The organism is Streptomyces sp. NPDC043861, assembly GCF_056435905.1.
The window spans coordinates 673664-785972 of the sequence record NZ_JBWKDP010000001.1; the positions used below are offsets into that span (position 1 = coordinate 673664).

General features: G+C 70.4%; 98 protein-coding genes and 1 pseudogene (1 of these 99 only partly in view). 40 read left to right on the forward strand and 59 right to left on the reverse strand.

Translation table 11 applies throughout. The annotated features are described in order from the left end of the window. Nucleotides 1-208 carry the 3' portion of an HD domain-containing protein gene (locus tag AC068D_RS02760; RefSeq protein WP_478821097.1) on the forward strand. It extends 389 nt beyond the left edge of the window, so 208 of the gene's 597 nt are visible here — the last part of the coding sequence; its start codon lies off the left edge, out of view; it ends in the stop codon at nucleotides 206-208. 175 nt (nucleotides 209-383) lie between these two features. On the opposite strand, the gene AC068D_RS02765 is transcribed toward AC068D_RS02760, so the two are convergent. Continuing rightward, nucleotides 384-1430 carry a DUF2804 domain-containing protein gene (locus AC068D_RS02765; protein WP_478821098.1) on the reverse strand — a complete coding sequence of 349 codons (1047 nt, stop codon included), beginning with the start codon at nucleotides 1428-1430 and terminating at the stop codon, nucleotides 384-386. A gap of 137 nt (nucleotides 1431-1567) precedes the next feature. Here AC068D_RS02765 and AC068D_RS02770 point away from each other — a divergent pair, with 137 nt between their 5' ends. Further along, nucleotides 1568-3439: a cellulase family glycosylhydrolase gene (locus AC068D_RS02770; protein ID WP_478821099.1), complete on the forward strand. Its 1872-nt coding sequence runs from the start codon at nucleotides 1568-1570 to the stop codon at nucleotides 3437-3439. Nucleotides 3440-3445: 6 nt separating this feature from the next. On the opposite strand, the gene AC068D_RS02775 is transcribed toward AC068D_RS02770, so the two are convergent. Further along, nucleotides 3446-4255 (reverse strand): N-formylglutamate amidohydrolase, encoded by an 810-nt coding sequence (locus AC068D_RS02775; protein ID WP_478821100.1) that lies wholly within the window; start codon nucleotides 4253-4255, stop codon nucleotides 3446-3448. A 101-nt stretch (nucleotides 4256-4356) separates the two neighbouring features. Then, nucleotides 4357-5448, reverse strand: a complete 1092-nt coding sequence (locus AC068D_RS02780; RefSeq protein WP_478821101.1) for an ADP-ribosylglycohydrolase family protein — start codon at nucleotides 5446-5448, stop codon at nucleotides 4357-4359. Nucleotides 5449-5632: 184 nt separating this feature from the next. On the opposite strand from AC068D_RS02780, the gene AC068D_RS02785 reads away from it, so the two are divergent. Beyond that, nucleotides 5633-6346 carry a lysostaphin resistance A-like protein gene (locus tag AC068D_RS02785; protein ID WP_478821102.1) on the forward strand — a complete coding sequence of 238 codons (714 nt, stop codon included), beginning with the start codon at nucleotides 5633-5635 and terminating at the stop codon, nucleotides 6344-6346. Between the two features lie 64 nt (nucleotides 6347-6410). On the opposite strand, the gene AC068D_RS02790 is transcribed toward AC068D_RS02785, so the two are convergent. The 3 genes from AC068D_RS02790 to AC068D_RS02800 form a co-directional block, all read right to left on the reverse strand. Continuing rightward, nucleotides 6411-7190, reverse strand: coding sequence for a hypothetical protein (locus AC068D_RS02790; RefSeq protein ID WP_478821103.1), 780 nt, complete (start codon nucleotides 7188-7190; stop codon nucleotides 6411-6413). Further along, a complete protein-coding gene (locus AC068D_RS02795) occupies nucleotides 7190-8473 on the reverse strand; it encodes a VWA domain-containing protein (protein ID WP_478821104.1) in 1284 nt (427 codons plus the stop codon). Before AC068D_RS02795 ends, AC068D_RS02790 begins: the two co-directional genes overlap by 1 nt. Before the next feature lie 423 nt (nucleotides 8474-8896). Beyond that, on the reverse strand, nucleotides 8897-9928 hold the full coding sequence (locus AC068D_RS02800) for a saccharopine dehydrogenase family protein (RefSeq protein ID WP_478821105.1): 1032 nt from the start codon (nucleotides 9926-9928) through the stop codon (nucleotides 8897-8899). 109 nt (nucleotides 9929-10037) lie between these two features. Between AC068D_RS02800 and AC068D_RS02805 the strand changes: the two genes are divergently transcribed. Continuing rightward, nucleotides 10038-11021: a helix-turn-helix domain-containing protein gene (locus AC068D_RS02805; protein WP_478821106.1), complete on the forward strand. Its 984-nt coding sequence runs from the start codon at nucleotides 10038-10040 to the stop codon at nucleotides 11019-11021. A gap of 148 nt (nucleotides 11022-11169) precedes the next feature. Next, complete coding sequence (locus AC068D_RS02810; protein WP_478821107.1) at nucleotides 11170-11607, forward strand: ATP-binding protein; 438 nt, start codon at nucleotides 11170-11172, stop codon at nucleotides 11605-11607. Nucleotides 11608-11775: 168 nt separating this feature from the next. Here the strand turns inward: AC068D_RS02810 and AC068D_RS02815 are convergent, their stop codons facing one another. The 5 genes from AC068D_RS02815 to AC068D_RS02835 form a co-directional block, all read right to left on the reverse strand. Beyond that, nucleotides 11776-13248 carry a glycosyltransferase family 39 protein gene (locus AC068D_RS02815; protein ID WP_478821108.1) on the reverse strand — a complete coding sequence of 491 codons (1473 nt, stop codon included), beginning with the start codon at nucleotides 13246-13248 and terminating at the stop codon, nucleotides 11776-11778. A 459-nt stretch (nucleotides 13249-13707) separates the two neighbouring features. After that, entirely contained in the window at nucleotides 13708-16557 is a 2850-nt protein-coding gene (locus tag AC068D_RS02820) for an NHLP bacteriocin export ABC transporter permease/ATPase subunit (protein ID WP_478821392.1), read from the reverse strand. A gap of 52 nt (nucleotides 16558-16609) precedes the next feature. Continuing rightward, complete coding sequence (locus tag AC068D_RS02825) at nucleotides 16610-18727, reverse strand: NHLP family bacteriocin export ABC transporter peptidase/permease/ATPase subunit (RefSeq protein WP_478821393.1); 2118 nt, start codon at nucleotides 18725-18727, stop codon at nucleotides 16610-16612. A gap of 107 nt (nucleotides 18728-18834) precedes the next feature. Further along, nucleotides 18835-19689: a hypothetical protein gene (locus AC068D_RS02830; protein ID WP_478821109.1), complete on the reverse strand. Its 855-nt coding sequence runs from the start codon at nucleotides 19687-19689 to the stop codon at nucleotides 18835-18837. A gap of 103 nt (nucleotides 19690-19792) precedes the next feature. Then, entirely contained in the window at nucleotides 19793-20020 is a 228-nt protein-coding gene (locus AC068D_RS02835) for a type A2 lantipeptide (protein WP_478821110.1), read from the reverse strand. Between the two features lie 618 nt (nucleotides 20021-20638). Here AC068D_RS02835 and AC068D_RS02840 point away from each other — a divergent pair. Together AC068D_RS02840 and AC068D_RS02845 are read left to right on the forward strand one after the other, a co-directional pair. After that, on the forward strand, nucleotides 20639-21841 hold the full coding sequence (locus AC068D_RS02840; RefSeq protein WP_478821111.1) for an alpha/beta hydrolase family protein: 1203 nt from the start codon (nucleotides 20639-20641) through the stop codon (nucleotides 21839-21841). An 86-nt stretch (nucleotides 21842-21927) separates the two neighbouring features. Then, nucleotides 21928-22155, forward strand: a pseudogene (locus AC068D_RS02845) (nuclear transport factor 2 family protein); the annotation flags it as partial. Between the two features lie 276 nt (nucleotides 22156-22431). Here AC068D_RS02845 and AC068D_RS02850 read toward each other — a convergent pair. Continuing rightward, nucleotides 22432-24021 carry a sigma-70 family RNA polymerase sigma factor gene (locus tag AC068D_RS02850; protein WP_478821112.1) on the reverse strand — a complete coding sequence of 530 codons (1590 nt, stop codon included), beginning with the start codon at nucleotides 24019-24021 and terminating at the stop codon, nucleotides 22432-22434. Continuing rightward, complete coding sequence (locus AC068D_RS02855; RefSeq protein ID WP_478821113.1) at nucleotides 24018-24599, reverse strand: nucleotide triphosphate diphosphatase NUDT15; 582 nt, start codon at nucleotides 24597-24599, stop codon at nucleotides 24018-24020. Before AC068D_RS02855 ends, AC068D_RS02850 begins: the two co-directional genes overlap by 4 nt. A gap of 136 nt (nucleotides 24600-24735) precedes the next feature. Here AC068D_RS02855 and AC068D_RS02860 point away from each other — a divergent pair, with 136 nt between their 5' ends. Beyond that, nucleotides 24736-25506 (forward strand): VOC family protein, encoded by a 771-nt coding sequence (locus AC068D_RS02860; protein ID WP_478821114.1) that lies wholly within the window; start codon nucleotides 24736-24738, stop codon nucleotides 25504-25506. A 19-nt stretch (nucleotides 25507-25525) separates the two neighbouring features. Here AC068D_RS02860 and AC068D_RS02865 read toward each other — a convergent pair whose 3' ends face one another. The 3 genes from AC068D_RS02865 to AC068D_RS02875 all read right to left on the reverse strand — a co-directional run bounded on the left by AC068D_RS02865 (nucleotide 25526) and on the right by AC068D_RS02875 (nucleotide 27414). Further along, on the reverse strand, nucleotides 25526-26347 hold the full coding sequence (locus AC068D_RS02865; RefSeq protein WP_478821115.1) for a metallophosphoesterase family protein: 822 nt from the start codon (nucleotides 26345-26347) through the stop codon (nucleotides 25526-25528). Between the two features lie 186 nt (nucleotides 26348-26533). After that, complete coding sequence (locus AC068D_RS02870) at nucleotides 26534-26950, reverse strand: hypothetical protein (protein ID WP_478821116.1); 417 nt, start codon at nucleotides 26948-26950, stop codon at nucleotides 26534-26536. A 5-nt stretch (nucleotides 26951-26955) separates the two neighbouring features. Beyond that, complete coding sequence (locus AC068D_RS02875) at nucleotides 26956-27414, reverse strand: ATP-binding protein (protein ID WP_478821117.1); 459 nt, start codon at nucleotides 27412-27414, stop codon at nucleotides 26956-26958. A gap of 212 nt (nucleotides 27415-27626) precedes the next feature. Here AC068D_RS02875 and AC068D_RS02880 point away from each other — a divergent pair, with 212 nt between their 5' ends. The 3 genes from AC068D_RS02880 to AC068D_RS02890 all read left to right on the forward strand — a co-directional run bounded on the left by AC068D_RS02880 (nucleotide 27627) and on the right by AC068D_RS02890 (nucleotide 29655). Next, nucleotides 27627-28487 carry a helix-turn-helix domain-containing protein gene (locus tag AC068D_RS02880; RefSeq protein ID WP_478821118.1) on the forward strand — a complete coding sequence of 287 codons (861 nt, stop codon included), beginning with the start codon at nucleotides 27627-27629 and terminating at the stop codon, nucleotides 28485-28487. Then, nucleotides 28488-28724 carry a DUF397 domain-containing protein gene (locus AC068D_RS02885; RefSeq protein WP_478821119.1) on the forward strand — a complete coding sequence of 79 codons (237 nt, stop codon included), beginning with the start codon at nucleotides 28488-28490 and terminating at the stop codon, nucleotides 28722-28724. A 118-nt stretch (nucleotides 28725-28842) separates the two neighbouring features. Then, nucleotides 28843-29655 (forward strand): SAM-dependent methyltransferase, encoded by an 813-nt coding sequence (locus AC068D_RS02890; RefSeq protein WP_478821120.1) that lies wholly within the window; start codon nucleotides 28843-28845, stop codon nucleotides 29653-29655. A 10-nt stretch (nucleotides 29656-29665) separates the two neighbouring features. On the opposite strand, the gene AC068D_RS02895 is transcribed toward AC068D_RS02890, so the two are convergent. The 3 genes from AC068D_RS02895 to AC068D_RS02905 all read right to left on the reverse strand — a co-directional run bounded on the left by AC068D_RS02895 (nucleotide 29666) and on the right by AC068D_RS02905 (nucleotide 34195). Next, nucleotides 29666-31567 (reverse strand): M64 family metallopeptidase, encoded by a 1902-nt coding sequence (locus AC068D_RS02895; RefSeq protein ID WP_478821121.1) that lies wholly within the window; start codon nucleotides 31565-31567, stop codon nucleotides 29666-29668. A gap of 189 nt (nucleotides 31568-31756) precedes the next feature. Then, nucleotides 31757-32722 (reverse strand): MerR family transcriptional regulator, encoded by a 966-nt coding sequence (locus AC068D_RS02900; RefSeq protein ID WP_478821122.1) that lies wholly within the window; start codon nucleotides 32720-32722, stop codon nucleotides 31757-31759. Nucleotides 32723-32743: 21 nt separating this feature from the next. Continuing rightward, a complete protein-coding gene (locus AC068D_RS02905) occupies nucleotides 32744-34195 on the reverse strand; it encodes a glycosyltransferase 87 family protein (protein WP_478821123.1) in 1452 nt (483 codons plus the stop codon). A 113-nt stretch (nucleotides 34196-34308) separates the two neighbouring features. Between AC068D_RS02905 and AC068D_RS02910 the strand changes: the two genes are divergently transcribed. The 3 genes from AC068D_RS02910 to AC068D_RS02920 all read left to right on the forward strand — a co-directional run bounded on the left by AC068D_RS02910 (nucleotide 34309) and on the right by AC068D_RS02920 (nucleotide 37025). Continuing rightward, a complete protein-coding gene (locus AC068D_RS02910) occupies nucleotides 34309-35460 on the forward strand; it encodes a molybdopterin-dependent oxidoreductase (protein ID WP_478821124.1) in 1152 nt (383 codons plus the stop codon). Beyond that, nucleotides 35460-35921: a hypothetical protein gene (locus tag AC068D_RS02915; RefSeq protein ID WP_478821125.1), complete on the forward strand. Its 462-nt coding sequence runs from the start codon at nucleotides 35460-35462 to the stop codon at nucleotides 35919-35921. Before AC068D_RS02910 ends, AC068D_RS02915 begins: the two co-directional genes overlap by 1 nt. A gap of 186 nt (nucleotides 35922-36107) precedes the next feature. Continuing rightward, the gene (locus AC068D_RS02920; RefSeq protein ID WP_478821126.1) at nucleotides 36108-37025 is read left to right on the forward strand and encodes an endonuclease/exonuclease/phosphatase family protein; all 918 of its coding nucleotides are present in this window, start codon (nucleotides 36108-36110) and stop codon (nucleotides 37023-37025) included. Nucleotides 37026-37101: 76 nt separating this feature from the next. Here the strand turns inward: AC068D_RS02920 and AC068D_RS02925 are convergent, their stop codons facing one another. The 10 genes from AC068D_RS02925 to AC068D_RS02970 form a co-directional block, all read right to left on the reverse strand. Next, nucleotides 37102-37611 (reverse strand): mycothiol transferase, encoded by a 510-nt coding sequence (locus AC068D_RS02925; RefSeq protein WP_478821127.1) that lies wholly within the window; start codon nucleotides 37609-37611, stop codon nucleotides 37102-37104. Next, entirely contained in the window at nucleotides 37608-38294 is a 687-nt protein-coding gene (locus AC068D_RS02930; protein WP_478821128.1) for a methyltransferase domain-containing protein, read from the reverse strand. Before AC068D_RS02930 ends, AC068D_RS02925 begins: the two co-directional genes overlap by 4 nt. After that, on the reverse strand, nucleotides 38291-38917 hold the full coding sequence (locus tag AC068D_RS02935) for a TIGR04282 family arsenosugar biosynthesis glycosyltransferase (RefSeq protein WP_478821129.1): 627 nt from the start codon (nucleotides 38915-38917) through the stop codon (nucleotides 38291-38293). The genes AC068D_RS02930 and AC068D_RS02935 overlap by 4 nt, the downstream gene beginning before the upstream one ends. Then, nucleotides 38914-39594, reverse strand: a complete 681-nt coding sequence (locus tag AC068D_RS02940) for a glycosyltransferase family 2 protein (RefSeq protein ID WP_478821130.1) — start codon at nucleotides 39592-39594, stop codon at nucleotides 38914-38916. The genes AC068D_RS02935 and AC068D_RS02940 overlap by 4 nt, the downstream gene beginning before the upstream one ends. Further along, nucleotides 39591-40655, reverse strand: a complete 1065-nt coding sequence (locus tag AC068D_RS02945) for an NAD-dependent epimerase/dehydratase family protein (protein WP_478821131.1) — start codon at nucleotides 40653-40655, stop codon at nucleotides 39591-39593. Before AC068D_RS02945 ends, AC068D_RS02940 begins: the two co-directional genes overlap by 4 nt. 70 nt (nucleotides 40656-40725) lie before the next feature. Continuing rightward, on the reverse strand, nucleotides 40726-43845 hold the full coding sequence (locus AC068D_RS02950) for an alpha-mannosidase (protein ID WP_478821132.1): 3120 nt from the start codon (nucleotides 43843-43845) through the stop codon (nucleotides 40726-40728). 11 nt (nucleotides 43846-43856) lie between these two features. Further along, complete coding sequence (locus AC068D_RS02955; protein ID WP_478821133.1) at nucleotides 43857-45185, reverse strand: 6-phospho-beta-glucosidase; 1329 nt, start codon at nucleotides 45183-45185, stop codon at nucleotides 43857-43859. 265 nt (nucleotides 45186-45450) lie between these two features. Next, nucleotides 45451-46686 (reverse strand): cytochrome P450, encoded by a 1236-nt coding sequence (locus tag AC068D_RS02960; RefSeq protein ID WP_478821134.1) that lies wholly within the window; start codon nucleotides 46684-46686, stop codon nucleotides 45451-45453. A 325-nt stretch (nucleotides 46687-47011) separates the two neighbouring features. Further along, nucleotides 47012-47155 (reverse strand): hypothetical protein, encoded by a 144-nt coding sequence (locus tag AC068D_RS02965; protein WP_478821135.1) that lies wholly within the window; start codon nucleotides 47153-47155, stop codon nucleotides 47012-47014. Between the two features lie 104 nt (nucleotides 47156-47259). Then, a complete protein-coding gene (locus AC068D_RS02970) occupies nucleotides 47260-49029 on the reverse strand; it encodes a hydroxysqualene dehydroxylase (protein WP_478821136.1) in 1770 nt (589 codons plus the stop codon). A 125-nt stretch (nucleotides 49030-49154) separates the two neighbouring features. On the opposite strand from AC068D_RS02970, the gene AC068D_RS02975 reads away from it, so the two are divergent. Then, nucleotides 49155-49580: a YchJ family protein gene (locus tag AC068D_RS02975; protein WP_478821137.1), complete on the forward strand. Its 426-nt coding sequence runs from the start codon at nucleotides 49155-49157 to the stop codon at nucleotides 49578-49580. A 175-nt stretch (nucleotides 49581-49755) separates the two neighbouring features. Here the strand turns inward: AC068D_RS02975 and AC068D_RS02980 are convergent, their stop codons facing one another. Next, on the reverse strand, nucleotides 49756-50205 hold the full coding sequence (locus AC068D_RS02980) for a hypothetical protein (protein ID WP_478821138.1): 450 nt from the start codon (nucleotides 50203-50205) through the stop codon (nucleotides 49756-49758). A gap of 154 nt (nucleotides 50206-50359) precedes the next feature. Here AC068D_RS02980 and AC068D_RS02985 point away from each other — a divergent pair, with 154 nt between their 5' ends. Continuing rightward, entirely contained in the window at nucleotides 50360-51328 is a 969-nt protein-coding gene (locus AC068D_RS02985) for a GlxA family transcriptional regulator (protein ID WP_478821139.1), read from the forward strand. 276 nt (nucleotides 51329-51604) lie between these two features. On the opposite strand, the gene AC068D_RS02990 is transcribed toward AC068D_RS02985, so the two are convergent. Both AC068D_RS02990 and AC068D_RS02995 read right to left on the reverse strand, forming a co-directional pair. Beyond that, nucleotides 51605-51862: a hypothetical protein gene (locus AC068D_RS02990; RefSeq protein WP_478821140.1), complete on the reverse strand. Its 258-nt coding sequence runs from the start codon at nucleotides 51860-51862 to the stop codon at nucleotides 51605-51607. Nucleotides 51863-52374: 512 nt separating this feature from the next. Next, nucleotides 52375-53442: an ATP-dependent DNA ligase gene (locus tag AC068D_RS02995; RefSeq protein WP_478821141.1), complete on the reverse strand. Its 1068-nt coding sequence runs from the start codon at nucleotides 53440-53442 to the stop codon at nucleotides 52375-52377. 52 nt (nucleotides 53443-53494) lie between these two features. Here AC068D_RS02995 and ligD point away from each other — a divergent pair, with 52 nt between their 5' ends. After that, nucleotides 53495-54505 (forward strand): non-homologous end-joining DNA ligase, encoded by a 1011-nt coding sequence (gene ligD / locus AC068D_RS03000; RefSeq protein WP_478821142.1) that lies wholly within the window; start codon nucleotides 53495-53497, stop codon nucleotides 54503-54505. Nucleotides 54506-54839: 334 nt separating this feature from the next. Here the strand turns inward: ligD and AC068D_RS03005 are convergent, their stop codons facing one another. From AC068D_RS03005 to AC068D_RS03020, 4 genes are all read right to left on the reverse strand, one after another. Then, the gene (locus AC068D_RS03005) at nucleotides 54840-55541 is read right to left on the reverse strand and encodes a bleomycin resistance protein (protein WP_478821143.1); all 702 of its coding nucleotides are present in this window, start codon (nucleotides 55539-55541) and stop codon (nucleotides 54840-54842) included. A gap of 213 nt (nucleotides 55542-55754) precedes the next feature. Next, entirely contained in the window at nucleotides 55755-56324 is a 570-nt protein-coding gene (locus AC068D_RS03010) for a MepB family protein (RefSeq protein ID WP_478821144.1), read from the reverse strand. Between the two features lie 123 nt (nucleotides 56325-56447). Further along, entirely contained in the window at nucleotides 56448-58601 is a 2154-nt protein-coding gene (locus AC068D_RS03015; RefSeq protein ID WP_478821394.1) for an OmpL47-type beta-barrel domain-containing protein, read from the reverse strand. A gap of 56 nt (nucleotides 58602-58657) precedes the next feature. Continuing rightward, the gene (locus tag AC068D_RS03020; RefSeq protein WP_478821145.1) at nucleotides 58658-61165 is read right to left on the reverse strand and encodes a ThuA domain-containing protein; all 2508 of its coding nucleotides are present in this window, start codon (nucleotides 61163-61165) and stop codon (nucleotides 58658-58660) included. A gap of 192 nt (nucleotides 61166-61357) precedes the next feature. Between AC068D_RS03020 and AC068D_RS03025 the strand changes: the two genes are divergently transcribed. Beyond that, the gene (locus AC068D_RS03025; protein WP_478821146.1) at nucleotides 61358-62401 is read left to right on the forward strand and encodes a multicopper oxidase domain-containing protein; all 1044 of its coding nucleotides are present in this window, start codon (nucleotides 61358-61360) and stop codon (nucleotides 62399-62401) included. Nucleotides 62402-62445: 44 nt separating this feature from the next. On the opposite strand, the gene AC068D_RS03030 is transcribed toward AC068D_RS03025, so the two are convergent. Then, entirely contained in the window at nucleotides 62446-62883 is a 438-nt protein-coding gene (locus AC068D_RS03030) for a GNAT family N-acetyltransferase (protein ID WP_478821147.1), read from the reverse strand. 798 nt (nucleotides 62884-63681) lie between these two features. On the opposite strand from AC068D_RS03030, the gene AC068D_RS03035 reads away from it, so the two are divergent. From AC068D_RS03035 to AC068D_RS03045, 3 genes are all read left to right on the forward strand, one after another. Next, the gene (locus AC068D_RS03035) at nucleotides 63682-65109 is read left to right on the forward strand and encodes a phytoene desaturase family protein (protein WP_478821148.1); all 1428 of its coding nucleotides are present in this window, start codon (nucleotides 63682-63684) and stop codon (nucleotides 65107-65109) included. A gap of 40 nt (nucleotides 65110-65149) precedes the next feature. After that, a complete protein-coding gene (locus tag AC068D_RS03040) occupies nucleotides 65150-65941 on the forward strand; it encodes a VOC family protein (protein WP_478821149.1) in 792 nt (263 codons plus the stop codon). Between the two features lie 64 nt (nucleotides 65942-66005). Then, complete coding sequence (locus AC068D_RS03045) at nucleotides 66006-66284, forward strand: WhiB family transcriptional regulator (RefSeq protein ID WP_478821150.1); 279 nt, start codon at nucleotides 66006-66008, stop codon at nucleotides 66282-66284. On the opposite strand, the gene AC068D_RS03050 is transcribed toward AC068D_RS03045, so the two are convergent. The 4 genes from AC068D_RS03050 to AC068D_RS03065 form a co-directional block, all read right to left on the reverse strand. Then, nucleotides 66260-66529 (reverse strand): hypothetical protein, encoded by a 270-nt coding sequence (locus AC068D_RS03050; RefSeq protein WP_478821151.1) that lies wholly within the window; start codon nucleotides 66527-66529, stop codon nucleotides 66260-66262. The genes AC068D_RS03045 and AC068D_RS03050 overlap by 25 nt on opposite strands. A 332-nt stretch (nucleotides 66530-66861) precedes the next feature. Continuing rightward, entirely contained in the window at nucleotides 66862-67542 is a 681-nt protein-coding gene (locus AC068D_RS03055) for a hypothetical protein (RefSeq protein ID WP_478821152.1), read from the reverse strand. 10 nt (nucleotides 67543-67552) lie between these two features. Beyond that, entirely contained in the window at nucleotides 67553-68773 is a 1221-nt protein-coding gene (locus AC068D_RS03060; protein ID WP_478821153.1) for a hypothetical protein, read from the reverse strand. Beyond that, nucleotides 68766-69068, reverse strand: coding sequence for a hypothetical protein (locus AC068D_RS03065; protein ID WP_478821154.1), 303 nt, complete (start codon nucleotides 69066-69068; stop codon nucleotides 68766-68768). Before AC068D_RS03065 ends, AC068D_RS03060 begins: the two co-directional genes overlap by 8 nt. A 110-nt stretch (nucleotides 69069-69178) precedes the next feature. Here AC068D_RS03065 and AC068D_RS03070 point away from each other — a divergent pair, with 110 nt between their 5' ends. After that, nucleotides 69179-70513, forward strand: coding sequence for an SDR family NAD(P)-dependent oxidoreductase (locus AC068D_RS03070; RefSeq protein ID WP_478821155.1), 1335 nt, complete (start codon nucleotides 69179-69181; stop codon nucleotides 70511-70513). A gap of 21 nt (nucleotides 70514-70534) precedes the next feature. Here AC068D_RS03070 and AC068D_RS03075 read toward each other — a convergent pair whose 3' ends face one another. From AC068D_RS03075 to ssgD, 5 genes are all read right to left on the reverse strand, one after another. Further along, nucleotides 70535-71452 carry a chitosanase gene (locus AC068D_RS03075; protein ID WP_478821395.1) on the reverse strand — a complete coding sequence of 306 codons (918 nt, stop codon included), beginning with the start codon at nucleotides 71450-71452 and terminating at the stop codon, nucleotides 70535-70537. Nucleotides 71453-71535: 83 nt separating this feature from the next. Next, a complete protein-coding gene (locus AC068D_RS03080) occupies nucleotides 71536-72510 on the reverse strand; it encodes an acyl-ACP desaturase (protein ID WP_478821156.1) in 975 nt (324 codons plus the stop codon). A gap of 183 nt (nucleotides 72511-72693) precedes the next feature. Beyond that, a complete protein-coding gene (ddaH, locus tag AC068D_RS03085; protein WP_478821157.1) occupies nucleotides 72694-73470 on the reverse strand; it encodes a dimethylargininase in 777 nt (258 codons plus the stop codon). A gap of 150 nt (nucleotides 73471-73620) precedes the next feature. Next, nucleotides 73621-75261, reverse strand: a complete 1641-nt coding sequence (locus tag AC068D_RS03090; protein ID WP_478821158.1) for an ABC-F family ATP-binding cassette domain-containing protein — start codon at nucleotides 75259-75261, stop codon at nucleotides 73621-73623. A gap of 272 nt (nucleotides 75262-75533) precedes the next feature. Then, complete coding sequence (gene ssgD, locus AC068D_RS03095) at nucleotides 75534-75950, reverse strand: spore wall synthesis regulator SsgD (RefSeq protein ID WP_478821159.1); 417 nt, start codon at nucleotides 75948-75950, stop codon at nucleotides 75534-75536. A gap of 210 nt (nucleotides 75951-76160) precedes the next feature. Between ssgD and AC068D_RS03100 the strand changes: the two genes are divergently transcribed. Continuing rightward, a complete protein-coding gene (locus AC068D_RS03100; RefSeq protein ID WP_478821160.1) occupies nucleotides 76161-77237 on the forward strand; it encodes a WD40/YVTN/BNR-like repeat-containing protein in 1077 nt (358 codons plus the stop codon). A gap of 70 nt (nucleotides 77238-77307) precedes the next feature. Here the strand turns inward: AC068D_RS03100 and AC068D_RS03105 are convergent, their stop codons facing one another. Then, on the reverse strand, nucleotides 77308-77607 hold the full coding sequence (locus AC068D_RS03105; protein WP_478821161.1) for a YciI family protein: 300 nt from the start codon (nucleotides 77605-77607) through the stop codon (nucleotides 77308-77310). A gap of 39 nt (nucleotides 77608-77646) precedes the next feature. Here AC068D_RS03105 and AC068D_RS03110 point away from each other — a divergent pair, with 39 nt between their 5' ends. Beyond that, nucleotides 77647-78327 (forward strand): endonuclease V, encoded by a 681-nt coding sequence (locus AC068D_RS03110; protein ID WP_478821162.1) that lies wholly within the window; start codon nucleotides 77647-77649, stop codon nucleotides 78325-78327. A 193-nt stretch (nucleotides 78328-78520) separates the two neighbouring features. Here AC068D_RS03110 and AC068D_RS03115 read toward each other — a convergent pair whose 3' ends face one another. Beyond that, on the reverse strand, nucleotides 78521-79402 hold the full coding sequence (locus tag AC068D_RS03115; RefSeq protein ID WP_478821163.1) for a hypothetical protein: 882 nt from the start codon (nucleotides 79400-79402) through the stop codon (nucleotides 78521-78523). A gap of 147 nt (nucleotides 79403-79549) precedes the next feature. Beyond that, nucleotides 79550-80740 carry a saccharopine dehydrogenase family protein gene (locus AC068D_RS03120; protein WP_478821164.1) on the reverse strand — a complete coding sequence of 397 codons (1191 nt, stop codon included), beginning with the start codon at nucleotides 80738-80740 and terminating at the stop codon, nucleotides 79550-79552. Between the two features lie 139 nt (nucleotides 80741-80879). Between AC068D_RS03120 and AC068D_RS03125 the strand changes: the two genes are divergently transcribed. The 5 genes from AC068D_RS03125 to AC068D_RS03145 all read left to right on the forward strand — a co-directional run bounded on the left by AC068D_RS03125 (nucleotide 80880) and on the right by AC068D_RS03145 (nucleotide 87364). Then, a complete protein-coding gene (locus AC068D_RS03125; RefSeq protein ID WP_478821165.1) occupies nucleotides 80880-81263 on the forward strand; it encodes an MmcQ/YjbR family DNA-binding protein in 384 nt (127 codons plus the stop codon). 259 nt (nucleotides 81264-81522) lie between these two features. Next, nucleotides 81523-82671: a CaiB/BaiF CoA transferase family protein gene (locus tag AC068D_RS03130; protein ID WP_478821166.1), complete on the forward strand. Its 1149-nt coding sequence runs from the start codon at nucleotides 81523-81525 to the stop codon at nucleotides 82669-82671. Between the two features lie 58 nt (nucleotides 82672-82729). Next, complete coding sequence (locus AC068D_RS03135) at nucleotides 82730-83872, forward strand: acyl-CoA dehydrogenase family protein (RefSeq protein WP_478821167.1); 1143 nt, start codon at nucleotides 82730-82732, stop codon at nucleotides 83870-83872. A gap of 58 nt (nucleotides 83873-83930) precedes the next feature. After that, on the forward strand, nucleotides 83931-85145 hold the full coding sequence (locus AC068D_RS03140) for an acetyl-CoA C-acetyltransferase (protein ID WP_478821168.1): 1215 nt from the start codon (nucleotides 83931-83933) through the stop codon (nucleotides 85143-85145). A 35-nt stretch (nucleotides 85146-85180) separates the two neighbouring features. Continuing rightward, the gene (locus AC068D_RS03145) at nucleotides 85181-87364 is read left to right on the forward strand and encodes a 3-hydroxyacyl-CoA dehydrogenase NAD-binding domain-containing protein (RefSeq protein ID WP_478821169.1); all 2184 of its coding nucleotides are present in this window, start codon (nucleotides 85181-85183) and stop codon (nucleotides 87362-87364) included. 71 nt (nucleotides 87365-87435) lie between these two features. On the opposite strand, the gene AC068D_RS03150 is transcribed toward AC068D_RS03145, so the two are convergent. Both AC068D_RS03150 and AC068D_RS03155 read right to left on the reverse strand, forming a co-directional pair. Continuing rightward, the gene (locus AC068D_RS03150) at nucleotides 87436-88035 is read right to left on the reverse strand and encodes a hypothetical protein (protein WP_478821170.1); all 600 of its coding nucleotides are present in this window, start codon (nucleotides 88033-88035) and stop codon (nucleotides 87436-87438) included. 57 nt (nucleotides 88036-88092) lie between these two features. Next, nucleotides 88093-88845: a MerR family transcriptional regulator gene (locus AC068D_RS03155; RefSeq protein ID WP_478821171.1), complete on the reverse strand. Its 753-nt coding sequence runs from the start codon at nucleotides 88843-88845 to the stop codon at nucleotides 88093-88095. 119 nt (nucleotides 88846-88964) lie between these two features. On the opposite strand from AC068D_RS03155, the gene AC068D_RS03160 reads away from it, so the two are divergent. Both AC068D_RS03160 and AC068D_RS03165 read left to right on the forward strand, forming a co-directional pair. Next, the gene (locus AC068D_RS03160; RefSeq protein ID WP_478821172.1) at nucleotides 88965-89444 is read left to right on the forward strand and encodes a macro domain-containing protein; all 480 of its coding nucleotides are present in this window, start codon (nucleotides 88965-88967) and stop codon (nucleotides 89442-89444) included. 78 nt (nucleotides 89445-89522) lie between these two features. After that, nucleotides 89523-90032 carry a hypothetical protein gene (locus tag AC068D_RS03165; protein ID WP_478821173.1) on the forward strand — a complete coding sequence of 170 codons (510 nt, stop codon included), beginning with the start codon at nucleotides 89523-89525 and terminating at the stop codon, nucleotides 90030-90032. A gap of 52 nt (nucleotides 90033-90084) precedes the next feature. Here AC068D_RS03165 and AC068D_RS03170 read toward each other — a convergent pair whose 3' ends face one another. The 3 genes from AC068D_RS03170 to AC068D_RS03180 all read right to left on the reverse strand — a co-directional run bounded on the left by AC068D_RS03170 (nucleotide 90085) and on the right by AC068D_RS03180 (nucleotide 93564). Further along, nucleotides 90085-91074 carry a cation diffusion facilitator family transporter gene (locus AC068D_RS03170; RefSeq protein WP_478821174.1) on the reverse strand — a complete coding sequence of 330 codons (990 nt, stop codon included), beginning with the start codon at nucleotides 91072-91074 and terminating at the stop codon, nucleotides 90085-90087. Nucleotides 91075-91224: 150 nt separating this feature from the next. Continuing rightward, nucleotides 91225-92211, reverse strand: a complete 987-nt coding sequence (gene sph / locus AC068D_RS03175) for a sphingomyelin phosphodiesterase (protein WP_478821175.1) — start codon at nucleotides 92209-92211, stop codon at nucleotides 91225-91227. A 306-nt stretch (nucleotides 92212-92517) separates the two neighbouring features. Then, nucleotides 92518-93564: a class I SAM-dependent methyltransferase gene (locus AC068D_RS03180; protein ID WP_478821176.1), complete on the reverse strand. Its 1047-nt coding sequence runs from the start codon at nucleotides 93562-93564 to the stop codon at nucleotides 92518-92520. A 151-nt stretch (nucleotides 93565-93715) separates the two neighbouring features. On the opposite strand from AC068D_RS03180, the gene AC068D_RS03185 reads away from it, so the two are divergent. Then, nucleotides 93716-96712 (forward strand): AfsR/SARP family transcriptional regulator, encoded by a 2997-nt coding sequence (locus tag AC068D_RS03185; protein ID WP_478821177.1) that lies wholly within the window; start codon nucleotides 93716-93718, stop codon nucleotides 96710-96712. Here the strand turns inward: AC068D_RS03185 and AC068D_RS03190 are convergent. Beyond that, on the reverse strand, nucleotides 96707-97459 hold the full coding sequence (locus AC068D_RS03190) for a PIG-L deacetylase family protein (protein ID WP_478821178.1): 753 nt from the start codon (nucleotides 97457-97459) through the stop codon (nucleotides 96707-96709). The genes AC068D_RS03185 and AC068D_RS03190 overlap by 6 nt on opposite strands. Next, nucleotides 97456-98679, reverse strand: a complete 1224-nt coding sequence (locus tag AC068D_RS03195; protein WP_478821179.1) for an MFS transporter — start codon at nucleotides 98677-98679, stop codon at nucleotides 97456-97458. Before AC068D_RS03195 ends, AC068D_RS03190 begins: the two co-directional genes overlap by 4 nt. A 183-nt stretch (nucleotides 98680-98862) precedes the next feature. Between AC068D_RS03195 and AC068D_RS03200 the strand changes: the two genes are divergently transcribed. Continuing rightward, nucleotides 98863-99720, forward strand: coding sequence for an oxygenase MpaB family protein (locus AC068D_RS03200; protein WP_478821180.1), 858 nt, complete (start codon nucleotides 98863-98865; stop codon nucleotides 99718-99720). A 141-nt stretch (nucleotides 99721-99861) separates the two neighbouring features. Here AC068D_RS03200 and AC068D_RS03205 read toward each other — a convergent pair whose 3' ends face one another. Next, nucleotides 99862-100893, reverse strand: coding sequence for a LacI family DNA-binding transcriptional regulator (locus AC068D_RS03205; RefSeq protein WP_478821181.1), 1032 nt, complete (start codon nucleotides 100891-100893; stop codon nucleotides 99862-99864). 95 nt (nucleotides 100894-100988) lie between these two features. Next, nucleotides 100989-102563 carry a M1 family metallopeptidase gene (locus AC068D_RS03210; RefSeq protein ID WP_478821182.1) on the reverse strand — a complete coding sequence of 525 codons (1575 nt, stop codon included), beginning with the start codon at nucleotides 102561-102563 and terminating at the stop codon, nucleotides 100989-100991. A 223-nt stretch (nucleotides 102564-102786) separates the two neighbouring features. Between AC068D_RS03210 and AC068D_RS03215 the strand changes: the two genes are divergently transcribed. From AC068D_RS03215 to AC068D_RS03225, 3 genes are all read left to right on the forward strand, one after another. Further along, on the forward strand, nucleotides 102787-104124 hold the full coding sequence (locus AC068D_RS03215) for a M14 family metallopeptidase (protein ID WP_478821183.1): 1338 nt from the start codon (nucleotides 102787-102789) through the stop codon (nucleotides 104122-104124). Between the two features lie 166 nt (nucleotides 104125-104290). Next, entirely contained in the window at nucleotides 104291-105976 is a 1686-nt protein-coding gene (locus AC068D_RS03220) for a BCCT family transporter (protein ID WP_478821396.1), read from the forward strand. 385 nt (nucleotides 105977-106361) lie between these two features. After that, nucleotides 106362-106952 carry a DUF6461 domain-containing protein gene (locus AC068D_RS03225; protein ID WP_478821184.1) on the forward strand — a complete coding sequence of 197 codons (591 nt, stop codon included), beginning with the start codon at nucleotides 106362-106364 and terminating at the stop codon, nucleotides 106950-106952. A gap of 78 nt (nucleotides 106953-107030) precedes the next feature. Here the strand turns inward: AC068D_RS03225 and AC068D_RS03230 are convergent, their stop codons facing one another. Beyond that, nucleotides 107031-108008, reverse strand: a complete 978-nt coding sequence (locus tag AC068D_RS03230; RefSeq protein ID WP_478821185.1) for an FAD-dependent oxidoreductase — start codon at nucleotides 108006-108008, stop codon at nucleotides 107031-107033. Nucleotides 108009-108074: 66 nt separating this feature from the next. Here AC068D_RS03230 and AC068D_RS03235 point away from each other — a divergent pair, with 66 nt between their 5' ends. The 4 genes from AC068D_RS03235 (at nucleotide 108075) to AC068D_RS03250 (ending at nucleotide 111855) form a co-directional block, all read left to right on the forward strand. After that, nucleotides 108075-109097, forward strand: a complete 1023-nt coding sequence (locus AC068D_RS03235; protein ID WP_478821186.1) for an oxidoreductase — start codon at nucleotides 108075-108077, stop codon at nucleotides 109095-109097. Between the two features lie 223 nt (nucleotides 109098-109320). Next, entirely contained in the window at nucleotides 109321-109797 is a 477-nt protein-coding gene (locus AC068D_RS03240; protein WP_478821397.1) for a TrmH family RNA methyltransferase, read from the forward strand. A 13-nt stretch (nucleotides 109798-109810) separates the two neighbouring features. Continuing rightward, on the forward strand, nucleotides 109811-111451 hold the full coding sequence (locus AC068D_RS03245; protein ID WP_478821187.1) for an ABC-F family ATP-binding cassette domain-containing protein: 1641 nt from the start codon (nucleotides 109811-109813) through the stop codon (nucleotides 111449-111451). Then, nucleotides 111448-111855 carry a hypothetical protein gene (locus AC068D_RS03250; RefSeq protein ID WP_478821188.1) on the forward strand — a complete coding sequence of 136 codons (408 nt, stop codon included), beginning with the start codon at nucleotides 111448-111450 and terminating at the stop codon, nucleotides 111853-111855. Before AC068D_RS03245 ends, AC068D_RS03250 begins: the two co-directional genes overlap by 4 nt. The last annotated feature ends 454 nt before the right edge of the window (nucleotides 111856-112309 follow it).

The following is a 112309-nucleotide window of genomic DNA, read 5'->3' on the forward strand; positions in this document are numbered from 1 at the left end:
CGAGGACCTGCTCGTGAGCACGGCCGACAAAATCTGGAAGAACAAGCGCGTTGCGGACCTCGAGGACCTCGTGCTGTCCCACCTCGCCGGTGCCACCGGTCGCGAGCGCTGGGAGGAGTACATGGCGTTCGATGAACTGCTCAACCGCATCGGCGAGGGCGCGGACGAACGGCTCGCGTATCAGAGGTCGTTCCCGGTGCACATATGACGGGTGCGGCTGAGGACGAGGCTGTAGGCATCATGGCCACCATGACCGGCCGGGCGGCGTCGGCGACTGTCCGAAGGATCTCCGAGACTCACCGGCACCGGTCGCGCGTTGTCGCCGGGGCCGCGTGCCCACGATCACGGTCGTGTCGCTGCTTGCTGATGCCCGACAGCCTCCGCTACCACCGCATACGGACGTCCTCCGCCCACCCCAGCAGCCGGTCCACGGCGATCCGTTCGCCGTCGTCGGTGCGAATCGAGCCCGTGTAGTGGCCGAAGCACTGGTCGGTGCGGTTGGCGATCAGCCCGGCGTCGGTACGCGTCGATCTGTTGTGGAACGGGGTGAACACCAGGTCCACGTGGTCGGATTCCCGAGTGCGGATGGTCCACGGAGCCATGTGGTGGTCGGGGGACCAGAGCCACTCCAGCTCCTGGCCGATCTTGCTGATGCGGCCGTCGACGCACAGCGCGTTCTCGGTGGAGCCGGTGCCGTTCGTCCAGCGCCCGCCGAACTGCAGTCCCACGGTGCGACCGTCGGTACGACCGGAGGCGGCGCCCCAGTTCCATTCCACCGAGCGCGGCCACCGCCCGCGTCCGTGGTCGAGGGTGCCCCACGCGTCGTCGCCGAACTCCAGGACGTCGTCGCCGATGCGCAGCGAGCCCGATGCGGGGCGTGCCGTGTGCTTGGAGGTGTACTGGAAGCGTCGCTCGCTCCACGGCACGACGACGGACAGCGTCTCGTGTCCGTCCGGCAGCGCGACGAGGAGATCCACCTCGACCGGCACACGGTCCGGGCTCAGGCATCGTGCCCGGAGCCGGGTGGCGGTGCCCTCGCCCCGGATCTCGATCCGCACCTGCCCTCGGACGGGCCGCTCCGGTCCGACCACGACGGGAGGAGCGCCCTGGGCGCCGGCGACGGTGTCGGGGAGCCGGACACCCAGTCCGACGGGCGTGATCGCCGTGCGCTCGAACTCACGGCCGCCTGGCCCGTACTCCAGCACATAGACCGAGCTCAGTGCCAGATAGTCGAGATCGCCGACGGTCAGCGCAACCACATGAGTCGGTGTGGTGACGCACCAGTACTCCCACCGCTTCGTGCGCCCCCAGCCCCGTATCCGTGAGCGGTGCAACGGCCGCCGCGACCAGCCGATCGCGGCCGGATCGATCCGCCCGTCACCGAGGCACAGGTCGACGGGATCGACGATCTCGCGTTCATGCGTGGCCATGGCACCGGACCCTATCTGCTGGTCGGGATCCACCACAGGCCTCGGACCCGCGTGGACCGTTGCGCCGCCTGACTGTCACGCACCGGAAGTGACTCTGCTCGTTGACAAATTGATGCATCGTCAAGAATGTGGACGTCATGCCGACGATGCGCGTGCGCCTCATGAGCGTCCTGGTTCTCGTCGTTCTCGTTGCCACCTCCCTCATCGGGTCGGGTACGACGTCGGCCGCACCGCCCCCGCCCGACGTCTTCTGGTTCGACGACGAGGCCGCCGCCTCGTTCACCGTCCAGAACGGTCGCTTCGTCGACGGACTCGACCGTGAGGTCGTCCTGCGCGGGTACAACGTCTCCGGCGAGACCAAGCTTGCGGAGAACGGAGGACTGCCCTTCGCCTCCGTCGCCGACGCCGAGAGGTCCGCGGCCGCGCTCCGCGTGCTGGGCGGCGGCAATGCCGTGCGCTTCCTGCTGTCGTGGGCGCAAGCCGAACCCGTACGAGGACAGGTCGACCGCACCTATCTGGCCGCCGCCACCGCCCAGATGCGCGCCTTCCTCAGGGTCGGCATCCGTGTCTACCCGGACTTCCACCAGGACCTGTTCTCCCGGCACCTGTTCCATGAAGGCAGCTGGTACACCGGTGACGGAGCACCCGAGTGGGTCGTCGATGCCGGCGGATATCCGCGCGAGTCGTGCGGGATCTGCCTCTTCTGGGGACAGAACATCACCCAGAACAAGGCCGTGACGAAGGCGGCGTACGACTTCTGGCACGACAGAGGCGGAATTCAGGAGGCGTTCCTCGACACAGCGCAGACCACCATGGCGTACCTCGCCGAGCATCTCAACGAGTCCGAGTTCGCCGGCGTCGTCGGGTTCGATCCGTACAACGAGCCGCATGCGGGTACGTATGACTCCGGTCAGACCAGCCGTACCTGGGAACGCGACGTTCTCTGGCCCTTCTACGAGAAGTTCCGCGCCCGGATGGACGCGGCGGGATGGCGCACGAAGCCGGCCTTCGTCGAGCCGAACCTCTTCTGGAACGCCAACCTGGACTTCCAGAAGCAGGAGGGCGGCCTTCTCGACGCCGGCCGGATCGGTCCCCGCTATGTCTTCAACACCCACTTCTACGACCAGAAGGCCATCTCCGGTGTGTTCATGTGGGGCAAGGCGAAGGACGGCCAGTACGCCGGAGACTTCGGCACCGTCCGGGACCGTGCGGCCACCGCGGAAACCGCGGCCGTCGTCAGCGAGTTCGGGCATCCGCTCGGCGGCACCGTCTCCGACAAGGCGCCGACCGTGTACAAAGCGATGTACCAGGCACTCGACTCCCGTCTTCCAGGCGCGAGTTGGTGGTCCCGGCCCGAAGACTCGGGCCCTGTCCTGTCCGGCACCCAGTGGCAGTGGGACATCTACAGCGGCCGCCACCGCGAGCTCATGAACGGCAATCCCGCCAAGGTCCTGACCGCGGCCGACGCCTGGAACGACGAGGATCTCTCGGCGGTCCGTCTCGACGACACGGGCGCACCGGTACTCCGCCAGGACGCCCGGCTGCTGGACCGTCTCTACCCGGGCGCCACCGCGGGCCGTGTGCTCGCCTTCACCTATGAGGACCGTTCCCGCGACGGCTCCACCACGCTCACATGGAACCCGGTGCCCTCGTCCCTGCCGCGCGTTCGCGAGCTCGTGGGCACCGGTCAGTACGGGCTCCTGCTGTGGCGTTCGGACGGCACGTCGGCTCCCACGGAACTCCACCTCCCGGCCACCTACCCGACGTCGCGGACGACGGTCGTCTCCGACCTGGGGACGGTGTACGCCCCTCCGTCGTACGACGGCAGCACTCCCGTCGCAGTGGCTCCTGAGCCGGGCGGGACCGGCAGCCGCCGCCTCCTGCTCACCGCTGCGAACACCGGTGGCCTGCACTATGCCCTGGTCACCAACGGGGCGACGGAACCGTCCGACGAGCTGCTGCGCGGTGCGCGCGACGAGCTGACGGCATGGGCGGCGGGACGCGGCTGAGGCCGGTCAATCCGCCGCACCCCGGGAGACCGCGGTCACCAGTTCCGCGAGCGCCGAGCCGAGCCGGTCCAGCCCAGGTCCTGCGGGGCCTCCCGGCTCCTCCATGTAGACATCGCGGCGGATCTCGATCATCAGCGCGCTCACCCGCGGATCCCTGCCGTGGAACTCCAGCGGTACGTAGGTGCCCGCGAAGGGGCTGTCGAGCCCCGTGCCGCCGAAGCCACCGAATGCCTGCTCGGCGGCGGCGAGCAGCCCGGCGGGCGTGTGGAAGCCGTCCGTCCCCAGACAGATCGGGGGACGTGGTCCGTCGCCGTGCAGCTCGTACGGAAGCGGTTTCGAGGGATACGAGTGCACATCGATGACGACGGCGCGTCCGACCGCGTCGAGTCGGTCGGACACCGCGGCCGACATGGCCTCGGCGTACGGACGGAAGTACCGGTCGATCAGCGGCTGTGGGTCCAGTCCTGCCGGGCGGAGCCGCTCACGGTGTGTGGTCCGGGTGTACACGGCGCCCATGCCGGCCGCCAGCATCTCCTCCCGTTCGTCGGGAAACCGTTCGGGGTCGATCACCAGCCGCGAGAGCCGGTTGATGAACCGCCAGGGCGCGGCCGGCGCCCCGCCGGCCGCAACGGCGGCGATCTCGGCCGTGTGTGCGTCCGTGATGTGGCCCAGCTCCACTTCGAGCGCGCGGTCGTCCAGGAGTATGCCGGAGCGCACGTCCGAGGGCACGGTTCGCGAGGAGTGCGGAACGTGAAGGATCACCGGCGAGTTGTCGGCGCCGGGAAGCAGCTCGAAGGGGGCGGTCGTGTCGGTCATGATGATTGCTGATGTCCTTGGGGTCGGAGGGAGACCGGAGAACGGCCGCGGGTGGGGTGGCATCGCTTTCGAGGGTGCGGCGGGCGGACGGGAGCCGCGACTCACCAACCGGGGTAGCGGCTCCGCCAGTGAGGATCCCAACCGCTGGTGTACTCGGTGCCGCTGGGGTCGTCCGACACTTCCGTCAGGAGATCGCGGGCCAGGGTGTCGAGGACCCAGGTCAGTTCGTGCCGGCTCACCAGGTCCAGGGGCAGGGCCTCGATTCCGTGGGCCGCGCCGAGCAGAGCGCCGGCCACGCAGGCGACGGACTCGCCGTCCGGTGCGCCGGCTGCGAAGTGCAGCGCGGTGTGCACCTGGGCCCGGTCGGGGAAGGAGGCGGCGACGTAGAGTCCGCCGAAGAGGGCCGACGGGGCGGTGGCATCCGGTGCGAGCCGTGCGAGGCGCGAGAGGTCCGCCGGTCCCTGGACGGCCTCGTCGAACGCTCCGGCCAGGCGGGTGAGTTGGTCGTCGCCGCCTGCAGGCTCGAGAGTGCGCAGGGTGGAGAGCCCGCTCCGGAGTGCGTCCCTCGCATGCTCACCGGCGAGGCAGTGCCGGGCGAGGACCGTGGCTCGGGCGGCCGCCGACTGAGCTGCCGGGTCACCGTGGGTGAGGGCGGCGACGTCACGGGCATGCCGGCTCCACTGCTGCACGGCTTCCGGACTGCCGAGCGCGGCAACGGGCAAGGTGCGGCCGAGCGCGTGCCAGCCGCGGCTGGAGGTGGTCGGCCGGTCCACGGTGCCCTGTTCGATGGTGGTCAACGCCTTGACGGTGGCCGGTGCCGAACCGCGCCGCTCCGCCATCGCAGGCACCTGGGCGAGCCAGCCGTCGGGCCACGCGGCCCCCGCGGACGTGCCCCAGCGCTGCCTCATCCGGTCGCTCTCGATGCCCTGAAGCGCTGCCCAGCGGCAGTAGGCGTGCCACAGCACCGACGGGGCGTGGCAGATGCCCTTGTGCTTCTCGCGGACCAGGGCGCGTATGGCGCCCTCGACGGTGAAGCAGGCCAGCTGGGTGCAGACACCGGCGCGCAGCGGACCGTTGTCGGGCAATGCCCTGCCCGCTGCCCCCATGGATTCTCCCAGCGCCAGCCCGAGCAGCATCCCGCGGGCACGGGACGTGGTGCGCCCATGGAGGACCTTCGGCTGAAGCTTGCTCATGTCGTTCACGTCGGTGTGCCTTCACTCATTGCGGGACAGCCCTTGGCCGCAGCGGGCGATTCGACCTTAGCGGGCCGGGGGGTGGTGAGTTCAGGCGTGCACATGCCCGAATCGGCGAGCAGGCAATTCCGGAGCGGCGCGTTGGGGGGAGACCGCGAGGGGAACAGGGCATTCTGGCGTGACCATGCGGATGCTTCTTCTGGCCGTCGTGGTGCTCGCGGCCGCCAATGTCCTCACCAACCGGGTCGAGCCGGCGATGTACGTGCCCGTCTGCGTCGCCACGGCCGCCCTGCTCGTCCTGATCGCCCGGTGGTCCGGGGTCACATGGGACGAGTTGGGCCTCGGTCGTGCTTCTGTCCGACGCGGTCTGCGCTGGGGGCTCGTCCTCGTCGCGGCCGTACTGGTGGTCTGCCTGGTGGTGCTGGCCGTGCCGCTGACGCGCCGGGCGTTCCAGGACGACCGCGCTGCGGCACTGTCGTCCGGGCAGTTGGTGTACCGCATGCTGGTGCGTGTGCCGCTCGGGACCGTTCTTCTGGAGGAGATCGCGTTCCGAGGTGTCCTGTGGGCCATGGTGAAGCGACGATGGGGCGCCGCCTGGGCCACCGCCGTCTCCTCGGTGCTCTTCGGGCTGTGGCACATTCGGCCGTCCCGGGGACTCACACGCGCGAACGAGGCGGTCGAGGCGGTCTTCGGCACCGGCCGGAGCGGTGTCGCGCTGTCGGTGGCCGCCGCGGTCGTGTTCACCGCCCTTGCAGGGGTGGTGTTCTGTGAACTCCGTCGACGGTCGGGGAGCCTCATCCCGCCGCTGGCCCTGCACTGCGCCGTCAATGACGCGGGTTACGGCTTCGCATGGGCGGTCGGCCGGTGGACCGCCGGAGCCTTCGGCGTCACGGTCTGAACGCGCCCGGGGGAGGGCCGCTCGGTGCCGCCCACGCTCGGTGAGGCGGGCGGCACCGGAAACGTCAGGCCCCGGGCGGTACGTGCGCCGGGCGGCCGCCTCCGCGTGTGAGGCGATGACCCCAGATACCGGCCAGGGCTGCGAGCACCGCGCCGCCCGCGGTCCACAGCACCCGGGACGACCACCAGCCGGAAGCCCAGCCGCCGTCCGGCTCGACCCTGGGGCCGGAGGCCGGCACCAGCGGTGCGCCGAGCGTGCCGTCCACGGCGGCGGCGCCGCCGCCGTCGGTCACGGAGACCTCCAAGGCGGTGTCGACGGCTTCTCCGAGGTCCTCGGTGGGGGCGTCGACGACGGTCAGACGCACGTAGTAGGTGCCGGGCAGCGGGTCGTTCGCCGCGGGCTCGGACCAGGCGCGCACCGTGCGCAGTGCACAGGACAGCTCGACGGATGCGGCCTCGGCCGGTGCGGCCTTGGTGTCGCTGCCGTAACGGCATGCCTGGCGGCGCCGCAGCCCGTCGTACACCTCGAGCCGCCAGGTGTGGGAGCCGTGCCGGGCGGTGGACTCGGGCAGTTTCACGGTGGCCCGCACGGTCGCCTGCGCGCCCGTGTCGGCGGGGAAGGCCCAGTAGAGGTAGTCACCCGTGGACGCCTGTGCGGTGGCCCGTTGTCCGGGGCTGACGACGGTCGCGGTACGGAAGGACGTGCCGGCCTGGGTCGGCGCGGCGGACTCCTTGTTCTCCTCGCTCGCGCTCGGCGAGGGGGTCTGTGCCGTGGCGGTCCCGGGGAGCGCGAGAAGCGCGGAGGCGGCGAGCAGCGCGGCCGCGAAGGTGCGTACGGTACGCATCAGTTGGTCCTCCAGACGGCGATGCGCCAGCGCGAGATCCAGCCCCACAACACACCGGCGGCAAAGCCGGTGAGCACCATCAGGCCGAGCAGCCACCAGCCGCGGCCGAGGCCGAGGAAGGCGACGTCGTCGGCATCGTCGGGGCCGTCCACCACATCGAGGGCCAGCTCGACGGGCAGACCGGGAGAGGTCTTGACGGAGGCCGGTGCGGAGAAGGAGTTGCTCACCCGCAGACAGACCGTCTCCGCCGTCGGCCTGTCCGTGCCGGCGCCGTCGATCTCCGGCTTCGGGTGTCGCAGGCCGGTCGATATGACGTCGGTGCGTCCGTCCCCGGCGGCTTCGCCGCGCACGATCTCCCGGCCGTTCGGCGTCGATGCCCGCAGGAACACGCCGTAGTTAGGGTTGACGGCACGGTCGACGGCGATGCTCACCGATGCACGCAGCTCCTGCCCGGGCAGCAGATCCACGCGGTACCAGCGATGCCGGCCGAAGGTCTGACGGTCGTTGTAGAGGCCTGCCTTCAGTTGTGGGGCGTCCTCGCAGCTGTCGGCGCCTTTCGTGGCGACCGGCGTGACGACCGGCTCGGCCGCTCGGTCCACCAATTGACCGACCCGGTCGGACAGTTCCTCCCTGTGCTGAACGGAGGTGTAGGTGCCGCCCGTGGCCTCGGCGATGCACATCAGCTGAGCACGCATCTTGGCATTGGGGACCAGGCCGAGTGTGTCGATGGTGATGTTGATGCCCTTGGCCGCGATCTCGCGCGCGACCTCGCACGGGTCCAGCGGGGCGCAGGTGTCCTCGCCGTCCGTGATGAGCACGATCCGGCGGGTGGTCTCACCGCCCTCCAGGTCGTCGGCGGCGCCCAGCAGGGCGGGCCCGATCGGTGTCCAGCCGGTCGGAACCAGGGTCGACACCGCCGTCTTGGCCTCGGTCCGGTCGAGCTCGCCGACGGGGTAGAGAGCGCGGGTGTCCTTGCATCCCTCCTTGCGGTCGTCACCGGGGTAGTCGGCGCCGAGCGTGCGTATCCCGAGGCGGACCTCGTCGGGCACCGCGTCCAGCACCTCGTTGAACGCCTGCTTGGCCGCGGACATGCGGGACTGGCCGTCGATGTCCCGTGCCCGCATCGAACCGCTGACATCGAGAACCAGCTCGACCTTGGGCGGTTCCTTCGCCGCCGGCTCGTCGGCCGAATCGGCGGAGGCGGTGGCCGGGAGCAGGCCACCGGTCAACATGACCAGCAGCGCGCCGCAGAGCGCGGCCGCCAGTCGCTTTCGTGTGATCATCGGCGGATCATAGTGAGGGTGGGGGGCGCTGCCCAATTCCACGCGGACGTCAGCCGTCATCCCGGCCGGGGGCAGCCTGGTGCTGGAGGGTGTGGGGGTCTCCGCCCGTGTGCCGGGGGTGCCGACACCTTCGGAACGCGGTTCCAGGCGCCGGGGTTGGCCGGCAGCCCGGCGCCACGGCGCGGGCGAATCGGGGCCAAGGGCGGTCCCGTCAGCCCCGGCGGGCGCACGACGACGGCCACGGCACTCCATCGGCTACCGCTGGGGGACCCCCACGCCGCGTCGTCCCAAGTGCCCGAACACGCCCGGTACGAGAGCTCCCCTCCGCCTTGCGATGCCTGCCCTCGGCCATGGCGGTGCCCGGGGAGACCCCGCGCGTCCGACGCCGTGCGCTGATCCACACCAGGGATTGCGGGACAGCCCTCAGTGGCGCAGTTCAAGGGAAATGTGCGGGGACAGGGCGCGGAGGAAGTCGGGCGCGTCGAAGATCTCGCCGGCGGAGGCGACACCGACCGTCCTGGTCCGTCCCGTGAGGATGCGGTCAACCGCTTCCACCACGAGCGGCGCGGTGACGGCGTAGATGTCACGGCCCCTCGCCACGGCTCGCCGTTCAGTGCCGCCGGAGCGCACGACGACATCGACGAGGAAAGTCTGCGCGGACCGCCCGTGCTCGTCGACCGCGCTCGGCGCCGGTGTGTCAGGGGCCGACAGGTCCGTGGCCGCCTCGACGGTCATGTAGTTGCGCACCTCAGGGACGGCGAGGTGGCTGGGCACGGTGACCACGTCAGCCATCGAGAACTCCCCGATGACGGCCCGCGGGCCCATCGGGTCGGGGAACGGCCACTCCAGGGTCGGCGGGGCGTCCTGGCAGTACTCCAACTGCCCCTTCGTGTAGCGGATGCGTCGGCCACCCCGCCGCTCCCGGGAGACGGCGCCTGCGGCGCGAGTCCCGGCGGTGGGGTGCCAACTGCTCAGCCCGTACGCGACGTGTGCTTCGTCGGCTGTCGTCCAGTCGCCCATCGCGGCGGTGGCCAGCAGGTCGCCGAGGCCGCCGTAGAAGGCCATCGCGGGGACGATCACCATTCCTGCGGCCCGGGCGCGGTCCGTGAAGTGCGCGAACGTATCGACATTGGCCTCGATCTCGGCCGCCACGTCCACATACGGGATCCCGGCGCGCAGTGCCGCCTCGATCACGGGGGCGGCCGTCGTGGCGAACGGCCCGGCGCAGTTGATCACAGCCGCCGCACCGGCCAGTGCACGGTCGAGCGAAGCCGGATCGTCCACCGTCGCCGGGCGGACGTCAAGTCCGGGCTGTGAGGCCGCCAGTACCGTCAGCTCGTCGGCGTCCCGGCCGGAGAGGACCGGGACGAACCCGCGCTCCCGCAGCTGTGCCACCACGAACCGTCCGGTGTGCCCGTACGCGCCGAACACCGTCACCGTCTGCCTCGACCCCATGGGTTCCCCCGTGCTCAAATGATCTGCTGTGATCCGTCATGGACATCCTGACGAGGGCCGGGCGCCCCACGCGAGTGTCTGGAACGCCATGCCCCGTACAATTCCGGACATGGACACTGTCGCGCTGGCCGTCACCGACGGGATGCTGCACTTCGAACTGGCCCTGGCCTACGAGGTCTTCGGATCCGCCCCGGCCGCCGTGACGGGCCCCTGGTACGACGTCGCCGTCTGTGGGCCGGATGCCGTGCGGGTCGGCCGGTTCCGGATGGAGCCCGACCACGGCCTCGACCGGCTCCCGCGCGCCGACACCGTGATCGTCCCGGGCTGGGCCGACGTCGACCAGAACCCACCCGAAGACCTGGTCGACGCGGTGCGCGCGGCCCACGAGGCAGGCGCACGCGTGGCCTCCCTCTGCACCGGCGCGTTCGTACTGGCCGCCGCCGGCCTGCTGGACGGGAAGCGTGCGACCACGCACTGGGCGCACACCCGGGCCCTGGCCGACCGCTATCCCGAGGTGAAGGTGGACCCGGACGTCCTCTACGTGGACAACGGCAGTGTGCTCACCTCCGCCGGCAAGGCCGCTGCCATGGACCTGTGTCTGCACCTCGTCCGCCTCGACCACGGCTCGTCGATCGCCAACACCCTGGCCCGCCGCCTGGTCGTGCCGCCGCATCGGGACGGCGGCCAGGCCCAGTTCGTCACCACTCCGGTGCCGGCGCCGGACAACCACCCGCTCGCCGAACTGTTCCCCTGGGTGATCGAACGGCTGGACCATCCGCTGACCGTGGAGGACTTGGCCCGCCGGGCCCGGATGAGCTCACGCAACCTGGGCCGCCACTTCAGGTCGGTGACCGGCACCACCCCGCTGCAATGGCTGCTGACCCAGCGGATCCGCCACGCCCAGGAGTTGCTGGAGACCACCGACCGCAGCGTCGACACCATTGCGGCGGCCACCGGTATGGGCACCGCCACGACGTTGCGCCGCCACTTCAACCGCACGGTCGGCGTGTCTCCGGACACCTACCGCCGTACTTTCCGCTCACGGACCCGCCGCGGCCCGAATGACAGCGGCGAACTCCGCCAACGTCCCTGAGCCGGGTGAGCGACAGCCGGTGTGCGCACGGACGGGGGCATCGAGGCCCGTCGACTGTCCCCTTTGCTCTCCGGGCTGTGCCCGGTCTGTTGCGGTGGGGCCGCACCCGCGGATGAGTGCCGCGGCGAGCGAAACCGTATTGACGTGTATGCCGCAACCAGGTGCACCGGTCCTGCAGTTCACACAGTTGCTGAGCTCGACGCCGCGCGGTGCCCGGCTGGCTCGTCTGCTCGCGGTCGAGCAGCTCGTGGAATGGGGCTGGGCGCGGGACGGTGAGCGTACGGAAGTCGCCGCGCTCGTCGTCGCCGAACTGGCGGCGAACGCCGTCAGCCACGGTAGGTTGTCGGGCCGCGGCTTCCGTCTCAGCCTCGCCCTCGAGCCGGAGCGACTGAGAGTGGAGGTGACCGATCCACGTGGTGAACGATTCCCGTCCATGCCCATGGTGACCGACGGGGACGAGAGCGGTCGTGGGCTGGTGCTGATCGCCGCACTCGCCGCCGACTGGGGGGTACGTTCGCACCCGCCCCCTGGAAAGACCGTCTGGGCCGACATTCCCCTGCTCGATCGGACGAACGATGTCCACTGACCCCCACGGACCACAGTCGGCGAGAGGTTCCCGTTCCGGGCTCCCGTGCCGTCTCCAGCGGTCAGTGTGCTCCTCGCCCACCGAGCGCACGATTGCGTTCCGCATCCGGACCGCAATGGGGGATGCGAGACGGATTCCTGCCGGCCCAGCAGCATGCGCCGTCGTGGTTCACGCTCCGGTGCCCGGTCGTCGAGCCGGCCCCCGCTGCACGTACACGGTCACCCTGCGACCGCGGACCTGCTCGTCCGCTGTCACCGTGAAGTACTTCTTCAGTACGGAGGTCTTCACCTTGTCCCGCTCCGCCGAGACCGGCCTCGCCACCTTCGATGCGTCCGTGACCAGGAGGATCCGCTGCTGAGTCAGCATGGCAGCCCGTATGCGAGCGGGACCGGCCTCCACACCCTTCAGCGTCCCGGACTTCTTCGGGCTCTCGGCCAGAGCTATGTCCCGCAGACCGGTGAAGGCGTCGGGGGAGACCAACTCCGTGTCGCGCCGCGCCGCCGGTACGAAGAGCACTGCATCTCCGTTCTGCTTCAACCGCCGGACGTCTGCCGCCACTGCCAGGACGTCGTCCACCCGGCTCGCCGGAGACCGCTTGGCCAACGACTGCGGCAGCAGCGCCACCATGGCCACGGCGACCAACACGGGGAGGAGCCATATCGATGCCTTCGGGAACCTCGGCGTGGCCGCCCTCACCGCAGCACCCAGCCCGACACCGATCATCAGCGCAAGACCCAGCATGCTGAAGAGAACGTAGCGGTCCAGGAACAACGGCTGCACCAGCGAGAGGCCGATCAGCGCGATCTGCGGCACCGCGAGCAGTGGCAGCCCGACCGCCGCCGCCGACAGTCGGCCGGCTTGCGGCCGGTCGACCAGGGCCCCCAACCCGCCGATCGTGAGCAGGACCGCCGGACCGATCATCATGTGCCATGTCAGCGGTGGTATCCAGGACACCTGTGCGGACTGGCCTCGGCTGAACAGGATCAACGGCGCCGCACCTGCCATGGCGGCCGCTGAGGTCACCGCCCAGCGTGCCCATACCCCGCGCCGGGTCTTCGTCCAGATCAGGGTCGCCAAGTGCGCGGGCAGAATCAGAAGCGACAGCCAGTTGAGCAGCGCGCACATCAGGACCGTACTGCCGTAGGCCGCCCAGTACATCGCCCGGCCACGTTCGTCGATGATGGTCACCAGTAGCAGAGTCGCGATCCCGGCTCCGGCCGTGACGAGCGCGTAGGGACGGCCCTCCTGGAGATAGAACTGCACGGCGGGAAGCAGACCGAGGGCCAGTCCGCCTCCCAAGCCCGCCCAGGCCCCGGCCAGTCGGCGGCCGATGACCGTCACGCACGCCGCCGCGACGGTCATGGCCAGCACGGAGGGCAGTCGCAGGGTCGTGGTGCTGGGCCCGAAACATTCGAAGAGTCCGTGCATCAGCAGGTAGTAGAGCCCGTGCACCACGTCGACCTGACCCAACATGTGCTGAATCTCGGGAATCGACCTCTGGGCCACCTGCCAGGTCGCGGCCTCGTCACGCCACACGCTGTGCTGGCGGTGCAGCCCCCAGAGGCCGAGGACCAGGGTCCACAGCATCGGGATCGACCAAAGGGGCAGGCGGCGCCGGAGAACGGCTATGTGGGAAGTCATGGAGGTGTTCGGGCCCTCGGGGTGGCGGTGCGATCAAGCTCAGCGGTCTTGGGCATGAAGGAGGACTTCGGGATGGGTTGTTGGGCAACTCGGAGCGCCAAGAAAGGCGCGACACCGATCCCGTGTCCTGCCGGGAACAATAGTTATCACGTTCGATGAGAGGGCGGCCGACCAGCACCGTCACGCCGGCGCCCGGGCCCTGTTCCTCCCTGCACCGTCCGCTTTGATACAGGCCTCCGTGGCCTCGCGGCCCTCGGCCGGGGCCCGGAGCAGAACCACTGCAGCGGCGCCCGGGACTTGGCCGGTCTTCGACGACAGGCCGTCGCCCTCGGGGGGATGCCGGGGGCCTTCGGCCGTCTCATGGTCCGGTCGGAGGCACCGGCGGGGTCCTGAACCGGCGGGCTCGGGCGCCGCCACGAGAGTGCCGGACCGCCCTCCGGCCGGCCGAACGGCGGGCTCTCACGCCATCTGCCGCCGGACCAGCTCGTGCAGTCGCCCGCCCGTGTCCGCCAGCAGCTGCGCCGGTGGTCCCTCCTGCACTATGCGTCCGTCCGACATCACGATGACCCGGTCCGCGTCCATCACCGTCGACAACCGGTGGGCGATCACCACCCGCGTCGCCCGAAGCGCGCGCGTGCTCTCGGTCACGATCCGCTGGGTCGCGTTGTCCAGGGCGCTCGTGGCCTCGTCGAAGAAGAGGACGCGCGGGCGGCGCACCAGGGCCTGGGCGATCATCAGACGCTGGCGCTGACCGCCGGAGACGGCACCCGAGCCGGCGATCATGGTCTGCATACCCATGGGCATACGACGGATGTCCTCGGCGAGGCCCGCCATCGCGGCCGCCTCCCAGGCCTCGTCCTGGGTGAACGGCTCGGTGCCGCAGATGCATTCCAGGATCGAGCCGGTGAACGGCTGTGCGTTCTGCAGGACGACCCCGCACTGGCGGCGCACGGCCGCCTGGTCCAGGGCGGCGAGATCCTGGCCGTCGTAGAGCACGCTGCCCGAGGCCGGCTGGTCGAAGCCGATCAGCAGCCGCAGCAGGGTCGACTTGCCACAGCCGCTCGGGCCGACGATCGCGACGAACTCGCCCGGCCGCACCATGAGCGACACGTCGTCGAGCACGAGCGGGCCGTCATCGGTGTAGCGGAACGACAGTTTCCGGGCCTCGATCGCGCCGGTGAGCACACCGGGCTGGGTGCTGGCCCCGCGCACCTCGGGCGCCGCCTCCAGCACCGGCTTGATCTGTTCGAACATCGGGAGCACGGCGGCGGCCGAGACGAGTGCCCCCGTCAGCTGGGTCACCGACGCCAGCATCATCGTCACGGCGGTGTGGAAAGTGAGGAATTCGCCGGCCGTCAGGCTGTCCCGCGCCGGACCCGCCAGCAGGACGAACATGATCAGCGCGCACAACGGCAGATAGACCGCATCGAGGACGGTGATCAGATTGCGGATCCGGCCGGCCCTCCGGTGCAGTTCGCGGCTGCGCGCGAACTGCTTGGCCCAGGCCGCGTAGGCGAAGCTCTCCGCCGCGGCGACCCGTAGCTTCGGCAGCCCGCGAAGGGTCTGGTACGCCTGGTTGTTGAGTTTGTTGCCGAGCTCCACGAGCCGGCGCTGCCAGCGCAGTTGCCACAGGCCCAGGGTCAGGAACACACTTCCGATGACGAGCAGCATCCCGATCGCCGCCAGTGCGAGAGGGACGCTGTAGACGAGCAGCAGGACCATGTTCATCGCGCCCACCGTGCTCGCCTGGACGACCACGGGGCCGACCCCCGACAGCAGCCGGCGGATCGCACTCACGCCCATCGCCGCGCTTGCCAGTTCCCCGGTCGAGCGTTCGGCGAAGAACGTGGTCGGCAGCCTCAGCAGGCGGTCCCACACAGCCGGTTGGAGTGTGCTCTCGATCCGGCCCTCCATCCGGAGAATGGTGAGGTTCTGCAACAGCATGAAGGCCGCGGAGACGATGCCGGTGACCATGACGGCCACGGACACCTGCACGATGAGGTCGGTCGCGCCGTTCGGTACGTAGACACCGAGCACCTGGCCCGTGGCGATCGGCACCAGTGCCCCCAGCGCCACCGCCACCAGGCCGGCGACCGCCAGGTTGCGCAGGTCCGGACGGGTGCCGTGGAGACTGAAACGGACCAGTCGCCAGGCGCTCAGCGGGCGTTCGGGCAGCGGCCGGTAGAACATCACGGCACGCGACGCGAACTCCTCGGCGTTGTGCTCGTCGACGCGCATGCGGCTGCCCGTCGCCGGGTTCACCGCCCGGTATCCGCCGCGGCGCCACAGGAGGGCCACCGGTGCCCCCGACTTGGCACGATGGCCCACCAGCGGACCGCAGTTCTCCCGCCACCAGCTCCCCTCGAGCCGCACCGTGCGCGTGCGTATGCGCGACGAGAGCGCGATGCGTTCGACCGGGCCGGTCCGCTCGTCGGCAGGGCTCCCCGTGCCGCCGACGAGCTGCTCCGTCAGCGTGATCCCGGCTGCCGAGGCGACGAGCCGGCACACGGCGTACACCGCGTCGTCAGACGCGCCCGCTGCGCCTCTCGGCACGGAGGGATCCCCGCTCACCCGGGCGGCCCTGGGGGACCGGCCGATGGATGCCAGCAGCGCCTGGTCGGCGCCGACGCGGACCGCTTCGCCCGCCTTCATGCCCGCTGCCGCCCGGTCTTCGTGTGCGCGCTCCAGCCGCTCGATCCAGCGGTCGAGCCCTGACAGGAGCCGGTACTGCTGATTGACCATCTGCTGCCACAGCGTGCCGTCGACGAGCAGATCGGATGCGGCCTCCGCACTGAATGCGGCGCCGTACTGCACACTGCCGGGAAACACGGGCAGCCACAGAACGTCCTCGTCGGTCGCCGCCGCCTCGTCCGTGGTCCGGCCGTCGAGCGGCGCCTCGAACAGCACGCGCTGGCCCCGGCCGGCACCGAGCGCGAAGGCGTGCTCGAGCAGGCTCAGGGTGCCGTCCTGACTGTCGTACCGGCTGCGGTACTGCTGCTCGTACGACCAGGGGTCGGTGTACTCCTGCGGCCGGTACAGCTCCCGCAGCGGGATCCGGCGCAGTACGCACCCCTGTGAGGGCCTGCCGACCAGCGTGTGCCGAGGGCCGTCGACGGGGCCGAGCAGCAGTGTGCCCGTCTCGAGACGGCCCAGGAAATGCCAGTGGCCCTGCTGGGCGGCGTCGACCGCGAACAGATCCAGTGCCCCGCCCACCACGAGCCACAGCACCTGGGGCCCCTCCAACGGCAGGCTGCGCAGTCCGGTGCAGTCGATGTGCCCTCCGAGGCCGCCGAGAGCGGCCAGGACCATGTCCTCCGGATGGGCCGAGGCGGCCTGGTGGCCGGGCTGAACCGGGATCACCTCAGTGCTCCTTGACCAGTTCGGCGTACGCGCCCCCGCGCGCGACGAGTTCTTCGTGCCGCCCGCGCTCCACGACGGAGCCATGGTCCAGCACCACGATCTCGTCGCTGTCGCGGACCGTGCTCAACCGGTGGGCGATGACCACGCAGGCGCAGCCGCGCCGCCGCAGATTGTCGATGATGAGCTGCTCGGTCTCCGCGTCCAGGGCACTCGTCACTTCGTCGAGCACCAGCACGCTGGGCCGGCGCACCAGAGCGCGGGCGATTTCCAGACGCTGCCGCTGCCCGCCGGAGAAGTTGCGCCCGTCCTGCTCCACCCGGCCGTGGACACCGCCGGGACGGCGCGCGACCACGTCGTACAGCGCCGCGTCCTTCAGCGCGTCGGTCACCGCCTCGTCCGTGACCGACGGATCCCAGAGTGCCACGTTGTCCCTCACGGTCCCCTCGAAGAGGAAGACGTCCTGGTCGACGAAGGAGACCGAGGCCGCGAGCGCGCCGCGCGGAATCTCGTCGAGACGCTGCCCGTCGATCCGGACGGCCCCTTCCCATGGGCTGTAGAGCCCGGCGATGAGGCGCGAGACGGTGGACTTCCCGCTGCCAGAGCCGCCGACTAGGGCGACCTGCCGGCCCGGCCCGACCGACAGGGAGAAGTCGGTGAGCAGCGGTTTGTCGAGTGGGCTGTAGCCGAAGGTGATGCCGTCCAGCGTCACATGGCCCATCAACCTGCGGGTGCTCGCGGGTGGTTCGCGGCGGGTGTAGAGGGTGTCGGCGGGGAAGTTCTCGACGTCCTTGAGCCGGGCCACATCGGCCGCGAAGTCCTGGATCCGGCCGGCCATCCCGTTGAGCCGGGTGATCGGCGCGGTGAATCGGGTCACCAGTGCCTGGAAGGCGACGAGCAGACCGATCGACATATGACCCTCCACCGCCCGCAGCCCGCCGATCCACAGGATGAGCGCGCTGTTGAACGTCGCGAGCGTGGGAGCCACGACGGCGAGCGCGGCGCTCGGGACACCGAGCCGCTGCTGCTCCTCGAGGGTCGTTGCGTGCTGCCCCGCCCAGCGGCGGAAGTAGCCGTTCTCACCGCCGGTCGCCTTCATGGTCTCGATCAGCTGGATGCCGTTGTAGGACGTGTTCGTGAGCCGGGCGTTGTCCGCGCGGAGCTTCTGGGTACGGGTCGCCCGCAGCCTCACCACCACCCGCATGGCGACCACGTTGAGCAGCGCGATCAGCACGCCGACGACGGTGAGCTGGGGGTCGTACGTCCACAGCAGCACCGCGTAGAGGATCACGACGATCCCGTCGACGCCGAAAGCGGTGAGATCCCGCGCCAGGGTCTCGGCGACCGCATCGTTGGACTGCAGCCGCTGGACGAGGTCGGCGGGGCTGCGCTGGGCGAAGAACGTCACCGGCAGCCGCAGCAGATGCCGGAAGAAGCGGGCGCTGCTCAGGGTCGACGAGATGACCCGCCCGCGCAGCAGATTCGCCTGCTGGAGGCCGGTGAGCACGGCCGTCAGCACCACCATCGCGGCCATCGAGGCGAAGAGCGCACCGAGCAGCGAGGTCTGGCGGCCCACCAGGAACATGTCGATGTAGGTACGGCTCAGCGCGGGCAGGGCCGCGCCGACCGCGACCAGCAGCAGGCTGGCGAACAGCGCGGCGAGCATGGTGCCGGTGGTGCCGCGCAGCCGGGCCGGGACGGAGCGCAGCACACCTGGCCGCCTGCCGCCCCTGCGGAACCCCTCACCGGGTTCGAGGACCAGGACCACGCCGGTGAAGCTGGTGTCGAAGTCCTCCGTCGACACGAAACGGCGGCCCTTGTCGGGGTCGTTGATGTGCACCCCGCGACGGCCGAGACGGCGCCCCATGCCGTCGTAGACGACGTAGTGGTTGAACTCCCAGAAGAGGATGGCGGGCGCTTTGACCCCGGCGAGCGCGGCCGGTTCCATCTGCATGCCCTTGGCCTGCAGACCGTAGCTCCGGGCCGCCTTGAGGATGTTGCTGGCCCGTGAGCCGTCCCGGGAGACGCCGCAGGCGATGCGCAGTTCCTCGAGCGGTACATGCCTGCCGTAGTGCCCGAGCACCATCGCGAGCGTCGCCGCGCCGCACTCCACGGCCTCCATCTGGAGGACGGTGGGCGTGCGGACGGATTTCTGCACCACCGGTCGCACACGCGGCACGGACGGGGCCCGGCGGCGGCCGTGGGCGGTGGTCCGGGGCGGTGCGCCGGTCATGGCAGGAGCCAATCGACCGGGCGCTGGTCCGCCAGATGGACCGTGCCGGTGGCCGGTGTCATGGAGGCGAGCGCGTACGGCGGCCCGTCCGGCGACGACCATCGGTAGCCGGACTTCGTCCGGGACGACCTCTCCAGCCCCACCAGCACCGGTACGGGCCGGCCCTGCGCCGAGAACTGCTCGCCCAGTTGGCCGTCGCCGAGGAACGCGGTGATCTGCTGCCGTGTCTGGGAGACCCTGCCGATCGCCTTGACCCTGCCCCGCAGCACTCCGTACCGCTGGGCGGGGACGGACTGCACCGTGAGGTCGACGCGGGCGCCGAGGGCGACGGCGGTGCCGCTGTCGGGCGGCAGGTAGAGCATCACCATCAGCGGGGCTTCGGCGTTCTCGACCCGTTCCACGACGGCCACATCGGCCCCGGTGGTGACGACCGCGCCGATGGTGGCCACGAGGGAGGTCACGCGGCCCGCGGCGATGGTACGGACGACGGTGTCGTCCTGCTCCTCCTGCGTGGCTTGCTCTTCGCCGTCGGCCGTCCGCTCGTCCCGCTCCGTACGGACCTTCAGCAACGGGGCTCCCGCGGCCAGTCGCTCACCCTCGTCGGCGAGAACTGCGGTGACCTGGCCACCGACCGGACTCTGCAGGACATAACTGCCTTGCGCATGCGTAAGAATGCCGGGTGCACTGAGAGTGGACGAAACGGAGCCGTTTACGGCCCAGAAACAGGCTGCTGCCATCGCCGCAACGGTGACGGTCAGCGCAAGCCATCCCTGCGGGCGGGCAAAACGCACCGGAAGATCTATTTCTTCGGGTGATTGCAGTTTGGAAAGGGCCTTCTGGCGGAACTGCACGTAACTCTTCCCTCGACTGCAAATGTCCGGGTCAGGGTGTCAGTGTGTGAAAAGCACGGTGAGCCCCGGAACGGGAAAGGTTCCGGGGCTCACTCGGACCGGTTCAGAGACCGGCGACCAGACCGGTGACGGCACCGGTGTTGAGGCCCGTGGCGGACTCGACGGTGCCGACGGCGGTGCCGAGGATGCCCGAAACCGGGGCGACGGAGTCGAGGGTGGAGGTGGCGTTGCCGACCACACCGCTGACAACGGCGCTCTGCAGGCCGCCGGAGATGCCGTCAAGGTCGCTGTCGGAGATCTCCGCGGTTGCAACCTGGGGGGTGAAGTCCATGATCGAGCTTCCCTTCATGTGGATATTTCTCAAAGGTCACGGCCGGCTCCGCCGGAAAACGATCCGGCCGTGTCAGCGGTCGTGCGGATACCCGATGGATCAGGAACCGTCGGCGCAACTTCCGCGGTGCGCAGGATCAAAGCACGACGACGTGCTGCACAGCCAATCCGACAACTGCCGTCCAGCGGCCTCCAGGTCATGGAATTACGTTCGCGTGCAGGTGTGTCCACGCCTCGGTGGCGACTTCTTCACAAGCTTCACGGGTCGAATTCCTCATGGGTGGGTGGCGGTCCCGGCTTCGAATCGGACACTCCCGCACCAATGGATTGCCATGCCCCCAAGTGGTGCTGGTGTGCTGAGTGGGGCTCAGCTCCGCCGCAGTGGTTGAGTGTTCAATGTGCAGGTTTCCGGAAGATACGGTTCCGGTGCTGCTGTCCGGCGCGGTCGAGGGCGCGGCGCCGGCCGGACCCGGTTGGCCCCGTGCCCGGCGCGCCTCGGCGGCGTGGACAGCGCCCCGTGAAGGATCGGTCGGGAGAGGGCCCTTCGCCGCCCCCGACCGGAGAGCGGGGGCGGGCCCACGAGGTGCTCACCGCCGTCCGTTCCGTAATGAGGATCGCCATGCAGTTGTTCGACGACCCGCTCTTCCAGATGCATGCCGAGCGGGCCCTGATGCTGATCGGCCGAGGGGGCGCCGAGTACGGAGAATGCGCGGTGACCGCGGCACACATCGCGCCCGGCGACCGCGATGTGTGGCACCGGGCCTGGTCGGCGACCGCAGCCAGGGTTGCGGCGGCGGCCGAGACCAGTGCCGGCCACGGGCACCGTAGGAGCGCGGCCGAGGGGTTCCGGCGGGCAACGACGTACAACCGCATGTCGTACCAGCCGCTGTTCGGCTTCCCCGTGGACCCGAGGCTCGGCGCCGCCTTCAAGCGGGAGCGCGAGTGCTTCGCACGGTACGCCGCCCTGGCGGACCGGCCCGTCGAACTGGTGGAGATCCCCTTCGAGGACACGACACTGCCCGGCTGTCTCTGCCTCCCGGCCGGCGAGGGAAACAGCGTCGCACGGCCGGCCGTGGTCGCCGTCAACGGCTACGACTCCAACATCCACGAGATGTACTGGTCCCACGCCCTGCCCGCGGTGCGGCGCGGCTACGCATGCCTTCTCGCCGACGGTCCGGGGCAGGGCCGTGCGCTGGTGGAGCAGGGGCTGCGGATGCGCCCGGACTGGGAGAGCGTGCTGCGGCCGGTCCTGGACTACGCCGTCGCACGGCCGGAGATCGACGCCGGACGCATCGCCGTCATGGGGTGGGGTTTCGGCGGCTGTCTCGCGCCGCGCGGCGTGTCCGGGGACGACCGGGTCGCCGCCCTGATCGCCGACCCGGGTCAGTTCGATCCCCTTGACGCCCTTCCGCTCCCTCGGGAGCTGAAGGACCGGCTGCCCGACACCGACCCCAAGGCCCTCGACGCGTTCATGGCCACGGTGGCCGAAGATCCCGTCATGCGCTGGCGGCTCGTCCAGCAGGCCCTGTGGGTGCACGGGGTGGGGTCACTGGGTGAGTGGGTCGTCGAGATGGACCGTTACCGGCTGTCCGGCATCGCCGCCGGAATCGGCTGCCCCACGCTCGTCGTCGCGAACGACTCCGATCCGCTCTCCGGGCAGGCCCAGCTGCTCTTCGACACGCTGAACGTCCCCAAGACCCTGGTGCGCTTCCGTGCCGAGGACGGTGCTTCCGGCCCGTGCCAGGCATGGAACCGCTCGCTGTTCGACCAGCGGGTCTTCGACTGGCTGGACACGACGCTCAACCACCGGGAGCCGGCATGACCACCGCCCCGGGCTCCGCCGACCTGGAACGTGTCTGGGATCTCCACACCAGCAGTGGGTTCACCACCGCGGACATCGACACGACGATGACGGGCGCGCCCGCGGTGCTCCATGTGCCCACGGCCGTGGGAGCCCGCGGCCGAGAGGCGGTGCGCGACTTCTACCGGCGCTGGTTCGTGGGACACAATCCGCGGGACTTCACGATCACCACGCTGACACGCACCACCGGCCACGACCGCATCGTCGACGAAATGCTCGTCTCCTTCACGCACGACATCGAGGTGCACTGGATCCTGCCCGGAGTGGCGCCCACCGGGCGGCCCGTCAGCGTTGCCGTGATCGCGGTGGTGTCCTTCGAGGGCGCCCTGATCTCGAGCGAGCACATCTACTGGGACCAGACGTCGGTCCTCGCCCAGGTGGGACTCAACGACCCCACCGCGCTCTCACGGCTGCCGGTCGTCACCGACCAGTGCCACGCTCGCCGACGGCCCCCTCAACGAGCTGGCGGTCGAGGGGGAGCGCCGGCGGGACTGAGGGCCGGCGGAATCGAGCGGTGGGTCCCGGCGCGGCGGACCTGTCGGTCCGCACCGTCAGAGCTGTGTGCCGAAGGCCTGCGTCCACCACGGGCCACCGGCACCGTTGTGGATGCCCACGCCCAGTTCCTTGAAGGAGCAGTTGAGAATGTTGGCCCGGTGACCGGGGCTGTTCATCCACGAGTCCATCACCGAGGCCGGGGTCTGCTGCCCGCGCGCGATGTTCTCGCCGTACGTGCTCCAGCGGTAGCCGGCCGCGGTGATGCGGTCGCCGGGGTCCTGGCCGTCCGGGTTGTTGTGGTCGAAGAAGTCGCGGGCCGCCATGTCGGACGAGTGGTTGCCGGCGGCCGAGGCGAGCTTGCTGTTGTTGCTCACCGGGCCGCACCCCGCCTTGGAACGCTCGGTGTTGACCAGGGCGATGACCTGCTCGGCGGTGCCGCTCGGCGTGGCCGGTTCCGGGTCGGGCGCCTGCGGGGTGTCGGGTTTCGGCTGGGGCTTCGGCTTGGCCTTGCTCGGGCTCGGCGACGGCTTGGCCGACGACTTGCTGGGACTCGGCTTCGGCTTCGCGGAGGGGGAGGCCGAGAGGGTCGGGGAGGGGGACGGGCTCTCGGTGGCCGGGGGGAGCACGGGGGAGGCAGGCGCGGCCGCCGTCGAAGGGGAGGTCTCGTCCTTCTTCTCGGGGCCGGTGAGAAGACTGACCGCCCCGCCTGCGGCGACCAGCGCGGCGACCGCTGCGGCCACGGTCGTGGTACGGCGCCGGCGCCTGGCACGCTCCAGCCGGGCCTGGGTCCTGGCGGAGGCGGCAGTGGAGGCGGGGGCCTGGGCCGCGTGTGCAGAGGCCGTGGTGACCAGGGCCGGCGTGGCGACCGTGTCCGCGAGCGCGGCCGCCACCGGGACGAGGCCGAGGCCGACCAGCAGGCCCTCGGCGGGCACCAGGTTGGACCAGTGGCCCGCGCAGACCGTGCAGTCGCGGGCGTGGCGGGCCAGGCGCTTGCGCCAGAGGGCCGAGGGTATGCCGTCCCAGCCGGCGACTATTTGCTCCAGCAGCACACAGCGCGGCTCGGCGGCCAGCGCACGGACGACGACGCGGGCCGTCTCCAGCTGGGCCTTCATCCGCTGCACCCGTACCGCCGTGTGCTGCGGCGTCAGCTCCAGCGCCTCGGCGACCTCGGCGCGTGAGAGCTCCCCGGCGGCCTCCAGCCACCACAGGGACAGCAGGGCCCGGTCGTCCTCGTCCAGCCAGCGGGTCGCCTCGGCGGTCTCGCGGCGCTGACCGGAGAGCCCGAGCCGCGTGATGGTCAGGTCCACGAAGTCCGCGCCGGGGTCGACGACATCGAACGCGTCGGCAAGGCCGCCACCGGTGGGTATCGCGCCCGAGGTGCGTTCCCTCCAGTGGCCGCGTATCTGATTCATCGTGATGGCGACCAGCCAGCTGCGGAAGTTCTCCGGGCTGCGGAGACCGTCCAGGCCACCGAGGACCCGGAGCATCGTCTCCTGCACCACGTCGTCCACGTCCGCATGGCCGTTCAGGGCCCGGCCGACGATGTTGTAGACCAGCGGAAGGTACTCGGCGACGAGCGCGTCCTGCGCCTGTTGGCTCCCGTCCTGCGCTGCCTTGACCAATGCGACTTCGCGTTCGCTGCTCACGCTGTGTCCACTCTCTTCCTGGGGGGCATGTCTCCTCCGTCGAAGGGGAGACGCCCTGCCTCCGCCCCGATAACAGAAATCGCATAGGAGTACGCAGGAACATTCGGAAGTGTTAGATCGGGTCGCCAGGACCGCAGTACCGCGGCGGACGGCGCGAACAGTTCGGCAGGTACCTCGTCCGGCCGGTGCCAGTGCCAGCGCACGATCTTGTCCGGCTCGGTGACCCGAGGCTCGCCCTCGACATCCAGGACCAGGCCGGCGGCCGAGATCCTGGGGATGCCCCGCTCGCCGTCCAGGACCACGGCGACGATCGTCACGTCCTCCTCGCCGACCCGCAGCGCCGTCTCCTCGGCCAGTTCCCGGGCCCCTGCCCGTTCGAAGCTCTCACCGGGGTCGACCTTGCCGCCGGGAAGCTCCCAGCTGCCGTTGTGGGCCAGTCCCAGAAGGATCCGGCCGCTCCGGTCGACGACGATCATGCCGATGCCGGTGAGGCCGTTGGGGGTCGGGAACGCCCGGGCGGGGCGTTCGGCGGCCGCACCGGGCTCACCGTCGGGGGACTGGCTCGCGAAGTGGGACACCCTCGGCCTTTCGGACGGTCTCGCCATGCCCGGCCGGGCGCAGCGGTGCCTGATCGTACGGGGGATGCACCGGTGGCCGCTGTGACGCAACCGGCATAGCGTGCTTGCGGGGGAACCGACCCGCGGAGGTGCGACCATGAGGACGTCCACGCCCGTCGTCGGCGGTCCCTGCTGGGTGGAGCTCGGCACCAGCGACATGCCGGTGGCACAGGTCTTCTACGAGAAGCTCTTCGGCTGGCGCACGGCCGCCGACCCCCGGGCCGAGGCGGGCGGATACACCGTGGCCCGCGTCGGCGGGAGTGCGGTCGCCGCGCTGACCCCGCTGTACCAGAACGAGCAGCCGACGGCCTGGACCGTCTCGTTCGCCACGAACGACACGGACACCACCGCGGCAGCGGTCACCGACGCGGGTGGCGCACTGCTCACCGGACCGATGGATGTCTTCGAGGACGGCAGGTTCGCGGTGGTGGCGGACCCCGAGGGCGCGGTCTTCTCGCTCTGGCAGGGGCGCGACTTCGCCGGCGCCGAACTGCTCAACGCCCCGGGCGCCCTGGGGTGGGTCGAGCTGCTGACACGTGATCCGGCACAGGCGGAGCGGTTCTATCCGGCCGTCTTCGGCTGGACCGTCAGCACCTCGGAGCACTACACCCAGTGGGGCACCGGCGGCGACGACTTCGGCGGCATGCTGACGATGGACGCCGAGCGCTTCCCGGCCGGTGCGCCGGCGCACTGGCTGCCCTACTTCGAGGTGACGGACGCCGACGCGGCCGCGCGCACGGCGGCAGGTGCGGGCGGGGGAGTCCTCCTGGAACCGGTGGAGATGGAGGACGGGCTGCGCTTCGCCTTGCTGCACGATCCGCAGGGGGCGGCATTCGGCGTCCACACACCACCCACGGCAGAGCACTGACCTCCCCCGGCCGGCGCCGTCAGCGCAGCACCGTCGTCGGCAGCGCCGGGCCCCCGCCCCGCGGACGCCATTCGCGCGGATATCCGACCGACACCTCGTGGAACGGCACTCCGTCGTGCCAGGTGGTCCGGGGAATGTGGAGATGTCCGTACACCATCGCCTTTGCCCGGTACCGGACGTGCCAGTCCGCCGTGTGCTCGGTTCCGCACCACAGTGCGAACTCCGGGTAGCGCAGTACCCGTGTCGGCTCGCGCACCAGTGGATAGTGGTTCACCAGCACTGTCTGCAGTCCATCGGGCACGGCGGCCAGCCGTTCCCGGGTCAGTTCCAGCCGGGCCCGGCACCAGGCCTCGCGGCTCGGATACGGATCGGGGTGCAGCAAGTGCTCGTCGGTGCAGACCACATGGGCGTCGTACGCCTGCGCCAGGGCCTCCTCCTGGGTGGCCGTGCCGTCCGGGCGGAACGTGTAGTCGTAGAGCAGGAACAGCGGCGCGATCGCGAGGGGCCGGCCGTCCTCGCCCGTCCAGACCGGGTAGGGATCCTCGGGCGTGTGCACCCCGAGCCGCCGGCAGAGCTCGACGAGCAGTGCGTAGCGCTCCGCACCGCGCGCCTGCACCGGGTCGGCGGCGACCGTCCACAGTTCGTGGTTCCCTGGTGCCCAGACCACCGTGGCGAACCGGTCCCGCAGCACACTCAGTGCCCACTCCACGTCCGGCACGAGATCGGCGACGTCACCTGCGACCAGCAGCCAGTCGTTGTCGGACTGGGGCCGCAGCGCTTCGACGTGCTTGCGGTTCTCGGGATGATTGATGTGCAGATCACTGATGGCGAGCAGAGACAATGCAACCCCCGTGTGCGGACGGCCTGCCGGGACATCGTGTCGATCTTCCCATTGCCAGGGGCCGGGAGGCGCCTTCCGCCACCCCTGGGGCCTCTCGTTCGGATCTTGCCACGAAAGACCCCAGGTCCGTGCTGACGGAAGGTCAGATATCCGGCCCGGCAGGTGTGTTCCGGCCGGCGTCGCCGCTCAGGCTTCCTGTGCGCTCCTGAGTCCGTGGTTCGCCCAGGCGGGGGCGGTTCCCGTGATCTGGCAGACCATGAGGTACAGCGGGATCGGCGGGGTGTACGGGCTGGCGTCGTCGGGCCAGTGGATCAGCCGCGGCCGCATGGCCGGAACATACCCCCCGTGGGCATAGCAGGAGGGAAGTGGCCAGGTCAGCTCCAGGTCGGAGCCGGCGGGCACGATCCACCACCACCAGTCCGTGTCCGCGTAGACACAGCCTGTGTGCGGCAGCTTGGTCAGCAGCCGGAGTCCGTGCCGCGCAGGGACGCCGACCGCGTCGTAACCCAGCGTGGTCGGCAGTCCGGGTGGTACGTCCAGGCGCTGCAGCCGGATCGCACCGGCCTCCTCCCGGGCCTGGCGGCGGGACAGCAGAGCGGCCATCGTCCTCAGCACGGACGCCCCGCGCCGAGCGCGAGCTCTGCCCAGACGATGCGGCCCGGCCCCGGCTGGGCGTCGTGCGCCCCCCAGGCGCTGCTCACGGCATCCACCAGCAGCAGTCCCCGCCCGCGCTCCTCCGCCGCCACGTGCCGCAGTCGCGGCTCGCTGGGCGGGCAGCCCTGGTCCTGCACCGCTATGCGCAACTGACCCTCCGCGTCGCGCAGTTCGCACAGGACGCGCTCGCTCGCGGTGTGCACGACGGCGTTGGTGAACAGTTCGGACGCGATCAGCGCGATGGTGTCGAGATGGTCCCCTCCTATGCCCCAGCGTTGCATCCGCTCATGTATGAGGCGCCGTGCCCGCGCGACCGAGTCGGTACGACCGGGCAGCTCGAAGCCGAAACGGCGGATCGCGGACATGGGGTACGAGGCAGCGAGCTGAGTGCTACGCGCGTTACCAGGAGCCACGACCAATCCTTCACGGTGGGGAAGCGGTGCCGTGCGCGCCTCTCCCCGGGCAGAGCGCGGCAGCCTCGTGAACTGGTTCACCGACTCACTCTCCACCCGAACAAGACACTTGGCAAGGGGCACTCTGAAAATTGCAGAGTGTCGGGTGCTGGGGGAGAGTGGCATGGCACACTCGTCGTGACATCGAGAACAGGGCGCTGGGGAGGTCTGTAGTGAGCGAGCCGCGGTCCGCCCCCACCGTGGGACAGGTCGTACTGGGCAAGCGACTGCAGGATCTGCGGGAGCGAGCCGGCCTCAAGCGTGAGGAGGCCGCGAAGGTTCTCCGAGTGGCCCCGGCCACCATCCGCCGGATGGAAACGGCCGAGGTCGCGCTGAAGATCCCCTATGTGCAGCTCCTGCTGCGGGCGTACGGTATTCCGGACGACGAGGCCGAGGGCTTCGTCCAGCTCGCCGAGGATGCGAACAAGCCTGGCTGGTGGCAGCGCTTCCACGACGTCCTGCCCGGCTGGTTCAGCATGTACGTCAGCCTGGAGGGTGCCGCGAGCCTCATCCGGGCGTACGAGCCCCACTTCGTCCCGGGACTGCTGCAGACCGAGGACTACGCACGCGCGGTCATGCGCAGCGGAGCCCTCGGCGCCACCAGTGCCGAGGACATCGAGCGGCACGTCGCTCTGCGCATGGAGCGACAGGGACTGCTCAACAGGTCCGATGCCCCCAGATTCTGGGTGATCGTCGACGAGACGGTGCTGAGACGGCCGGCCGGTGGTGCCGAGGTGATGCGGGCTCAGATCGACCGGCTTCTCGAGGCCGCCGAGCTTCCCCATGTCACCCTCCAGGTCGCGGAGTTCGCGACCGGACCGCACCCCGGAACCTACGGACCGTTCGTCCTCTTCAGGTTCGCGGTGCCCGAGCTGCCCGACATGGTCTACAGCGAGTACCTGACCGGCGCGGTCTACCTCGACGCGCGCCCTGAGGTGGCGTCACACCTGGAGGTCATGGACCGCATGGCCGCCCAGGCCGCCACCGCGCAACGCACGAAGGACATCCTCCGGGGTGTCCGCAAGGAGCTGTGAATGGATCGCATATACAACGGCATGCCTGCCCGGGAGCTCGGCTCCGAGGGGTGGCACAAGCCGTGGAGCGGCGGCAACGGCGGCAACTGCTTCGAGGCGATGAAGCTGGCCGACGGAAGGGTTGCCGTACGCCAGTCCGCAGACCCTGACGGCCCCGCCCTCATCTACACGCACGGTGAGATCGCCGCCTTCATCCAAGGGGCCAAGTCCGGTCAGGCGGACTTTCTTCTGACATGACCGGCCCTGCTCCTGCTTCCGGTTCAGCCCAGGCAGGATCAACCGCCCGCGCATTGCGTACAGTTGCGTTCGTTCGTCCATTTGTCGCACACCCGTCGCAGACCCCTGGAGACGTCAGATGACCGGGCAGGAACCCGCCTCCGCACGGATCGACACCAGCAAGCCGCACCCGGCCCGGATGTACGACTGGTTCCTCGGCGGCAAGGACAACTACCCGGTGGACGAGGAGATGGCCAAGCAGCTCCTCGCGCTCGACGCGCGCGGACGGGACATGGCCCGCGTGAACCGGGCCTTCATGCACCGGGCGACGCGCTGGCTCGGCAGGAACGGCATACGCCAGTACCTCGACATCGGCACGGGCATCCCCACCGAGCCCAATCTCCACCAGATCGCCCAGCAGGTCGCCCCCGAGTCCCGCATCGTCTACTGCGACAACGACCCGATCGTGCTCGCCCATGCCGAGGCCCTGCTCCGCAGCACCCCGGAGGGTGCCACCGAGTACATCCAGGCCGACGCCCGCGAACCGGAGTCGATCCTCGAGGCGGCGGGAAAGGTCCTCGACTTCTCGCAGCCGATCGCCCTGTCGCTGCTCGCACTGCTGCACTTCGTGGACGACGAGGACGGTGCGTACGAGCTGGTGGACCGGCTGGTCCGGCAGCTCGCACCCGGCAGTCACCTCGTGCTGTCCCACACGACGGGTGACTTCGACCCGGAGAAGGCGGCGCAGGCCCGCGCGATGTACAAGGCACGCGGGCTCACCCTGCGTCTGCGCTCACGCGAGGAGTTCACGCGTTTCTTCGAGGGACTCGAACTCGTCGATCCCGGCATCTCGTTGACCGCCGAGTGGCACCCGCAGCTCGGAGAGGCCGTCGACGTCATGGGTGACGACCCCATTCCGGGCTACGCGGGGGTCGCCCGCGTAGCCCGGTAGGCGCCGTCGATCAGGCACCGGGCAGCAGGGTGACGAGGAAACTCGTCGCCCTGCCGACGTTTCCGGCCGCGTCGATGGTGCGGTGCTCGATCGTGTGGGTGCCGTAGTCGGGCGTGGCGTCGTCCCAGGGCACGACACGAGCCGTGCCGAGCTTGCCGTAGACCAGATCGTCGATGACCGTTCCGCCCGGGGTGAACCGGAACGGTGCGTCGGCGTCCGTCGGCCAGCCGTAGTACGTGTACCAGCCGTCACCGTCCACCCGGAACTGCGAGACCACCGTGCCGGACTGGTCGTCGCGCGCGCTGAGCCGCATGGTGAACGGGCCGTCGTAGACGTACTCGGGCGGCCTGCCGGGCCTGTTCACCGTGCGCAGCGGCTCCGACAGCCGGTACGACCCGCGCGCGGGGGTCGCGTCCACCGTCCAGCGCAGTACGGCGGACGTGCCGGCGATCGCGGCCGTGAGCACGTGTGTCCCGGGGCGCAGCCGCAGGGCGCCCAGATCCAGGTCGCGGTCGTTGCCGGGGTTCGGGACGGGGCGGCCGTCGAGCGACCAGCGCACTGCGTACGCCCGGTCCGTCGGGTGGGTCGTGTCGGCGTACACGACCGACGTGCCCCCGAGGGGTCTGTCGGTGACGGTGTGTCCCGTGAAGGCGCCCGGGGCCGGTGTGTGCGTGGTACGTACGGAGGTGTCGACCGTCCAGCCGACCGTACGGGTCAGCGCGGCCGAGGCACGGACTGCGGGGTCGCGCACGAACGGAGTCGGATCGCTGACGGTGGCCGTGAGGGTGTGCGTACCCCGCTCGATTCCGAGCCGGCGCAGATCGAGGGTGCGGGCGCCATCGATGCGGCGCAACGGACGCCCGTCCAGCTGCCAGACGACATCGAGTTCACCGCCGACCGGGTGCAGCGTCTCGACCCACACCGTCCGGTCGGTGCCGATCGGAGCGGTGTTCGGAGCATGGCCCTGGACCAGATTCACCTTCGCCGAGATCGCCTGGACCATGACCTCCCGTCCGACCTGGTCGAATGCATAGCCGAGGGTCTTCATGATCGAGTGCTTGCTGGGCCGCCAGACACCCCTGGTGCTGTACATCCCGCCCTCGTGACGGCCGATGACACCGCCCGACTCGCTCTTCTCGCCCAGCCAGCGCCACCACTTCGCGCGCTGCTCACGCATCTGCTGTTCGGTGAGCAGTGTGTGATGGGCCGAGGACGGCTCGCCGTCCTGATGGGTACCGCCGGGGACGCCGCGCGCGTAGTAGTCGTACTCGTCCTGCAGCTTGCCCAGCGAGTGGCCTATCTCGTGCGGGGTGATGAGCGAGGAGAGGGCGTTGCCGCCCGAGGCGGTGGCATACGTACCGCCGGCGCCGCCGTAGGTGGCGCTGTTGCCGAGCGCCACGATCTGACGGTTGGCGCTCGTCGTGCCGCCCACCAGATCGGCGAGTGCAACGGCCGCCTCGCTGTCGACCGTGAGCAGGCGCTGCACGCTGTCGGGATCGCAGCCGTTCCAGAAGCCCATGTTCAGCGGGGTGTTGCGACGGGGCGCGTCCAGCGAGGGATCGCAGTCGACACCCGAGTCGGGGGACGGCACCTCGACCGTCCAGACATTGATGTACGAGCGGTACGAGGCGAACGGCTCGGTGCTCCAGAGCACATTGAGGTGCTTGTCGACATCGGCGCGGAACTCGTCCTTCTCGGCTGCGGTGTAACCGTCGCCGAGAAGGACGAGGTTGAAGCGTTTGTCGGCCGGGCCCGTGGTCTGGACGGGCACGACGGTGGCGTTCTCGGTCACCGGCTCATCGGCAACGGCGGCCGACGCGGATGACGCCGGGCCGATGAGACCGAAGAGCAGGGTGCCCGCGGTGGCGAGCGCCAGAGCTGCTCTGGGAAGACGAATGCCGGAGGTGTCCATGGGGCGGGAGCGTAGGACTGCGATCAACGGGCCGTAAAGAGAGCGGAGTTGGCCAACCAGCCGAGTCCGGCCCCCTGGTCGGACCGACCTGCGGGCGCGGGTGATCCGCCTGGCGGAGATGCCCGCGGACCGCCTCCGGTGAGTCCGTCGCTCCAGTTCCCAGCGGGCCGGCTGTCCGCCGACGGGTGATCAGACGTTGTCGCGGAGCCAGGCCAGTACCTGCCCGGCGTGCGCATCAGGAGGGAAGACAGGATAGAAGACGTGCTCGATCACGCCGTCGCGCAGAATCAGCGTCAGCCGTTTGAACAGGGTCTGTCCGCCGAAGTCGAACGTGGGCAGATCCAGTGCCTCGGCCAGACGCAGGGCGGGATCGGACAGCATGGAGTACGGCAGGGCCAGCCTTTCGACCACCTCCTGCTGGTAGGCGGGTTCCTGGCTCGACAGCCCGAACACCCGCTCGGCGCCCGCCGCGAGCAGCTCCTGGTGATGGTCGCGGAAGCCGCAGGCCTCGGCGGTGCAGCCGCGCGCACCGGGAATGCTCTCCCAGCCCTCGGGCAGATCGGTGTCCGGACGGCCCGTGAGCGGATAGATGTACAGCACCGTGCGGCCGCAACCGCGGACAGGACCTGGCCGGTCGAGGCGGATCTGCTCCCCCGAGGTGCCGGGCAGAGTGATGGGGGGCATGCCCAGACCGGGCAGATGGCCGGCCGCCCCGTCGTCCCCGGGTACCGGCAGGCCGGCAGGCAGCCGGGTGGGATCGTGCAGGTGACTCCCGACGTCGTCGGTCGCCGGGGCGACACTGCCCCGGTGGGCCGCCTTGCGCAGTTGCGTGAGCATGACGGCGCGGCGCGCGGTCAGCGCCTCGATGCGCGCGGTCAGGTCGTCGATCGCGTCCCGGTAGCCCGCGAGCGAGGCCGGGCAGTCGTCGGAGTGCCGCCCGCCCGCCGCCAGGCACTCCAGGAACGGCCGGGTCCGCTCGACGGGAATGCCCATCCGGCTGAGCGTCCTGATCTCCTGCACCAGCCGGACATCACCGTCGTCGTAGTCCCGGTAGCCGTTGGCCAGCCGCCGGGGCCGGATGAGGCCCAGTGCCTCGTAGTAGCGCACGGCCTTGGCCGTCGCACCGACGCGACGCGCAAGTTCACCTATCCGCATGCCCACCTCCTGGCCCCGACGCTAAACCCTGCCCTCCGGGGCAAGGTCAACCACGTCACCGTCCCGGCTCTGGCGCGACCCTGCGGCCGTGCGGTCTCGACGGGCACCGCGGCCGCGTGCCCGTCGCAGGACGCAGCCCGTGAGAACCGCACACGCCGCGATCCCGTAGGCGGTGGCGCTCACGATGTAGGCATCGGCGTCCGACTGGCCGGTGACGTACTTGGCGGCGCCCGCGGCGGCCACCGTCAGCCACTCCCAGCGGCCGTCCAGGGCCACGAGAGCGATCAGCAGCAGCGCGTACCACGAATAGGGCGGTGTCAGCAGGAGAAACGCGGTGCCGATGACGAGCAGGGCACCGCTCCACGGCCGCTCCGGGTCGCCGCGCAGCAGCACGTACCCGACGGCGCACAGCATGCCCGCCGCCATGACCCAGGGCGCCCAGTCGTCCGGGAGCACCAGACGCAGCAGCGCGTACCGGCTGCGTGCGGAGGCATCCCCGTAGCCCTCCTCGTCGACATAGCCGCTGAGATATCCGAGGACGGAACCCCGGGAGAGCAGCGCATACGGAAGATAGACGAGGGTGACCACCGCGGCCGCGGGCAGCAGTACCGCGGCCGCGTCACGCCATCTGCGCACCCCGGCCAGTGCGCCGGGCAGCAGCATCGCCGGCATCAGTTTGGTCGCCGTCGCAGCACCGAGAAGTGCACCTCCCGCGGCCCGGTGACGGACGACGGCGGCCAGGCCGGCGACCCCGAGCAGCACGCCCAGAACGTCGGCGTGGGCGTTGTTGACGGCTTCGAGCGGGACCGCCGGGCACCATGCCCAGTACGCCGCACCACGCGGGTCGGCCCCCCGTCGGCGCAGCACCACCAGCAGTCCGGCGGTCACCCCGACCGACAGCAGCGCTCCGCCGGTCTGCAGGGGCTTGTGCCGGGCACCCTGCGGTGAGAGAACGTCGACCAGCAGGAAGTAACCCTCCGCGACCGGCGGGTAGATGGTGGGCACGGCCGGCCTGTTGAGCCGGGTGCACCGCACCTCCCGCGACCCGTCCTCGGGCGCCGCGATCCGCACCCGGTCCGGTCCCGCGCAGCCCGCTCCCTTGGGGAAGAGCCATCCGTCGCGCAGCGCGGTGAGCGCGGGATCGGCGGGCACATGGTCGTACGGCGAGATTCCGGCCGCCTGCACCCGGCCGTCCCAGGCATAGCGATACATGTCGGTGCTGGTGCGCGGGGGAGCGAGGAGCCCTGTCGCCGCCACGACGACCGAGCCACCGAGCACCAGCGCCACGGTGTGGCGGGCCGGAGCCGTCCGCAGACACAGCACTGCCAGGGCGAACAGCAGCCAGCACGCCCCGTACCACCAGCTCAGGCCGATGGGGTCCGAGAAGAAGGAGTCCTGCCGGACGGTCAGGGCCAGGGTGCCGGTGAGGCCGGCCAGCAGCAGGCCGGCGCCAAGGGTTCGTGGGTTGATCACCTGTTCAGCGTGGCAGCCGGGGGGCCGGCCGACGGTGTACCGCGCACCGATGTCAGCGATCCGTAAGGTGTCCCGACCGGCCCTGGCACCGGTTACGGGGGTCTCATGGAGACATGAGGCCACGACTGCCGGTCCTGCGCCGGCCGCCATTGCCGTCCTTCAGGGGCCGGCTCCACGATCCGCGTACCGCCACCGCCATCGGCCGCTGGCTCGGTGCCGCGATCGCCGTGTGTTTCCTGACCGGGCTGATCAGCCATTTCCTGCAGAAGCCACCGGACTGGTTGCAGCCAGTGCTTCCGCCCAGGCCCGTCTGGGGATACCGGCTGACGCAGGGACTGCACGTCGCGAGCGGCATCGCGGCGATCCCGCTGCTCATGGCGAAGCTGTGGACGGTCTATCCGCGGCTCTTCGTCTGGCCCCCCGCCCGCTCCGTACGACATGCACTGGAGCGGCTTTCGGTGGCGGTCCTGGTGGCAGCGGCCGTGTTCCAGCTGTTCAGCGGGTTGCTGAACATTGTGCAGTGGTATCCGTGGCCGTTCTCGTTCGTACCGGTGCACTACGCGGTCGCCTGGGTGCTGGCGGGCGCGCTGCTGCTGCACATCGCGGTGAAGGCACCCGCGATCACCGCGCACTGGAGCCGTCGCTCGCCCGGAACCCTGGAGCTTCCGGCGGAGGACCAGCCGGACCGGCGCTCGTTCCTGGCCGGTGTCGCCGCGGCCGTGGGCGCGGTCACCCTCGTCACGGTGGGCCAGTCGCTCACCCCGCTGAAGCGCTTCGATCTGCTGGCCCCCCGTCACCCGGACCACGGTCCGCAGGGACTGCCGGTCAACCGCACCGCCGCCGCGGCCGGGGTCACCGGCGTCTCGGCCGGACGCTGGCGGCTGACGGTGGCCGGCCCGCGCCCTTACGAACTCTCGCTGGACGAGCTCCGGGCCATGCCCCAGCACACCGTGACCCTGCCGATCGCCTGTGTCGAAGGCTGGAGCAAGTCGGCCGAATGGACGGGCGTACGCATCCGGGATCTGCTGGACCGGGCGGCCGCGCCGCCCGGGGCGCTGCTGCGAGTGGTCTCGCTGGAGCGACGCGGCGCCTACCGGATCATGGAGATGGGCCGGGGCTACGCACGTGACCCTCTGACACTGCTTGCGCTGCGGCTCAACGGCGAGATCCTCTCACCCGATCACGGATTCCCCGCGCGCATCATCGCCCCCAACCGGCCCGGAGTGCTGCAGACCAAGTGGGTCAGCCGGCTGGAGGTGCTGTGATGCTCCGCTTCGTCGTGGGCGTCGTGGGCGCCGGACTGATGGGTTTCGGCGCCTGGCTGCTGTTCGGCGCGGGTGGTGTGAGGGACCCGTGGGAGGTGGTGGTGTGGCTCGCCGGAGCGGTCGTGCTGCACGACGGACTCGTCGCGCCGCTCGTCATTGCTGTCGGCTTCCTGGTGGCGGCCCTCCCCGCTCGCGGCACGATCCGGGCGGCACTGATCGTCTGCGGCTCCCTGACGCTGGTGGCCCTTCCACCCCTGCTGCGCCCGGGAGCGCCGACGAACCCTTCGGCCCTGCCGCTGGACTATCTCCGCAACTGGCTGCTGACGCTGGGTGCGGTCGTTGCTCTGACCGCCACGGCGCTGCTGCTGCCACGTGTCGGGCGGGCGCTGTCGGGGCGTGCGGGGCGCCGCCGTGCCCGCCGGGAGGAGAGGACCCGGACGGCGGGCTCGGGCAAGTCCTGACCGGCCGCGCTCTGGTAACGGAGGAACACCGCGGGTATCGTCGGCTCGCCCTGCCGACTCACGGAACGATCGCCCGGCCGACCGGACAGCGCCAGTGGACGGCAGTTGCCGGGGGCATGGTGATCGGCACGGCCTGTGTCCCGCCCAATCCCCCCTCAGAAGGGCAGAGTTGTGTCCGGACGACCGATGACCAGCAAGAGGAATGTGCTCGCCGCGGGCTTACTGGCCGCCGCTACGACCCTGGTCCTGAGCCCGGCCACGTACGCGGAGGCCACCCCGCCCGCTGCGACCACCGGGACCTTCAGCGTGCTGACGTACAACGTCGCCGGACTTCCCGAACCCCTCTCCGGCAGCAGACCCGCGGTCAACACGAAGAAGATCTCCTCGCGCATCAACGCCTACGACCTGGTCAACGTCCAGGAGGACTTCGCCTATCACGCCGATCTGATCAAGCACGACGAGCATCCCCACCGGACGACTCCGTCCGTTCCCGTGTGGGTGCCCGGTGTGCCTTTCTCGGACGGGCTCAACACCCTGTCCGACTTCCGACTGAGGAAGCTCGACCGAGTGACATGGAACCGGTGCACCGATCCCAACTGCCTGACGCCCAAAGGCTTCACGTATCTCCAGCTCGAACTTCCCGGCGGAGCCACGCTCGACCTCTACAACGCCCATATGAACGCGGGCTCCAACACCGAGAAGAAGCTGCGCGTACGGCGGGACAACATCGCCCAGCTGTCCGGTTACATCAAGAAGCACTCCGCCGGCCGGGCGGTCATCGTCATGGGCGACACCAACAGCCGCTACACCCGGTCCGGTGACAGCATCCGGGAGCTGCGCGACGACAACGGCCTCGCCGACCCCTGGGTGCAGCTGGTGAAGGACGGTACGACGCCCGAGGTGGACGACGACGCGCCCCTGTGCAAGGACTCCGCCGAGTGCGAGGTCGTCGACAAGATCTTCTACCGCAGCGGCGGGAACGTGACGCTGAACGCGACGTACTACGGCAACGAGCACGACCGGTTCCTGGACTCCCGGGGAAAGCCGTTGTCGGATCACCACCCACAGACCGTGAGGTTCGCCTTCACCGTCCGTTCCGAATGAGGATCCCGGCACCTGTCCGGTGACAGTCGCCGGGAGCCGGGAGCCGGGAGCCGGGAGCCGGTCCTGACACGCCGGCTCAGCGGCGCTCGAGCGCGCCCCGGACGAAGGCCGCCTGGCCGGCGTGCTGGAGATCGTCGGCGATGACGCTCACCAGCCGGACGCCCAGGGTCACCGGCGGCGACCACGCGTCGTCCACGACCCGGTTCAGCGCGGCGCCCTTCAGACCACGGACGTACTCCACCGTCGCCGCGTGAACGGCGTCGAAGTAGCCGAGCAGCAGCTCGGCCGATTCGACCCGGACCGCGGCGACCTGTTCACGCGAGTGACCGTAACCGGTCTCGCTCTCGTCGAAGGGGAGACCGAATCGGTCCGCCCAGCCCTGCGCCGACCACACCTGCTCCCGGCCGGCCGCGTCGGCGACATGGTCGTCCTGGATGCGGGTGAGGTGCCACACCAGCCAGGCGATGGTGTTGGCATCGAGGTCGAGCCGGGCATGGAGATCCGTCACCTCCAGCCCCCCGACCGTGTCGTGCACCACCTCCCGGATGCGTTCGAAGGCGTCCGTCAGCACATCTGCCGTGTTCATACGACGAGTGAACCGTGCACCTCGGTGCAGCGAGGGCCGACACCACGGGACAGGCACACGAACGTACGCCCGCCGGCCGTCCACGGCTCCGCGCGCGCCCACCCCGTCGCCCTGGCATGGGCGACCAGGGCGCTGGTGCCCACTCTGGCCCATGGGAAAGGCGCCCCCAGGGCTCCGCCGCCGTCGGCCACCCGGACGTCGACACGTTCGTCCACCTCCACCGGCGCGGCCTCGGCTATGAGCAGGCCGTCCGGGGCGATGAGCCCGGCGACCCGGGACAGCAGTGCACGAGGGTCGCCGCCGATGCCGATATTGCCGTCGATCAGCAGCGCCGTGCCCCAACTGCCCTCCTTCGGGAGCGGATCGAAGACCGAGCGGCACAGCGCGCTGCCGCCGGAGCGCACCGCTCGCGCCACGGCGGCCGGGCTGACGTCCACTCCGAGGGTCGGCCGCCCCAGCTCCGCCAGTGCGGCCACCAGTCGTCCGGGCCCGCAGCCGATGTCGAGGACCGGACCGCGGCAGCGCTCCAGCACGGTGCGGTCGGCGTCGTCCGGGGCCGCGCACCAGCGTTCGACCTCCAGGGGCAGCAGCCAGCCGTCGGTACGGCGCAGGAACAACGGGCCGCGTCCGGTGCGCAGCGCGTCGGTGTACGGGTCGGCCCGCCACGCCGTCGTGACGCTCACCGTGCCCCCGTCCGCGCCAGCCGGGCGACCTCCGCGGCGAACCGGCCGCCCGGCGCGCCGTCCGCCACCAGCCGGGCGTCCGCGGGTGTGTCGACGTCCATCAGCACGGGCAGATCACACACCGCCAGCCCGGCCTCGACCAGCCGCCGCCGTTGCAGAGCGCCCGTTTCGGGCACGGACATCGGCACCCCCGACACCAGGGCCGGATCGGGCTCCGCCAGACCGAGCGCCCAGAAGCCCCCGTCCGCGGCGGGCCCGAACGCGGCCCCGCACTCCGTCAGTTCCAGTCCCCGGGCGAGCAGTTGAGGCGTCACCTGAGGGGTGTCCATGCCGATGAGCAGCGCAGGCCCCGCACACGCGGCGAACGCAGCGGCCAGCCGTTCGTCGAGGCTCCCCGCGATCTGCGGCACGACCTCGATACCGGACGGCAGCCAGCGTCCCGGCGTTCCGGCGAGCACCAGGACCCGCCGTGTCGCCCGCTCCGTGGCCCGCACCGCCTCCAGGGTGTCGACGAGGGCGGCCTCGGCCAGCGCCGCGGCCTCCTGGGGTGTGTAGGACGGGGTGAGCCGGGTCTTGACGCGACCCGGCAGCGGTTCCTTCGCGATCACCATGAGTGTGGTCATGACGCGCTCCCCACGGCTGCTTCCTCCATGAGCACCTTTCGCATGTCGTGCACCGCCTGCCAGGTGCCCCGCCAGGTTCCGGTGACCTTCGACCGCCCCGCCCTCGGCAGATACGGCACGTCGACCTCGCCGACCCGCCACCCCGCGTCCGCGGCGCGCATCACCATCTGCAGGGGGTAGCCGCTGCGTCGGTCGGTCAGACCGAGGCCGAGGAGGTCCTTGCGGCGTGCGGCGCGCAGAGGACCCAGATCACGCAGCCCGAGTCCCGTGCGACGGCGCATCATCCGGGCCAGCGCAAGGTTCCCGGCGCGGGCGTGAAGGGGCCACGCGCCGCGCACCTGCGGTCGCCGGCGCCCGAGCACCAGATCCGCCTCGCCGTCCGCGACCCGTCGTACCAGATCCGGAAGCAGACCCGGATCCAGCGAGGCGTCGCAGTCGCAGAAACAGACGTAGTCCGCTTCGGCTGCCAGCAGTCCCGCGTGGCAGGCGGCGCCGAAACCACGGCGCTGCTCATGGACCACGGTCGCGCCGAGCGACCGGGCGATTTCCGCCGACCCGTCGGTCGATCCGTTGTCGACGACGACCGCCCTCCAGCCCCGGGGGATCCGTGCCAGGACCCAGGGGAGCGCCTCGGCCTCGTCCAGGCAGGGCAGGACCACATCCGCGGTGACATTCATACGGTCGTACCCCGCAGTCCCACCGTCGCGAACTCGGTCATCCCCTCGGTGAAGCCGACCGCCGGATGCCAGCCCAGGTCGGCCTTCAGCCGCCGTGAGTCGGCGGTGATGTGCCGCACGTCGCCGAGCCGGAACTCGCCCGTCACCACCGGCGCGGGGCCGCCGTGCGCCGCCGCCAGCGCGGCCGCCATCTCCCCGACGGTGTGGGGGGTGCCGCTGCCCGTGTTGTAGGCGGTGAAGGCACCCGGCTCGCGGACGCCGACCGCCTCGAGCGCCATCACATTGGCGTGTGCGACATCGCTCACGTGCACGAAGTCCCGCCGCTGCCGTCCGTCCTCGAAGATCCGCGGCGCCTCGCCCCGTTCGAGCGCCGAGCGGAAGAAGGAGGCCACGCCTGCGTACGGGGTGTCGCGCGGCATCCCCGGCCCGTACACGTTGTGGTAGCGCAGCGCGAGGGCCCGGCCGCCCGTCGCCCGGGCCCAGGCCGCCGCCAGATGCTCCTGGGCGAGTTTGGTCGTCGCGTACACATTGCGCGGGTCGGCCGGGGCGTCCTCGTCCACCAGGCCGGGCGTCAGCTCCCGCCCGCAGAGCGGGCAGCCGGGCTCGAACCGGCCTGCCTCCAGGGCAGCGACCGGGCGCGGCCCCGGACGGACCCTCCCGTGCGCCGGACAGTCGTAGCGCCCCTCTCCGTACACGACCATCGATCCGGCGAGCACCAGATCGCGGACCCCGGCCTCCGCCATCGCCGCGAGCAGCACGGCCGTGCCGAGGTCGTTGCAGGAGACGTAGTCCGGGGCGTCGGCGAAGTCCTTGCCGAGGCCGACCATCGCCGCCTGGTGGCAGACCGCGTCCACACCGCGCAGTGCCCGTGCGACCGTGGCGCGGTCACGGACGTCCGCGTGGACGTCACCGGGGACCGGCCCGGAGACGGAGGAAGGGGGGCCGGGGTGGGCGGCCGGGAGCAGGGCATCGAGGACGACCGGATCGTGGCCGCGCGCGGCGAGGGCGGATACGATCTGCGTGCCGATGAATCCCGCGCCTCCAGTGACAAGAACTCGCATGTCACCGACGCTACGGCGAGGATCACGATCCGCTCCCGTTCCACGCTGCGGCGTCACAGGTCCGTAAGGACTACTCCCGCGTCAGCCGTACGGTCAGGATCTGGAACGGACGCAGCGACAGGCTCACCGCGCCGCCGTCGACGGTGAGCGGAGGTTCGTCCAGAGGACGCTCCAGCAGATCCGTCACTGTTGCCGCACCTACCGTGAATCCCGTGCGGAGAGTCGTCGTCGCCCGGCCGCCCAGTGACTCGTAGAGCCGGACGACCACATCGCCGGAGGCGTCGTCGGCGAGCTTCACCGCCTCGATCACGGCCGAGGGCCCGTCCGTCGTCACCAGCGGTGTCAGCTCCGCACCGCCCGGCCCCACCCGCAGCGGCAGATTGAGCGCGTATCCCTCCGCCACCGCGTCCTGGATCGTCGCGCCCGGCAGCAGGGAGTAGGTGAAACGGTGGGTGCCCTGGTCGGCCCCCGGGTCGGGCACGCGTGGTGCGCGCACCAGACTGAGCCGGACCGTGGTGGTCGTACCGCCGTCGTCCTCGCGGGTCGTACGGGAGACATCGTGGCCGTAGGTCGCGTCGTTGATCAGTGCGACACCGTAGCCCGGCTCGCCGATGTGCACCCAGCGGTGTCCGTACACCTCGAAACGGGCCGCCTCCCAGCTGGTGTTGGTGTGCGTGGGCCGGTGCACATGGCCGAACTGGATCTCGGCGGCGGACCGGTCGGCGTGCACATCGAGAGGAAAGGCCGCCTTGAGGATCTTCTCGGCCTCGTGCCAGTCGATCTCGGTGCCGATGTCGATCCGCCGGCTGCCGGCGCGTACCGTCACCGTCTGCACGATCCGCGAACCCTTGCCGAAGGCCCGCTCCACACGCAGTGCGCCCAGCAGGGGGTCGTTCTCGGCGACCGTGACCACGGCGCCTTCCAGAAGATCGCGGTAGCGGCCCAGATAGTGCTTGTCGATGTCCCAGGCGTCCCAATAGTTGGGCAGATCGCTGTGCAGCCGCAGCAGATTGCCCTTGCTGCCCGGGGCCAGGACTTCACGGTCCGCGACCAGATCCCGTACGGAGGCGAGGGTGCCGTCTGCCGCGAGCTCCACCCTGACGAGCCCGTTGTCCAGCACCCGGTGTCCTGCGACCGTGACGGGCCGCTGCGCCGGGGCGTCGGACGTGACGCGGGCGCAGCCGGAGGCGGGCACCTCGACGAAAAGCGCGGCCGAGCCGTCCGACAGCCGGGGGAGGTCCGGGTCGAGGATGCCGGCCAGCGCGGCCGGCACCCGTACCACCTCCGCACGGTCGCGCGGACCGGCGTTGAACACCCAGGGAGCGGCAGGACCGGCGCCCGCCACCGCCTCCAGAGCCTGCGCCGTCAGCGCCTCCAGCTCCGCCGCGATCCGTGCGTACTCCGCCTCGGCCTCCTGATGCACCCACGCGATCGACGAACCCGGCAGGATGTCGTGGAACTGGTGCAGCAGCACCGACTTCCACAGCCGGTCCAGTTCCGCGTACGGATACGTGTACCCGGGCACGCGCAGCGCCGCCGCCGTCGCCCACAACTCCGTCTCCCGCAGCGCGTGTTCACTGCGACGATTCCCCTGTTTGGTACGGGCCTGCGAGGTGTACGTCGCCCGGTGCAGCTCCAGATAGAGCTCGCCCGACCACACGGGCGCGTCCGGGTACTCGGCCTGTGCCGCCGCGAAGAACGCGTTCGGATGCTCGATCACGACCTTCGCCGAACCCTCCAGGTCGGCCAGGCGCCGTGCCCGCTCGAGCATCTCCCGGTTCGGACCGCCCCCGCCGTCGCCGTGGCCGAACGGTGCCAGCGATCGCGTACCCCGGCCCTTCTCCTGGTAGTTGCGCACCGCGTGCGCCATCTCCCGGCCGGAGAACACGACGTTGTAGGTGTCGACCGGCGGGAAGTGCGTGAAGACGCGGGAGCCGTCGATGCCCTCCCACCAGAAGGTGTGATGGGGCAGCTTGTTGGTCTGGTTCCAGGACAGCTTCTGGGTCAGGAACCACTTCATTCCCGCGAGTTTGGCCAGCTGCGGATAGGCGGCCGTGTACCCGAACGAGTCCGGCAGCCAGACGCCCTCCGTCTCGATCCCGAACTCGTCGAGGAAGAAGCGCTTGCCGTGCACGAACTGGCGGGCCAGCGCCTCGCCGCCGGGCAGATTGCCGTCGGCCTCCACCCACATGCCGCCGACCGGTGCCCACTGCCCGTTCCTCACCGCCTCCTGGATCCTGGACCACAGCTGCGGATGGCCGTCACGCACCCAGGCGTACTGCTGGGCCTGCGAGCAGGCGAAGACGAACTCGGGGTAGTCCTTGGCCAGGGCGGTGACATTGGCGAACGTCCGGGCGGCCTTGCGCCTGGTCTCCCGGACCGGCCAGAGCCAGGCGCTGTCGATGTGCGCGTGCCCCACGGCCGAGATCGTGTGCGCGCCGGCGTGCGCGGGCCGTGACAGGGCGCCCTCGAGGAGGCTTCGGGTCCGGGGGGCCGTCCCCGGAATGTCGTCCAGGTCGAGCGCGTCCAGCGCCCGGTCCAGGGCGTGCATGATCTCGTGGCGCCGCGGATCGTGTTCGTCGAGCTCCAGCATCAGCTCCCGCAACACCTCCATGTCCAGCGACAGATGCCAGACCTGTTCGTCGAGAACGGCGAGGTCGGCGCGTGCGAAGGTGTGGAGCGGCGCACTGCCCGCGGTGCGCTTGTCACCCAGCGGGGTCGGGTGGCGGAAGCGATCGGCGAGGATGTCCGGGTTGGACGCGGCCTCGACGAGAAACGCGACATGCTCGCCGCCGGCCGCGGAGGAGGCCACGGGGATGTGCTGGTTCTGTGGGTTGACCGCCTTGACGGGGGTGCCGTCGGGCAGATGAACCAGCGCCTCGGCCTGGTTGCCCGGCCAGCTGCTGACGAAGCCCAGGTCGAACCAGGCCTCCACCTTGCGCCCCGCCCACTCCGCGGGCACATCGCCGTGCACCCGGAACCAGGTCGTACCCCAGGGCGGCCCCCACCGGGTGCCCATCTCGAACGGCTCGTACGCGGCGCTCCTCGCCTCCTCGAACGGCACCGGTTCGTCCGGCACCTGCCATGCCTCCACCGTCAGGGGCACGGTGTCCGAGTGGATCAGCGGACGGATCCGTTGGTCCAGGACGCGCTCGACGCGCTGCTCGATCCTCCGGCGTTCGTCGTGCATCTGGCAGACACCTACTTCCGGTTGAGATAGGCGAGGCCGGGGTGCTCTTCCAGGTAGCCGTCGAGGAGCCTGTGTGCGACGGCGACCGAATCCACGAGGGGGTGCAGGGCGAAGGCCTTGACGGCCGTCGCGCGCGAGCCGCTGTCCGCCGCCGCGAGCACCTCGCGCTCGACGGCCTTGACCGAGGTGACGAGACCGACCGCGTGGTACGGGAGCGGGTCGGTCGCGCACGGACGGGCGCCGTTGGCATCCACCAGACAGGGCACCTCGATCACCGCGTCCTCGTCCAGCACCGAAAGGGTCGTCCGGTTGCGGACGTTGAGGATGAGAGTGGTGCGTTCGTCGCGGGCGATGGCACGCATCAGCGCGAGAGCGACCCTCTCGTAGCCACCGGACCCGACGTCGGCGGCGGCGCGTTCGCCGGCCCCTGATGCCTCGCGGTTGTCCGCCATGTACGTGGCCTCCCGCTCGGCGAGGGTCTGCTCCCATGTCCTGAGGGACGGGTTCGCGTAGAAGGCCGACTGCTGGTCGCGCAGGAAGGCACCCCGGGTCCGCGTCGCGGCACGGTAGGCCCGCACGGTCTCGCGGTTGAAGTAGTAGTAGTGCAGGTACTCGTTGGGGACCGCGCCCAGCGAGCGCAGCCAGTCGGCGCCGAAGAGCCGGCCCTCCTCGAACGAGCCGAGGGCGGCGGGGTCGGCGAGCAGCCGGGGGAGTTGGTCGCGTCCGGCCACCCGGAGTCCCCGCAGCCAGCCGAGGTGGTTGAGGCCGACGTAGTCGACCCATGCCGTGCCGGGATCGGCTCCGACGGCCCGGGCGACGCGCCGTCCGAGCCCGATGGGGGAGTCGCAGATGCCGATGACCCGGTCGCCGAGCAGCCGGGACATGGCCTCGGTGACCAGCCCTGCCGGATTGGTGAAGTTGATGACCCAGGCGTCGGGCGCCAGCTCGGCGACCCTGCGGGCGATGGCCATGGCGACCGGCACGGTCCGCAGCCCGTAGGCGATACCGCCTGCTCCGACGGTCTCCTGCCCCAGCACACCCGCGTCGAGGGCGATCCGCTCGTCGGCCGTCCGGCCCTCCAGGCCCCCCACCCGGATCGCGGAGAAGACGAAGTCGGCGCCGCGCAGGGCCTCGTCGAGGTCGGTGGCGACGGTGAGCGACGGCGCGTCCGCGATGCCGGCGGCCTGCTCGGCGAGCACACGGGCGACGGCGCCGAGCCGGGCGGAGTCCGGATCGTGGAGGGTGACGTGGGTGACCCGGCCCTCGGCACGGTCGCCGAGCAGTGCGCCGTACACCAGTGGCACACGAAATCCCCCGCCGCCGAGAATCGTCAGCCTCATCCCGTGCCCCTCCTCGTTCCGTGGCCGGGTACTCAACCGGTACACGGGTACGCCGGCATACGGGTACGCCGTGCTCCGGTACCCGTACCAACGCTGTCATCTTTGCGGCGTTCCCGCGAGGACCGGGGCGCGCCCGGCTCCACCGGCCCGGGTGGGACGGGGAATCAGACCGGCGAGGGCCGCGAAGAGGGGGATCCGGTGCAGCCGGTCACCCGGCTGCCCACCGACGGCGCTCTTTCCGCCGCGCTGCCGGTGCGACTGCGCTTCACGGGCGGATGCCGTCGCAGGCGATGTCCAGACGGCGGGGGCCGCGCAGCACCGCATTCTGCCGGTACGGGGGCGGATCCTCCAGCAGCCGGGGGTTGTCGAGCCTGCGGGCGAGCTCGGCCAGCGCGATCTGCACCTCGAGCCGGGCGAGCGGCGCTCCGAAACAGCTGTGGATGCCGCTGCCGAAGCCCAGGTGCTGGATGTCCTTGCGATCCGGGTCGAACGTGTCGGGGTCGGGGAAGCGCGCGGGGTCGCGGTTGCCGGAAGCCAGGACCAGCCAGAGCTCCGATCCCCTGGGGATGGTGATGCCATGAATGTCGATGTCCGCCAGCGTGGTGCGATGAGCGAGCATCTGGGCCGGCGGCTCGTAGCGCAGCAGCTCCTCCACGACGGGGACGGCCAGCCCGGGGTCGTCGCGCAGCCGATGGAGCACCTCGGGATGGCGCAGCAGGGTGAGCATCCCGTTGGTGATCAGATTGACCGTCGTCTCGTGGCCGGCGATCAGCAGCATGCCCACGGTGCTGAGCACCTCCATCGTGCTCATGGCCCCGTCCGGTCCATGGGCGCTGACCAGCTCCGAGAGCATGTCGTCACCGGGATTCCGGTGGCGCTCGTCGGCCAGGCCCGCCAGGTACATGCCCAGCTCGGTCTTGGCCTCGCCGGTGGCACGGTTCCGCTCGGTCGGGTCCTCGCCCGGGGAGGGGTCCAGGCTGGCGGCCAGAGTGTTGGCCCAGACGTGGAATCGTGCTTCGTCCTCATGCGGGACGCCGAGCAGCCGGCAGATCACGGTGACGGGAAAGGGGTACGAGAACTGCTCGACCAGGTCGATCCGGCTCGTGTCCCCGATCCCGTCGATCAGCCCGGACACGATCTCCTGGAGCTCGCCGTGCATCTCGTCGATCCGGCGCGGTGCACACGGTGGTCCGAACGAGGTGTTCGTCATGCGGCGCAGCCGGTCGTGCTCCGGAGGATCGAGCCGGATGAAGGGCGCGGGCAGAGCCGTCTCTTCCTCCGACTCCGGCAGCCCGTAGTCGGAGGGGGAGGTGAGGTTCCGGGGGTCGGAGCTGAGCCGCGGATCGTGGAGCAGGCTGCGGATCTCGTAGTAGGTGCTGATGATGTAGGGCCCGTCGTTCTCGCGGAAGACCGGCGTCTTGCGGAGCTGCGCATACAGGGGATACGGGTCCGCGCGGTTGGCGTAGTCCAGGATCTGCCGCGGGAGTGAGGTATCGATCATGGTCACAGGTCCTCGCCAGGTCGCAGGTCGGGCCGCGTGGGGTTGCTCGACCCCAAGAGCGCTGACTTTCTCTCCCGCACCAGTAAGCCGCCTCACCCGCGGTCACGCCACAGGGAACCCGCCGTGAGAGTGCCACCCGGTCGCCCGCACGCCCGGCCGGCAGGCCGGTCCCGGTGGAGGGTTCGGCCCGGGTGAGGCAGAGAGCCATGGCGGAGCCCTGCTGCGGCATCCACGCGGCCGGCGGCGGCCGACGCCACGCGCGCCGCAAGAACCGGCAGCGCGGCCGGCCGGGGGTGGACCGGTCGGCCGCGACCGGGGCGGCGAGTCAACGCTCGGCCAGGGCGCGCAGCTCGCCCTCGGCCCGGAGATCGCCGAGCGCCCGGCGCCGCTCGTCCTGGACGAGCCGGTCGACGACCGGCTGGACCGACGGGGGTTCCTGCCGGAGCTGATGGAGGCCGTCGCCGAGCACGCGATGAGCGTCGTGCTCCGCGGCGGCAGTGGGCGTCGGCCGTGAGGTGCTCAGAGCCGGGGTCCCCTGCTCGCCGCACCGCGGGCGGGAGCCCCGTGTGCCGCTCAGCCCAGGTCGAACGCGTTCCGCAGCCCCAGCCGGTAGCGGGTGCGGTCGTGCCGCTTGAGGTGGTCGAGTTCCGGGGCACGGAAGAGGGGTTCGACGGTGCAGCGCGCCGCCGGTGAGGCGATGCGGTCCAGGAGTGCATTGACGGCGGCCCGCGCCGAGGCGTTGGCGCCTTCCATCGTCGCCAGGTCGATGTCCACGGCGACGTAGTCCCCGGCGAGGAAGAAGTTCGGGACCCTGGTCGCCGCGGACGGACGGTGGTGGAAGGTACCCACGGGGTGGATCAGGAGCTCGTCGTCGTTCGTGGGGTGCGGGGTGCCGAGCCCGTCCACACCCGGGTCCAGGAACCAGGAGTGCAGGGCGCCGTCCTTGAGGACCGTGCGGCCCGTGTCGTTCAGCGCCGCCTTGAGCTGGGCCCACACCTCGCGGGCGACCTGGTCGCGCGTGCACTGTTTGGCCGTCCTTCCGTAGAGGATGCCGGGTCTGTCCCATTCCGAGATGTCCACGGAAACGCAGTCGACCACGGTGCCGTCGCCGTAGTCCCGTGGGAAGTGACGGTGCGGCCAGTGCTCCGCCTGTTGAATCGCCGTCAGGGACCAGGGTGAGTCAATGCAGTTGAGGTGACCGTGCAGCAGCGGGGCACGTTCGGTCAGATAGAACTGGATGCCGGTCATCCAGTCGGTCTCCAGCTTGTCGCACCGCGCGAGCTGGGGATCGGCCGCCCGCAGTGCCGTGCCCCAGGTCCGCCGGGCGTGCTCCACCGGAATGGCCGAGATGTAGTGGTCGGCGGTGACGGAACGGCGTGCCCCCTCGGGATCCTCCATCACCGCCCCGGTGATCCGGCCCGAACCGTAGGCCAGCTCGCGAAGCGTCCAGCCGACCTTGAACTCCACTCCCAGCGAGCGCAGATGAACCACCCAGGGATCGATCCAGGCCTCGTTGGTGGGTGCGTTGAGAATACGGTCGAGCGGTCCGTCCGCGCCTCTGCCCAGCGCATTGAAGGCGAAGGCCTCGAGGAGGGTGGCGACCGTGCGGGTACTGGCCTCCTCGGCCTTGGTGGCCACGATGTTCCGGGTCAGCCCGACGGCCAGGATGCGCTGGTAGTCGTAGGACATCTCCTCGGCCCGGATGAAGTCCCACCAGGGTGTGCGCTCCCACGCCTCGTTCCGCCGCTCGTCGCAGCTGGTGAGGAAGACCAGACCGCGGTTCACGAAGTACGCCGTCTCGTGCAGGGGGATGCCCGCGATCGTCTCGAAGAACGCCGTGAGGGCTCGACGGATCTCGTCGAGCGTGAGCTCGGCAGGCCGGTGGCCGGGCCAGGGGAGGGGGATGCGGAGGTCCTCGCGGCCGGTGCGGGCGAAGGACATCTCCGGCGGCGCAACGAGGTTGTCCCAGACGCCGTTCGCATTCCCGGGGAAGGGGATGCGCCGCATCGTGTCCGGCAGATTGTGGTAGATGCCCGGGATGAAGCGGAAGCCGTGCTCGGCCGGCAGGGCCGCGCGGCCGCCCTTGGCGCTGCCCGGCACGTCCATGCTGCGGGCCTTGCCGCCCAGCGCCCTCCGCTCGTACACCGTCACCCGTAATCCGCGCTCGGCGAGTTCATGAGCCGCGGTGAGGCCGGCGACGCCGCCTCCCAGGACGGCAACGGACGGTGGGAGCGAGTGCGGCGCCGCGTACGCCGTTCCGCTCCCGGAACTGAGCGCCGCAACGGACCCGGCCGCTGCCGCTCCCGCGATGAAGGTGCGCCGTGTGGTTCCCGATCGGTCCATGCCCCGCCCCTACTCATCGGTAACTGTCGCGTCAGGCGCAGGAGCATACGGACGGCCCCCGTGGCCCGGAAGCCACGTGCGGGCCCATTCACCCAGCGCGACACACCGCCCGACACAATGGGGTCATGTCCCGACGCACCACACGCCCCCTTCGGCCCGCGAACACCGCCGGTTCGCCCTGTCCCTGCGGACTGCCCGCCCTGTACGGCGCCTGCTGCGGGAGGTTCCACACCGGGCAGGCCGCCGCCCCGACCGCCGAACTGCTGATGCGTTCCCGGTACAGCGCCTTCGTCGTCCGTGACGAGACCTATCTGCTGCGCACCTGGCATCCCGCCACCCGGCCCGGGTCCGTCGACTTCGACCCCGGCATGCGCTGGAGCGGCCTGGAGATCGTGGACACCGCCGACGGCAGCATGTTCCACACCAACGGCACCGTCACTTTCGTCGCGCACTACACCCACGGCGGTGAGCCGGGCGCACTGCGCGAGCGCAGCAACTTCGAACGCCACGACGGCGCCTGGGTGTACGTCGACGGCACGATCGAGGAGTGACCGACCGGAAATCCTCGGCCCGCCCGACGGCGTCCTTGCGAGCCGCCGCGGGGCACGGGTGTCTGCGGGAGCCGCCCGCGCCGTCCACCGGCACGCCCGACTTCCTCGCGCAGGCGTGGTCGGGCTCGGCCCGACTCTCACGCGGACGTGCAGGCAGGGGGCCCGACCGGCGTGGTCACGCGCTGGTCGTCGATCCCGGCCGCACGATCATCAGCACCGTGACCGTGGCCCACAGCAAATTGAACATCCCGGTGTACATGGCGAGCCGCTTGGTGTCCGAGACCTCGGCAGGGCCCTGGAGCACCGCGCTCTGCCGGGGCAGCACCAGGGCGGCGAGCACCGCGGCGGCAACGGCGGTCAGCACCATCGAGACGATCAGCCAGGCGTCCCCCAGGACGTGCAGGCTGATGGCAGTGGCAAGGCCGAAGACGGGGACGACGACGCCGACGAGGGCGTAGGCCCGGCACACCTGGTGGAGGTTGCGGAGCACTGCGCGCCCGCGCTCGTCGTCCGGCTCGGCGAGAACACGACGGGCGGCCGGGGGAAACATGCTGGCGGCCACGGTGACGGGACCGACGGCGATGATGGCGGCCAGCACATGCACGATGAGAAGGATCTTGGTCACGGGCCGACACTACGAACGGAGCGTGGGGCAGAACAGTGGCAGTACTGACAGTTTCCAGCGGATTGTCGCCAGCCGGTCGTCGCGGGGCTGCCGCCCGTCATTGCCCCGGCCAGCGGCCGTTGGCCGAATTCCGTGCATGACCTAGGTTGTCGCCATGCACACCGTGGCCGTACTCGCCCTCGACGGCGTCATCCCCTTCGACCTGTCCACCCCGATCGACGCGTTCGGCCGCGCCCGGCTTCCTGACGGCCGTGCCGCCTACCGGGTGCGGGTCTGCGCACCGGCTGCCGAGATCGATGCGGGCACCTTCACACTGCGGGCGCCGTGGGGGCTGGACATCCTCGCCGGCGCGGACACGATCATCCTGCCCGGCTGTGCGGACCCGACGGTGCCGGCCCCGGCGGAGGTGACCGACGCACTGCGCAAGGCCGCCGCGAACGGCACCAGGATCGCCTCGGTCTGCGTCGGGGCCTTCACGCTCGCGGCGACCGGCCTCCTCGACGGTCTGCGTGCCACCACCCACTGGCTCGGGGCGCCGCACCTCGCCCGGATGTATCCGGAGATCGAGGTGGACCCGAACGTGCTCTACGTCGACAACGGTCAGTTCCTCACCTCGGCAGGGTCGGCGGCCGGCCTCGACCTCTGCCTGCACATGATCCGCAGGGACTACGGCTCGGCGGTCGCGGCGGACTCGGCGCGTCTCTCCGTGATGCCCCTCGAACGCGAGGGCGGCCAGGCCCAGTTCATCGTCCATGAACAGCCTCCGGCCCCGGCGGGTGCGACCCTGGAGCCGCTGCTGCGCTGGATGGAGGAGAACGCCGGCCGTGACCTCACGCTGGCAGACATCGCCGGCCGTGCGGGCATGAGCCCGCGCACCGTCAACCGCCGTTTCCGTGAACAGACAGGCACGACGCCGCTCCAGTGGCTCCACCGCGCCCGCATCCGCCAGGCCCAGCACCTCCTGGAGACCACTGCCCACCCGGTCGACCGGATCGCCGCACAGGTCGGCTTCGGATCTCCGACGTCCTTCCGTGACCGCTTCAAGCGCCAGGTGGGAACGAGTCCGCATGCCTACCGCCGTAGTTTCCGCGGTGGCGGGGGAACCCCCTCAGCAGCCCCTTGATGTGGATCTCACCCCCCGCTGCCGGCCGCACCCACGAGTCGTGCCGCCCGCGCAGGGAACACGACGTGATCATGCGCACCGGGACCTGCGCGAGCCGGCGCCGACCGGCCGCTCGCGCCCAACAGGGCTGTGACGCGGACTGTTCCGGAACGGGAACAGGCCATCCGCGTCCGCATGTGCCGCCGCGAGTGGCCCGTCGGTGTCGTGGGTGTGCGTGGGTGTCCGTAGGGTCTGCCGGAGTCCGTCGGTCTCGCCGGTGCCGGTGCACCGCGCCGGTCAGAACCCCCGGCCCGGCCTCAGCACCAGCCCGGGGTTGTAGGCCGCCAGCACCTTGTTGGCCCTGGCCAGGGCGGCGAGGGCATGTTCGCGGTCGGCCTGGTCCTCGGGGCAGAAGGGGGCCCGGAAGCGGCGGGCCTCCCGTGCGGCGCATTCGGCGTCGATCTCCGCCTGGAGGATGCCTATCGGCATGCACGACCCGATCAGGGCAGCGACGCCGTCGGGGATCGGGACGGGGACGAGGTTCGACGCGGTCACGTGGGGGGTCCTTTGCTGGGCTTGCGCCGGGGTCGCCGGGCGTGGGCGTTGTCCTTCTCTATACGTACCGGATCAGCTTCTCGGTTCCTCTGCCGGGATGTCTCTGTCCTGCAACTGTTCGGAACCGCCCGTTTGATGTCTCCTTGCAGGAGGGTAAGTGGACTCGTTGGTGTTCTCCGCCCAGGTCATCCCGTGGGCGAGCAGTCCGGCAACGGTGGGACCGGCCCGGGGGAGTGACCAACACCACATGACCCCGAGGTGGTTGCGGCGCTCCGGTGGACCAGGGAACCGGACCTCCCGGCGAGGAGATCGCCATCCGCAACGGCCATGTCGTCGCTTTCGGCAGCGACTTGGCCGGGACCGCGGAGGAAGTCGGACCGGTGAGCCGGGCGTGCTCCGGCCCCAGGGCGGCGCGGCCCGTGTCCGGCCGCCTGTCGTCACGAGGGCCCGCCCGTCGTGACGAAGGGCGGCTCGTGACGAAGGGCCGCCCGCCGGTCCCCGGGACAACGGATTCAGCCGGTTCCCGACAGCACCTCGGACAGGTCGTATCCCACCGGCTCCTCCAACTGGGCGTATGTGCAGCTGTCCGGAGTGCGCTCGGGCCGCCAGCGCCGGAACTGAGCCGTGTGGCGGAAACGGTCCCCCTCCATGTGGTCGTACGCGACCTCCACCACCCGCTCCGGCCGCAGTGCCACCCATGACAGGTCCTTCTTGCCGGACCAGCGGCTCGGCGCACCCGGCAGTCTGGCCGACTCGTGCGCCGCCTCCTCCGACCAGCGCGCCCAGGGGTGCCCCGCCGCATCGTCCATCCGCAGCGGCTCCAGCTCCGTGACCAGTTCCTCCCGGCGCTTCATCGGGAATGCGGCGCAGACGCCGACATGCTGCAGGGCGCCCGCGGTGTCGTACAGGCCGAGCAGCAGCGAGCCGACCACCGGACCGCTCTTGTGGAAGCGGTAGCCCGCGACGACGACGTCCGCGGTCCGCTCGTGCTTGATCTTGTACATCAGCCGGGCGTCGGGACGGTACAGGAGGTCGAGCGGCTTGGCGATCACGCCGTCGAGCCCGGCACCCTCGTACCGTTCGAACCACTCGGCCGCCACGGCCGGGTCCGTCGTCGCAGGCGCCAGATGGACCGGATCACGGGCGTCGCTCAAGGCCTCGGTGAGCAGGGCGCGCCGCCGCTCCAACGGGGTGTCCAGCAGCGCCTGGTCGCCGAGTGCCAGCAGGTCGAAGGCGACAAAGCTCGCCGGGGTGGTCTCCGCGAGCATCCGTACCCGCGAGTCGGCCGGGTGAATGCGCTCGGTGAGCCGGTCGAAGTCCAGCCGGCCGCCGTGAGCGATCACGATCTCGCCGTCGACGACGCAACGGTCCGGCAGATTGGCGCGCAGTGCGACGACCAGCTCCGGGAAGTAGCGGGTGAGCGGCTTGCCGGTACGGCTGCCGATCACCACCTCGTCACCGTCCCGATGGACGATGGCGCGGAAGCCGTCCCATTTGGCTTCGTACTGCATCCCGGGCGGGATCTTCGCCACCGATTTGGCGAGCATCGGCTTCACGGGCGGCATCACCGGCAGATCCATAGGGCGATTGTCCGGTATGCGAGGAAACTCGGCACGGCCTACGCTGGCGGGCATGGCCGGAGCGGTGGAACTGGAAGTGGGCGATCGGACCGTCCGTGTGTCCAATCCCGACAAGGTGTACTTCCCGGAGCACGGCTACACCAAGATGGACATGGTCCAGTACTACCTCGCGGTGGGTGACGGCGTCACCCGTGCCCTGCGCGACCGCCCCACGACCCTGGAGCGCTACCCCGACGGGGTGACCGGCGAGTCCTTCTTCCAGAAGCGCGCTCCGAAGTACCTCCCCGACTGGATTCCCACCGCTCACATCACCTTCCCCAGCGGCCGGTCCGCGGACGAGATGTGCCCGACGGAACCCGCCGCCGTGCTGTGGGCCGCCAACCTCGGAGCCGTCACCTTCCACCCCTGGCCGGTACGCCGCGACGACACCGACCACCCGGACGAACTGCGCATCGACCTGGATCCCCAGCCCGGCACGGACTACGCCGACGCCGTCCGCGCCGCCCACCAGCTGCGCGCCGTCCTGGACGACGCCGGACTGCGCGGCTGGCCCAAGACGTCGGGCGGGCGTGGTCTCCATGTCTTCGTTCCGATCGAACCCCGCTGGACGTTCACCCAGGTCCGGCGGGCCGCGATCGCCTGTGGCCGCGAGCTGGAACGGCGCATGCCGGACGAGGTGACCATCAAGTGGTGGAAGGAGGAGCGCGGCGAGCGGATCTTCGTCGACTACAACCAGACCGCCCGCGACCGCACGATCGCCTCGGCCTACTCGGTACGGCCCCGCCCCCATGCGCCGGTCTCCGCGCCGCTGCGCTGGGACGAGATCGACGACGCCGTCCCGGAGGACTTCGACATCAAGACGATGCCGGCCCGGTATGCGGAGGTCGGCGACGTGCACGCCGACATGGACGAGCACCGCTTCGGTCTGGAGAGCCTGCTGGAACTCGCCCGGCGCGACGAGGCGGAGCACGGTCTGGGTGATCTGCCGTACCCGCCGGAGTATCCCAAGATGCCTGGTGAGCCCAAGCGGGTGCAGCCGAGCCGGGCCCGGCGTGACGACTAGGGTCTTTCGTCTGGATCGGGCTGGATCGGTGAGCGGGGTCCGGTGCGTGCGATCGCAGGGCGGAGGAAGGAGCCCGCGCGGAGCGTGGGCGTCCGACGACAACGCTGCGAGTGTGCGTGCCGGGGCACGCGAGCCCGGCAAGATCCGGACGAGAGGCACCAGCGTGTCTCCCCGGCCATGAACGCAGCCTGACCGAAGCTGACGTGGTCGTGCGGCGGACGTGCCTGGCACGGCACGCGTCGGGACCGGGACGGCCAGCTGGACCTGCCGTGGGGGAGCACGCGCCGGGTACGACGTGGGCGAGTGACCGTGACCGGTGTGCTCGCGGCGGACCTCAGGCCCGCAGCTCCTCGAGACGTTCGAGGTCGTCCCGGACCGACTCCCGCTCCTCCGCGGTGAGGTGGAGTGCGATGGCCTCGGTGAGCGCGGTCGACGCGGTCGCTTCGTCTCCGAGGCGACCGGCGACATCCGCACGCAGGACGAGGAGGCGAAGCAACTGTGCCGGCGTGGGCGTCTCGTCCTCGAGACCCAGCACCCGGTCGATGACCTTCGCGGCGGCAGCAGGATCCTGCTTCGAGTCCGCGAGGAGTGACGCGTGATGCAGGGCCCGTGCGAAGGTCTCGTCGGGTGCGGGCCGATGGTGCTGGTTCTCGCTCGTCCGCTTCCCGATGCGAATGCAGTTGCCACCCGGATCGGTCATGAGGAACTGCCGCACGCCGTACGACATGTCCTTCAGCGGTCCGATGCGCGGCAACCCCCGGGTCGGGATCCTGCCGTACGCCGCCTTGAGCCCGGAGCGGAAGGAGGCGTACAGCCCGTCGACGTCATCGGTCAGGACGTAGCAGGTGCTGACCGACTCGGCTGGATCGTACTGCTTCATGCCGAAGAACTGGATCTCGATGCCGCCGCGCTCCACGACGGCATACGGATTTGGGCTCTTCTGCTGGAACGTCACCTCGAACCCGAGGGCGGTGTAGAAGTCGAGGACGGGCTGGATGGTCCGGCACGGCAGGATCGGAATCGTCTTCTCGGTCATACCCAGCACTCTAGTCAACGTTGATTAGTGAGGCGAGGGTGTGCCGAGGATCCGTGTGCCGGCCCTCGGTGCCGCCCGTCGGCCCGACGCGGCCGGGCGTCCGGCCCGCAGGGCGCGCAACGGCCCGGACCGCGACGCCCGCCCATGGCCTCACGGCCAGATCCACTGTCAACGACGGGCCCTGGCCGGCCCGTTACGACGCGAGCCGGAGCCTCAGGGGTGATAGAGCGCTCGGGCGCGTGCGGTGTCGAACGGCTCGCCCTCGCCCTCGCGCACACGCAGGAAGTGGTCCGCCTGCCATGCCTGCGTCCGACGGGCCTGGCGGCTCGTCGTCGTCACCCATGGCGCATAGACGCGAAACGCTCGCTTTCCACCGGTACCGTGCCTCGCGACGATGTCCCGCTCGCAGAGCACTTCGCGCGGAAAGACGAACTGTCCGAAGCGATCGCCTTCACGTGCACTGATGACGAAGAGGTCGACGGGATCCTCGGCGTCGAAGGGCTGGATGGGCCCGTCCGGCGACCTCTTCCACACCGTGACGAACTGACCGGCCTTCGTCGGAGTGGTTCTGGCCACCCGGAACCTGACGGAGGCGCCGTCCAGGGTGAACTCGTGTGCCGCGTAATCGGCGCTTTCCTTCTCGGGGACCGGCTGCGAGCACCTGAACCCGCTCGGGTCGTACACCAGCGCCTTCGCCGCGAGAAGATCACTGGGCAGCGTTCCCTCGCACGACCAGGGCTCCGGGCCTGTGGGGCGGACCTCCGAAGGGCGTCCCTGCTGCATGATCGTTCCTTGCTCCCGCCGGCGTCGGCAACGCCCGGACCGGCGCGCCGACCGCAAGTCTGCCGCACGCCACCGACAACGCGGCGTGCGGCAGAATCGGGCACCGTAGGTCCGTCGGCTGCGCTACAGCTCCCTGATGCGGATGTTGCGGTACGAGATCACGTCCGTCGTGCCGTGGACCTGGAGGCCGATGTATCCCTGTGCGTAGCGGCGGCCGTCCGTGCCCGGGTCGTCACCGCGCGGTGGGACGAATTCCTGGCCACCGGTGTTGTCGAACTCGTTGATCAGGACACCGTTGCGCAGGACCGAGTAGTGCTGGTCCACGACCCGGATCTCGTATTCGTTCCAGGTGCCCTTCGGAGTGACTCCCGCGCCCCCGAGGCCGACGCGGTCGAATCCGTAGACCGAGCCCGTCTTGTACATGTCGCCGTCGGGCCGGTCCAGGACCTGCACCTCATGGCCGTACTTGATCGCGACCCACTCCGGGCGCGGTTCCTCCGGGTTGTCGTGGACGTACGGGAAGCGGACGAAGACACCGCTGTTGGCGTTCCCCGTGCCCGGGGCGTCGTCCCGCCACTGGAGCTTCAGCGAGAAGTCGCCGTACTGTCGCTGCGGGAGCCACAGCATGCCGAGGCCGCCCCTGGTGGTGCCGCTGGTCATCGTGCCGTCGGCATTGAGGGCGAACGAACCACCGCCCACGTGCTGCCACTTGGCGAACGATGCCGCCGTGCCGTCGAACAGATCGCGGTAGCCGGTGTTCTGGCCCGGCCTGCCGATTCCGGACTGCCTGGCCGCCTGGTGGATCTTCTTGTGCTCGCGCTGGTCGATGACCCCGTCCGTGAGCAGTTTGTCCAGCACCTTGTCGACGTGCTTGAGGAAGAGCGCGTGCGACGACCAGTCCCTCTCGTCCTCGATCAACTCGTTGATGGTGCAGCGGGAGCGGGTGACCCGGTTCGGTACACCCGTGTCGACCGTGCCGACGATGACGGTCGATCGCTCGTCGAATTCAGGGCAGTTGGGCGCCGGTACCCCGCCGCTCTCCGCGACGGTGAAGGAGACCTTCTTCGCCCCGGAGGTGTTGCCTGCCTTGTCGGTCGCACGGTGCTGCACGGTGTGGAAGCCGACCCGGTCGACGATCACGGGCACGGTGTGGGCGAGATACGGGCCGCCGTCGAGCGAGTACTCGATCCGCTCCACACCGGAGTCCGCGTCGGTCGCGGTGACGGTCACCGTGGCGCTCGTGATGAACGCCCCGTCCGCGTTCTTGTCGCCCGTCACGGTCGCCGAGGTCTCCGGTGGGGTCCTGTCGTCCGTGGGCGGGGCGATGACGGTGAATTCGACGCCTTTCTCAGCGGCCGCGTTGCCCGCTTTGTCGGTCGCCCGGTAGCGGACCTTGTGGGTGCCGACTTCGTGGACCATGACGGGCGAGGTGTACGGCTGCCAGGGTCCGTCCGCCCCGGCGGCGTACTCGATGGTGTTGACACCCGAGCCGGTGTCCGACGCGGTGACGGTGACCGTCGCCGTCCCCAGGTACTGGCCCTGCTCGTTCTTCTCGCCGCTCACGGTCGCCGAGGTCTCCGGTGGGGTCCTGTCGTCCGTGGGCGGGGCGATGACGGTGAATTCGACTGCTTTCTCAGCGGCTGCGTTACCGGCCTTGTCGGTCGCCCGGTAGCGGACCTTGTGGGTGCCGACTTCGTGGACCATGACGGGCGAGGTGTACGGCTGCCAGGGTCCGTCCGCCCCGACCGCGTACTCGACCCTGTGCACTCCCGATCCGGAGTCGGTCGCCGACACGGTCACCGTCGCATGCCCGATGTAGTCGCCGTCGGCGTTCTTCTCGCCCTCGACCTTCGCCGACGTCTCCGGTGCCGTCGTGTCGTCCCCGCCGCCCTCGGACACGGTGAGGATGCCCTGCATCTGGCCGTGGCCGGGAATCGTGCAGTGGAAGCGGTACCGGCCGGGCGTGAGCGTGACCTGCACCGAGTGCTTGCCGCCCTGGTCGTCGTTGGGATTGGCCAGGATGTTCAGTGGCACGTCGTTGTTGTACTCAGGGTCGGAGACGTCGAAGGTGAGGGTGTGCGGCATCCCGGTGGTGTTGCCGGTCGCCTTGCTGTTCTCGAAGACGATCGTCGTCGGTCCCGCCACCGCGGTGGTCGGGAAGGAGAGATAGCGGTCGATGGGGTCTCCGGCGGTCCAGGTGAGGACTTGGGCCGCGGTCCCCGCCTGCCGGTCGTCGGTACGTCCGTATGCCACGGTCGAGGTCAGACCCAGGACCATGGTCAGCGCGCCCAGCAGCGCGGTCCACAGGCGGAGTTGCCGGTGCCTGACGAGTCTCACTCGGCCGCCGCCTTCCGCACGAGCTGATCGGCGGCCGGGGTCGGCTCACCGCCCTTGTATGTCACCCGCCACAGTGCGGACTTGGAGTCGGAGGTGAAGAAGCCGCGCCCGTAGTCCAGGACGTACAGCGAACCGTCCGGTGCGAACTTCCAGTCCATGAGATTGCGGATGCCGTTGGTCCCGACCGGGATGATCTTCCTGAGCGACTCGGCATGGACCGGGAGCCCGCCCCTCCCGACGGTCCTGGGGTCGGTCAGCACCGCGTGCCGCGGCTGTTCCCCGTCGTAGAAGTCGCCGACGAACCACTTGCCGTCCCAGTACGCGGGCCACGCGACCGTGGAGCCGCTCGCGGCGTCGTACCGGTACACCGGACCGTTCATGGTTGCCTGGCCACCGCCCTTGAGCCACGGCAGCAGCAGTTTCTGCTCCTCGACCTTGTAGCTGGGCACACCTGCGGCGTCGCGCGGGTAGTCGGGGCCGCCGCCCTGAGGCGAGTACCAGATGGTGTTGGCCGTGACCGGCGGCAGATTGACCAGACCGTCGTTGTGGGGCGACTCGTTCCTCGGTGCGTCGCAGTCGTACCAGCCGAGGGGCTTGCTCGGGTCCGGCAGATTGCGGTCGCGATAGGGCTGCTTGTTGCCCATGCAGTACGGCCAGCCGTGGTTGCCCGCCTTGGTGATGGCGGCGAACGTGTCGTACTTCGCCGGCCCCCAGGTGGTGGACGGCGAACCGGCGTCCGGCCCGACCCAGCCCGCGTAGAGGATGTCGGTCGCCTTGTCGACGAAGATACGGGCGGGGTTGCGCACACCCATCACATAGATCTCGCCACGCGTCCTGCCTCCGCCCTCGTCCGGCTCCTTGCCGGTGAAGAGATTGCCCTTGGGGAGGGTGTAGGTGCCGTCGTCCTGGGGGTGGATGCGGAGGATCTTGCCGTTGAGATTGTTGGTGTTCCCGGCGGTGCGGCGCGCGTCGGCGAAGGACACCCCCCTGAAGTTGGGCTGGGGGTTGTTCCCCGAGTAACCGCCGCTGAAGCCCGACGAGTTGTTGTCGCCCGTCGCAATGTACAGATTTCCCTTGGAGTCCCAGGACATCCCACCGCCCGCATGACAGCAGCTGTGGATCTGCACCGGCCACTTCAGCAGGACCTTCTCGCTTCCCAGGTCGAGCCTGTCGGTGGCGGGATCGAGGGTGAACCGGGAGACGTACCGCTCGGCCGTACGGGTGTCACGGTTGATCCGTGAGTGGGGTGTGTAGTGCAGATACACCCAGCCGTTGGACATGAAGTCCGGGTCGAGCTCGATACCGAGGAGGCCCTCCTCGTTCTTGATCAGCTCGTCGCCGCCGCCCTTGTTCCCGAAGACCGTGAGCGCGCCCGCGAGGGTGACCTTCCTGCTCCTCGGGTCGTAGACATGGATCTCGCCCCGGCCCTTGCCGATGTCGGGGTTGTTCCAGTCGGTCACCACCGGCGCGGAGGAGTCGGCACCGCCGCGCCCGATGTAGAGGATGCGCCCGTCAGGGGCGGCGACCAGGCCGTGCGGCTCCCCGATCTGGTCGTTCTGCCCGGGCTGATTGGGCTGGGTGACGCGCTCCGCCGTGTAGTTGGCGGTGATGGTCGCCCGGCAGTCGGCGCGGGAGGTCCGTGTCGTCCAGGCCAGTGCCCCGCGCAGATGTTCGCGGAAGTCGCTCTCGGCATACGAGTCGGCGGTGCCGCCCATCGCGGTGTAGAAGGAGCGGCCGCCGTCGTAGTCACGGCACCACGAGACCGGATGGTCCCAGCCGTTGGCGCCCTGGCCCGGCTGGTAGGAGCTCTCCTTGACCCGGGCCACCGTGTGGACGGAACCGGAGGGGTTTACCGCCCAGTTGAACCACTTGTCGGGCCGTTTCCAGTTCAGGGGCAGGCTCTTGGTCGCGGGATGCCGGCGGTCACCGACCTCGACGACCGCCCGCTGGACGGTGGCCGGCGAGGTGGCCGGCCGGGCTCCGACCAGTCCTGTGAACCAGTCCGAGTAGGGCTCGGTGCGGGCCGCGTCATGGACGCCGACGAAGCCGCCGCCGGCCTCCATGTACGCCTCGAGGCCGGCTTCCTGTTCGGGGTCGAGCACATCGCCGCCACCGGTGAGGAAGACCACGGCGTTGTACCTCCCGAGCTTCCTGGCGTTGGTGAAGACGGAGGCGTCGTCGGTGGCGTCGGTACGGAACCGGCCCGAGGCCGGCCCCGTCAGCCCGATCTGCTCGACCGCTGCGATTCCTGCGTCGACCGTCGGCGACTCCTCGGTGGCCGAAGCGTGGAAGACGAGGACCCGAACATTCTCTCCGCCCGGCGGCGAGGGAAGGGACAACGTTGTCGTCCCGGTGGCCGGAGGATCCGGATAGGGTCGGGCCGTGGCGGCGGTCCCGCCCAGCAGGGAGGCGCCGAGTGCTCCGGCGAGGAGCGCCGCCGCCGTTGCGCGCCTCGTGCTCGGGCCGCGACGGGATCTCGACCGGTGATGTGGTGCACGGTGCATGTGTTCACCCACCCCTCATTGGTCACAGCAACAGCCGTGAAGCTAGACCTCTTTTGATGAGTCGCCAATAGGTATGCCTGCAATGCGACAAACTTTGTCCCGGGTGTGGAGAAACGAAGATCACCCGGCTACCGTGTGCCGCCCGGCCTGAATTCGTCCGGCCCATATTCCGTGCATCGCTGGGGAGTTCGTATGGACAGACGGAGTTTCAACCGGCGCGCGCTGGCAGGCGGCGCTGCCGCGGCCGCCGGCGCGACATCGTTGTCGTTCGCCGCTGCTCCTGCGAGCTCCGCCGAAGGTGACGCACCGAAGACTGCCCCGGCCGGCGGTGCCGTACGCCATCTCAAGCTCTATGCCGAGAAGCTGCCGGACGGCCGGATGGGCTATGGCCTGGAGAAGGGAAAGGCGTCCGTACCGGGGCCGATGATCGAACTGATCGAAGGAGACACCCTGCACATCGAGTTCGAGAACACGATGGATGTCCCGGCAAGTCTGCATGCGCACGGCGTCGATTACGACATCGCGAGCGACGGCACCCGACTGAACCGCAGCCACGTCGAACCCGGCGGAACGCGCACCTACACCTGGCGCACCCACACCCCGGGCAGGCGGAAGGACGGCACCTGGCGGCCGGGAAGTGCGGGCTACTGGCACTATCACGACCATGTGGTGGGCACGGACCACGGGACGGGCGGAATCCGCAAGGGCCTGTACGGCCCGGTGGTGGTGCGGCGGACGGGCGACATACTCCCGGACAGGCAGTTCACGATCGTGTTCAACGACATGACGATCAACAACAGGCCGGGGCACGAGAGTCCGGACTTCCGGGCCACGGTGGGTGAACGGGTCGAGATCGTCATGATCACACACGGGGAGTACTACCACACCTTCCATATCCATGGTCATCGCTGGGCGGACAACAGAACCGGACTGCTCGCAGGACCCGATGACCCCTCGCGCATCATCGACAACAAGATCACGGGCCCTGCCGACTCCTTCGGTTTCCAGATCATCGCCGGCGAGCATGTGGGCGCGGGCGCGTGGATGTACCACTGCCATGTGCAGAGCCACTCGGACATGGGGATGGCAGGGCTGTTCCTGGTGGCCAAGCCGGACGGGACAATTCCGGGTTACGACCCGCATCACCCGGCCGCGGCCGGCGCGAAGCGGTCGTCCGGTCAGGGGGGCCACACCCAGGAGCACGGTTCCGGGCCGGGGGCAAGGGCGAGCGGATGACCGGCGACGCCGTTTGCCGATGGGCCGGTTGACGCAGAGCCCGGTCACCCGAGCGGGTATTCGTAGACCACGAACCCACGGAAGCGCGCCACCCTGTCGTAGAGGGCGCGGGCGGCGTCGTTGTCCTGCTGGGTGTTCCAGTAGAGCCGCGGCAGACCCCGGTCGCGCGTCGCCTTGGCCACGTACTCGATCAGGGCCCGGGCGGCGCCCTGCCCCCGCGCCGCCTCGTCGACATACAGGTCCTGCAGATAACAGGCGCCGGACGACCAGACGTTGGCGTGGAAGACGTAGTGGGCGATGCCGATGAGGGTTCCGTCGACACGCGCCCCGACGCCGTGCAGTTCATCACCGCGCAGCAGCCGCTGCCAGGTCTCCTCGTACGCCTCGTCGGGCTCGTCGGTGCGGTAGAAGGCCTTGTAGCCGCGCGCCAGGGCTTCCCAGCGCCGGTGATCCCCGGGGAGTAACGGGCTGATCTCCATCATGGCGGCATCCTGCCACGCCTCCCCTCCGTCCCGGCGCGTGCCGAGCTGTGCTGCGTCGGGCCGCTGCGCCGTTCAGCGGCCGAAGTTCCGGCGGCACAGAGCCGTGAGCGACGGGTCCGCGACACCTGCCGACTCATTGCACAGATACGTCATGTCATAGCCTCGGCGCGGGCGCGGCGGCCGGTACCCGCCCGCGTCCGGCCGGTGCGTTCGGCCGGAACCGGCCTGAGGCGGTGTACGGCGGGCCGGCGGAACGGGCCTCTCGGCGTGCCGGGGCGGGACCGCCACCGGCGGTCGGACACCGTTCACGCGGTCCGTTGCGGCTCCCTCGGCCTTCCCCGCCCCGTCCTGCCCGGTCTGCTCTTCCCGGCCCTCCGCTCCCGACCTCATCAGCTCCTCGCGCGCCGTCGGCCGCAGTGGAGTGACGGGTGAGGGTGAGAGGTTCCCGGCCGGGGCGAGACCGGGTGCCCGCGGACCCGGAGGTCCCGCAGTGCCCTGCACGGAAACACAGCCTGTGGCGGTCAGAAGTACGAGGAGGGCGAACGGCATGGTGCGGAGGCGCATTTGTACACCTTCGCGCAGCGGCGGACGGCGTCGGTGGCAACTCCGGGCCGGACCACCGTGACGGGTGACATGAAGCCCCGGCGGCACGGCGGCACCCTGGACGTGCCGGCGCGACGCCCGGCGGAGCGTGGGCCGAGGGAAGCAGGGACGGGAGGCGGCGCCTGCCCGGCATGGGCCTCTCTGGTCGTGGTCATGGGGGAGACCATGACCGGGCTCCCTCGTACGCTGTACGGCATGACGGACGCGATCATCGTCGGATCCGGTCCCAACGGCCTTGCAGGTGCGGTGACTCTCGCCCAGGCGGGCATGCGCGTCACCGTCCTCGAAGCGGCGGACGAGCCAGGCGGGGGCTGCCGCTCCGGTGAGCTCACCCTGCCCGGACTGCTGCACGACCATTGCTGCGCCGTGCATGCCACCGCCATCGCATCGCCTGCCCTCGACGCCCTCGGGCTGCAACGGCACGGTCTCGAGTGGGCCTGGCCCGAAATCGATCTGGCCCATCCCCTGGACACCGGCCCGCCCGGACTGATGTTCCGGTCCATCGAGGCGACCGCCGGAGCACTCGGCCCGGTGGACGGCCCCGCCTGGCGCAGGGTCCTCGCCCCGATCGCGGGCGGGTTCGACGCCCTGTTCAGCGACATCATGCGGCCGCTCGCCCACGTCCCGGCCCACCCGGTGCACCTCGCACGGTACGGCCTCCTCGCCGCACTTCCGGCGGCCCTGCTCACCCGGCACTGGCGCACCGGCACCGCACGGGCGCTGTTCGCCGGCGTCGCAGCCCATGGCTTCCACCCGCAGAACCGCCCGCTGACCAGTGCGATCCCGCTCATGCTGATCGCCGCGTGCCATGCGCACGGCTGGCCTGTCGCCCGCGGCGGCTCGCGCGCCGTCAGCGATGCGCTCATCGCCCGGCTGAAGGAGCTCGGCGGAACGGTCGAGACCGGAGTACGGGTCGACTCCCTCGATCAGCTCCCGCCGTGCTCCGTCGTTCTGCTCGACCTCACTCCGGGGGCCGTGATCCGCATCGCGGGTGACCGGCTGCCGCCGCGCGTACGGAGGGCCTACGCGCGCTTCCGCCACGCCCCGGGCGCGTACAAGGTCGATCTCGCGGTGGAAGGGGGTGTGCCATGGCGGGACGAGGCATGCCGGCGCGCAGGCACCCTGCATCTGGGCGGGTCGGCGGCGGAGGTCGCGTACACGGAGCAGGAGATCAATCGCGGCAGGATGCCCGAGCGGCCCTTTGTGCTGGTGGCACAGCAGTATCTCGCCGATCCCGGCAGGTCGCGCGGCGGCATCCACCCCGTGTACGCCTATGCGCATGTGCCGCACGGCTATCGGGGCAATGCGACGGACGCCGTGCTACGGCAGTTCGAACGCTTTGCGCCCGGTGTCAGGGAGCGGATCGTCGCGACAGCCGTACGGTCGGTCACCGCAACGGAGGCATACAACCCGAACCACGTCGGCGGCGACATCATCACCGGTGCCACTGGCCCTCTCCAGCTCACGCTGCGGCCGCGCGGCACGGCCACCGACCCGTACAGCACGGGCATCCCGGGGGTCTACATGTGCTCTGCGGCCACTCCGCCGGGCACGGGCGTGCACGGCATGTGCGGGTACAACGCGGCCCGGGCGGCCTTGCGTGCGGCACAGCGGGATCGGTAGCAGACTCATGAGGGGGCAATCCGAGGAAGGGCGACGCACCATGCTCACCACTCGCTACGTCACAGGCTCCCCGAACTGGATCGATCTCGGCACCCCCGACATCGAGGGAGCGAGCGCCTTCTACGGCGGCCTGTTCGGCTGGAACTTCCAGTCGGCGGGTCCCCAGGCGGGCGGCTACGGCATGTACCAGCTCGGCGGACGAACCGCGGCAGCGGGGATGACCGCTCCGCCGGAGCAGGGAGCGTCCGCCTGGAACATCTACTTCCAGTCCCCCGACGCCGATGCCACGGCCAAACGGGTGAGAGACGGTGGAGGATCCGTCTATGCCGAGCCGATGGACGTCTTCGACCTGGGCCGCATGGCCGTCTTCGCCGATCCGGCGGGCGTGGGCTTCTCGACGTGGCAGCCCGGCACGAACAAGGGCCTCGACGTGGTCAACGAACCGGGTTCGTTGCGCTGGGTGGAGCTCTACACACCGGACACGGACGCCGCGCTCGGCTTCTACCGTTCGGTCTTCGGCTGGGAGGAGTACGGCATCCCGGTCCCCGGCGGCGACACCTACACCACGGTCAACCCGGCGGGCGCGGGCCCGGACGGCATGTTCGGCGGCCTCGTCCCCCTGGAGACCGACGCGGCCGAGGCGGCCGACGGCCCCTACTGGCTCCCGTACTTCGAGGTCGACGACACGGACGCGACCGTCTCGCGGGCCGAACAGCTGGGCGGTAAGGTCCGGTTGGCACCACTGGACCTGGAGGACGTGGGCCGCATCGCGAAACTGGCGGATCCGTACGGGGCACGGTTCGCGGTCATGAAGAGTGTGACGTCGGAGTGACCTCCCGTCGCCCATTGATCATTCATTGACAGGTCGTTTATCGGCAGCGGGCAACGTGTCCCGCATGCCGATCAACACCACCATCACCACGACCACCAGCACCGACCATGAACTCTCCTGGCAGGAGACGGCCCTCTGCGCCCAGGTCGGCCCCGAGTTCTTCTTCCCTGCCCCCGGCTCCTCCGTCCGTGAGGCGAAGGAGCTCTGCGGGGCGTGCGAGGGGCGGCAGGCATGCCTGGAGTACGCGCTGGCGAATGATGAGCGGTTCGGGGTGTGGGGTGGCCTGTCGGAGAAGGAGCGGGTGAGGCTGAGGCGCGATCAGAACCAGGGCCGCCGGAGGTAACGCCCGTTCTTGGCGAGCCCGGCACGCTCGGCGACCTCATCGGGCGCGGGAAGCGCTGCGCCGGCCTGCACCGGCCGGACGACGCGCTGCGGATAGTGGCCACCGGCGGGGGAGGCCACGCCGCCGCATGCGGGATCGCCGGCGAACCAGATGACTTCGGGGTGGGCGTTCTGCTTGCGGCGGAGGTCGCAACGGTAAGGGACGGGATGGATTGCGACCTCACGGTCCGGAGCGATTGCCAGCACCAGGACGTAGTCCCGGCTCCGTGGGATGTATGTACACGCATAGGCTCGCCATGGGTAGCACCGGAGGATTCGGCTGATGTGAGGCGCTCCCAGTACTCCCATCGCGAGGAAAGGGATAACGGGTAGTGAGACGAGGAGCGTAATGGCTACCCACGAGATCGCGTCTTCTGTCTCCATCAGTGATGTGAACGTTGCAATCAGCACCGCAGGTCCGACGATCGAGGCGATGCACCAGAAGATGCGCCTCTTTACAAGCCTGTGATACCCCTTTGAGGTCGCCGGATAGTCGAGTGCAGTCTTGCAAATCGGGATGGCTGGAGCGGCAAGATCTGTCACAGAAGTACCTCCAGGAGCCGACTCGGGGGAAGTGGTGTCTGCGTTTCGGGAGCAACGAATCTGATCGTCTGTGCGATGCCCAGGAGAATGTCCATGTAATCTGCCGCCATTGTCGTGGCGCACGTTGTCAAGTCGATGACAAGCGCCTCGGATCCGTAGGGCCTGGCTACGGCCAGGCGAGCCTGGAACACTTCGGGCGCATCAGTTGTGATTCCGGTGGCAGCCATGAGCTCGGCCGGAGGCTTTGGCACTATCCGACTCGTGATCGCAGCTGGCATGCCGCAAGGGAGGTGGATGAGTTCTCTGTCCATGATTTTTCCGAACTTGCCAACTGCCAGTTCGATTCCGCAGGTAGCCACTGCCAGAGCAGCATTCGGAGCACCCGTGGGAATTTCGGACAACGTGACGACTGAGACGCAAAGTTCACCTTCAGAGCCGACGTGAAGTCCGAATGCGGCATGCATGGTGCCGTTCTCAAACAGGTCACGCAGCAGGCTGAACAAACCAGTTAAGTCACCCAAATTCTGCTCAGCGATCAACGCATCCTTGTGGATGAGTAGGAGCTCCTGTTCCAGTCGGAAGTGCAGTTGGTCAAGATTCTCGGGATCGATGTCGTGGTACCCAGGTGGGAGAGCAAACCAGCAGCTGCCGACTTGTGGAGCAGACCCAAGGCCCATGGAGGATCTCCTATCGAGCTTGTGACCAAGTGCGGATGGCGGAATAGAGATTGGGGGCATCCGAAGTGCCGAGACGCGCGCCATCAATCGCTGCCCCACCGATCTGAACGCCCTCACGATCCTCGTAGTCCGTAAGCCCCAGGCTCGACGTTGCAACGCCTGTGCCGGCAACAGCCGCTTGGAGTGACTGGGACGACACCAACTCGCCGGACCGACGAACCGTCCAGTCCAGGACGGGTTTGGGGGCATCGTTGATGGACTGCATTGCCGCACCGGTACCAGTTCTGAAGGTCCGCACCCCTGCCTGGAGGTTTGACAGGCTGTCTTCCGCCGTACCCGAAGCACGGGCTGCCGTGATCGCGCCCTTGGCGCCCTTGGCGATGGCGGCCAGTCCTGGCACGGCACCTAGCGCGTCGCCTGCGAGGGACGCGGAAGCAGCCCAGAACTTTCCGTCGAATTCCCCTTTGCTGAAGCCGTTCTTGAGGGCGGTTTGTAGCTTCGGGTCCCGGGCATGGACGACGAATGCTGCGAGACTTAATCCCGCAGCAACGAAGACCAGCGGGACAGCAACTCCGGTTGCGAAGACGGCGACAAGTCCGAGCGCAGCCGACAGCGTGCTCAACCCATCCCCCAGATTCTCGTCCACCCACTTCAGCACCCCGTCAAACGCCCCCGGTTCCACCGGCGCCAGCCTCACCGTCGCCTCCCCGAGGCCCTTCGCGATCTGCGCCGCCTGCAACCGGTGCGTCTCCTCCAGCTCGCGTGCGAGCTTTCGCACCCCCGCCAGCGCCTCCCGTGCCTGCGTCACCCCGCGCGCCGCGGCCGCGAGGTCCGTGGCGGGGGCATCGGGTCTGGCGCGGGTGGAGGACTCGTGTGCCTCGGCCTTGGTGAGGGCCGTCGATTCGAGCTTGGCGCGGGCCTCATAGGTTCGGGCGGTCGCCTGGTAGCCGACCAGGTCGTCGTGCCAGACGCCCAATTGCTTCGCGGCTCCCGACAGGGAGAGATGCGCGTTGCGCAGACAGCGCGGGAGGTCGCCGTCGAGCGCCTCGCGGAAGGCTCTCGCGGCCTCGCCCTGCCAGGAGGAGCTCTCGCCGAGCAGACGCTCGACGAGGTGGCGGGCCGTGCCGAGGGATGCGGCGGACGTGGTCAGCTTCGTGCGCAGGGCGGCGATCTCGGCCGGGCTGCCCGGGGCGGGGTCCCAGCCCAGATGCGGGAAAGAAGTGTCAGTCATGCGGCGTCACCGCCCTGAATGCCGCCTTGATGGCCCGGTTGATCTCGCTGTAGTCCGCATGGCCCGCCCTGACGCCCTCATGAACGGTGCCGATGCGTTCGCGCAATTGGTCGGCTCCGTACTTCCAGCGCTCCTGGAAGCCGTCGCACGCCTCGTCCAGCTCCTTCGTGCCGAGCTGATCCGCGCGTACGTGTTCCAGCGCGCGTCTTGCCGCGCTCAGCGAGGTCAGTGATTCCTGGAGTGCGTGTGTGAAGCGGCCCAACTGGGCGGTGTCCACCGAAAGATCACGGCTCATGGCTGACCACCATGGCAGATCATCTCGAAAGCGCAGAAATGCCTTACGTCCAACGAGTGGTGGGATAACAGGATGCTGACGACCGCCACCCGTCATTACGATCAGCGCGCATGAGCAACCGGATCACCGACGAGGAGCTGGTGGCGTTCGGCCGTATGGTCGGGCGACTGCGGGCACTGCCCCTGGACGACCCCCGGCGGATGCGTGGCGAGGAACTTGCCGCGTCGTTCGCGCGGGAGAGTCGCAACAAGCGGCGCAAGGCTCGTAGGCAGCTGCGCTCGGCGGCGGACGCGGTACTGAGCGCCGCCACCGCGACCGGTGCTCTCGACCGGCGGGAGGACAGCGCGCTGGCGATGCGCGAGGGGAGTCCGGGGGAGTACGTGAAACCGCGGCACTGCTACGTCTGCAAGTCGCTGTATCGACAGGCCGATGCCTTCTACCACCGGCTCTGTCCGGACTGCGCCCGTGACAACGCGGCGCGTCGAGCCCTGAGGACCGACCTTGCCGGCCGACGTGTGCTGCTCACCGGCGGTCGTGTGAAGATCGGCTTCCAGCTGGCGCTGATGATGCTCAGGGACGGCGCCGATGTTCTCGTCACGAGTCGTTTCCCGCAGGACACCCTGCGGCGGTTCCGTGCCGTCGAGGGCAGTGCGGACTGGTTCGGGCGGCTGACCGTCGTGGCGATCGATCTGCGCGATCCGCGGCAGGTGCTCGGCCTCTGCGACCGGCTCCGCGCCCAGGGCGAGCCCCTTGACATACTCGTCAACAATGCGGCGCAGACGATACGCAGACCCCCCGAGTCGTACGCCCTGCTCGCCGCGGGCGAGGGGGCATCACCGCCCCCGGGCGTGCTCGCCGCACCGGGATACGCGGCCATGGCGGCCATCGGCCGAGCCCCGTCCGATGCGCTCGACCTCGTGCTTCCCGCCGTGGACGAGGCCGGGCTGCTGCCCGACTCGGCGCCGGTCAACTCCTGGTCCGCACGCATCGGTGAGCTCGACCCGGCGGAAATCCTCGAGACCCAGCTCGTCAATGCCCTGGCGCCCGCGCTGCTCTGCGACCGGCTGCTGCCGCTGCTGCTGGCGTCGCCGCGCCCGCGCCGCTACATCGTCAATGTGTCGGCCGTCGAGGGCCGGTTCGCCGTACGGAACAAGACCGGTGGGCATCCGCACACCAACATGGCCAAGGCCGCACTGAACATGCTGACGCGCACGAGCGCCCAGGAGCTGGCGGCCCAGGGGGTGCACATGTGCAGTGTGGACACGGGCTGGATCACGGATGAGAACCCCGCCCCGCGGAAGGCGCGTATCGCCGCGGTCGGCACCCGCACGCCGCTGGACATCGTGGACGGAGCTGCCCGTGTGTACGACCCGATCGTGCGGGGAGAGGCAGGGGCGCCGGTCGCAGGCGTGTTCCTGAAGGACTACCGCGAAGCCGACTGGTGACGTCAGTGTCCCGGCGAGTGATCAGCTCGCCGGGATGCGAAACGTTTCTCCGTATGTCTGCCACTGCAGAGGCGTGGCCAGATCGAGATTGCCCTTCCGCAGGAACACCCGCTGCGCGGTGTCGATACGGGACGTGTCGCGCTGTGTCTCGGTAAGCCCGGCCTTCATCACGGATCGGCCCACGTCGAGGAAGGTGTTCAGATACGCCTTCTCGTCCCCGCCCTCGGCCGCCGTCCTCGCCTTCTTCATCGCCGCCGCGCGGATGCCGTAGAAGCCGTCGGCCTCCAGGCCGGGACCGTGCAGCACCATCGCGTCGTAGTAGATGAACTGGCCGAGCGTACCGAGGCCGTCCATCTTGGCGAGCTGGACGGCGGGGTCGAAGTAGACCCGGTCGCGCGTCCTGTCCTGGGCCTTCCGGAAGGCCGCCTTCTGCGACTCGCGCTCCCAGGCCTCCTTGAAGCCGGGGTCGAGGCCCTCGTGCGAGTCGGTGCCGTCGACCTCGCGGAGGGCGGGGAGGTAGCGGGCGAGTCCGTTGTCGGGGTGTTCGGCGGTGTACGACTCGACGAGCTGGAGCATGTCGTTGGTGCCCGAGCAGAAGCCGATGATGCCGGCGGTGTAGCCGTTGCCGTCACCGAGGTCCTCGATCTGGTTGTACTGACTGCGCCAGTCGAGCGTCGAGCTGTCCGCGCTCGCCACCAACTGCGCGGCGATCTCCCTCTTGGCCGGGGCGGCGAGGCCCGGCGGCATCTTGGCGATCCGGGCCTCCAGCGCCTTCTGTTCCGCGGCCGAGCCCGACTTCAGGGGGTTCGGTGCGTGGTTCGGCCGCTGTGCCGCCGCGTTCGGCCGGTCGGCGAGCGGAACGTCCGACTCCCCGCCGCCGCCGACAACGGCGGACACGACTACGGCGACCGGGGCGGCGACGAGGAGGATGCGTGTCAGAGGCTTCACGGGGCCAGCCTACGGGGCCCTCACCTGCGCAAACGCCCCGCCCCTCGGAATGTCCGCTTCCGCCCCGGTGTGTGTCAGCCCGCCGCGCGCGCCGCGAGCCGCGCCTTGCGCGCGGCGAGCTTCTCGTCGAACTTGAGGGCCTCGGAGTCCAGGCCTCCCATGTACAGGCCCAGCTCCTCCTGCGCCTTCATGCCCTCCGGGCCGAGCCCGTCGATCTCCATGACCTTGAGGAACCGCAGGACGGGCTGCAGCACGTCGTCGTGGTGGATGCGCAGGTTGTAGATCTCGCCGATCGCCATCTGAGCCGCTGCACGCTCGAAGCCAGGCATGCCGTGCCCCGGCATCCGGAAGTTGACGACGACGTCGCGCACGGCCTGCATCGTCAGGTCCGGGGCGATCTCGAAGGCTGCGCCGAGAAGATTCCGGTAGAAGACCATGTGCAGGTTCTCGTCGGTCGCGATCCGGGCCAGCATCCGGTCGCAGACCGGGTCCCCCGACTGATGGCCGGTGTTGCGGTGCGAGATACGTGTCGCAAGCTCCTGGAAGGCCACGTACGCCACGGAGTGCAGCATCGAGTGACGGTTGTCGGACTCGAAGCCCTCCGACATGTGGGACATCCGGAAGCGCTCCAGCTGGTCCGGATCGACCGCACGGGAGGCGAGCAGATAGTCGCGCATCACGATGCCGTGGCGGCCCTCCTCGGCGGTCCACCGGTGCACCCAGGTGCCCCAGGCGCCGTCACGGCCGAAGAGCGTCGCGATCTCGTGGTGATAGCTGGGCAGGTTGTCCTCGGTGAGCAGGTTCACCACGAGGGCGATCCTGCCGATGTCGGTGACCTTGGACTGGCCGGGCTCCCAGGGCTCGCCGTCCTCGAAGAGCCCGGCGAAGTTCCGGCCGTCCGTCCAGGGGACGTACTCGTGCGGCATCCAGTCCTTGGCGATCTTGAGATGCCGGTTGAGTTCCTTCTCCACCACCTCTTCCAGCGCGTACAGCAGCCGGGCGTCCGTCCACGCTTCCGAACTGGTGAGGTGGGGAGAGGTGATCGTCACGGGTGCTCCTGGGGACGCGGAGAGATATCGGGGGTGCAGGCCGGGCCGAAGCCTTCGGGCGACCCGCCGGATGAGGGGGAGGCGGGCGCGCTTACCTACGGCCTCGTAGGTTACGAAACCGTAGGTTAAAGGCCCGGTAAGCCATGGGCCAAGCCCGCGTCCGTTACGTTCCCTTTCATCTGTTTATGTGTGCAGGTCCCGGAGGCGCACGGAGAGACAGGTCACGCAGCCTTCGAGCTTCTCGAATTCGCTGATGTCCACAGGAACCGGGTCGTATCCCAGGTCTGTGAACAGCTCCGCCGTCTTCGGTGCGCTTTCCGCCATGAGCAGCTTTCCGCCACCGAGCAGCACGACATGCGCTCCGGACTCCTCCGGCACCGGCAGGAACCGCGGAAAGAGGGAAGGCTGCTCCACCAGCGGCTCGTACCCGATCACTGTCCCGTCCGGCAGTGCCGTCACGGCCGACTTCAGATGCAGCACCTTCGACACCGGTACGGGAACCACCCGGGCGCCCAGTGGCTCGAAGGCCGCCCGCAACTGCTGGACGCCGGCGGAGTTGGTCCGCCCGCCCAGGCCGACATAGATCGTGTCACCGACCTTGAGGACATCGCCGCCGTCCAGCGTGCCGGGCTCCCAGACCCAGTTCACCGAGCATCCGAGCCGGGCCAGGGTCTCCTCGACCCCAACGGTCTCCGGTCGGCGCGACTCGGCTCCCGAACGGGCGATGAGGGCCACGTTGCGGAACATCACCACGGTGTCCTCGACGAAGACCCCGTCGGGGCAGTCGTCGGCGGCCTCGGTCTCCACCGTCTCCCAGTCGTGCCTGCGCAGGGCGTCCCCGTAGGCCTCCCACTGGGCGAGCGCGGCCTCCGCATCCACGGGGCGGCGCTCGACGTGGGTGACCAGGCCCTCGGCCAGGCGCGGGCTCGGACGTCGGATCAGTGCTCTTCTGCTCGGCACGGGGTCTCCTGAGCGGGCTCGGGGGGTGACGGCGCCATCATTAGCCGCATCTGCCCGGTCCCGTAAAGACCCATGCCGGGGACACCGGGCGGATCCGCCCCGCCGGGTCCGGCGGGGCGGAACGAGGGCCGGGGGTGCCCGGCCGGAGCGTCACTGCGTCCCCAGCGCCGCCCGCGCCTCGTCGGCCGACGTGGGCCGCAGCTCACCGTCGAGCAACAGCCAGCGGGTGATCCCGAGGGACTCCAGGAACCGCACATCATGGCTCGCCACGATCAGCGCTCCTTCGTACGCCTCCAGCGCCGCCGTCAGACTCCGGACACTCGCCATGTCCAGGTTGTTGGTCGGCTCGTCCAGCATCAGCAGCTGGGGCGCGGGCTCGGCGAGCAGCAGCGCGGCCAGCGCGGCGCGGAACCGCTCACCGCCCGACAGGGTTCCGGCCGCCCGGTCCGCGCGAGCGCCCCTGAACAGGAACCGCGCCAGTCGTGCACGGATGGCGTTGTCCGTGGCCGCCGGAGCGAAGCGGGCGACGTTCTCCGCCACGCTCAGCCCGTCGTCGAGCACGTCCAGCCGCTGCGGCAGAAAGCGCAGCGGTACGTCGGCCGTCACCTCACCCGAGACCGGCTCCAACTCCCCGGCGACGGTGCGCAGCAGCGTCGTCTTCCCCGCACCGTTCCGCCCGATGAGGGCGATCCTTTCGGGGCCGCGGAGCTCGAAACCGCCCGCGACCCGACCCCCGTAGGGCAGTTCGACATCCACCAGCCGTAGGACGCCGCGGCCCGGATGCACCCTGGTGCGGGGCAGCTCGATCCGGATCTCGTCGTCGTCGCGCACCGCGTCCACCGCTTCGGCGAGCCGCTCCCTGGCCTCACCCAGCTTCTCCGCGTGCATGATGCGGTGCTTGCCGGCCGATACCTGGGCCTGTCGTTTGCGTTCCCCCATCACCACCTTGGGCTCTCGCTTGCTGTCCCACATCTTCTGTCCGTACCGCTTGCGCCGGGCCAGTTTGACCTGGGCGTCGGCCAGTTCGCGCTTCTGTCGCTGCACATCGGCCTCCGCGACCCGCACCATCCGCTCGGCGGCCTCCTGCTGGGTCGCCAGTGCCTCCTCGTAGTCCGAGTAGGCGCCGCCGTACCAGGTCACCTCGCCGTCGCGCAGATCGGCGATCTGGTCGACCCGCTCGAGGAGTTCGCGGTCGTGGCTGACCACGACCATCACCCCCGACCAGGCATCCACCGCGTCGTACAGCCGCCGGCGGGCGTACAGATCCAGATTGTTGGTCGGCTCGTCGAGCAGCAGCACCCCGGGGCGCGCCAGCAGCAGCGCGGCCAGCCGCAGCAGCACGCACTCGCCGCCCGACATCTCGCCGATGGTCCGGTCGAGTCCCACGTGTCCGAGCCCGAGCTGGTCGAGCGTGGCGCGTGCCCGCTCCTCGACGTCCCAGTCGTCGCCGACCGCCGTGAAGTGCTCCTCACGGACGTCGCCCGCCTCGATGGCGTGGAGCGCGGTGCGGGTGGCCGCGACCCCCAGCGCCTCGTCGACGCGCAGCGCCGTGTCGAGCACCAGGTTCTGCGGGAGGTACCCGAAGCCGCCCGTCACCCGCACGGTGCCTTCGGTGGGGGTGAGTTCGCCTGCGGCAAGGCGCAGCAGGGTCGACTTCCCCGAGCCGTTGAGCCCGATCAGACCGGTTCGGCCCGGGCCGACCGCGAGGTCGAAGTCCTCGAAGACGGGGGTGCCGTCCGGCCAGGAGAAGGAGAGGGAGGAGCAATTGACATAGGTGGGGAAAGTAGACATACGGGTCTCCCTGTTGCGAGAAATGGACGGGCAACGGGTGAGACACCGGGGGACGGCACAAAGGCCCTGGTCCGGAGGGACGGAACGGCTCGTACGCCGAGGTCGCACACGGCACGCGGGCAGAAAGCCGCGTCGCACGGTGTCTCAGGACCTCAGACGAGCAATGTCCTTCTCCGATCAACGACAACAGAACCGGATTCGAAGCTACGCCCGGTCCGGCGGTGGGGCAAACGATTAATCCGGCGGGCGTGCACACCGGCCGGTTTCCGCCGTCAGCAGGCGTCGCGCATCAGCTCGGCGAGATCCTCGTCGAGGTCCAGATAGAGGTGCTCGCGCCCGGCCGGGACCAGTCCCTCGACCCGTGTGAGGAACCGCCGCACCTCGGAGGTGCGGACGTGCACCATGGCCGTGCCCTCGGGGGCATGGAACTCGAGGACGGTGCGGTCGTAGCCGTACGGCCGTACCCGTACGTCCCCCACACCCGCGGGCGCCTCCATGCCCTCCACGAGCAACTCGCGTGAGAACTCCCAGGACACCTCCGTGCCCTCCAGGGTGGCCGGCGCGGGGAACTCCATGCTGACGGCGAACGGATCCGCACGGTCGTAGCGGAGGGTGGCCGGCACGGATTCCATCTTCGGCGCGGAGGCGACCAGACGGGCCTGCACGGCCTGCTCGATGATGGTGGCCATGGCCTGCTCCCTCTCCTCGTTGCGGCGCGGCGACGTCTTCTCGCACAGAAGTAGACGGCGGATTGACAAAATCCGTGCATCGGCCGGACGAGGTCGCACGGGTGACCTGCGTCACCGCCGTCCCGCACCTGGCGTGTGGCCGGAAGTCGTCCGTTCCCGGGCGGGAGGCGCTCTGGACCGGATCCCGCTGGTGGATTACGTTCGCGCGCCATGACGTCCATGGGGAAGACGAGACGAGCGGTTTCCGTGGGACTGTGCGGGGCGGCGCTCGCCGCGGCCCTCGCGGCCCCGGCACACGCGGCGGACGAACGGCGGCTCCCGCACTGGGAGCTCAAGCAGACGGGTACGGAGGTGCGGTTCCGGGGCCTCGCCGCCGTCAGCCGGAGCACCGCGTGGGCCGCGGGCTCCAAGGGCACGGTGCTCCGCACCACGGACGGCGGCCGGAGCTGGCGGAACGTCTCTCCGCCCGGCGCGGGCGAACTGGAGTTCCGGGACGTCGAGGCCTTCGACGGCAGGCGGGCCGTGGTACTGGCCATCGGCGAGGGCGAGGCATCCCGGGTCCTCCGTACCACCGACGGCGGGGCGACCTGGACCGAGTCCTTCCGCAATACCGATCCGAAGGCCTTCTACGACTGCATCACCTTCTTCGACAGCCGTCATGGTCTTGCCATGAGCGACCCGGTCGACGGAAAGTACCGGATCCTGTCGACCGGCGACGGCGGCAGGTCGTGGAAGGTGCTGCCGAGCGCAGGGATGCCGCCCGCCGAGCCGGGCGAGGCGGGATTTGCGGCGAGCGGTCAGTGCCTGGTCAGCTCCGGCCCGAGGGACGTCTGGCTGGCGACCGGCGGCGGTGCCCGTGCGCGGATCCTGCACTCGGCCGACCGTGGACTGCACTGGACTGCGGCCGAGTCGACGATCCCGGCCGGGGACCCGGCCCGGGGAGTCTTCGCCCTCGCCTTCCGTGACCGCCGCCACGGGCTCGCGGTCGGGGGCGACTACCGGACCGGACAGGCGTCGCCGCAGGCGGGCGCGGTGAGCAGGGACGGCGGCCGCAGCTGGAGCGGGGCCAGGACCCCGCCCCCGGCCTACCGCTCGGGTGTTGCCTGGCTCCCGCACAGCCGGTCCGCCGCCCTGGCCGTCGGCCCCACCGGCACGGATCTCACGACCGACGGCGGCCGCAGCTGGCGGACGGTCGACCCGGGGTCGTACGACACCGTCGACTGCACGGCCGACTTCGGGTGCTGGGCATCGGGCGAGAAGGGCAGGATCGCCCGACTGGAGTTCTGACCGGGATTTCCGGGGCCGGGATCACCGGGAACGTGCCTGTCCGGTGGTTCCGGCCGTCCGGCCGGGAGCCCTATCCCGGCAACTGCTGCCGGTACCGCTCGAGACCGGGCGCCGTCTTCGTCGCGATGAACTCCGTGATGCGGTACGCGCACACCCCACCGGTGACGAAGGGGTCGGCCGCCGCGATCTCCTCGATCCGCGCGCGGTCGTCCCCGACGGCGAGCACCACACCCCCGTCACGCGGGTTCTTGCGTCCCGACGCGATGAACACACCCTCCTCGTACAGGGCGTCCAGCCAGGCGACATGGGCGTCGAGGAGCGCGTCGACGCGCTCGACGGGCGCGGTGTAGGTCAATTCCAGTACGAACATGATCGCCAGGTTAGCCGGGTGTCTAAGGTGGAGGTCATCATGACCACCATCAGGACACCCGCGGACGAGACCGAGGCCCGAGCCGTACAGGACGAACTGCGCGCACGCGTCGTACTCGACGAACCGGGGCCGCCGCCCGGCACCGGCCTCGTCACCGGAGTGGACGTGGCCTACGACGACGAGCGCGATGTCGTCGTCGCGGCCGCCGTGGTCCTCGACGCGGGTACTCTCGCGGTCGTCGAGGAGACCACTGCCGTCGGCAGGGTCGCGTTCCCCTATGTGCCCGGGCTGCTCGCCTTCCGCGAGATCCCGACCGTGCTGGCTGCGCTGGAGTCGCTGAACACGGCACCCGGGCTGGTCGTCTGCGATGGCTACGGCCGTGCGCACCCCCGCCGCTTCGGGCTGGCCAGCCACCTCGGCGTGGTCACCGGACTGCCGGTGATCGGCGTCGCCAAGAACCCGTTCACCTTTGCCTGCGATCCCCCCGGACACCGGCGCGGCGAGGCCGCTCCGCTGCTTGCGGACGACGGCGAGGAGGTCGGCAGGGCGCTGCGCACCCAGGACGGCGTCAAGCCGGTGTACGTCTCGGTGGGCCACCGGATGTCGCTTGCCAACGCCTGCGCCCACACCCTCGCCCTCGCGCCGGACTTCCGCCTGCCGGAGACGACGCGGCGTGCGGACGCGCTCTGCCGCCGGGCGCTGCGCGAGGCAACGGCCTGAGACGACGGCCTGAGACGACGGCCTGAGACGACGGTCTGAGACGACGGTCTGAGACGACGGCCCGAACAGCCTGACGCAGCGGTCCGAGGAGCGGACCGCGGAGGCCGAGGCGGGCCATGCTCCAGGGCGCGGGTGTACGGCTGCGGTGCCGGCTTGCGCGAGTGTCCGCCCGCCGGACGAGGCGACGGGTCCGTCATGCCCCGGACGGCGAAGTGTCGCGTGCCAGGGCCCTTTCGGTGTGCGGCCGTTCGAACCCCTGCAGCACGCCGCCGACGGAGAAGCACACGGCCCCGCTGAGGGTGCCCCAGTCGGCGATGTCGGCGTTCACCAGGCTCCCGGTCTGCGGCACGGTGAAGTCGGCCAGTGCCGCGATCATGAACAGTGCGGATCCGAACTGGTTGACTGCCACGATCCACCAGCCGAGTTCGCGCGCCCGGACGGCCGGGCGGCCATGACAGACCTCCACCAGGGCCAGGTGCCCGGAAATGAGGAACAGCAGACAACCGATCATGTCGGGCGCCCAGATCAGCCGGTTTGTCTGCTGGGCGGAGAGTCCGTGGAGGAACGAGTCCAGCAGGTTGACTCCGAACACCAGTGTCCCGGCGAACAGCACGAACGTGCTGAGCCAGTCGATCTGCATGGGCTCGTAGCTCCACCAGCGCCAGCCGCGCGTCTCCAGCGCTTCCGATGTGCTGCCCAGCCTGGGCGCGTTGATCGTCTGGAGCAGGGAGGCATAGCCGCCCGCGTTGAAGAACAGCCCACCCGCGAAGTAGACGCAAGCACTTGTCGTCGCACTGCCGCCACCGAGGGCGACGGCAGCACCGAGAGCGAACAGCGCCCCTCCCACGGTGAAGGCCACGGCGGCCGTGGTGTTGAGGGTCCGCAGCCGGCCGAGGGCCACGGTGTCCGCCGATCGGGGGACACCTTCCGCGTCCTCGGCCGCCCTGACCGTGAGTGCGCCTCGTTTGCGCGCCGCACGCGACTCCCAGACCGCGACGCCGCCCTCGGCGAGGCGCCAGGTCAGCCTGGTGGTGAACGGTCCTGCGCCCTCGGCCCGCTTCGCGATGTGACCCACGCGGTCAGGGTAGTGAGCCCGGTCCCGCGGGAATCCGGACAGGCGCCGCGACACGCAAGCCCTTGGCCGGTAGTGCCGATCCGCCGGGGAGGTGAACGGTCCCACGCCGGGGCGGCTCGGCTCGCCCCGCCTCCGGTCGGGACGGCCTCAGCGGGAGTGCGCGACCCGGAAGACGATCCCCGCGGCGCGCAGCCGCGTCAGCAGCGCATCGCCCATCGCGACAGCGGTCGTGACCTGCCCGGAGGTCCCCGGCAGTTCGTCGAATGCGAGGCTCAGCGCCGACTCGGCGAGGATCTTCGCCGTTTCGCCGTAGCCCGGGTCGCCGCCCGAGACCTCGGTGAAGACCCGGCGTCCGCCGCCCTCGCCGACGAAACGGACCCGGAACCAGCTCCGTTCGCGCTGCTCCGCACTCGGCCCCCGCCCCGGCTCGTAACGGTCCATCAGCCACCTGCGCGCGGGCGGGATCTGGGCGAGCGCGGCGAGGGCGCCGAGCGCGGCGGGACCGCCGAGTGCCATCGGCAACGTCTTGACCGAGGCGTAGTGCCGGTACTGGAAGTCGGGGCCGTACCGCTCCAGCCGCCGCGCCGACCGCGCCACGATCTGCGGGTCCAGCGTCGGCAGCGGCAGCGCCCACGTGCCGGTCTCCCTGCTGAACCGGGGCGCGGCGAAAGGCGCCCTGGCGCGGCGGCCCATCAGCCTGGCCTCGTGCAGCCGCCGTTCCCGGGCGGCGCGCCCGGCTTCACGTCCTCGCCCCATGGCGGTGAGCGCGGAGGCGAAGGTGCCGCCGGAGAATATTCCGCCGGCGCGGACGAAGCCGTCGACACGCAACGGCACGTCCTCCGGCAACTGCTGGACCGTGAAATAGGCGCCCAGGTCGTGCGGCACCGAGTCGAAGCCGCAGGCGTGCACGATCCGGGCACCGGTCTCGCGGGCCCGTGCGTCGTGCCGTACGAACATGGTGTCGACGAATTCCGGCTCGCCCGTGAGGTCGGTGTAGTCCGTCCCGGCCTCGGCGCAGGCGGCGACCAGCGGCTCCCCGTACCAGACGTACGGGCCGACGGTGGTGGCCACGACATGGGTGGACTCGGCGAGCTCACGCAGGGACTCCGGGTCCGAGGCGTCGGCGACGATCAACGGCAGCTCCGCAAGTGCGGGATCGACGGCGGCGAGCCGTTCCCGCAGCCGCTCCAGCTTGGCCCTGCTGCGGCCGGCGACGGCCCAGCGGCACCCCTCCGGCGCCTGCGCCGCCAGATACTCCGCGGTGAGTGCGCCGACGAAGCCGGTCGCTCCGAAGAGCACGATGTCGTACGGCCGCTCCGGTCCGTTCTGCCTGTTCACGCTGACCCTCCACCTGCTTCAGGCCTGGTCCGGCCGATCCTGACGGGCTGATCGACCGGACACAGGGCCATGCCCCGCGCCGATGCCGATGGGCGAGGCTAGCGTGAGAGCGAACTGTCCGCGCGACCGGGAGGACGGGATGGCGGCACCACCGAAGGCGGCACTGGCGAAATGGGAGAAGGTGCGGTCCTTTGCCCTGGGGCTGCCCGGAGCGGGCGAGGAGTTTCCCTGGGGGGAGACCGTGGTGAAGGTCAACAAGAAGATCTTCGTATTCCTGGGGGTGGACGACGGCAGCCATCCGCTGGGCATCGGGGTGAAGCTCAAGGACGAGGCGATGCATGCCCACGCCCTGTCCTGCCCGGGCGCCGAGCCGTCCGGCTACGGCCTGGGCAAGGCGGGCTGGGTCCGGATCCCGCTCGACGGGAAAGGTGCCCCCGTGGCGGACATGCTCCTCGACTGGGTCGAGGAGAGCTACCGCGCCGTCGCGACCAAGAGGCTGATCGCCGAACTCGACTCCCGCTGACCCGGCCGCACCCTCCGCGGAGCAGGTGGTCAGCGGTGCCGCCGGAAGTGCGACACGCGCGGCGGCACCGGCGGTGCGGGGTATAGGCATGGAGTCCCGGTCCCCCGGAACCGTGCGGAACCGGTGACGGACACTCCGCCGCCGACGGCACGGCGGTGGAACAACCAAGCGCTTGCTCGCCTCAGGGGCTTGTGCGGAGTGGAACACGTTCTTAACATCACCGATGTTACATCAGTTGTGTCATAGTGCTGGGGGCTTGATGGCAGCGACAGGGAACGACGCGCCGGGCGGTCCGCTGGCCGGAGTGCGGGTGGTCGAGCTGGCGGGCATCGGACCTGGTCCGTTCGCCGCCATGCTGCTCGGGGACCTCGGCGCCGATGTCGTACGGATCGACCGGCCCGGCGGGGCGGGACTCGGCATCGACCCGGCCTACGACCTCACCAACCGCAACAAGAGGTCCGTACTGATCGACCTCAAGGCCGATGGAGGCGCACAGCAGGTCCTCGACCTGGTCGAACGCGCCGACGTCCTCATCGAGGGCTACCGCCCCGGCGTTGCCGAACGCCTCGGGGTCGGCCCCGAGGAATGCCACGCGCGCAACCCCGGGCTGGTCTACGGCCGGATGACCGGCTGGGGTCAGGAAGGACCGCTCGCCCCGCGCGCCGGACACGACATCGCCTACATCGCGATCACCGGCACCCTCGGCATGATCGGCAAGTCCGGTGAGCCGCCCGCCGTCCCCGCCAACCTCGTGGGTGACTACGCCGGCGGTTCGCTCTATCTCGTCATCGGTGTGCTGGCGGCACTGCAGCATGCCCGTACCTCAGGGGGAAGCGGCCAGGTCGTCGACGCGGCGATCGTCGACGGCGCGGCGCATCTCGCCACCATGATCCACGGGATGATGGCCGCGGGCGGCTGGCAGGACCGCCGCGGCACCAATCTCCTCGACGGCGGCTGCCCCTTCTACGGGACCTACGAGACCGCCGACGGGCAGTACATGGCGGTCGGTGCACTCGAGCATCACTTCTACGACGAGTTCATCGAGCTGCTCGGCATCGGGAGCGAGGCTCCGGCGCGCAAGGACTTCGCCCGCTGGGGCGAGCTGCGGACCGTCGTCGCCGACCGCTTCCGCACCAGGACCCGGGACGAGTGGACGGCCGTCTTCGAGGGCTCCGACGCGTGTGTCGCGCCCGTTCTCTCGCTGCGCGAGGCGCCGGCCCACCCCCATCTCGCGGCGCGCGGCACCTTCACCGACCACGGCGGGATCACCCAGCCGGCCCCCGCGCCCCGGTTCTCCGCGACCCCCGGCGCCGTGTGCCGCCCGCCGGCCCAGCCGGGCGCGGACACCGAAGAGGTCGCACGCGACTGGGACGTACCAGGCATCTTGTCGAAGAGCGGAGACAGCTGATGAAACGGACGGTTCCGTACGGAGGGGGCGCTGTGGTCGACAGCCGGGAGGACGCACGATGAAACGACAGATCTTCGACGCCGGGCACGAGGCATTCCGTGAGACCGTGCGCACCTTCCTGGCCAAGGAGGTGCTCCCGCACTACGACCAGTGGGAGCAGGACGGCATCGTCTCGCGCGCCGCCTGGCTGGCGGCGGGCCGACAGGGGCTGCTCGGCCTGGCAGTGCCCGAGGAGTACGGCGGCGGCGGGAACGTCGACTTCCGTTACAGCGCCGTGCTCGCCGAGGAGTTCGCCCGGGCGGGCGCCGCAGGGCTCGCGATCGGACTGCACAACGACATCATCGGGCCGTATCTCACCTCGCTCTCCACCGAGGAGCAGAAGCGGCGCTGGCTGCCCGGCTTCTGCAGCGGCGAGATCATCACCGCCATCGCCATGACCGAACCGGGGGCCGGGTCCGACCTCCAGGGCATCCGCACCACCGCGGAGGACCGCGGCGACCACTGGCTGCTCAACGGGTCCAAGACGTTCATCTCCAACGGCATCCTCGCCGACCTGGTGATCGTCGTCGCGAAGACCACCCCCGAGGGCGGGGCGAAGGGGCTGTCGCTGCTGGTCGTCGAGCGAGGCATGGAAGGCTTCGAGCGCGGTCGCAACCTCGACAAGATCGGCCAGAAGGCGCAGGACACGGCCGAGCTGTTCTTCACCGACGTACGCGTCCCCAAGGAGAACCTGCTCGGCGAGCTCAACGGCGCCTTCATCCATCTGATGACCAACCTCGCCCAGGAGCGACTGAACATCGCGGTCGCCGCCATCGCCGCCGCCGAGCATCTGCTGGAGATCACCACCCAGTACGTGAAGGAGCGCGAGGCGTTCGGGCGTGCACTGGCCAGGCTCCAGCACATTCGCTTCGAGATCGCCGAAATGGCCACCGAGTGTGCGGTCACCCGGACGTTCCTCGACCGCTGCATCGTCGACCACTCGAACGGCGAGCTCGACGCGGTGCACGCCTCCATGGCCAAGTGGTGGGCCACCGAGCTGCAGAAGCGCGTTGCCGACCGCTGCCTCCAGCTGCACGGCGGCTACGGCTACATGACCGAGTACCGGGTCGCCAAGGCGTTCACGGACGGCCGTATCCAGACGATCTACGGTGGCACCACCGAGATCATGAAGGAGATCATCGGCCGCTCCCTGCTCTCCTGACCCCCGGACTCCCACCCTCGTTTGCGCACCCCTCATTCGTGATGCGAAAGGCTCTGTCTTGAGTACCGAAGCGTTTGTGTACGACGCGATCCGCACCCCGCGCGGCCGTGGCAAGGCCAACGGCGCCCTGCACGGCACCAAGCCGATCGACCTCGTCGTCGGCCTGATCCACGAGATCCGCGCCCGCTACCCGGAGCTCGATCCGGCCGCGATCGACGACATCGTCCTCGGCGTCGTCGGCCCCGTCGGCGACCAGGGCTCCGACATCGCCCGGATCGCCGCCGTCGCGGCCGGACTGCCCGACACCGTCGCCGGTGTCCAGGAGAACCGCTTCTGTGCGTCGGGGCTGGAGGCCGTCAACATGGCGGCGATGAAGGTCCGCTCCGGCTGGGAGGACCTGGTGCTCGCGGGTGGCGTCGAGTCGATGTCCCGCGTGCCGATGGCGTCCGACGGCGGCGCCTGGTTCGCCGACCCGATGACGAACTTCGACACCAACTTCGCTCCGCAGGGCATCGGCGCCGACCTGATCGCCACGATCGAGGGCTTCACGCGCCGCGATGTGGACGAGTACGCCGCGATCTCCCAGGAGCGGGCAGCCGCGGCCTGGAAGGACGGGCGCTTCGACCGCTCCGTCGTACCGGTGAAGGACCGCAACGGACTGGTCGTACTCGACCACGACGAGCACATGCGCCCGGGGACGACGGCCGACTCGCTGGCCTCGCTCAAGCCGTCGTTCGCGACCATCGGCGAGATGGGCGGCTTCGACGCCGTCGCGCTGCAGACGTACCACTGGGTGGAGAAGATCGACCACGTCCACCACGCGGGCAACTCCTCGGGCATCGTGGACGGAGCCTCCCTCGTGGCGATCGGCTCCAAGGACGTCGGCGAGCGCTACGGGCTCAGGCCCCGGGCCCGTATCGTCTCCGCGGCGGTCTCCGGATCCGAGCCCACCATCATGCTCACCGGGCCGGCGCCCGCCACCCGCAAGGCGCTGGCCAAGGCCGGACTGACCATCGACGACATCGATCTCGTCGAGATCAACGAGGCGTTCGCGGCGGTCGTCCTGCGCTTCGTCAAGGACATGGGGCTCTCCCTGGACAAGGTCAACGTCAACGGCGGCGCGATCGCGCTGGGCCACCCGCTGGGTGCCACCGGCGCGATGATCCTCGGCACGCTCATCGACGAACTGGAGCGACAGGACAAGCGCTACGGCCTGGCCACGCTCTGCGTCGGCGGCGGCATGGGCATCGCAACGATCGTCGAGCGTCTCTGACCTTCCCGTCCCTTCCCTCTTACGGAGAATCAGCAATGTCAGCAACAACGCCGACGAGTTCCACCATCCGCTGGGAGCAGGACGAGACGGGGATCGTCACCCTCGTCCTCGACGATCCCGACCAGTCCGCCAACACCATGAACCGGGCCTTCCGGGACTCCATCGCGGCGGTCGCCGACCGCGTCGAGGCCGAGCAGGACGGCATCCGCGGCATCATCTTCACCTCCGCCAAGAAGACCTTCTTCGCGGGTGGCGACCTCAAGGACATGATCCAGGTCGGTCCCGAGCACGCCCAGCAGGCGTTCGACATGGGCATGGGCATCAAGCGCGCCCTGCGCCGCATCGAAACCCTCGGCAAGCCGGTTGTCGCCGCCATCAACGGCGCGGCGCTGGGCGGCGGTTACGAGATCGCCCTCGCGTGCCACCACCGCATCGCCCTTGATGCGCCCGGCTCCAAGATCGGCCTGCCCGAGGTGACCCTGGGTCTGCTGCCCGCGGGCGGCGGTGTGACCCGTACCGTGCGCCTGATGGGCATCGCCGACGCGCTGCTCAAGGTGCTTCTCCAGGGCACCCAGTACTCCCCGCAGCGGGCGCTCGAGAACGGTCTCGTCCATGAGGTGGCCGCGACCGACGAGGAGATGCTCGCCAAGGCGCGCGCCTTCATCGAGGCGAACCCCGAGTCTCAGCAGCCCTGGGACGTCAAGGGCTACCGGATTCCGGGCGGTACGCCGTCGAACCCGAAGTTCGCCGCCAATCTGCCCGCCTTCCCGGCCAATCTGAAGAAGCAGCTGAACGGCGCCCCCTACCCGGCGCCGCGCAACATTCTCGCGGCCGCGGTCGAGGGCTCGCAGGTCGACTTCGAGACCGCGCAGACCATCGAGGCGCGCTACTTCACCGAGCTGCTCACGGGCCAGACCGCCAAGAACATGATCCAGGCGTTCTTCTTCGACCTCCAGGCGGTCAACTCCGGTGCCAGCCGCCCCAAGGGCATCGAGTCGCGCCGCGTCCGCAAGGTCGCCGTGCTCGGCGCCGGAATGATGGGCGCGGGCATCGCCTACTCCTGCGCCAAGGCCGGGATCGAGGTCGTCCTCAAGGACGTCAACGCCGACGCCGCAGAGCGGGGCAAGGACTATTCGGTGAAGCTCCTCGACAAGGCGCTGAGCCGGGGCCGGACGACCGAGGCCAAGCGCGCGGAGCTGCTCGCCCGGATCACCCCGACCGCCGACCCGGCCGACCTCGCCGGCTGTGACGCGGTGATCGAGGCGGTCTTCGAGGACCCGGCGCTCAAGCACAAGGTGTTCCAGGAGATCCAGGACGTCGTCGAGCCGGACGCGCTGCTCTGTTCGAACACCTCCACGCTGCCGATCTCCCTGCTCGCCGAGGGCGTCGGCCGTCCCGCCGACTTCATCGGTCTCCACTTCTTCTCGCCCGTCGACAAGATGCCGCTCGTCGAGATCATCAAGGGCGAGCGGACCGGCGACGAAGCTCTGGCCCGTGCCTTCGACCTGGTGCGCCAGATCAACAAGACCCCGATCGTCGTCAATGACTCGCGCGGCTTCTTCACTTCGCGCGTCATCGGCCAGTTCATCAACGAGGGCGTGGCGATGGTCGGCGAGGGCATCGAGCCCGCGTCGATCGAGCAGGCGGCGGCGCAGGCCGGCTACCCGGCGAAGGTCCTCTCCTTGATGGACGAGCTGACCCTCACCCTGCCGCGCAAGATCCGCGGTGAGTCGAGGCGGGCCGTGGAGGAGGCCGGCGGCACATGGGTGGGCCACCCCGCGGACGCGGTCATCGACCGGCTGGTCGACGACTTCGGCCGCACAGGTCGCAGTGGGGGAGCGGGCTTCTACGACTATGTGGACGGCAAGCGTGCCGGGCTGTGGCCTGGGCTGCGCGAGCACTTCGGCAACCCGGACGTGGACGTCCCCTTCGAGGACATGAAGGAGCGGATGCTCTTCTCCGAGGCGCTGGACACCGTCCGCTGCCTGGAGGAGGGCGTGCTGACGTCGGTTGCTGACGCCAACATCGGCTCCATCATGGGCATCGGCTTCCCGGCCTGGACGGGTGGTGTGCTCCAGTACATCAACGGCTACGAGGGCGGTCTGAACGGTTTCGTCGCCAGGGCGCGCGAGCTCGCCGCGGCCTACGGCGAGCGCTTCGCACCTCCGGCGCTCCTCGTGGCGAAGGCCGAGCGGGGCGAGGTCTTCACGGACGCCTGACCCTGCCCCGTCCCGATCGCCGGAGGACGGCCCCGCCCGCAGGGGCGGGGCCGTCCTCCCGGGGCCCGGTGCTACGGCGCCTCATGCGGGAGCGCACCCGGCTCGGGGACACGGTCGAGGAGTTCCGCGAGGACGTCCAGCCGCAGCGAGACGCGGTGGACGTCGGCGGCCGTGAGCCTGTCGGCGGGCGGGGCCTCGAACACCGGGCCAGGAGCCATGCCGAGGGCCGTCATCCGGTCGAGGATGTGCTGCTGGAACTCCTGCGGTGACGTGTAGGCGCACACAATGTCCCGGGGTTCGAAGATCGTCCACGACATCTCCTCCTCATCGGTGCGAAGGGCGTGCCAGGCGAGACGGGTCACGGAGGCGTCGGGCAGCGGAGTGGGAAGCGCGGCCAGCGGCCTCGCCCAGCGCTGGATGCCCCGCCGCAGCATGCCGCCGGTGCCGTCGGTCTCCGGCCACGCCGCGGGCGGCCGCACGGCGAGATAGCCGATGCGGCGCTTCAGGTTCGCCCGCCGTGCGGTCTCGTCCACTTCGTACGACCACAGCTTCTGGTTCCAACGCCACAGGCGCGGGGACTCACCGACCCGTATCAGGGTCAGCTCCCAGCCCGGCGTGCCGTGCTGCCGCATGACATAGAGCCCGCCGGGCGTCAGCTGCGCGAATCTCATGGTCTCCCCCCTCGGCCGGCACTGACGCCGGCTGCTGCTTCCCCACCTGCGCGCAGGCTAGCTCCCGCCACTGTCAGCCGGCCCCTGTGCGCCGAACGCCGCCCGCAGTTCCTCCCGCAGCGACCGCTGGAACGCCGTCACCAGCGCCTGGATCACCATGGGCTGCATATGGGCCGACAGCGATTTCATCGCCGCGACGTGGTCGGGGTCCGACTCGCGTTCCCGGTAGGGACTCCACACCTCGTCCCGGAAGAGCCGGGTGAGCTCCTGGGCGGCGGCCCGGGCGTGCTCGAGCAGGACGGTGCGCGAGGCGAGGATCGTCTCGTGTGCGATGGGGACGTCGAGCAGTTCGATCCCGAGCCGCAGCAACCCGCCGTCCAGCCGGAACACATCGGGGACTCCCGTGCGGTCCAGGACGCCCATGGCGGCCAGCCGGTCGATGTCCTGGTCCGACAGCGGCCGCCCGGCCCGCTGCTCCAGCTCGGCACGCGGCACCTCCTCGGCCGATTCCGGGGCCCAGGAGGACACCAGGGCGCGGTGGATCGCCAGATCGTGCGCGCTGAGGTCGGGCGGCAGCTGCACCAGATAGCGTTCGATCGCGGCGAGCGTCATGCCCTGGTGCTGCAGTTCCTCGATCAGTGCCAGCCGGGAGAGGTGGGCGGGGCCGTAGCGGCCGACCCGGCGCGGGCCGATCACCGGGGGCGGCAGCAGGCCACGGGTGCTGTAGAACCGGATGGTGCGGACGGTGACACCGGCGCGGGCGGCCAGTTCGTCGACGGTCAGCGTCTGCTCCTCGGTTGGGGTCGCCATGGTCTCCCTCGCTCCGTGCGTGCACCGATCCGGTTCAACAGTATTGCTGTCTCACCAGTGTTGTGAAAGCGCTGGGAAATGCGGTGCCGATTGTCAGTGGTCCCTCCTACGGTGAGTGCATGTCGGGGATCGCATATGTACGGGGAGACGCCACGGCGCCGCAGGGCAAGGGGGTCAAGCTGATCGCGCACGTCTGCAATGACCTCGGCGGCTGGGGCAAGGGCTTCGTGGTCGCGATATCGCGGCGCTGGCCGGGTCCGGAGTCCGCCTACCGGCGCTGGCACCGGGAGCGTGCGGGGAACGACTTCGGTCTCGGTGCGGTCCAGTTCATCCGGGTCGGCCCGTATCTGTGGGTGGCCAACATGATCGGCCAGCGCGGCATGCGTACCGGAAGCAAAGGGCCTCCCGTGCGGTACGAGGCGATCGACACCGCCCTCGCCGCGCTCGCCGACAAGGCCGAGGAGCTCGGTGCGTCCGTTCATATGCCGCGCATCGGTTGCGGACTCGCCGGCGGCACATGGTCGAAGGTGGAGCCGCTGATAGCGGAGCGGCTCGTCCGGCGGGGCATAGCGGTGACGGTCTACGACCATGGGTCGTAGACCCACCTCGAGCTTGGTGTGTACCTGACGCTAGAGTGCGGTGCTTGTTCGATGTGGCGCACATCGGAGGGGGAGAGCATGAGCGCACAACTCAGGGAAACCGCAGGCGAGTTGGCCGAGGTTCTATGGCGTGAGCACACGGTGTACCGCGAGCGTGCAGGAGGCGTCGTCATCCGGGGGGAACACGTACAACGCTGGATCAGCATCGCACCGGGCGGCGGCCGCGACGAGCTGCTGCTGCGTGCCGGACGCCTCCTGGACGGTGGCACCACCGCACCCGCGCGGGCGGAGGCGGTCGCGAGCCTGTCGGCGGGAACCGCCGAACTCGCGGCGATCTGCCGCCGTCTGCTCGCCGAGACCGCCGCGGAGACCACCGCACCGACGTCACGCCGGGCGGGGTCGCGCCCGGCCGGCCGCTCGCACCGACCCCGGCGTTCTCGTCGGCGCATGCGGCCCGGGCGACCGGGCGGCTCCGGCTCCGCCGGACGGAAGGAGCGGCACACCGGCCTCGGGTCCTGGGTGGTCATCCTCTGCGTGATCGGTGTCGTGGCCCTGTATGCCTGGACGACCGCCGCTGCGTACCGGTGACGCGGGTGCCCGACCGTCGGGACGGGCCGCTGCGCGCGCACCTCCCGGTGCGTCAACCGCTGTGATGGGCCAGCGCCGCATGCGGGTCCTGGCCGGTCGCGTGCCCGTGGTCGATGTGCACGGTGGCGCCCGCCAGTCGGGGTACCGCGTGCAGCAGTGCATGCTCGGCGGCCACCGCGACCGCATGTGCCTGGACGACGGTCAGCGCCGGGTCGACCTCGACCGAGGTCTCGGCCCGCAGCCTGTGCCCGAGCCAGCGCATCCGGAGGATGCCGACAGCCCGCACTCCCTCGACACGGGTGAGCGCGCGCTCCGCCTCGTCCACCAGCGCGGGATCGACGGCATCCATCAGCCGGTGCCAGATCTCGCGTGCCGCGCCGCGCAGCACCATCAGGATCGCCGCCGTGATCACCAGCCCGATCAGAGGGTCCGCATAGCGCCATCCCAGCGCCGAACCGCCGGCGCCCAGCAGCACGGCCAGTGAGGTGAACCCGTCGGTGCGGGCATGCAGTCCGTCGGCGACCAGCGCGGCGGAGCCGATGCGTCGTCCCGTACGGATGCGTGCCCTGGCCACCCACTCGTTGCCGGCGAAGCCCACGAGCCCCGCGGCGGCGACGGCCGGGAGATGGGTGACCTCGCGCGGCTCCATCAGTCTCAGGACGGCCTCGTACCCTGCGAACACGGCAGAGGCGGCGATCACCAGAACGACGAACACACCCGCGAGATCCTCGGCCCGTCCGAAGCCGTAGGTGTAGCGGCGGGTGGCGGCCCGCCGGCCGAGGACGAAGGCGAGGGCGAGCGGCAGTGCGGTCAGGGCGTCGGTCGCGTTGTGGACGGTGTCGCCCAGCAGTGCGATCGATCCGGACAGTGCCGCGATCACCGCCTGGACGACGGTGGTCGCGGCGAGGATCCCGAACGAGAACCAGAGGGTCCGCAGGCCCTCGGCCGAGCCTTCCAGTGCGGCGTCGACACGCTCGCCGTGGTGATGGTGGTGATGGTGGTGTCCACGTACGTGCTCATGTGCGTGCCCATGACCCGTCATGAACACCACCATGACAGCCCGGCAGCATTGCAGCCACTACCGAAAAGCAGCCTCTGACCAGCTGCGAACGGTTTGCGACTGCCGACCCTGGATCACTGCCGCACCGCTGCTGCCGGATGGTGTCACTACCCCGCTGCCCCCGCTGCGCGACTACTGCCCGGAGGCGACGACCGGATAGTGATCGGACAGGTTGGTGTACGTGTACTGCGTGCCCCAGCTGGAGACGGTCCAGGGCGCGGTCTGCTCCTTGACCACCTCGTTCTTCCAGCCGTCCGGCTTCGCGTGGCCAGCGCGGTGCAGGACGTAGTCCAGGTCCTCGCGCGGGTCGTCGGGGTAGCGGTCGACGGCGATCGAGTTGTCCTGTGTGTCGAAGGAGTAGGGGTGTCCGGTGCGCGCGTCGGCGCCCGCGAGCCCGGCGTCAGCGAGCATCGTGGGGTACTCGGACGTGCGCGAGTCGACGTTGAAGTCGCCCGCGACGACAACCTGTTCGGACGCAGGGATGTTCCTGCCGTCGAGGAAGGCATCCATCGCCCTGAACTGGCGACTGCGCATCCGGGCAGCCTCACCGGCCCCGCAGCCGGGGTCGGTGGACTGCGCGTGCGTTCCGACCACATGCACCCGGGCGCCGTTCACATTCAGGACGACGTAGACGAAGCCCTTGTTGGACCACCAGTCGGCGCCGCACGCGTCCTTGTAGACGTACTGCTCCTTGCGCACGATCGGCCACTTGCTCAGGATCGTGACGCCGCCGTCCTCCGGCGTGGTCGCGGAATACGCTCCGCTGGTCGCGTCCCAGCCGCTCCTGGACCGTCCCATGACCGGTGTCTGATAGGGGTACTTCGCAGCGGCGTTGGCCTTCAGCGCATCGGACGAGGAGTTGTCGAACGCCTCCTGGAGGACGACGACGTCATGCCCCTGGAAGAAGGACGCCGCGGGAATCGCCCCGGCCCGATGGTCCTGGCCCCAGTTCGGGTACAGCGTCTTGCTGAAGAGGAACGCGTTGTACGTCAGCACCTTCAGCGAAGGTGTCACGGCGGTCTGCGCGGCGGACGCCGGGGACGCGGCCGCAGCCAGGGAGGCGGCGAGCGCGGTGGACAGTGCTGCGCCGGAAATACGGCGGAGCGCGGAGTGCGGCACTGGAACTCCCGTTTCTGATGGGGGGAATGACCGGCGCGCACATCAAAGCAGTGGCAGTTACCTTCGGGTAACCGTCAGGTGCCGAGTTTCTTGCCGCAGTTCCACGATCGCCCGAACTCGTTCGAACCGGCTCGGACCGGGCCCGCCGCGCAACAGCGGCAGCGGCCCGGCCGCGACCGGGACGTCGAACGCCGCGCGTCCCCCCTCGACGCCGCTCTCGGGTGCGAAGGGTCCGGGCATGCGGGCGGGGAAGCGGTCGCGGTGCCGACGACGAGTCGTGGACGGCCCGCGACCGCTTCCGCCGTCCTACGGCCTGATCTCGTAAACCAGGTTGAACGGGGTCTGCGCAGCCGTGCGGAACCGGGTGAAGCCGGCGTCGGCGACCAGCCGGCGGACGGCGGACTCGCCGGCCTGAGCCCCGAGGGCCGTGCCGCCGGGCTGGGAGAGGCTGTTGGGTACGCAGAGGAACGTGGAGCCGCTGTAGTACAGCCGGCCGACCGGGGTGAAATTGTCCTCGACCCTGTCGGAGGCGAACGGCTCCACCAGCAGCCATGTGCCGTCCGGGGCCAGCGCCTCCCGCACCCGCCTGGCGGCGCCGAGCGGATCGCCCATGTCGTGCAGGCAGTCGAACATCATCACCAGGTCGTAGTCCGTGCCGGTGAAGGTCTGCGCCGTCGTCACCTCGAAGGAGACCCGGTCGCCGACTCCCGCCTCCGCGGCCTTCTTGCGCGCCAGCTCGATCGACTCGGCGTGGTAGTCCGAACCGACGACGCCGGTCCGCGGGTAGGCCTCGGCGAGGAGCAGCGACGAGGAGCCGAGGCCGCAGCCGACATCCGCCACCCGAGCCCCGGCGGTGAGCTTTGCGTCGACGCCCTCGAGCGCAGGGATCCAGCTTGGGATCAGCTCGGCCGTGTAGCCGGGCCGGTAGAACGCGTCGCACCCGACGAAGACGTCCTCGTCGTGCTCGTGCCAGGCGATCCCGGCACCCGTGCGGAACGCCTCGGTGATCTGCGGTTCGGCGCGCAGATAGCCCAGCACGACGAGGAACGCGGCCGGCACGTCGGGGCCCGTCGGATCGGCCAGACAGAACGCCTGCTCCTCCGAGAGGGAGAACTCGCCGGTGGCCGGGTCGTAGCTCACGTATCCGCCCGCCGCCTGGCCGCGCAGCCACTCCGTGAGGTAGCGCGGGTGGCACCCGGTGCGCTCGGCGAACCGCTCGGGCGTCGCCGGGCCCTGTGCAAGCGCCTCGTAGAGGCCGAGCCGGTGGCCGATCACCACCGAGCCGGCGGCACCGGTCGCGCCCAGGTCCGCCACGAACCGCCCGAGGAACTCCGAAACCTTGTCGTGATCCATGTCTGGTCTCTCCTTGCCTGCCGAACCGGCTCGTGCCGGTCACAACAGAAAGGCTCTGCGTGCGGCCTTGCACGGTCCTTGCACGGGCTATCGTCGTGCTAACAGGCCGAGTCCGTCCTGGTCACAGGACCTGCTGGACATGAGGGGTGCCATGGCAGTCGGGCGTCTGCTCCCGTCGGTCCGGGTGGAGCTGCTCGGGCCGCTGAGGCTCCTGGTGGACGGCGACCCCGTGGACGTACCCGGCCCCAAGCGGCGTGCGGTGCTCGCGCTGCTTGCGCTCGCCGAGGGCCGGATCGTGACAGTCGATCACCTCGTGGACGCGCTGTGGCCGTCGGAGGTGCCCGAATCGGGCCGTCAGGCCCTGCACAACCATGTGTCCCGACTCCGTGGGCACCTCGGCCCGGCGGCCACCCGGCTCGAGACATGCCACGACGGCTACCGGCTGGCACTCGGGCGCGACGAACTGGACGTGGCACAGGCGCGAGACCTGCTCGCGACGGCGCAGCAGGACCCGGACGGCGCGCTCTCCCTGCTGCAGGAGGCGCACGGGCTTTGGCGAGGGCCGGTTCTCGCCGACCTCACCGACATCGTTCCCATCGCCACCGCGGTCGAGGAGTATGCGCAGTTGCGCCACGAGGTGACCGATGCACTGATCGCCGGGGCCGTCGCCGCGGGACAGGCGGAGGGGATCCTGGGGCTCGCCGCCGCGACGGCGGCCGCCGACCCACTGCGGGAGCCCGCGGTCCTCCTGCACATGCGGGCGCTGGCGGCGACCGGGCAGGCGCCCGAGGCGCTGCGTGTCGGCCGCGCGTACCGGCGTCGGCTCGTCGAGGAGACGGGCCTCGATCCCACACCTGCGCTGGACGAACTCGAGCGCGACATCATCGGCGGCGCCGGTCCGGTGCCCGGCCCGTCCGGGGTGACCGGCCCGCATGGTGCGGTGCCCGGCCCGTCCGGGGTGACCGGTCCGCGAGGTGCGGTGCCCGGCCCGTCCGGGGTGACCGGTCCGCGAGGTGCGGTGCCCGGCCCGTCCGGGGTGACCGCACCGCCGACCGCCCGGCTGATCGGCCGCGAGTCGCAGGTCGCGGCCCTGCACGGGCAGCTGGCGGCCGAGCGCCTGGTCACGCTCGTCGGGCCCGGTGGCGTCGGCAAGACCCGGGTCGCCCTGGAGGTCGCGCGACGGAGCAGCACGGCGACGGTGCTGCTGCTCGCACCGGTCACCGACCCCGCCGCCATCCCGCACGCGCTGGCGGCGGCCCTGAACCTGAAGGTCGACCACGGCGATGTTCTCTCCGCCTGCGTCGCCGTGCTGGGCGACGGGCCCGGCCTGATGGTGATCGACAACTGCGAGCATCTGCTTGACGGCGTACGGGACACGGTGGACACGATCCTCTCCTCGTGTCCCCGGATCTCCTTGCTGGCCACCAGCCGCGAACCTCTCGGCCTGGCAGCCGAACATGTCTCACGGCTGGCGCCGCTGCCGCTGCCCCGCCCCGATCAGGATCCTTCGCAGGCGCCGTCCGTGACACTCTTCCTGGACAGGGCCCGCCGGGTCCGGCCCGGTCCGCCACCGACACCGGGGGAGCTGCGTGCCGTGGCCGACATCGTCCACCGGCTCGACGGGATGCCGCTGGCCATCGAACTCGCAGCCGGTCGGCTGTCCACGTTCTCCCTCACCGATCTGCGTGGCCGTCTCGACCGCTCGCTCGACCTCCTGGGCGGCGGCCGGACCAGCTCCGATTCCCGGCACCGGACCCTGCGCGCAACCATCGAGTGGTCGTACCGGCTCCTCACGGAGGACGAACGGCGACTGTTCCGGCATCTGTCGGTCTTCGCCGACGGCGTCGGCCTCGACACCGCCGAGCGGCTCGCCGCCGACCTGGGCCTGGAGACCGACCCCGGAAGTGCACTGGCCCGCCTGGTCGATGCCTCCATGATCGACGCCTCTTTCGAGGGGAGCACCAGGTACCGCCTGCTCGAGGTACTGCGGGCGTTCGGGCTGGACCGGCTTGCGGCGTCCGGCGAGTACGAGGGGGCGGCCGAGCGCATGCTGCGGTGGGCCGTCGAGCTGACCTCGTGGATCGGCACGGTCATGGCCACCGAGCGGGAGCCCGAGGCCGACGCCGTGCTGCGCCGCGAGCTGCCGAACCTGCGGGCCGCATGGCGACTGGTGCGGGGCCTCGGGTCCCTGGACGACGCCGTGACGATGGTCGTCGCGTTGTTCGACGCGATCGCCTACCGCGATCTCGTCGAGATCCGGGACTGGGCGGGGGAACTGGCCGGCGACCGGGCACTCGACACCCACCCGCGTGCGACCGCCGTGCTCGCAGCCGCGGCGGAGGCCGCCTACCACCGCGGCGACTACCGCGAGGCCGATCGGCTCGCCCGCACCGGCCTGGAGAAGGCGACCGACGGCGCCGGGTCTTGGCACTGCCTGTTCGTGCTCGCCGTGGCCGACCTGGCGCGCGGCGCCTACGGCGACGTGGTCGAGCACTCCCTCGCCGCGGCCGCGCTGGCAGGTCCGCACCGGGAGGGATTCGGGATGGCGGCACTCGCGACCGCCTACGCTGGTGATCCGGATGCGGCGCGGGGGCTGAACGACCGGGGACTGGCCGACGCGGTGTCGCCCTCGATGCTCTCGTGGGGCGCCTACGTCGCCGGGGAGATCGAGAGCCTGGCCGGCCGCCACGAGCCGGCCGAGGGGCACTACCTCCATGCCATCGATCTCGCCCGCACCTGCGGAGCGACCTTCCTCGTCGGTGTCGCGACCGTCGGACTCCTGTCGCTGCGCGCCGCCGCGGGCCGTGTCCAGGAGGCACTGGGCGGCTATCGCGACGTCATCGAGTACTTCGCCCGCAACGGCAACTGGACCCATCTGTGGGTCACCCTGCGCAATCTGGCCGCCCTGCTGCGCCGGCTCGGCGACGACGAGTCGGCGACGCTGATCGACGCCGCGGCCGACGGGGCTCCCGACGCGCCGGCCGTGGACGGCTCCCATGGCGCCGCGGACGTCACGGACGCCATGGATTCCCGTGGCGCAGAACCCTCCGTGCACACCCCGACCGCCCGGGCGATGCCGGTCCCCAGCCGGGTCGCCGCCCTCGGGGCGGCCCGGCAGGCGATCGAGCGGCACCTCACCGGATCATGACCGCCGTCGAGGGCGGCCGGGGCGCCGCGGCCGCTCGACGAACGACTCGTCGCCGACCCATGCGGTGTAGCGCTCGATGCCCATGCCGGCGATGAGTTCGCCCGTTTGGGTCTCCTGCGCCGCCAGGGCACGGACCTTGCGGGCGGCTGTTTCCGCGTCCAGCACGAGGTCGACCGCCAGCCGCCGGTCGGGTGTCGTGACCGGGAGTCCCGGTGGGAAGATGCCCAGGCTCTCGTTGAGCGAGTTCCAGCGCCGTGCCCGCCGCTGAGCGAACGCGGAATACAGCAGCCGTGCCGCGGCCGGGGCGGCACGGTCGAACGCCGCGGTGGCCCAGGCCGAGACCGTCCGATGGTCCGGGTGACCGGTGACGCCCTCCGGGCCGAAGGTGAGCACGGTGTCGGGCCGTACGCACGCGATGGCCTCGGACAGCCGCGCGACCGCGTCGGGCGGGGGGACCGCCGCACACTGTCCGTCGCGGTAGCCGAGCCAGTGGTGCTCGTCGACCCCCAGGATCTCCAGGCAGCGCGCCAGCTCGCGCGCACGCGCCGCAGCCAGCAGATGCGGTGGCCACTCCTCGGGGTGGGCCGTGCCCAGCTCGCCGCAGGTCGCGGTCACGCACACCACCCGCGATCCGCTCTCGCGAGCCAGTGCCATCAGACCGCCGGACAGGTAGGCCTCGTCGTCGGGGTGCGCCCAGATCCCCAGGACGGTGCCCAGCTCGGCGACGCCGGATGCAGACTCGATCATGTCCGGACCTCCTTGGTGAGGAACCCGTGCAACGCCAGCCCGGCGCCGCAACAGACGACGGCGGCCATCCACAGCCGGCCCGCTCCCACGGTGTCGACCACGAGTCCGCCGAACAGCGCACCTGCACCGGACCCGAGCTGGACCGCGGCACTGTGCAGGGCGAGCAGCAGGGGCACCGGCCCGGCCCCCAGGCCGAGCAGGCGGTGCTGCTGAGCCGGAACGAAACCCCAGGCCGCGATCCCCCACCCGATCATGACGGCCGGCGCCCCGGCCGGCGTCGTCGTGCTGTGCGGGAGCGCGGCGAAACCGACGGCCAGCACGGCCACGGTCGCGAGCACCACACGGCGGGGGCCCGTCCGGTCGACAGCGGCACCGCCCCACCAGGTGCCCACCATGCCTCCGATTCCGAACACCCCGATGAGGAGTCCGAGCCCGAGCGGTCCGGCTGTCGAGGCCGGCAGCAACGGGAGGTAGGTGTACATGCCGAACGAGGCGGTCATCACCAGGAACGTCACGCCGAGCGTTCCGACCACTGCAGGGGAACGCATCGGGCGCAGCCGCTCACCCACCGTCGCCCGCACCGTCCGGCCCGCCCCGGCACCGGTGACGAGCAGACCGATCACCGTGACCGCAGCGAGCACCGCGACCAGGCCGAACGCCGCACGCCACGAGAGTGCGGACGCCACCGTCACACCCAGCGGGGCGCCCAGCACCATGGCGGTGGACGTACCGGCAAGGACCACGCCCAGCGCCCGCCCGCGGTGGCTCACGGGCACGGCGGCGACCGCCGCGGCCGCCGCGGCCGGCACATGGACCGACGCGGCAAGCGCTCCCAGCACCCGGGCGGCGAGGAGCGCAGGCAGCGTCGGCGCCACCGCCGACAGCACGCCCGCCACCCCGAACAGCACCGCAGAGCCGATCAGCACCTGCCGGGGCGGCCGCGACCCGAGCAGCGTGCCGAGCAGCACCGCGCCGATCGCGTGTCCCAGCGCGAACACCGTCACCGTCAGCCCCGCGGCGCCCGTGGTGACACCGAGGTCGTGTGCGATCCCGCCGAGTATCCCGGCCACGACGAACATGTCAGTGCCGATCGCGAACGTGCCGGTCCCGAGCGCCGCAACCGGGAGCCAGCTGCTCCGCTCCCGTTCCGACACGCGGGTCGTCCGGTTCTGCATCGCTGTGCCGACCATGTCATCGACCGTCCCGTACTCCACGTTCATGGCAATCCGATCGTCGGAGCACGGGCTCGCAGCCCACTACCGCGGCGCTGTCACGGGTCGTCGGCGACGGACGGACCCCGACCGGGCACCCCCGGTGTTCGCCCGTGGACCGTGATCGCATACTGGAACGCAGAGGGACGGGGGAATCGAGCAGCCCGGCCCGCCTACCCCGGGAGCGCCCGTATGAGCACGCAGGACCCCGTGCCGCCGCCGCCCGGCGGGGTGTTGTGGAGCCTGACGGGCGACATCCGCGGCCTGCTGATGCTGCCCGCGGCACTCACCATGCAGGTCGCGCACCCTGCGGTGGGGGCGGGTGTCGACGAGCACTCCGTCTTCCGCACCGACCCCTGGGGACGGGGCGAACGCTCGCTGCGCTCACTCCAGCTGTGGGTGTACGGCGGTGAGGCGGCGGCGGAGGAGGGCCGCCGGCTGCGGAAGCTGCACGCGACCATCCAGGGCACCGACAGCCGAGGCCGGCACTACCACGCGCTGAACCCCGCGTACTACTCCTGGGTCCATGCCACGGGCTTCCCCGTCTACCAGCACGCCGCCCGCTATCTCTACCGTCCGCTCACCGAGGCACAGGAGCGGCAGCTGTACGCGGAGTGGCTTCAGGTCGGACGGATCCTGGGCATCCACGACCGGGACATGCCGCGGACCATCGAGGAGTTCTGGCCGTACTACCGCAAGGTCCTCGCCGACGAGATCGAGGCGACTGTCGTCGTGGAGGACCTGACGGCGACCGACCGGCCCGTACCGCCGCCGGACCGCGGGCCGTTCCCGCTCCGGGTTCTGCTGCGCCTGTTCTGGCCGGTGGTCCTGCCGTTGTTCGCCCGGTTCCGGCGCTTCGTCACCATCGGGCTGATGCCGCCCGACGCCCGCGCGGTGATCGGTCTGCCATGGACGGACCAACAGGAGCGCAGGCTCCGGCGCTTCGGCCGTGTCGTCCGTGCGGTCGTGCCTCTGCTCCCCGAGCGGTTGCGCTACCTTCCGCTGGCGCGTGAGGCCCGCAGAGCCGCACGGTCCGCACGGGCGTCCTGAGCCGCCGCCCGTCGTCATCGGTGCACCGACGGGCCGGGGACGGGGACCAACCGAGCGCGGGCACCACGGCCTGTGGTCGGCTCCATCCGGGGCACTGCGTTTCAGCGGCCCGGATGGGCGAGCACGGCAGGAACGGAGGGTTCACGCCGATCCACGGCGGACCAGCGTCGTCGGGGTGATCACCGAGGCCGGTGCTCCCGACGCTTCCGAACCCGCTCCGAGCAGGCGCATCAACAGCCGCACCATCAGCCGGCCGTTGCCTTCGATGTCCTGACGGACCGTCGTCAGCGGTGGGTCGGTGGCCTCGGCGATCGAGGCCATGTCGTCGAAGCCGACGAGGGCGATGTCCTCCGGTACCCGGAGCCCGCGTTCGTGCAGGACACGCAGTGCGCCCATGGCCATCAGGTCGTTCGCCGCGAACACCGCGTCCAGATCCGGCTGCCGGTCCAGCAGTGCTGCCATCGCCTGTGCCCCGCTGTCCACGGTGAAGGCCCCCTGCGCGATCAGCTCCGGCCGGGAGCCCGCGAGTGCATCCCGGTATCCGCCGATACGGTCCAGCGCCGAGGTCTGGTCGCGAGGTCCCGCGATGTGCGCGATCCGGCGCCGGCCGACCGCGACCAGATGGCGTACGGCCGCACAGGCACCCCCTCGGTTGTCGCAGTCGACGTACGGAACGGCATGACCGGAGCCGTCCCCCGGACGGCCGCCGAAGACTGCGGGGACTCCCGACTCCAGCACGATGGCAGGCAGTTCACCGTCGTCGTGAAGCGAGAAGGCGAGCGCGCCGTCGACATGCCCCCCGCCGAGATAGCGGGCTATCCTTTCGTGGTCGTCCACGCCCTCCACCCACAGCAGCACCAACTGTGAGTCGTTGGCGGCCAGTTCCCGGCTGATGCCCCGAACCTGCCGCTCGAAGAAGGGGTCCGAGAAAATTCTGAACTCCGGCTCGGCGATGATCACGGCGACGGCGCCGTTGCGTCGTGTGACCAGCGACCGGGCCGCGTGGTTCGGCACATAGCCGAGCTCCGCCACCGCCTCGCGCACCCGTTCCGCCAGCGGCGCACGGACCCCCGCACCGCCGTTGACGACACGGGAGACCGTCGCCCGCGACACCCCGGCGAGCGCTGCGACCGCCTCCAGTGTGGGCCGGGCACCAGTGGTCGGATCGGGCAACGGGCACTCCTCGCAGGCGCGTCGGACCGTATGCACACGAGGGTATCCGCAGGTGCCGCCGTCCGGACCGGGGACGGCGGCGCCCGCTCACCTCCTCATCGGCGGTCCGCCGTACCTTCCGTGTCGATGTGCCGCTGTCCGTGCTGATGGATCGTGTTCGTCTCGGCGATCTGCTTCCAGGACCGGGGCCGAGCCGGCAGTGCGCCGGCGTCGCGGGTGGCGTGTGCTCCCACCGCGCCCGTGGCCTTCCCGCCCGTGGTCTTCGTGGCCGGGGCCGGGGGAACGGCCGGTTTCGACGGTTCGTACAACCAGGTGTCGAACAGCCCGGCGAGCGACTTGCCGGAAGCCTGCTCGGCGTACTTCACGAAGTCCTCCACATCGGCGTTGCCGTTCGCCTTGGCAGCCGGCCAGCCCTTGAGGATCGCGAAGAAGTCCTCGTCGCCGATCTCCACCCGCAGCGCCTGCAGCGCGAGCGCACCGCGGTCGTACACGGCGATGTCGAACTGTTTGTCGGGGCCCGGGTCGCCCGGCTTGACCGTCCAGAACGGGTCGTCGGCGGGGTGCAGCGCATAGATGTAGTCCGCCAGCTCCTGCGCCGTGCCCTCGCCCTCCTTCTCCGACCACAGCCACTGGCTGTAGCGGGCGAACCCCTCATTGACCCAGATGTCCTTCCAGCCCTTCACGGAGACGCTGTCGCCGTACCACTGGTGGGCCAGCTCATGCACGACCACCGACGCATTGGCACCATTGGCGAACTGGCGTGGGCTGTAGAACGGGCGGGTCTGTGTCTCCAGGGCGTACCCGCTGGTCACGTTGGGCACATAGCCGCCGAGCGCATTGAACGGATAGCGGCCGAAAACCTCCTCCAGCCATTCGGCGATCTCCGTCGTGCGCTCGATGCTCGCCCGGGCGGCGCCCGCGTTGTCACCCAGGTCCACGCTGTAGGCGTTGAGGACCGGGAGTCCGCTGGCGGTCTTGTCGGTGGTGATGTCGAACTTGCCGACGGCGAGCGTGGCCAGATACGACGCCTGCGGTTGGTTGGAACGCCAGTTGAAACGGGTCCAGCCGAGGCGCGACGACTGCGACTGCAGCACGCCGTTGCTGATGGCCTGGGTACCGTCCGGCACGGAGACGGAGATGTCGTACGTCGCCTTGTCCAGCGGGTGGTCGTTGGACGGGAACCACCATACGGCCGAATCCGGTTCCTGAGCCGCGATGCCGCCGTCAGGGGTGCGATGCCATGCCGTGTAGCCGTCGATCCGAAGCTGGGAGGGCTTGCCCGCGTACCTCACCACCACCGAGACCGGCTTGTTCTTCTCCAGCGGCGTGGGCGGGGTGATCTCCAATTCATGGGCGCCGGTCCTGGCGAAGGCCGCCTTCTTCCCGTTGACCCGGACGTCGCTGACGTTCAGTCCGAAGTCCAGGTTGAAACGGGACAGGTTCTGCCTGGTGGTGGCCAGCAGCGTCGCCGTGCCTTCGAGCAGGTCCGTCTTCGGCTGGTACTTGAGCCTCAGATCGTAGTGCGAGACGTCGTACCCGCCGTTTCCGCTCGCCGGGTAGTAGGGGTCGCCGATGCCTGGGGCCCCGGGGACGAAGTCCGCGGCCGATGCCGGGATCGCCAGCAGGAAAGAGGCCGTGAGCGCACTCGGGACGAGGATTCTGCGGTGCACGAAAGCTCCAGTCGTCGGGGCGAATGATCTCTTCGGAACCCTATTCACGCCCCACTCACGCAGTCATGTCCATGGCCCCTGCTGTCACACGAATGCCATTCGGCCGACATGCCACGTCGCGATCCCGGGAGATCGCACGTTGACCCCGGGGGCCGGGTACCCACCGCCTGTCGCCTCGTAGTGCCCTCTGTTGCACGGGAGTTGACCGGAGTACCTTGCGCGCATGCCGAAACGTGTGACGTGCAGCAGCCTGTCCGCCGCCCTGGTCGCCTCCGTCGTCCTGCTCGCCGCCCCCGTGGTGAGCGCGCCCGCCCAGGCGGCCACCGGCCGGGACTCGCTCTCCGAGCAGAGCCTGCACCTGCCGCGCACCGGCTTCGAGGAGTCCGGCGGAGCGCGCTGGACCGGACAGCCGGAGGAGGGGGAGTTCCTCTCCGCCGTCGACCGGGCGAGCGGCCGGGTGTCCCTGCGGACCATCGGCACGACCGGTCAGGGCCGACCCCTCCGGCTCGTCCGCATCGGCGGCGACCGTCCCACGGCGAACACCATGCTGCTGATCTGCAGTCAGCACGGTGATGAACCCTCGGGCCGGGAGGCGTGTCTCTCCACGGTCCGTGATCTCGCGGGCGCCAGGGACGCGGGGACCCGGCGCTTCCTGGACCGTACGACCGTGCTCGTCGTTCCCACCGCAAATCCCGATGGCCGCGCCGCCGACACCCGGGGCAATGCCGACGGCGTCGACATCAACCGGGACCACATCGCGCTCAGGACCGCGGAGGGCCGAGCCATGGCCGCCGTCATCCGCGACCAACGGCCCGATGTCATCTACGACCTGCACGAATACGGGGCGACGCCGGGGTACTACGACAAGGACCTCCTGTCGCTCTGGCCGCGCAACCTCAACACCGACCCGGGAGTGCACCGCGAGGCGTACACCCTCTCCGAGGCCCGTGTGCGGCCTGCGGTTCACCGGGCCGGATTCAGCAGCGGTGTCTACGGCATCTGGACCGACCCGGTCACCGGAGAACCCGTCAAGCAGGTCGCGGGCGACGGACAGGAGCGCATCCTGCGCAACACCGCGGGGCTCAAGCACTCCGTCGGCCTCCTGGTCGAGACCCGCGTCGATCCGCTCACCGATGCCGAGAAGCAGCACCCCGCTCTCAACAACCTCCGTCGTGTGAGGACCCAACTGGCCGCACTCGACGCCGCCTTCGGCCATGTCGATGAGCGGCGGGGCCGGATCGAGGCCACGACCGCGGCCGCCCGGTCCACCGGCCTCGCCGACCGGGGCCCGGTGTACCTGGGTGGGGCCGACAACGACCCGGCGACCCCCGCGGAGACCCTCCAGGACCCGCCCTGCGCCTACCGGCTCTCCGGGGACCAGTACCAGGACGTCAGGGACGAGCTGGCCCTGCACGGGGTCGTGTCCCGGCCCGTCGGCCCCGGGGGGCGTGACGGAGCGTATGTGCCGCTGCGGCAGTCCCAGCGCGCCCTGGTGCCCCTGTTGCTCGACGAGCGGGCGGCATACCACCTCACACCCGGGCGGGCCCTCACCGCTTGTTGATGCAGGGAAGGACGCAGTGGATGTGGTAAGGCGTAACGGAGAGCGAAGACCAGGCTCCCGTCATGCCTGAGAGGTGCCACCTGTGTCGCACGAAGAGCCGAACGAAGAGCCGCGCCGAGGGCCGAACGGCGACGAGCGGAAGTGGAGCGACCGGGGGCCGCTGCCGGTGACGGCAGACCTGCCAGGTCTGCCCACGGCCGCACGGCACGGCAGAACCGACCGGGTGGTGTTCGGCGTCACCGCCGTACTCACGCTCGCCTTCGTCGTCTGGGGCGCCGTCGCCACGGACACACTGGAACGAGTGTCCAGCGGCATGCTGTCCGGGCTCATCCACAACTGCGGCTGGGCGTTCGTCCTGGCCGCATCCGGTTTCGTGGTCTTCGCGCTCTGGCTCGCCGTCAGCCGGTACGGCGCCATCCCGCTCGGACAGGACGACGAGGGCCCGGAGTTCCGCACCGTGTCATGGGTCGCCATGATGTTCAGCGCGGGCATGGGCATCGGTCTGATGTTCTACGGCGTCAGCGAGCCGCTCGCGCATTTCACCAATCCGCCGCCCGGTACCGAGCCCGCCGACGCCGCCGAGGCCATGGGGACGTCCATGGCCACCACCCTGTTCCACTGGACGCTCCACCCCTGGGCCATCTACGCCGTGGTCGGTCTGGCCATCGCCTACAGCACCTACCGGCGCCGCCGGCGTCAGACCATCAGCGCCGTGTTCGTACCGATCATCGGCGAACGGCACGCGCTCGGAACGGGCGGGCGGATCATCGACATCCTGGCCATCTTCGCGACGCTCTTCGGCTCCGCGGCGTCGCTCGGACTCGGCACCCTCCAGATCGGCAGCGGGATCAGCGAGCTGGGCTGGATGCAGAAAGCGGGCACGGGGCTGCTCGTCGGCATCATCGCCGTCCTGACACTGGCCTTCGTCGCATCGGCGGTGTCCGGCGTGGAGAAGGGCATCCAGTGGCTGTCCAACATCAACATGGTGCTGGCCCTGGTACTCGCGGTGTTCGTCTTCATCGCAGGACCGACCATCGTCGTGCTGGACCTGCTGCCGACCTCGATCGCCACGTACTTCGGCGATCTGCCCCTGCTCGCCGGGCGCACCGAGGCCTCGAGCGGTGCGGGCGTGGCCGACTGGCTCGGGACGTGGACCGTCTTCTACTGGGCCTGGTGGATCTCCTGGACCCCGTTCGTCGGCATGTTCATCGCCCGCATCAGCCGGGGGCGTACGATCCGTCAGTTCGTCGGCGGCGTCATCCTGGTGCCGAGCACCGTCAGCCTGTGCTGGTTCGCGGTCTTCGGCGGCACCGCGATGACCCTTCAGGAGCAAGGCCGCCTCGGCGCGGAACAGACGCCCGAAGGACAGCTCTTCGCGGTTCTGCAGCAGTTCCCCGTCGCCACGCCGATGAGCCTGCTGGTGATGGTTCTGGTCGGCATCTTCTTCGTCTCCGGCGCCGACGCCGCGTCCATCGTCATGGGCACCCTCTCCCAGAAGGGTGCCCTGGAGCCGGGGCGGTTCGTCGTCATCTTCTGGGGCCTGGTCACCGGCGCCGTCGCCGCGGTGATGCTTCTTGTCGGCGGGGGGCAGGGGGACGTGCTGGCCGGCCTCCAGAACTTGACGATCCTGGTGGCCGCGCCGTTCGTGCTCGTGATGATCGGCATGTGCTTCGCCCTGATGCGCGACCTGAGGCACGACCCTCTGATCGTGCGCGGTGAGCGGGGTGAGGAAGCCGTCGGCAGTGCCGTCATCGAGGGCCACGAGAGGTACGCCGGAGACTTCGAGATCCGCATCGGGCCGTCGCCGGGACCGTCCGAGGGAGGAGAGAAGACCCCGGCCGTGCGGAACTGAGCCGCGGCCGCCCGCCCTCGGCCGCCGCGCACGGGCCGGGGAGGCGGTGACCCGGCTCGGCGCCGCCCCGGCCGAGCCGGGCACCGTCACACCCGAACCCGCCCTGCGGAGCATCCCTCCCCGCCCGGGGGATCCCGCAGCAGCTGCACCGGGGGCGTAGGCCGTGCATGTACGCGGGCGACACGGGCGGCAGCGATGTGGCCCGGCGCCGAGAGCCACTGCGGAACCGGGAACCCCGTCGGCCGGCTCGCGCGGCACCCCGCCGTGCGTCCGGTGCAGAGCGCACAGGACCCGGTGTCTCCCCTCGGCGGGCACCGCGCGCGTCCCTGACCGTCCGTCGGAGCCATGGCCGTCGGTGTCGGCGGTGTGTGACAGCATCCGTCGCATGACGACCATCCGTGCACCACGCGGGCTGGACCTGTTCCGCGAAGGGGACTTCCCCGTCTACACAGTGACCTTCGTCCGCGATCTCACGCCCGCGGAGCTGCTTGCCCGTCTCGGGGCAGATCCCGCGACCCTCGCTGTGCGCGACGGCACGGATGTGTCCGACGACTTCGGCGAGGACCTCTTCGACGACGACGAACCGGTGGTCATCACCGGCACCGAGGGTCCGTGGACCTGGGCGTGGGAGCAAGGCGGTGTGCACGGGCTCGACGAGCGGACCCTGGCCGCCGTGTCCGCGGGCACCGAGGCCGTGTCGCTCCACTACAACGAGAAGCCGATGCACTGGTTCAAGTACGCGGTCGACGGCGACGTCGTCGTCGACTTCCACACGCTCCAGGCGATCGCGCCGACCGGCCAGGACCCCGGGCGACTCGCCGGACACATGCGGCCGCTGGGGCTGATCCCGGGCCAGGTGGCTCCCCTGCACAGCGTTCTGTCCCTGGCCGAGGACGCCTTCGGTCTCCGTCTGACGCTCCCCGGGGAGGTCGACGACCCGCGCCTGAGCGGCCGGCTGCTTCCCCTGCCGGAGTGACCGCCCGCCGCTGCCGGCGACCGGCCGAGCGGCGCGCCGAGCGCCGGCCCCCGGCAGGGAGACGGCCCCCGGCCCCGGTCAGCCCGCCAGCGCCGCCGCGGCGTAGGCACAGCCCCAGGCGACCGTCACACCAGCGCCGCCGTGCCCGTAGTTGTGGATCAGCAGCCCGCCGGGCGACGCGGCCCGCTCCAGCCTGACCCCCTTCGACCGCACGGGGCGCAGGCCCACACGGTGGCCGACGACCCGGGCGTTCCTGATCTCCGGGCGGATCCCCGCGCAGCGCTCGACGATCGCCGCGGCCGTCGCCGGGTCGGGCTCGAGCGGTCCGGCGCCCGGCTCGGCGGTGCCGCCCAGGACCAGCCGGCCGGGCTGCGGAAAGAAATACGTGGTCGCCTGCGACATTTCGTCAGCCGCCGTGAACCAGGAGTCGATCCCCGGATTCTCCACCAGCACCAACTGCCCCCGCACCGGGGTCATGTCCGGATCGGGGACGAGGTCCCCGGCACCGAGCCCCGTGCAGTTGATCACGACGGGGGCCTGTGCAGCCGCCTCGTCGAGCGTGCGCACCTCCCGGCTCTCCACCACCCCGCCCGCCGCCTCCAGCCGTGTCCGGAGCCAGTCCAGGTGCACCGGCATGTCGATCAGGGGGAGCCGGGCCCAGAGCGCGGAGCCGTAGCCCTCCGGCACCTCACCGGGCGGCAGCTGACGCACATGCTTCAGCTGCCGCGCCCAGGGGCCGAGTCTGCCGAGCTCGGTCCCGGCATGGACGCCGGGCACCAGCCGCACCCCGGTCTCCTGCGGCCGCGTCGCCAACTGCTCGTACACCCGCAACGAAGTCAGCGCCCACGTGCCGGCCGGCTCCTCCGGCTCGATCCGGTACGGCCACCACAGCGCTCCCGCCACCGCGGACGTGGTGGACCCGACCGGATCGCGCGTCCACACCTGCACCCGGCGGCCCAGCTCAGCGAGCACCAACGCCGAGGTCAGTCCGATGACCCCGCCGCCCAGCACGATCACATCGCCCGTATCGCGTCCGCCGCGCACGTCGTCGCCCATGGCGGGACCGTAGCCGAATCCATGACGCCGTGCTCACATCGCGTCCCGGCTGGGGATACTCCAGACATGTCTGCCGAGTACGCGACCTTCGGGCTGGCGCCGGCGATGCGGGCCGGGGGAGTCCTCGCCGATGGTGGATACCAGATCCACCGGGACTTCATCGACTTCATCGTCGACGGCCGGCCGCTCCTCTTCCAGCTCTCCGATCTCGACGCCGTCTCACCGCTGGCCTCCGACGTACCGCCCGCGATCTTCACCCGCCAGGTGCGCAGTCTGCTGCTCGAGGCCGACGCCCCACTACCTGGCGGACGTTACGTCATCTACGGCTGCCCCGAATGCGAGAGTCTCGAGTGCGGTGCCGTCACCGCGGTCATCGAGCGCACCGGCGACGATGTCATCTGGCGCGACTTCGCCTGGCAGACGGACGAGACCGCCGACCTGGATCTCAACGGCTACCACGGAATAGGGCCGTTCCGCTTCCACGCCGTCGCGTACCGCACGGAGCTGGAGCGGCTCCTCACGGACGAGGGACTCCGGCCGCGCCGGCGCGTTCTGATCATCGGAGCCCGCGTCGCCGTGCTCGCGAGGCTAGCCGCCGCACTGCGCACGATCGGCATCGGAGCCGAGATCACCGATGACGCGGCGCAGGTTCCCGCCGACGAACTCCGTACGTACGGGGCCGTGGCCTTCGGCCGAGCCGTCAAGGAAGCCGAACGCGAGGCGGTGCGTGAGGCGTTCGCACACGCCGGAGTCCATGTGGTGTGCGTCGACGGCCTCGTCCCGGTCATCCCGCTCCTGGTCGCCCAGATCGAACAGGCCCTTGACCGGAGCCCCGTGGAGCGCCGTCGGCTCACCGCGCTGACGGCCGGGGCCGGCGAGGCGAGGGTGACGGTCACGTCCCCGTGCAGGGTCCAGCTCGTCGCCCACCGCACGGACCGGTTCTCCAGGGCCCACACGCACGAGATCTTCGACGGAATGCTGGAGCCCGGCACCCACGGAATTCCGCTGGACGCACGGGTGGTGAAGGGGCGATCCTTCCTGGTCGCACGCGCCATGGGGGGTGTGCTGGTCGCGCCTGTGGTGCGATGACACAGCCGAGGGACCCGGGCGAGCCGCTGAATCGCCGAGAAGACGCGCAACCACACGACCCTGTGCACCGACCCGACCGGAGGCCCGCCTCCCCGCGCCGATGAACGGCGCCCCGAGGAGCGGACCCGCGATCCGTACCCGTACCCCCGCGGAACTGCGCCGCTCGCGCAGACCGCGCGCCCATGCCCGCTGGGACCATCTCCACGCGGCGCCCCTGTGACCGCTGCACGGAGCCGACCTCGGAACGCTCGCCCGCACCTGCGACGCCGTCGGCGCGTGTCCGACCGTGCCGCGCGTTCCCTGGGTGCCTGAGGCCCTGGCCCGGGGCAACACGCTGCGCAAGCCGCTCTGCACCCATGGGACCGGCGATCCGCTCGGCCGGCCGGTGCGGCAGCGCGAGCGCGGTGCACGGATCGTGGGCGTGGAGCTCGCCGACGAGGCCGTCCGCCTCGCCGGTCTTCTGCTTGCCCGCGAGCCCACGGTCATGATCCTCGGCCATGGGCAGAAGGGCATCCCGCCGGAGGTCCTGGACCCGCTCGACGAATGCGTGGAGATCCCGATGATCGGCACGGGCGCGAGCCCGGGGGACCTCCCGGGCGGAGCTCCGGGGGGAGTCGCCGTCGCCGGGTCCCTCGCGCTCTACGAGCTCGCGGGCCTGGTGCGAGCCGCACCGCGCGGACCCGGCCGGCGCCCCGGATAGGATCGGCCTCCTCATGACTGCCACTCTCGTCGCCAAGGACCTCGCCGCCGGGCACGGCGAGCGCTCGCTCTTCTCAGGTCTCGAGCTCGTCGTCGCACCCGGAGACGTCATCGGCCTCGTCGGCGCCAACGGCGCCGGGAAGTCGACACTGCTCCGGCTGCTCGCAGGGCTCGACACACCCGAGCAGGGGGAGCTGCGGCTCTCTCCGCCCACGGCCGCCGTCGGACATCTTCCCCAGGAGCCGGAGCGGCGCGAGGGGGAGACCGTCGCGCAGTTCCTCGCCCGCCGCACCGGGGTCGCCGCCGCCCAGTCCGCCATGGACGAGGCGGCCCAGGGCCTCGCCGACGGCACGCCGGGCGCCGACGACGCCTACGCCGTGAGTCTGGAGCGCTGGCTCGCGCTGGGCGGGGCCGACCTCGACGAGCGTGCGGAGGAGGTCGCCGACTCGCTCGGCCTCGCCGTCGGCCTCGACCAGCCGATGACCTCGCTCTCCGGAGGCCAGGCCGCCCGTGCGGGGCTCGCCTCGCTCCTTCTCTCCCGCTACGACGTCTTCCTCCTCGACGAGCCGACGAACGATCTCGACCTGGACGGCCTGGAGCGTCTGGAGAAGTTCGTGCAGGGTCTGCGGGCCGGCACCGTGGTCGTGAGCCACGACCGTGAATTCCTCACCCGCACGGTCACCAAGGTCCTCGAACTCGACCTCGCCCAGCAGCAGATCACGCTCTACGGCGGCGGCTACGAGGCGTATCTCGAGGAGCGGGAGACCGCACGGCGGCATGCCCGCGAGGACTACGAGGAGTACGCCGACAAGAAGACCGCCCTCGAGGGCCGCGCCCAGATGCAGCGTTCCTGGATGGACAAAGGCGTCAAGAACGCACGGCGCAAGGCATCCGACAACGACAAGATCGGCCGCAAGTTCCGCAGCGAGGCGAGCGAGAAGCAGGCCGCGAAGGCCCGTCAGACCCAGCGGATGATCGAGCGCCTCGACGTCGTCGACGAGCCCCGTAAGGAGTGGGAACTGCGCATGGAGATCGCGGCAGCGCCCCGCTCCGGCTCCGTGGTCGCCACGCTCCGTGACGCCGAGGTCCGGCGCGGCGACTTCCGCCTCGGGCCGGTGTCGCTCCAGATCGACTGGGCGGACCGGGTCGCCGTCACCGGTGCCAACGGCGCCGGCAAGTCCACACTCCTCGCCGCGCTGCTCGGCCGCGTTCCGCTGGACTCCGGGCACGCCGCGCTGGGCTCCGGCGTCGTCGTCGGCGAGGTCGACCAGGCCCGGAAGCTCTTCCACGGCACGGAATCGCTGCTGGACGCATTCTGCGCCGCCGTTCCCGACACCGAGCCCGCCGACGTCCGGACGCTCCTCGCCAAGTTCGGGCTCAAGGCCGGTCACGTACTGCGCTCCGCCGTCACCCTCTCCCCGGGCGAACGCACCCGCGCCGCACTGGCCCTGCTCCAGGGCCGCGGCGTGAACCTCCTCGTCCTCGACGAGCCGACGAACCATCTCGACCTCCCCGCCATCGAACAGCTGGAGTCGGCGCTCGACTCGTACAGCGGCACGCTGCTCCTGGTCACGCACGACCGTCGGATGCTGGACGCGGTCCGTACGAACCGGCGCATCGAGGTGGCGGACGGCCGGGTGACGGAGTCCCGATGACCGATCCTCTGACCCGTCTGTTCGAGCTCGTCGACGACCTCGACGCCGATGTCGACGAGACGATCGACCTCGCCGACGAGATCGCGGCGTCCGGCGACCGTGGAGTCCTCCCGCGGCTGGAGGCCGAGCTCGAACGCTGCATCGGCGAACGCAACTTCTATGCCCGCGAGCTGCTCGGCGGAGTGATCGCGGCGATCGGCGGTACCGCCGTGCTTCCGGTGCTGCTGCGTGCCTCGGCCGTCGATCTCGGCGACGACCAGGACGGCCTGGCGACGGAGATCGTCGTTCTGGTCCAGTCGGAGCCCGGTACGGCGCGTGCGATTCTGGAACGTCTGACAGAGGAAGACGATCCCGCAGTCCGCGCCCGGGCGGAATGGGCCCGGCGCTTCCTGCCCACCGGCTGAGTCCTGTCCGGGCGCTCTTCCGGGCCCGTGACGACAGCTGCGGTGCTCTACCGGCTACGGCGGGAAATACCCCATGCTGCGTTGTCGGTGTCGCCGGAGTATGTCCGGTACGAGGACGATCCCCCACCGGCTTCCGGCCGGGTGGGGGTACCCCCGGCGGAGCGAGGGGGAGTGCCCCCACCGCCTTGCGGTGTTTCCCCTCCGCCCTGGCGGGCCCGGGGAGACCCCATGCGTCCGACGGCCGCGGGCCGATCCTCAAAGACCGCCCGGACGGGACCCAGGGGGCTGCACGCGCCGCGTGCCGGGCCGTCCGACGTTGGGCGGCAGCGGGCCCGGGGAGACCCCATGCGTTCGACACCGCGGGCCGATCCTCAAAGACCGCCCGGACGGGACCCAGGGGGCTGCACGCGCCGCGTGCCGGGCCGTCCGACGTTGGGCGGCAGCGGGCCCGGGG

Excerpts from the sequence above, each read along its gene's own strand:
- AC068D_RS03200 (WP_478821180.1), top strand. The coding sequence starts at position 98,863 with ATGAGCACGCAGGACCCCGTGCCGCCGCCGCCCGGCGGGGTGTTGTGG.
- AC068D_RS02995 (WP_478821141.1), bottom strand. The coding sequence starts at position 53,442 with ATGGATCTGCCGGTGATGCCGCCCGTGAAGCCGATGCTCGCCAAATCG.
- ligD (WP_478821142.1), top strand. The coding sequence starts at position 53,495 with ATGGCCGGAGCGGTGGAACTGGAAGTGGGCGATCGGACCGTCCGTGTG.
- AC068D_RS03145 (WP_478821169.1), top strand. The coding sequence starts at position 85,181 with ATGTCAGCAACAACGCCGACGAGTTCCACCATCCGCTGGGAGCAGGAC.
- AC068D_RS02770 (WP_478821099.1), top strand. The coding sequence starts at position 1,568 with ATGCCGACGATGCGCGTGCGCCTCATGAGCGTCCTGGTTCTCGTCGTT.
- AC068D_RS02945 (WP_478821131.1), bottom strand. The coding sequence starts at position 40,655 with ATGCGAGTTCTTGTCACTGGAGGCGCGGGATTCATCGGCACGCAGATC.
- AC068D_RS03165 (WP_478821173.1), top strand. The coding sequence starts at position 89,523 with ATGAGCGCACAACTCAGGGAAACCGCAGGCGAGTTGGCCGAGGTTCTA.
- AC068D_RS02835 (WP_478821110.1), bottom strand. The coding sequence starts at position 20,020 with ATGGACTTCACCCCCCAGGTTGCAACCGCGGAGATCTCCGACAGCGAC.
- AC068D_RS02780 (WP_478821101.1), bottom strand. The coding sequence starts at position 5,448 with ATGAGCAAGCTTCAGCCGAAGGTCCTCCATGGGCGCACCACGTCCCGT.
- AC068D_RS03160 (WP_478821172.1), top strand. The coding sequence starts at position 88,965 with ATGTCGGGGATCGCATATGTACGGGGAGACGCCACGGCGCCGCAGGGC.
- AC068D_RS03065 (WP_478821154.1), bottom strand. The coding sequence starts at position 69,068 with ATGAGCCGTGATCTTTCGGTGGACACCGCCCAGTTGGGCCGCTTCACA.
- AC068D_RS02790 (WP_478821103.1), bottom strand. The coding sequence starts at position 7,190 with ATGCGTACCGTACGCACCTTCGCGGCCGCGCTGCTCGCCGCCTCCGCG.
- AC068D_RS03225 (WP_478821184.1), top strand. The coding sequence starts at position 106,362 with ATGACGACCATCCGTGCACCACGCGGGCTGGACCTGTTCCGCGAAGGG.
- AC068D_RS02975 (WP_478821137.1), top strand. The coding sequence starts at position 49,155 with ATGTCCCGACGCACCACACGCCCCCTTCGGCCCGCGAACACCGCCGGT.
- AC068D_RS03215 (WP_478821183.1), top strand. The coding sequence starts at position 102,787 with ATGCCGAAACGTGTGACGTGCAGCAGCCTGTCCGCCGCCCTGGTCGCC.
- AC068D_RS03110 (WP_478821162.1), top strand. The coding sequence starts at position 77,647 with ATGACCACCATCAGGACACCCGCGGACGAGACCGAGGCCCGAGCCGTA.
- AC068D_RS02935 (WP_478821129.1), bottom strand. The coding sequence starts at position 38,917 with ATGACCACACTCATGGTGATCGCGAAGGAACCGCTGCCGGGTCGCGTC.
- AC068D_RS02985 (WP_478821139.1), top strand. The coding sequence starts at position 50,360 with ATGCACACCGTGGCCGTACTCGCCCTCGACGGCGTCATCCCCTTCGAC.
- AC068D_RS03155 (WP_478821171.1), bottom strand. The coding sequence starts at position 88,845 with ATGGCGACCCCAACCGAGGAGCAGACGCTGACCGTCGACGAACTGGCC.
- AC068D_RS03100 (WP_478821160.1), top strand. The coding sequence starts at position 76,161 with ATGACGTCCATGGGGAAGACGAGACGAGCGGTTTCCGTGGGACTGTGC.
- AC068D_RS02840 (WP_478821111.1), top strand. The coding sequence starts at position 20,639 with ATGCAGTTGTTCGACGACCCGCTCTTCCAGATGCATGCCGAGCGGGCC.
- AC068D_RS02920 (WP_478821126.1), top strand. The coding sequence starts at position 36,108 with ATGACCAGCAAGAGGAATGTGCTCGCCGCGGGCTTACTGGCCGCCGCT.
- AC068D_RS03040 (WP_478821149.1), top strand. The coding sequence starts at position 65,150 with ATGCTCACCACTCGCTACGTCACAGGCTCCCCGAACTGGATCGATCTC.
- AC068D_RS02765 (WP_478821098.1), bottom strand. The coding sequence starts at position 1,430 with ATGGCCACGCATGAACGCGAGATCGTCGATCCCGTCGACCTGTGCCTC.
- AC068D_RS02775 (WP_478821100.1), bottom strand. The coding sequence starts at position 4,255 with ATGACCGACACGACCGCCCCCTTCGAGCTGCTTCCCGGCGCCGACAAC.
- AC068D_RS02800 (WP_478821105.1), bottom strand. The coding sequence starts at position 9,928 with ATGGGGTCGAGGCAGACGGTGACGGTGTTCGGCGCGTACGGGCACACC.
- AC068D_RS03025 (WP_478821146.1), top strand. The coding sequence starts at position 61,358 with ATGGACAGACGGAGTTTCAACCGGCGCGCGCTGGCAGGCGGCGCTGCC.
- ssgD (WP_478821159.1), bottom strand. The coding sequence starts at position 75,950 with ATGGCCACCATCATCGAGCAGGCCGTGCAGGCCCGTCTGGTCGCCTCC.
- AC068D_RS02825 (WP_478821393.1), bottom strand. The coding sequence starts at position 18,727 with ATGGAGGCCGTGGAGTGCGGCGCGGCGACGCTCGCGATGGTGCTCGGG.
- AC068D_RS03105 (WP_478821161.1), bottom strand. The coding sequence starts at position 77,607 with ATGTTCGTACTGGAATTGACCTACACCGCGCCCGTCGAGCGCGTCGAC.
- AC068D_RS02885 (WP_478821119.1), top strand. The coding sequence starts at position 28,488 with ATGGATCGCATATACAACGGCATGCCTGCCCGGGAGCTCGGCTCCGAG.
- AC068D_RS03230 (WP_478821185.1), bottom strand. The coding sequence starts at position 108,008 with ATGGGCGACGACGTGCGCGGCGGACGCGATACGGGCGATGTGATCGTG.
- AC068D_RS03005 (WP_478821143.1), bottom strand. The coding sequence starts at position 55,541 with ATGACCGAGAAGACGATTCCGATCCTGCCGTGCCGGACCATCCAGCCC.
- AC068D_RS03045 (WP_478821150.1), top strand. The coding sequence starts at position 66,006 with ATGCCGATCAACACCACCATCACCACGACCACCAGCACCGACCATGAA.
- AC068D_RS03185 (WP_478821177.1), top strand. The coding sequence starts at position 93,716 with ATGGCAGTCGGGCGTCTGCTCCCGTCGGTCCGGGTGGAGCTGCTCGGG.
- AC068D_RS02950 (WP_478821132.1), bottom strand. The coding sequence starts at position 43,845 with ATGCACGACGAACGCCGGAGGATCGAGCAGCGCGTCGAGCGCGTCCTG.
- AC068D_RS02960 (WP_478821134.1), bottom strand. The coding sequence starts at position 46,686 with ATGATCGATACCTCACTCCCGCGGCAGATCCTGGACTACGCCAACCGC.
- AC068D_RS02970 (WP_478821136.1), bottom strand. The coding sequence starts at position 49,029 with ATGGACCGATCGGGAACCACACGGCGCACCTTCATCGCGGGAGCGGCA.
- AC068D_RS02785 (WP_478821102.1), top strand. The coding sequence starts at position 5,633 with ATGCGGATGCTTCTTCTGGCCGTCGTGGTGCTCGCGGCCGCCAATGTC.
- AC068D_RS03135 (WP_478821167.1), top strand. The coding sequence starts at position 82,730 with ATGAAACGACAGATCTTCGACGCCGGGCACGAGGCATTCCGTGAGACC.
- AC068D_RS03125 (WP_478821165.1), top strand. The coding sequence starts at position 80,880 with ATGGCGGCACCACCGAAGGCGGCACTGGCGAAATGGGAGAAGGTGCGG.
- AC068D_RS03195 (WP_478821179.1), bottom strand. The coding sequence starts at position 98,679 with ATGAACGTGGAGTACGGGACGGTCGATGACATGGTCGGCACAGCGATG.
- AC068D_RS03090 (WP_478821158.1), bottom strand. The coding sequence starts at position 75,261 with ATGTCTACTTTCCCCACCTATGTCAATTGCTCCTCCCTCTCCTTCTCC.
- AC068D_RS02955 (WP_478821133.1), bottom strand. The coding sequence starts at position 45,185 with ATGAGGCTGACGATTCTCGGCGGCGGGGGATTTCGTGTGCCACTGGTG.
- AC068D_RS02925 (WP_478821127.1), bottom strand. The coding sequence starts at position 37,611 with ATGAACACGGCAGATGTGCTGACGGACGCCTTCGAACGCATCCGGGAG.
- AC068D_RS03030 (WP_478821147.1), bottom strand. The coding sequence starts at position 62,883 with ATGATGGAGATCAGCCCGTTACTCCCCGGGGATCACCGGCGCTGGGAA.
- AC068D_RS03015 (WP_478821394.1), bottom strand. The coding sequence starts at position 58,601 with ATGGTCCTGGGTCTGACCTCGACCGTGGCATACGGACGTACCGACGAC.
- AC068D_RS03020 (WP_478821145.1), bottom strand. The coding sequence starts at position 61,165 with ATGCACCGTGCACCACATCACCGGTCGAGATCCCGTCGCGGCCCGAGC.
- AC068D_RS02895 (WP_478821121.1), bottom strand. The coding sequence starts at position 31,567 with ATGGACACCTCCGGCATTCGTCTTCCCAGAGCAGCTCTGGCGCTCGCC.
- AC068D_RS03170 (WP_478821174.1), bottom strand. The coding sequence starts at position 91,074 with ATGACGGGTCATGGGCACGCACATGAGCACGTACGTGGACACCACCAT.
- AC068D_RS02810 (WP_478821107.1), top strand. The coding sequence starts at position 11,170 with ATGCCGCAACCAGGTGCACCGGTCCTGCAGTTCACACAGTTGCTGAGC.
- AC068D_RS03010 (WP_478821144.1), bottom strand. The coding sequence starts at position 56,324 with ATGCAGCAGGGACGCCCTTCGGAGGTCCGCCCCACAGGCCCGGAGCCC.
- AC068D_RS02805 (WP_478821106.1), top strand. The coding sequence starts at position 10,038 with ATGGACACTGTCGCGCTGGCCGTCACCGACGGGATGCTGCACTTCGAA.
- AC068D_RS03130 (WP_478821166.1), top strand. The coding sequence starts at position 81,523 with ATGGCAGCGACAGGGAACGACGCGCCGGGCGGTCCGCTGGCCGGAGTG.
- AC068D_RS03150 (WP_478821170.1), bottom strand. The coding sequence starts at position 88,035 with ATGAGATTCGCGCAGCTGACGCCCGGCGGGCTCTATGTCATGCGGCAG.
- AC068D_RS03035 (WP_478821148.1), top strand. The coding sequence starts at position 63,682 with ATGACGGACGCGATCATCGTCGGATCCGGTCCCAACGGCCTTGCAGGT.
- AC068D_RS03180 (WP_478821176.1), bottom strand. The coding sequence starts at position 93,564 with ATGGATCACGACAAGGTTTCGGAGTTCCTCGGGCGGTTCGTGGCGGAC.
- AC068D_RS02860 (WP_478821114.1), top strand. The coding sequence starts at position 24,736 with ATGAGGACGTCCACGCCCGTCGTCGGCGGTCCCTGCTGGGTGGAGCTC.
- AC068D_RS02820 (WP_478821392.1), bottom strand. The coding sequence starts at position 16,557 with ATGGTCCTGGCCGCTCTCGGCGGCCTCGGAGGGCACATCGACTGCACC.
- AC068D_RS03060 (WP_478821153.1), bottom strand. The coding sequence starts at position 68,773 with ATGACTGACACTTCTTTCCCGCATCTGGGCTGGGACCCCGCCCCGGGC.
- AC068D_RS03055 (WP_478821152.1), bottom strand. The coding sequence starts at position 67,542 with ATGGGCCTTGGGTCTGCTCCACAAGTCGGCAGCTGCTGGTTTGCTCTC.
- AC068D_RS03235 (WP_478821186.1), top strand. The coding sequence starts at position 108,075 with ATGTCTGCCGAGTACGCGACCTTCGGGCTGGCGCCGGCGATGCGGGCC.
- AC068D_RS03250 (WP_478821188.1), top strand. The coding sequence starts at position 111,448 with ATGACCGATCCTCTGACCCGTCTGTTCGAGCTCGTCGACGACCTCGAC.
- AC068D_RS03245 (WP_478821187.1), top strand. The coding sequence starts at position 109,811 with ATGACTGCCACTCTCGTCGCCAAGGACCTCGCCGCCGGGCACGGCGAG.
- AC068D_RS02870 (WP_478821116.1), bottom strand. The coding sequence starts at position 26,950 with ATGGCCGCTCTGCTGTCCCGCCGCCAGGCCCGGGAGGAGGCCGGTGCG.
- AC068D_RS03070 (WP_478821155.1), top strand. The coding sequence starts at position 69,179 with ATGAGCAACCGGATCACCGACGAGGAGCTGGTGGCGTTCGGCCGTATG.
- AC068D_RS02910 (WP_478821124.1), top strand. The coding sequence starts at position 34,309 with ATGAGGCCACGACTGCCGGTCCTGCGCCGGCCGCCATTGCCGTCCTTC.
- AC068D_RS02815 (WP_478821108.1), bottom strand. The coding sequence starts at position 13,248 with ATGACTTCCCACATAGCCGTTCTCCGGCGCCGCCTGCCCCTTTGGTCG.
- AC068D_RS02795 (WP_478821104.1), bottom strand. The coding sequence starts at position 8,473 with ATGATCACACGAAAGCGACTGGCGGCCGCGCTCTGCGGCGCGCTGCTG.
- AC068D_RS02900 (WP_478821122.1), bottom strand. The coding sequence starts at position 32,722 with ATGCGGATAGGTGAACTTGCGCGTCGCGTCGGTGCGACGGCCAAGGCC.
- AC068D_RS02915 (WP_478821125.1), top strand. The coding sequence starts at position 35,460 with ATGCTCCGCTTCGTCGTGGGCGTCGTGGGCGCCGGACTGATGGGTTTC.
- AC068D_RS02890 (WP_478821120.1), top strand. The coding sequence starts at position 28,843 with ATGACCGGGCAGGAACCCGCCTCCGCACGGATCGACACCAGCAAGCCG.
- AC068D_RS02940 (WP_478821130.1), bottom strand. The coding sequence starts at position 39,594 with ATGAATGTCACCGCGGATGTGGTCCTGCCCTGCCTGGACGAGGCCGAG.
- AC068D_RS03190 (WP_478821178.1), bottom strand. The coding sequence starts at position 97,459 with ATGATCGAGTCTGCATCCGGCGTCGCCGAGCTGGGCACCGTCCTGGGG.